The sequence below is a fragment of the Flavitalea flava genome (genome assembly GCF_054461575.1).
In genome coordinates this window covers 115,343-230,685 of record NZ_JBTLQH010000004.1, presented here as the reverse complement: position 1 = coordinate 230,685, position 115,343 = coordinate 115,343, and the positions used below count along the sequence as shown (strand labels likewise).

Sequence of the window (115,343 nt, the reverse complement as noted above, 5' to 3'; positions counted from 1 at the left end):
TATTGAAAAATTATATTGCAGCCTTGTCATCCCTGGAGCTGGCAGGCACCTGTAAAAATGCCGTGGAAGCCTTGAACATGCTTCAGGAAAAAAGTATCGATCTGCTTTTCCTGGATATCCAAATGCCCCAATTATTAGGTACCGACCTCATCCGAACCCTTATAAAACCTCCAAAAGTGATTTTCACCACCGCCTATCGTAAATTCGCCATTGAGGGGTTTGAATTGGATGCCGTGGATTATTTATTAAAACCCATATCCTTCGAACGCTTTTTAAAAGCGGTCAATAAGGTAATGGAAATCTCTTTGAAAAAAGAACCTGTTACTGCTCCCAACCAGCCCAAAGCCGATCCGTTCATCCATTTCCGGGCAGACCGGAAAATATTGAAAATCGCCCTGGACGATATCCTGTACATCGAAAGCCTGAAAGATTATATAAAAGTAGTCACCCGGTTCAGGACGATCATTACCAAACAACCGATCTCCTCCCTGGAAGAAAAACTTCCTAAAGAGGCATTCCTCCGTATCCATCGGTCTTATATCGTAGCCCTTAATAAGATCGGATCTTTTACCAGCGAAATGATCGGGATCGCAGACCAGGAACTGCCGATCAGCAGAATGTACCGGCTGGACGTAGAAAGGATCTTAAAACAGTCCTGACCCTATCTGGAGAAAGTTCCCGCAATTGCCTCAAATGACCGGTGGGCCGTGTGAGAAGAAATACACTGCCAAAGCTCTCTGTCCGGTTCGGCCGAAATCCTCCCCCGCTCTTTCAGGCCGGCCAATTGGCAGGCTTCCTTTATATAGGTATTGAATTTCTGGTTGGAAGGGGCCTTGGGTAATTTGTTGGAAGAAGTCTGATACCTTTTGAAAATTTCCGGAACCAAAGGATGACAAAATACGATTTGCTGGGCCCGGTTTCTCTTTGAATTCATTTTTATAAATGGAAACCCGTCGATCCGTATGATATTTTCCGGTTGAAGGTCCGGACAATCCGTATAAGAGAGACCGGTCAGACAGGCAAGAACAAAAAGATCCCTGACCTTTTCCAGACGTTTTACGGAGGACAGATCTGCCGAACAAAGGGCAATGATCTCTTGTTCATCCAACTTTACAGCAGGGGGCTCTTCGCCCTGGTAACTGAATTTCTTATGCCGCCATTGAATATTGGTGGTATATTCCAGGGTAACTGCCTCATTCATAACCGTACGCAGAACACCAATATCCTTTGCAATCGAATTTGGCCTGAGCTTTAATTCATCTTTAAGAAAAGTGGTGTATTTGGAAAAAAAATCCAGGTTTATATTTTCAAAATGTACATGATACCGGGTATTAAGATCGAATTTTTGGAGATGGCCCCGGGTGGTTGTATAATTTTTTAAAGTATTGGGGCTTTTATCTTTCCCATTGCTTTTAATTTCACCTGAAATAAAACGGTCGAATAAATGATAGAAGGTGGAACCATCCTGTTTACCCTGTTTCTGTTTAAGAAAAGTATCCAGGCGGAATTTAAGTACCTGCACCGGAGGAATGCCTTTCAACAATTCTTCCTGATAAGTTCGTAAACAAATCTTTTCCAATTCATCTAACTGATCGTTTATAGCAAATTGACCGTTAAGGATTGTTTGCCGGCTGCTTTTTACTCTGTTTTTTTCTTTGGACCAGTCCGCAGGATTTATTTTTTGCCCAAAAGAATAGACCAGTTTCCTGTCCTTGTATTTAAACTGCAGGTATATGAGTGATCTGGATGATTGGCTATCCGGTTTCTTTAAATAAAAATGTACAATGGGCATTCAAAAAATGATTTTTGCCCAAATATAAGAGATTACATTAGAATTTCCTGTACAGTTGGCCTTTTACATTATAGAACGAGGATTAATGTTTTGGAAATCCTCCATTTTTAAAGCTAAAACTTAGGGTATACAGGCAATCCGGAGATTAGGCAAAAAGGTTCGATTCCTACTCTAACTCCTTGATCCTATGAGCCAAGCTACTCCCACAGCCAGGCATTACACTGTTTTTTTATAGAATAGAAATAGGCCGGAGATAAACTGTCCATAACGGAAAGGCGCACCTAATAAACCAATAGGGTCATTATCTTACCCGCTTAATTTAACGGTGCATTATGCCATACTGACGGATCCGGGTGAAGATTAAGATAAGGAGGAGACCAGGGCAGATAACGGGTCGAGTAAAACTGTTCGATCCCCGAACCTATCGCCCTTGTCATGTTAGCATTTGAATTGTCCTCCATGGACTCGTTTTCTATATTGGCCCATATATTCTTATTATTATAAACGAGAGCCATGGGCGGCGCCTCTCCATCGGAAAAATATACCATGAAAACGGCAATGGAATTGATCAGCATTGGCCTGACTTTTATAATATGCCACCTGCGGTCAAAAAAACATTCGAATTCGAATTTATCTACCATTGTCACTAATTCCATCATGGAGGATGCATACGGCATATTCTCTAATTCGTTGGGTCTAGGTCTAGAACCAGCCATAGTAATGTAATTAAGTGTGCGAATTCTTGTTAAACCAAATGGTCGGCATGCTTTGCGTGTGTGGGTCAGGCAACCTCAAAGCCACCAGGATACTGGTTGGACAGGTGTAATAAGAGAAAGGTTTAGAAGCGGTTCTTATTCCGATCCCGAATCGGAACAAAACCTGGGATCATTTTGGAAATGATCCGGGAATCAACATCCCTAGAAATGTTATTCTAAACCAAAAATAGAAATAATTATACAAAATTCTATTTTTTATTTTATTTAGAGAAAAAAGCCATTTATAGGCAGAAAAGAGAGGGTTTCTAAAGGGTAAGGAGGCTGATCTTCCGATCAGCCTCCGGTTCATCCTGTGGGTCAGGATTTAGGGGTTGCCACTTTGCGACGGCTGCTATATATTTAGATTATAAGGACTTCAGCCGTTAATGACGGAAGAGCCTTCGAGGTATTTTTTTGTTGGGTGATAAATAAAAATGCAGCTACCGTTCTTCACAGCCCTGATAATCCGTGGACTAATGGTGTTTGGCAGTGCCGGACACCCTAAACTGGTTCCCAAGGCACCATAATTGTGCAGGTATTTCTGTCCGACATAGGAGGATCCGTGTAATACAATATTTCGTTTACCTGCGAGATCATTATACCCGGAATCCACCCCTTCCATCTTAAGAGAAAGGCCATTGTGCCCATAATAAGTTCTGTTGGTCACATAAAAACCCAGGCTGCTCTTAAAGGATTCGGGTTCATTGGAAAATGAACTGGCATATTCCGCCCCTGAATTCTGGCCATGTGCTACAAAAGTCCTGTATAAAAGCTTTTTATGCCGGACATCGATGACATACATTCGTTTACTGCTTGAAGATTGACTGAAATCGCAGATGGACAGTATATTTTTCTTTTTGATCAGCCCTTTTTTTACCAGGTTATGATATCCTCGCCAGGCATATTCAAAAGCCTTCTCTTCCAATCCGGCCCGCTCAAGGTCCATATCATTATAAAGGATATCCGCCTCACTGATCACCATCCTGACTTCTGCCATCCTGATCCCTGCCGCTATGGAAAGATCCCTGGCCACCAATTCAGGAGAATTTGAGCTCATTTTCCTGGCTTTTCCTGAATATTCTGTCTTTACGCTGTTTTCCAACGTTTCCTTCAACGTTTCCTTCAACGTTTCCTTCAACGTTTCCTTCAACGTTTCCTTCAACGTTTCCTTCAACGTTCCCTTCAACGTTCCCTTGTCCTCAGATTTTCCATTGTCCTCGGATTTTTCCTTATCTTCTGATTTTCCCTTATATAAAGATGGATTCATGGATCTGGCCCGGTACACAGCTATTTTTTCCTCCGGATAAAGCGGGGAAGCCGTCAACGTGGTATAATTGACAAATTTTTGAATGACCGCTGAAGAGAAATATGGAAGGGTCTCCCGTTTTGAAGCCTTTTTCCCATAACCGGTTTCCTTATAATTCCCTGTTATCATGGCTGGAGCCGTGATAATCATGGATGATAAAGCAACCTTGCAAAAAAGGTTTGTAAGGATTCTCATGGAATGGATTTTAAAAAGGATGAGTATTGGATTATAATTTTTTTCTATTCATTTTTTATTAAAAACGTATTCCTTTCTACCAGTGCATTTTCTTTATATAATTCATATTGAAACAAACCGGTATGCAGAAAATTGAACTTCTCCACGATCAGGACGGAATCTCTCAGCTGTTTAATTTCAAACAAAAAGTTATTTTCTTCATCGAAGAATCGGACTTTGTATTTTATCCTGGCAGCATTGGGCAAAAGAATGACCAGGTCGCTGTTCTTCTCCCTGTGTACATGTCTCGAAAACGTTTCGTTCTCTTTTTTATTTTTAAGAAGGGAGGCTTTTCCGGTTTCCGGCGTTTTTATTAATTCAGTGTCATCCCTGTAAGGCAGAAAATTCCTGGATTCAGGCGTATTGGCAGTAAAGTCGGAAAGAGAAAAAAGATAACCCGGGGCAGACCTGACTTCGGTTATCAGTATCAGAAGGAAGACCACCAGCATAAGCAGACGGGCCGGGGGCCGGATTTTTGGATTGGGCATGGGTTCCAGGTTTATTGATTTCTAGGAGAAGAAATTTCAACAATACCGATACCCGGGAAATTCAATTAACTTATTGTACTGGCATTAAGGAAATATCTTCCGTATGTAAAAAAAATAAAATATCAGCCAATCATCCATTCCTAATTTTAAATTGATTTACTAAGAAAGACAAGTTGACTGAGATTAATGCCACTTGCACGATCCAAATAATCGGGTATGTCCTGCCTGCCATTTAAAAGATAATAATTGGTTAAGTTTTTCATTTATTGAGAAATATCTTTAAAAACCATTAAGGTTTATTTATCCAATATCTTATCGAAAGAAAACCAATATCCACTTGAAAAATGGATCCGATATCCGAAGACTTAAAAATTGATACAAAAACTTCGGATAACTTAGTAAAGAAGACTCTCTTTTTAGAGAGTTTTCTTTTTTTAGGGTTTTCGCTCTTCCGGTTCCTATCCAGGGAGCTCCTTACGCCAACTGTCCTGCACTGTCCTGTATTCCCTCATACTATATATAGCGGTAAAGAAGAATTCGAAAAAAATCGCTTTACCCGTAAGGCAATTTGATCCATTTTTCTGCTATATTTAACCTTTAAGGTTAAGGCATGATAAACAAGTTTATCAGGTTTTTCATTTTCACCATCCTTTCTTTGTCTGCATCTCCGGCCCTTGCTCAGTCTGATCTTTTCAATGGCTATACGGTTCAGCATTTCAATGATGAAAGTGGACTTCCTCAAAACAGCATTAACGATCTGCTTTTCGACAGAAGCGGGTTTCTCTGGCTTGCCTCTCAGGTAGGTCTGGTTCGTTTTGACGGAAATTCTTTCAAACTTTATACACCGGATGACAAACCTGCCATGGAGGCAAATTTGGAATTCCTGGGTAAAGACAACAAAGACACCCTGTATTCTCAAACAGTGGATCATTTTTTATATCGTAATGCAGGAAGGAATGGGCATTTGTTAAGCCATGTCAATACACCTTTGTTGAAAGCAGCCTGGCTACTTAATAACCGGAAACAATTATTCAATTTCTGCCATTTATTGGAAGACCCGGCACCGGTCCCTGAATCGGAAAAAAGAAAAAGAATTTTCGGGTATCTTTTTTTACATAATGACCAATTTTTTCCTGTCGATTCCACCCATGTTTATTTCATTTATGGTGATACCCTTTATTATTTTGACAACAAACATCTTCAAAAATCAGGTGCAGTTAACAGCAGTGGTCCCCAATGCCTTGTCCTGAATGACTGGCTGTATATTCTTTATAAAAATGAGGTAAGGTCAATATACGCAGCCGGGATCAGGATCCGCGGACCCGAACCGGTCGGGGGAGATCTTTTAGCAGAGCCGGGAACGAAGGAAGAGGAACATAATTATCGTTTGTTTTCAGGGACTTTCAATCATTTATTGGCAGGCAACCGGTTATACAGGATCTCCCGCAGGGAGAACGGGTCTCTGACTACTCAGTACTTGCTTGATCTTGCCTTTGCTACGAATGTCTCGGGAGTAGATTACAACCCGGAACTGGATCTTTTAGCAGTATCAACCGGAACGGATGGCTTTTATTTTTTTCGAAGGAACAGGTTCCGGCATTCCGGTTTCCCAATTTCCTTACAGCAGGCCCTTTCTCAATATTTGTTTGGGCCCCTCACCCTGCTTAGTGACTCAACCATATTTACGAACCGTTTTGTTTTTGATGCCCGGGGGAAATTCCATTTGGTAGAAAAGGGTACCTCACTATCCCAAAAATGTCTTTTTGCGGATAATAACGAGAATATCTGGACGGCCGTTCACGATCTTCCCCGGAAGCTGGCAGAGGACCTGAAACAGGTAAAAGTTTTTCCAACCTTAGATGCGCCGATCGTTGATTATGCGCAGGACGGAGAAGGCAACCTATATTGTTTAACCCAAAGATCCCTGTGGCGTCTCGATAAGGATAGCTTCCGGCTTCTTTTCAATAAGGAGCAGCTGGCCCCGAAGGGGGCCAATGAATGTATTACCCTGGTATCATCCCGGGTATTCTGGATTGCCGGGGAAACCGGGCTGATCGAATATAACCTGAAAGACTCCCGGGCAAAACTGGTCCCTGATCTTTCCGGCAAGCATGTCAGAACTATTCATCCCTGTAAAGATGGATCCATTTTATTAGGTACATACGGGCAGGGATATACCTACTATTACAGGAATCGTTTCTTTAATATGCCGCTGGATAAAAATCGCTTCCTGATCACCTCTCACTGTTTTCTGGAAGATGGCAAAGGCGACCTTTGGATAACCTGTAATAAAGGCCTGTTCAAGGTCCCAAAAGCAGATCTTGATTCCTGGTGCGATTCGTCCGGCCATCAGCTTTATTATTATTATTATGGCAGGCAGGATGGCCTCCCGACAAATGAGTTCAATGGTGGCTTCAATTCTTCCGGGCTAATCACCAAAAATGGGTTTGCCGTTATGCTTTCCATGAAAGGGATCATTTGTTTCTATCCGGATTCACTTCCTGCCTATTTTCCCGGGGGGAATATTGATATTACCAATATAGAAATTGACGGGAGTACAGGGAAAAAAGCAGACCTTATCAACTTACCTTCAGGGTATAATACCTTGTTGCTGGAGGTTTCCTGCCCCTTTCTGGGCAATAAGAACAATCTTTCGCTGGGATATTGCCTGAAAGGATTAAATAATGAATGGAAAGACGTGCCGGAAGATGGAGTCATCAACCTTAGCCGTTTGGGGCCTGGAAATTATACCCTTCGTATCAGAAAAGTCAATGGCTTTGGAAAGGATAATTACACTTACCGGGAATGGCCTTTGGTCGTTCTACCTCATTTTTATCAGACCAGTTGGTTTATGCTCGTATTCCTGCTTGTTTTGGTCCTGCTTTTGATTCTTCTCGTACAATTACGGCTAACCCTGATTGAAAAACAAAAGGAGATCCGCAGTAAAGCAGAAAAATTAAAAGGTACAGTGGTAGCACTGGAGGATACCGTAAAAAAATTGCAGGAGTCCCAAAAAGCCTTAAAGCAGATCAATAAAGTGCGGGAGAAGCTTATTTCCCTCGTCATCCACGATCTTCGCTCTCCATTGCGTTTCCTGACTCTTTTCACCAGCGATCTTCATGACAACCAGGATAAATTTTCAGCGGTAGCCTTAAAAGAACGCACTTACCTGATCAAAAAAGGTGCAAATGATATTTACCATTTTTCTGAGGATTTTCTGCTTTGGGTAACCAGCCAAAAGGATAATTTCAGCGTATCGAGACGCCTTTTCCCGATCAAACCCTTATTGCAGGAAATTCATGACTTTTTCAGGGAACAGGTGCAGCAAAAAGGAAATCGTTTTGATTATGAAGCCGACGAAGATTTATCCATTTTTTCCGACCCGCATATTCTTATCACGATCATCCGTAACCTGGTTGACAATGCCAATAAATATACGGACCAGGGCAATATACGGGTAAAAGCTTATGGCGGGGAAGACTGCATTATCATTTCTGTTTCCGATACCGGTAAAGGTATGAGCCGGGAACAAATCGAAGCCTTTCTTCAAAACGAAAATTTAGAGGATGTTACCAGCGGTACCCAGCTGGGTCATAAGTTCATTTTCGATCTTACCAGGAGCATCAATGGAACGGTATCGATCGAGAGCAGCCCGAACGAAGGAACGGTGATCGAACTCAGGTTTTAGGACTCCCCGGGTAGATTCCGGGAGTTGGATTCAGGAATTTGGATTCAGGCCTCCATTTGTTTCTTATACTTACCGGGAGTCATTTGATAAATCTTCTTAAAGGCCAGTATATAGTTGCTGATGCTGGAATAGCCAATCTCATAAGCGATCTGGCTGATCGATTTCACCTTATCGGCGATCATTTCTTTTGATTTTTCAATCCGTTTATTCCGGATATATTCAGAGATCGTCATTCCATGTATCGATTTAAACAAAAAATTCAGCTTATGATAACTGGTATATGTTTTCTTTAGTATGGAATCGACGGTGAATGTATCTGAACAATAAAATTCTGAAATATAGGACTCTACTTCACGGATCAGGCTCAGGTCTTCTTCATTGTCAATGGAGGAAGAGGTGTGAACGCCTGGAAGGGTTTGGTGGCGGTTACACAAAAAATATTCCAGGAGGCATAAGGCATGATTCTGGATCTCAAGCAGGTTACCGGCCTGCTGACCGGCATTTTGCCCCTTATGAGTCAGGATCATGGAAAAGAGGGACAATTGTCTCCTTCCCAGTCTGCAGGTGACCACGGTGGAATCCTTTTCCAGCAATTGTTCGATCTTTGAAAAATTACCATTATCCTTCATAAAAAGATTGATCCAGTCCCGGGTGATAAAAAGGGTTATGGCCGAAAAATGAACCGGGGAAAAAGACCTGAACGACATCGGTAGAGAACCTAACGATAATAGCCCTTGTCCGGGGCTAAGTGGTTGAAGCTCATCCCTTCTTTCTCCAATCGCAATTTGCAGATCGCCCTTATAATTGACGAAGGTCATGACAAACCCGTCCTGGCCTGCGGAAGGAAGAGTGATATCCAGTTGGTCCGCAGTTTCCTGCAGACAGGTAATGGTAAATCCAATCGGTAGTTTTTCAGAAAACCGATACGGAGTATCGGTTTTCTGATTAAAAGAAGAAGGGGTTAGGGGCTTCATAATCTTTCGTTTCCAGGTTAGTATTAGGGTCAAAATAGCTTAAGAATTGGCTCAATGCGGGTTAAGGTAATGCCAGGGCGAAAAACCGTATTCTTTTTTAAAGGCCAGGGTAAAATGAGAGGGGTTCGAATAACCAATCTCTGTAGCTACCACTTTAACAGGTACTTTATTATCTAAAAGTTTCCTGGCATGTTCCAATTTATTCTTTTGATAATAGCTGAAGAGGGTTTCCCCATAATATTTTTTAAACTTGGTTTTCAGGCTCGTGGGACTCATAGCTGAAATCCGGGATAACTTTTCTATTCCCGGAAATTCATTTTTATAATTAACACAAAGATGCTGTTCTACCTTGGTCAGGTTATTCGTATCCTGCGTACTGAGGTAATTTCCTTCTTTACCCAATTTCTCCATCACATAAAATTGCTGGAACAGATATTCCACTAAAATGGAAATATTCCGGATGGTAAAAAGTTCCCGGAAAGGATGCTGCAGAATCTCTGCCAGAAAATCATTGATCAGTAAGCGGTATCTGAAGGTTATAGGCCAACTGAGGGAGGCATTTTCCTTATTGGACTCCAGAATGGCCCCGATCGTGCCGGCATCGAAATCATGGATAAGCCTGGCGATGCTGGATTTTTCCACCCGGATGATGAGGGAGCGGATCGCCCTTTCTTTTGGATAAGTCACCAATTTACCCTGCCCGGCATCGGTAATCGTTACGGAAGAATTTATCCGGTCTCCGGGAATACCGGTAGAAACTAAAGAATGGTCATTATCTCCTTTGGAAGGAATACTGATTTCTTCAAAACTTAAAAAATAAGATGATGCGCTTTGAGACGGTAAAAAACAGAAGGTCAGGTCTTCTGCAAGCATAGAAACATTTACCGCCAACACTTCAATGCCGGCAGGAGCGCCGGCAACTGTAATAAAGCCTTTCCCTGTTTTTCCTGAAAAATAAAGTACCGAATCCGAAACGATACAAGAATTGTCTTCTGCCATCACCTCAAAACATTTCAGAAACGATTCTGAACTTTCAAGAGATACATAACTCATTGAATAAAATTTTTTTCAGCCATTCATTAAGAACTTATACAGGCTACTAATCCACATATAAGCTGTTTAAATTCTTTACTTGACGATTAACTTCTTCTGATTAAACAAAAGGCACAGATACGCTACAATGAACGCAATTACCAACAAGTTATTACTAACACTTCCGGAAATATATAGTAAAAGATTTAATTGATAGTAGTTTTTTTACTAATTATTTTCTATCGACAAAACGCATAGCATAAAAATATAAAGTGTAGTGTATTCACTAAACCATGCTTCGGAATTTACTCTTATTTCAACAGGATCGCACCCAGGTTGTCCGGACGCGTATCCGAATTAGAAAAGACAATTATCTTTACTCTGGTTTTATTGAAATATTTACCGGAGCATCCATACTGTCCACTAAAATCCGTACTTATGAATTATCTGAAGAAAAACAAAGATCTTGGAGAACACCTGCGTTCCATCCTCAAACTCCAACACAAAAAAGTCTATTCCGTTTGCCGCATTTTTGCTAATAATTATAAAGAGCATCAGGCTTTGTTCGCAGGAATTATATCGGCCGTAACACAAGGCATACTGAGTAAAAAAGGAAAAGAAGATAAGGATACACTCTTCCTGAGAGCCTGTCTGAATATGACGGCCCTGCATACCATTTGTCTTAATTTAAAAGGTGATCAGGATAACACCATACAATTCAAATCCTCTGATTATCAGGATAAAATGGTAAAATTCAGGGCTGCGACAGGCGAACTGTCCAATTACGACAAAATTTTGTTGTTTTTTCAATTGGAAAAATACTCATCCCTGGGGATACCGGATCTGATAGGATTCGCTCCTGTTCCCGTAAAGACCCAAATGGAAAAGGAAAGATCAAAAATTAATTTCATCCCTTATTTAAAGGAAAAGCTGATATGGAGCTAAATAAATTACAGGAGCACTGGGACAGTTTCCCGGAGATGTCATTGGAAGAGCGTCCTGTCCTAAGTTCCGAACTGGAAGATCTTGCCGTTAAAAATCCATTGCCAGATGATTTTTACCTGAAGAACAAACTCATGTTCCGGGTCATAACAGGCATTGTATTATGGTTATTCACGGTCTTTCAATTATGGATCCAGTTTAAAGAAAGCGGCCCGGAGCTTTTCCAACAGATTACCCTTTTTTTGCTCCTCTCCTATTTTTTGTATTTTCATATCAGGCTTCTTTATTTTGCCGATTACGCTTCTATATTCTCTCTAAAATTGATCCCTTTTCTTACCCGGATCGAAACGGTTTTCGATAAATATGTCTTTTCTTTCCGGATCATAAGTGTGATCGGAGGATTCTATCTGCTGGCCGCCTTTCAGGAGCTTCTTTTCCTTTTGAAAACCAGTGCATGGGTCTCTTTAAGCCAAAACGGGTTTTATAAGTGGCTGATCATTACTTTTCTCTCCATCTCTTTTTATATCTTCTTTTTACAGACCACCATCCCAAAATATAAAAAAATGCAGGAAGTCGTCCGATCCTATAAAGAGGGAATCATCGCCAAATCAAAAAAAATGTGAAACAAGGCCCCATTTAATATAAGTAATATCATTTATATTTGGGACCAGATCCTTTTTTCAAGATTAAACACATGCAAACTATTTTAATAGCCGATGATCATTCTATTGTCAGGGCAGGATTGAAACTTTTAATAAATAGCTGCATTCGTGATGTTATTATCGATGAAGCGGAGGACGGGGAAACGGTGATCAGGAAAATGAAATCCACCAGTTTTGATCTGCTGATCCTGGATATCAACATGCCCCAAACCGAATCCTTCAGCCTTACCACTTACCTCTTAAAAGAATATCAGGGGCTTAAGATCATCATTTTCACGATGAACCAGGAAGTGTTTTTTGCAAAGAGATTTCTAAAGATTGGCGCCCATGGCTACCTGAACAAATATTCCAAGGAATCGGAAATCAAATATGCCATCCAAAAGGTGCTGGGAGGAAAAAAATATATCAGCGACAACCTTGCGGAGATCTTATCCGGTGAATTAACCCAAAAATTAAAGGATAATCCTTTTGAAGATCTGTCGGACAGGGAATTCGAAGTAGTTTTACAGATGCTGAAAGGCAGTTCCGTATCTGAGATCGCCACTACCCTCAGCCTTCATAAATCGACTGTCGGCACGCACAAAACACGCATCCTGGATAAACTTAAGATCTCCAACACGGTAGAACTGATCAATCTCGCCCGTTTGTACGAAATTATTTGATTACTGCGTCTGTTGGCTCCGGGCCGGGTTCGAACTTAAAGAATGAATTTCTCCAAAGCCTTTCTTACACCATCATTATTATTCGTGTCGGTCACATGATCTGCATCTGCTTTTATCTCGTCCGGGGCATTGCCCATGGCTACTCCCATTCCAGCAAATTTTATCATTTCCCGGTCATTATAGTTATCCCCGATCGCCATGACTTCCTTCCTGTCGATGTTCCATCGTTCGATCAGAAATTGGATGGCTTTCGATTTGGATGCCTGGGGCTCCATGATCTCCAGGTAGGTAGGTTTGGAAGTATATATATTGAGGGAGTCTCCGTGAATGCTTTTCAGATGGGCTTCCGTCAGGGCAATGGAGGCAGGATCGCTCATCACCATTAATTTATTGGGACCGACCTTTTTAGCCGACCAATCGACAATCAATTCGGCAAAAGGATGGATCCCGATCTTCACATCCATGATCTTTTGTTCATGCTGCGTCCAGGAATCATCCACCTCGGCATACCAGGTCCGTTGCAGGTAATACGCAACGGTTGCCTTGAAAGGCCGGATCTGCTCAGCCAGTTGCGCGGTAGTCGCCAGATCGATAGCAGCCTGGAATATGGGAACCTCCTGCTCTACGATATAACTCCCGTTCAGACTGACCACGGGGTAATTCAATCCCCCGATATCACGGCAGGTAGGCAAAATAGCATCGAGCGGCCGGGCAGAAACCAGCACAACAGGAATGCCCTTATCCATTATCTTTTTGATCGTCTCTTTAGTAGATTCGCTAACGGTATGATCCGTCCGTAAGAGCGTACCGTCCATATCCAGGAATACAGCTTTATACATGGTCTTTTTAGAAATAAGGACCGCAATGTAAGACATAAAACCGGATTTAAACCCGGACATAGATTTTCCTGGAATCCAGCCATTTTCCCACACACCAGCATAGGAACATATAACTCAGGGCGAATAACAAGGACCCAAAAGCTCCCGGGAAAACCGCCTGGTAGAAGTTTTTGTTGACCCATTCAAAAAGGCTGCCATTGGGATTGATACGTATCATAAAGAGAATGACGACCAGCAACTCCGAAAGTATATAGATGAACAGCGGATTTTTTCCAAAAACCAAAAAGAAGTTAGTCCATCTGGTCTTTTGTCTGAATTCAATAATATATATCAGCATGGAGAGGAAGATCAGATCGATACCTACGGTATACAGGACATATGAACTTGTCCAGAGTTTTTTATTAATAGGGAACACCAGGTCCCACCCAACCGCAATAGCCATCAGCAGACTTCCAGCTAATAATAATTTTGCCAGTCCCTCATAAGTCTTACCTTTTTGCTGGATAAATACGCCGGCAAAATATCCTGCGATTACATTTACAATAGCCGGCAAAGTGCTTAAAATGCCTTCAGGATCAAATGCCACTCCTTCTCCATGATAGAGATGATCCGGACCCAGAACCCATAAATCGAGCCGGTAACCTGCGTTTCCGGTCATACTGAAGGGATCGGCTCCTGGAACTCCGAACAGCAGCAAAGCTGCCCAGTATCCAAGCAGAAAGACCCCGGATAGGATAAGAACTGTTTGACGGGAGCAGTAATGGATCAGTAAGGAGGCAAAACAATAACAAAGGGCAATCCGTTGCAAAACCCCCAGAATACGGGTATGGGCTATCGGGCTCAGCCCCCGGTGACCATTTTCCACCTGGAAAAAAGGGAACCAGTAAAGGAGATATCCGATCAGATAGATCAGCAGGGTCCTTTTGAATATTTTTTGCAGTACGGCACTATTACCCAGGGCCTCGTATTTCTTCATGGCAAAACTCATCGCATTACCAACCGCAAACAAAAAAGAGGGAAAAACCAGATCTGTTGGCGTGCAACCGTTCCAATGGGCGTGCTGCAGCGGGGAATATGTAAACAACTCGCTTCCGGGAGTATTGACAATGATCATAAAACAAACGGTCATTCCCCTGAAAATATCGAGAGCCAGGGATCTTGATGAGGCTTGCGTCATTTGGTGATACTGTTAAGGATTGAAAATAAGGTAGAAAAGTAGGAAATATCTTTCATATCCCCGCGTTATTGGTAATATCCCAGTATCTTGATCTTCTAAATCCTTTCCGAAATAGTGAAGACCAAAAATATCTCATTCCTGTACCGGAAAGATTCGGTAAATAGATTCAAATCCTATTTCCTGTTCATAATCCTGATCCAGGTTGTTTTCCTGTTAATGGGCCAGACAGTAAAAGGACAACAAAAACCCAATCCCATTTTTTTCAGGAATGGAAATTTTCTGGCAGAAAGAAATATCCTCCGGAAAGATAAAAAAGACAAAAAAGATTTTTCCAAACAATCACTTCACAGTGTTCACTACCGGAATAGTTATTATGCCCTCGTTCAATTCGATAAACTTCCGGATACCAGGCAAAAAAAGGAATTGGCGGGTCAGGGCATTCGTCTTTTCGATTATTTACCTGGCCAGGCTTTCCTTGCAGAAATGCCGGATAGCTTTTCAACGGTGGTCCTTGGAAATTATGGGGTAAGTGCAGTTTCCGAATTGCCGGTCAGGTTTAAGATTTCAAGCCGGTTGCTTCAGGATATGAATGGGTTTGCACACACCCCTGATAAATTAGTCGCTGTCAGCTTTTTCGGGTCGATGGACAAGAAGGATGTCGCCGCAGAATTGGAAAAGACAGGTGCAACGATTATTCCCACAAAGATACAGCCTGATCGCACCTTGTTTATCCAGGCTACCGGCCCGGTCCTGCAACGGATCGCCGGCATGCCATTTATCAGTTACCTGGCTCCTCAGTCGTTGAAAGACCGTCCCCTGAATTATAATAACCGGGCAGCGCATGGTCTGGATGTTCTCGGGGCCCCATCCGGGCGTAATCTTCAGGGAGATGGCGTTACCATTGGGATTGGTGATAATGCTTCTCCCTATACGCATGTGGATTTTACCGGCAGACTGATCGAACGTTTCCCCGCTCCCGTTGACCTGCATGGCCACCTGACATCCGGAATAGTCGCCGGCGGAGGGATACTGAATCCCCAATATAAAGGAATGGCGCCGCATGCGCGGCTTGTGAACCAATACTTCAGCGATATCCTGGTCAACACTCCTGCCTATGTAGCGGACTTTGGAATGGTGCTGACCAATAATTCCTATACCGCCTATGATGCTGGTTGTGCCTGGGAAGGTGAATATGACGTCCTCAGCAATTATGCAGACGCCCAATTATTGGCCTTTCCATTCCTGCTGCATGATTTTGCCTCGGGTAATGACGGCCAATTAACCTGCACTCCTTATCCCAGGTCATTTGGAACAGTCAAATCCGGATACCAGGTCGCAAAGAACACCTTATGCATTGGCAACGTAGACAACACTACCTACCTGATCAGCCCCAACTCCAGCAGGGGCCCTTCACTTGATGGAAGGACCAAGCCGGAGATCGTTGCCGGTGGGGAAAATATCACTTCCACCAAGCCTTATAACAATTACGGTACCTATTCCGGCACCAGTCTTTCCTGTCCAACCGTCACCGGCACCCTGGCCTTATTATACCAAAGGTACCGGCAGCTTCATGGGAATACCAATCCCACCGCAGCTTTGATCAAGGCCATTGCCTGCAATAGCGCAACCGATCTTGGCAATCCGGGACCGGATTATACGTTTGGGTTCGGTTCGCTGAATGCCCGGACAGCCGTAGAGACCATTGAGAATAATCATTATATGGCGGGTTCGGTTACCAATGGCAATACCCAAACCTTTACTTTGCCGGGAATCCCGGGAGGGGCACAGCAAATAAAGATATTGTTATATTGGCCTGATGCTCCTGCTGCACCTTTTGCGGCATCAGCCCTTGTCAATGACCTCGATCTCACGGTTAGTTCTCCCGATGGAGCCCTGCACCATCCCCTGATCCTGAATCCCGATATCCTGCATGTCAATGACATTGCAATTGAGGGAGAGGACCATCTCAATAATATCGAACAAATAGTGATCAATAATCCTCCAGGCGGAAATTTTACCCTTTCGGTCACGGGAAGTAATGTCCCTGCCGGAAGTCAGGATTTTGTTATAATCTACCAGGTCATTACTCCATCGGTTACCGTAGAATATCCATTTGGAAACGAGACCTGGTTACCCAGTCAGCCCGAAACCATCCGGTGGAGCGCATACGGAGGCGACCCAAACCCCTTTACCCTGGAATATTCACCAGATAACGGAAGTACCTGGACGCTGATCGATAATGCTGTCCCTTCTGACAGCCGGCTGTATCCCTGGACTACTCCGGCACCCGCGACTGATAAGGGCCTGATCCGGATCACCCGCAACGGTACAGGTCTTAGTGATATAAGCGATTATAATTTTACGATACTCAGACAACCTAATCTTACAGTTACTAACCCCTGCCAGGGATACGCGCAGTTGAGCTGGACAAACGTTACTTCAGCGACCGGTTACGATATCCTGCAATTAAAGGGAGACCGTATGCAAACCGTAGCCAATACTACCGGTACCGGCTATTTACTGGGAAACCTGAGACGGGACAGCAGCTATTGGTTTGCCGTCCGGGCCGTTTACAACGGCAGTCCCGGAAGACCTTCTGTAGCCGCCACCATTATTCCGGCCGGGAGTGCCGGAGCCTGTGCTCTGCCGGCCCTGGATAAAGATATTACCCCGGATTCCCTGATCGCTCCTTTGTACGGCCGGGCAGCTACCTCCTCCGCATTGGGAACCAATACCCTGGTCACGGTGGAATTAAAGAACCTGGGGACCATTCCGACCTCCGGGCCCATAACACTTTGTTACCGGGTAAATGGAGGTACGGTGGTAACGGAAACGGACAATGCGGTCCTTTCTGCAGGAATCCCTCTCAATTACGCCTTTAGCCAGCCCTTCGATTTTTCGACACCGGGCACCTACCAATTGCAGATTTGGGTGGTCTATCCGGGAGATCCGCAGCAAGGCAACGATACCCTCACCGCCACGATCAAACAATTGCCAAATGATCCGGTAACCCTTAATCAAGGATTTACAGAGGATTTTGAAACAGCCTCCGCCGGTGAATATACTTTCCCTACCCTGGGTCTGGATGGCCTGGATCGTTGGGACTTCAGGACCAATAATTCCAATGGCAGGATCAGGACCTTTGTCAATACGGGTTTCGCAAGGTCCGGGAACCGTAGTGCCACCCTCGATCAGGTCCATTTCAATCCCCTTTCGACCGCAGATAGCCTGATCGGTACTTTCAATCTTTCCGGTTATTCGGCCAGCGACCAGATCTGGCTTGACTTTTATTACCGGAATCAAGGTATTGATTTTACCCTTCCCGGTAACCGGGTATGGATAAGGGGAAATGACCAGGCAAACTGGATACCGGTTTTTACCCTGGATACCCTTGCCTCCCATTTCGGCATTTTTCAACCGGCAACCAGTATCGACATCACCGGTATCCTTTCAAAGGCCCTGCCTGTGCAGACCATCAGCAGTAGTTTCCAACTCAAATTCGGAGAACAGGGATACACTTCCGCCAATTCCGTAACCCCAGACGGGAATCTGGATGACGGGTATTCCTTTGACGATATTACCCTTACCCGGGCGACTAAGGATATAAGTATGGTTTCTTTGGAAGGGCCGGTTTTATCCAATATTTGCGGACTGACCAATGGCGAAACGATCAGCGTAAAAGTAAAAAATTATAATTCCGGGATCGCTACTAATATACCCGTGACCTATTCGGTGAACGGGATTACGGTTACCGAAAAAATCCCTTCGATAAAGCCCTTTGATTCCATCGTCTACCAATTTGCACAAACGGCAGACCTTTCGGCCTTTCAAAATTATTCCATCAGGGCATGGGTGAGTTTTCCGGGAGACAATTATTCCAGGAATGATACTTTGTCTGCGATTCAATTTATTACCACTCCCCTGATTACCTCTTATCCTTATCTGGAAGGGTTTGAAAAGGACAATGGGTTTTGGTATACGAATGGAATAAATGACAACTGGCAATGGGGCACTCCCTTCAAGGCAATCATCAGCAAAGCAGCCAATGGATCAAAATGCTGGTCAACCAGCCTTACCGGAACCTATAATAATAATGAATTGTCTTATCTGAACTCTCCCTGTTTTGACCTGAGCAGCCTGGCCAATCCGATGCTTTCCTTTAGCCATATTTTCCAAATGGAAGACAATTGTGATTGTGATTACCATTGGGTGGAATACACAACGGACGGGATTAACTGGGTAAAATTGGGGGTTTCCGGAAATGGGACCAATTGGTACGACAATTCAACCAGGCAGGCCTGGCAGCTTTCAGATACGAAATGGCATGTTTCCAGTTATCCTATCCCGGTCCATACCGCTAAAGTAAGGTTCCGTATCGTCATGAAAAGTGACCCTGCTACCAATTATGAGGGAATCGGGATAGATGATTTTCATGTTTTCGACCAGGTACCGGTATACAGCGGCCCTAATATCAGCAATGGTTTCAGCCAACCCGTCAACGGCAATAATTGGATAAATTTTGATATCGGAGGTCAACGGGTGGTTTCGTTGAATCCCAACGGTCAGGACCTGGGCAATACACAGGTAAAGGTCTTTATCGATCCCGGCCCTGTTCCTAATGACGGTAAACAATATTATCTTAACCGGAATATCGTGATCAAGCCTGCAAATATCCCTTCCGGGGAGGTTTCAGTCCGGTTTTATTTCCTGGATACCGAAGCCGGTAACCTGATCGATGCCTCGGGCTGCGCAACCTGCACATCAATTCCGGATGCCTATCAGTCCGGAATTATGCAGTATAGCAGCCAGGTCCTGGCGCAGGAGGATAGCACACTGAACAATGATACGACCGGGACCTTCCGGTATCTGGCGGCCCATCGGGCAGTGAACGTTATTCCCTACGACAATGGATATTATGCGCAATACCGGGTGAACGGGTTCTCCGAGTTCTGGATCAATACCAGGCCGGCCACAGATGCAGGTATATTGCCAACCCTGGTGAGCCCCATCCTTTCCAATAGCTGCGGTTTATCCAATGCAGAAACAGTCCGGGTGAAGGTAAAAAATTACAGTCCTTACGATCTGGCCAATATACCGGTTACCTATTCCATCAATGGGGTGGCCGTCACGGAAAATATTCCGGTCATTGCTGCCCTTGATTCCGTGGTATATGCTTTTTCTCAAAAAGCGGATCTTTCTGCATACCGGAAATATGATCTTAGTGCATGGATCAGTTACAGTGGTGATAACAATACCGGCAACGATAGTTTGACACCTGTTTCTATTCAAACCACTCCCCTGATTTCATCCTTCCCTTACCAGGAAGGATTCGAGAACAATAGCGGCTATTGGTATGCAGGAGGAGTAAATGATAGCTGGCAATGGGGAACACCTGCAAAAAGCATTATCAACAAGGCCGCCTATGGTTCAAAATGCTGGGTCACCAATCTGAACGGAAATTATAATCCGAATGAACAGTCTTACCTGTATTCCCCTTGTTTTGACCTGAGCAGCCTAACCAGTCCCGTCTTGTCTTTCAATCATATCTTCCGGACTGCAGACAATTGTGATTGCGCCTACCATTGGGTAGAATACAGCCAGGATGGCGCGACCTGGATAAAATTGGGTGTAGCCGGTAATGGCGTTAGCTGGTATGATTATGCTCCACTTCAGGCATGGAAAATATCCAATACCCAATGGCATATATCCAGCTATGATATACCTACCGGATTAACTTCCGCTCGTTTCCGGATCGCTTTTCAAACAGTAGCCGGCACTACCTATGAAGGTATTGGGATAGACGAAATCCTGGTATCCGATAAAAAGGCCATGAGGGATCTTGTGGTCAATCTCTATCCCAATCCTGTTCTTAACGGGACCCTTTTTATATTCACATCCGCCATTTGTGAGGCGATACAACTGACCGATGTTTCTGGAAGGATTGTTCTTCGGGAAAATGCCCATGGATTTCTGAATACCCTTTACCTGGGTTCCCTGGCCAAAGGCATTTATTTTGTCCGGGTTCAGACAGGATCCGGCACCAGGGTTCAGAAAATATTCATCCGGTAGCGGTTATTAACAAAATTTTCAAAAAATTTATGGGTTTCCCCTTTGAAGCGTGAAGCTTGTAGCCTTAAGCTGCCTATATTTGTCCCTTCCTAAAAAGCCATTCTATATGAATTTTAACAGAGTGAATAATGTAGTGGGTTGGATTGTAGGTGTGATTGCTTGTACGGTTTATGTCCTGACTATGGAGCCCACCGGCAGTTTCTGGGATTGCGGTGAGTTCGTTTCCAGTTGTTATAAGCTGCAGATCCCCCACCCGCCGGGCGCCCCTCTCTTCGTTCTCATGGGCCGGTTCTTTATCATCCTTTTTGGCGATAATCCGCTAACGGCAGCCAGGGGTGTCAATTTTATGAGTGCTATAGCCAGCGGCATGTCGATTCTCTTCCTGTTCTGGACCATCACCCATTTTGCCCGTAAGATCGTGCAAAAAAGCAGCCTGCCGGCAGGCAGCCTGACCAAAGGAAGCCTGGACCCGACCGGAACCGATTCACTCGCGGCTCTTACGAGCCAGCAGATCTTCACCATCATGAGCGCCGGCGTCGTCGGCGCCCTCGCTTATATGTTTTGTGATTCTTACTGGTATAGTGCAGTAGAAGGAGAAGTATATGCCTCTTCCGCTTTTTTTACGGCCCTGGTCTTTTGGGCCGCTCTTAAATGGGAGCACAATGCCGACCAGCCCGGCTCCGACAAATGGATCATCTTTATTTTTTATATGATGGGTCTTTCGATCGGGGTACACTTGCTGAACCTGCTGACCATCCCAGCCATCGTCATGATCTATTATTTCAAACGGTACAAACCAACTCTTTTGGGGTCGGTCATTGCGCTTGTCATTGGTTGTGGTATCACCGGGGTCGTTCAGAAGTTCGTCATTCAATATACCATCAAGGGAGCGGCCGCCTTCGATATTTTCTTCGTCAATTCCCTGAACATGCCCTTCTTCGTGGGTTTTGCCGTATTCTTCATCGTACTTACGGCAGCATTGGTCTTCGCGATCCGCTGGGCCGTACGTAAACAATATTATTACCTTAAGCTGGGTCTTTGGTGCAGCTGTTTTATGTTGCTGGGTTATTCCACCTATTTCACCACTATTATCCGTTCCAATGCCGATCCGGCAGTGGATATGTACAATGTAGATAACCCCGTAAGTCTCGTTGGGTATCTCAGCCGCGACCAATACGGAGACTGGCCCATTCTTTACGGACCGGATTTCACCGATCCCCCTCCCAGTGTAGATGGGGGCGATTCCTATGTAAAAGGGAAAGATAAATATGAAGTGGCTGGGAAGATAATCAAACAGGATTGGGGCAATACCCCGTCTGCCCATCTTTTTCCCAGGATGTGGAATAGCAGCAATGAACGCCGCGAAGTCGATACTTATCGTAATTTTTCAGGGCTGGCGGAAGGAGAATCTCCAACCATGGCCGATAATATCAAATACCTGGTGCGCTACCAAACCGGCTGGATGTACCTGCGTTATTTCATGTGGAATTTCTCGGGCAAACAGAATGACCTGGCAGGGTTCGGGAACGTCAGGGACGGCAATGCCATCACCGGCATTTCTTTCATTGACAACTATTTCCTGGGAGACCAGAGCAAATTACCCGACAGTATCCATACCAATAACAAGTCCTATAACCGGATGTACCTGTTGCCCTTTATTCTGGGGATGATCGGACTGGTCTTTCAGTATTTCCGCAACCGGAAGGATTTTTTAGTGACCGGGCTACTGTTCTTCTTCACGGGTTTTGCCATCGTCATTTACCTGAACCAGGCGGGTCTTCAGCCCCGTGAACGGGATTATGCCTATGCAGGCTCCTGTTATGTGTTTGCCATCTGGATTGGCCTTGCGGTCATCTGGATCAAAGAACAGCTCGAAAAGGTAGTTAAGGGACCTGCGGCCAATTATGCTGCAGCCGGTCTTTGTTTCCTGGCCGTACCGGTACTGATGGGCAACCAGGAATGGGACGATCATGACCGGAGCAAAAAGACCCTTGCCAGGGATCTTGCCAGGGATTACCTGGAAAGCTGTCCGCCGAATGCCATTCTGTTCTCCTTCGGGGATAACGATACCTACCCGCTCTGGTATGCACAGGAAGTGGAAGGGATTCGCCCTGATGTACGTGTTATGGTCAACACTTTATTGGGAACGGATTGGTATATGAATCAGCTGAGGTATAAGGTCAACCAAAGCGCCCCCTTCGATATTATCTTTACCCCCGAACAGATCATGGGAGACAGAAGGAATGTCACTTATTATACTGATAAAATGCCTGGCTTTGACAAGAATAAATACTACGATCTTTATGATATCATGAAGAATGTGGTCGGCAGCGACGATCCGAAATATACCAATACCACCGATAACGGAAGCACCATCAATATGTTCCCGGTGAAAAAATTCTCCGTTCCGGTAGATATCAACACCGTAAGGCACAATGGTACCGTGCATGAAGGAGACAGTGTAGTGAGTGAATTGCACCTGGATCTCCCGGACCAGAAACACTATCTGGTAAAGAACGATCTGGCGATCCTGGGTCTTATTGCTGCCAATAAATGGCAACGGCCGATCTGCTTCACCTCTCCGCAGGAGTTAGGAGAATTGGGGCTTTCGAAATATGCAAGACTAAGAGGGTTGGCCTACCAGCTTGTACCGGTAGAGAACGGCAATGTAGATAACGAAACCGCCTATAAGGTGATCATGGACAAATTTGCTTATGGTAATGCCGATAAAGAAGGGGTTTATTATGACGAGGAAAATCGCAGGCATCTGAACAGTATCAAATATGCTCATGCGCAGGTAGCCCTGAGCCTCGCAACCGCTGGAAAAAAGGATTCGGCCCGTAAGGTGCTGGAACGCTTCGATCAGCATGTCCTGCAATCCAATTTCCCGTATGGAATGACATCCAACCAGAATAATCTGCATGATTACTTTTCCTTTCGGTTTTTGGAAGCCTGTTATGTTGCGGATGATTTTACCCTGGCGAAAAAAGTATCCAGTTCCCTCAAAAAGGATCTGGAACAACAAATGCGTTATTATAAATCCCTGGGAGAAAATATGCCGGATGAGCAATTGGCAATTAACGCCCAAATGCTGATGCAGGGTAAAGGCGGGAATTTGACGGAAAGACAGGCCTCCTTTGCACAGGACATCCTTTCCTCCTACCAGATCCTTTTACAAATAGCTCAGTGGGAAAAGCAATACACAAATTCGGCTCCTGCAGGCCAGGGATCAGGAGAGAATAAGCCGATATTACAAACGAAATAAATACAAAATGTTGATCCTGAATTGTTAAGACTTGAATAAGCCGGATGATTGCAGGGAAATACGGTGCTAAATAATGGGGTTAAATCTATATTTTTAAAGAAAACATAGATTTAACCCTTTTTAGTTTAATTCTTACTGCGGGAACGCTGCTGTTCTGCTTATTCTTAAAAAATATTTTTTAATTGACATTTCCACTTTATCTTTGTCCATCATAATGGTGGACTGAGATGATTAAAAATTCCTCTTCGATATTGTATATATTCTCCCCTTCCTGCTGCAACAATTGTTGTTGTTGTTGATCCTCCTTTGTCTATTCAGCAAGCCATTTTAGACATCTTCGTTCGAAAACAACCACCGAAACATGGATCATTCAACACAAACACATATAGCACCGTTCCAAATACCCGACAAGATCAGTGGGTTGATAAACGGACTTTCCATTACGGAAGCCCTCAGATTGCTGGCAGAGACCTATCCCGGACAAGTGGTATTCTCAACGAGTTTCAGCGTAGAGGACCAGGTAATTACCCATCAGATTCTGGCAGCGGGTCTTCCCATTTCCATCTTTACCCTGGATACCGGAAGATTATTCGCCGAAACCTATTCTGTATGGAGCGGCACCAACGAAAAGTACAATACAAAAATCAAGGCTTATTATCCCGACCGGGCACTGCTCGAGAACTATCTTAATGAAAGAGGGCCGAATGCATTTTATGAATCTGTTGCAAACAGAAAGGATTGTTGTTTTATCCGCAAGGTAGAACCGCTGAAAAGAGCGTTAAAGGGTCAGCAGGTATGGATTACAGGTCTTCGTGCCGAACATTCGCCTGAAAGAAAAGATCACCGGCTGGTCGAATGGGACGAAGGTAATAAGGTCCTTAAATATAATCCCATTTTACATTGGAGCAGCCAGGACATAAAGAACTATATAAACGAAAACAATGTGCCCTACAATAGCCTGCACGACAAGGGCTTTGTAAGCATCGGCTGCGCGCCCTGCACCCGTGCAATCAGGCCTGGCGAAGATTTCAGGGCGGGAAGATGGTGGTGGGAAGACAGTAGTAAAAAAGAATGCGGACTGCACACCCCCTAACCCCCTGGGGGAACATAAAAATCGGAAGACAATTAACAAACAGAAGACAATTAACAAACAGAAAAGAATTGAAATGAGCGAAAAGAATAACAGAGAGTTGCCAAACTCCCCATTCAGGGGGTCGGGGGGATACCAGTTAGATTATCTGGATCAGTTGGAATCCGAAGCCATTCATATTTTTCGCGAGGTTGCCGGTCAGTTTGAGCGGCCTGCCCTTCTTTTCAGTGGCGGTAAAGACTCGATAACCCTGGTTCATCTGGCCCTTAAAGCCTTTCGTCCGGGTAAATTCCCATTCCCCCTTGTTCATATCGATACCGGGCACAACTTTCCGGAAGCATTGGAATTCCGGGATGAATTAGCCGCTGCAATTGGTGAAAAATTGGTGGTTCGAAAGGTACAGGATACTATCCAATCCAAACAACTGACAGAACCCACCGGAAAATTTGCCAGCCGCAATGCTTTACAAACATTTACCCTGCTGGATACCATTGAAGAGTTCGGCTTCGATGCCCTTATCGGCGGGGCAAGAAGAGATGAAGAAAAAGCAAGGGCCAAAGAAAGAATTTTTTCTGTGCGTGATGAATTTGGCGGATGGGATCCTAAAAGACAGCGACCTGAACTATGGAATATCTATAATGGCAGGATCGGGAAAGGAGAAAATGTGAGGGCATTTCCAATCAGTAACTGGACGGAGCTGGATATATGGAATTATATCCGCAGGGAGAAAATAGCACTCCCTTCCATTTATTTCTCTCACGAACGGGAAGTATTGGATTTTGAAGGCCAATGGGTGGCTGTTTCCCCCTTTATCCGGCTTGATGCATCGGACCTGATCCAGAAAAAGACCGTCCGTTACCGTACCGTAGGTGATATGACCTGTACAGCGGCAGTGGAATCAACCGCTTCGGAAATTGATGACATCATAAAGGAAATTACGGCAACCCGCACCAGCGAACGCGGCGAAACCAGGATCGATGACAAGGTGTCTGAAGCCGCTATGGAAGACAGGAAGAAAAACGGATATTTCTAACTCCCCGGAGAATTAAAAGCCCAGGAACCAGGCTTAAAAAAAATAACATGATGTCTAAAAATACGATACTGGAAAATAATAATGGCTTACATGATACCACTCCCTCTACAGAGAGCCGGGGAGCTATCGATCTACTTCGTTTCATAACGGCAGGAAGCGTGGATGATGGAAAAAGCACCCTGATCGGTCGTTTGTTGTATGACAGTAAGAGTATCCTGACTGATCAACTCGAAGCCCTTGAGAAACAAAGCAGGAATAAAGAGGACGGAGAAATCGACCTGGCTTTGCTGACCGATGGCCTTCGTGCTGAAAGGGAGCAGGGCATTACCATAGATGTAGCTTATAAATATTTTTCTACTCCCCGGCGCAAATTTATCATTGCAGATGCACCGGGCCATATTCAGTATACACGGAACATGGTTACCGGGGCCTCCAATGCCAACCTGATCATCATCCTGATCGATGCCCGCAGCGGTGTTGTTGAACAGACCCGCCGTCATTCGATTATCGCATCACTCCTGAACATCCCGCATGTAGTGGTTGCTATAAACAAAATGGACCTGGTGAATTATTCACAGGATGTCTATAACAATATTGCCATCGATTATGCGGAGATCGCCAGGACCCTTCACCTGAAGGATGTAGTCTACCTGCCGATCAGTGCACTGAAGGGTGATAATATCGTAGACCGGTCTTCCCATCTCCCCTGGTATGAAGGAAATACCCTGTTGGAGATACTGGAAAAAACAGAAGTGGAAAAAGATATCAATCTCAGTCACGCCCGACTTCCGGTCCAATATGTCATTCGCCCGCAGACAGAGGAATTACATGATTACCGCGGATATGCAGGCAAGATCATCAGTGGTATCTATAAAAAGGGGCAGCCTGTTGTTGTATTGCCAGCCGGTCTGACAAGCACGATCAAAAGCATAGAAGTCAACGGAAAGGAAGTAGCTGAAGCCTTCGCTCCTCAAAGTGTGATCCTGCAGCTGGTAGACGATATCGATATCAGCAGGGGTGACCTTATCGTGCAAAAGGATCATCAGCCCCGTATTGAACAGGAGTTCGAGGTCTTGCTCTGCTGGATGGATTCCAAACCGTTGAAGGCAGGCAATAAATATTTATTACAGATGGGGAGCCGCACCGTTAAAAGTGTGGTAAAGAAAATTGAATACAGGCTTGATGTGAATACCCTGGAGAAAAATTATTCGTTGGAACAGGCAGGTCTGAATGACATCGTTAAAGCGACCATCCGGACAGCCTCTCCCCTGCCTTTCGATTCTTATGCTGATTTGCAGGTGAACGGAGGTGTGATCCTTATCGACGAAACTAGTAATGTAACTGTCGGGGCTTGTATGATCCAGTAACCCCCAACCCCCTGAAGGGGGAGTAAGTTCCTGGAAGATTTTGAATGCATAAAAAGAAGAAATTGACATGAGCGAACCCAACCAAAATAGTAATGAATCACCCAAACCCTCTTCCTACGGAGCGCGGGGTTTACCTAACTCCCCCTTCAGGGGGTTGGGGGGAGGATTGGGCCGGGGCAAAGTTATCCTGGCCGGAGCCGGTCCCGGGGATCCTGAGCTGTTGACTATTAAAGCCCTTCGTTATCTGCAACAGGCCGATGTGGTAATTGCCGACCGCCTGGTAAGTGAGGTAATTCTTGATGAATATACCCGTAAGGATGCGCTGATTCTGCCTGTAGGAAAAGAATGCCGGAAAGGTGCCTCCACCCCTCAGGCTGTCATTAATGAATTGTTGGTGGAATACGCAATCCAGGGAAAATTGGTAGTTCGCCTGAAAGGCGGTGATACATCCGTTTTCTCCAATATATTGGATGAATTGCAGGTATTGACGGAAAACCGTATAAATTATGAGATCATTCCGGGAGTGACTGCAGCATTGGGTGCGGCCGCCTGTGCAGGTATTCCTTTAACAGCCAGGAACTATTCGACAGCGGTCCGTTTTCTAACCTATTACAAACAGGATGTACTGGATGAGGCCTATTGGATGGAGCTTGCCCGGAGCAGCGATACGCTGGTATTTTATATGTCCTCGGAACCGGTTGATCAATTGGTGGAGAAACTGCTGGGATATGGAATATCAGCCGATAAATGGATTGCTGTCATCGAACAAGCCACCACGCCCTTGCAAAATGTATATAACTGTCCCATACATAAATACCTGGAAGCCAACAGGGGAAATTCCTATGTGTCGCCAACGCTGATCATCATCGGGAAAGTAGCTGCTTTGCATCAGCAGTTCCAATGGCTACCGGACAGTTTATCCAGGGAATCCTATTTTAAACCGGTAGAGAAAAATAATATTAAGGCCGTTGCCAGGGCCTAACCCTTTTTTAAAAGCAGCCAACTATGCTAACTACGCCCAAACTAAAAATTATACAGGAACTGATCGCCAGCTCGACAAAAGAAGAGTTGATCTGGATGAACGGCTATTTAGCCGGCGTTGTTGCACAGGGAGCCGGACAAAATATTTCCTCCGGTCAAAACTCCGGGCAAAATAATTTCCTGGGCATATTGGAACAAACGTCTGATGCACCGGTCAAACCAACCAAACTTACCATTGCCTATGGCACTGAGACCGGCAATTCAAAAAAGCTGGCTTCCGATTTCGCGGCCAAGGCCAAAAAGAAAGGGATCAATGCCAAACTGGTAGGCCTTGAACAATACAGGCTGACCGATCTGCCGAAAGAAGAGTATTTTCTTACGGTGATAAGTACCCAGGGTGACGGAGAGCCCCCCGCTGCCGCTAAAAAGTTCTACGACCACATACATGGAGACGGGCTCAAACTCGGCCAGCTAAAATTTAGTGTCCTGGCCCTGGGTGATACCGCTTATCCTCTGTTCTGCAAGGCGGGTGAAGATGTGGATCAGCAATTACAGAAAATGGGTGGCGAGCGGATCACCAATTTATTAAAATGTGATATTGATTATGAAACACAGGCCAATGAGTGGTTCGATGAAGTATTGCAAAAACTGAACAACAGTCAGGCCGCTGGCAATAACCTGGTGGGTACCGGAAGTACCGGGGGGGCCGTCAATACTACGCAGTCCGTCAACAAAAAACCTTCCGGAAAAAAGATTTTTGCCGGAACCGTGCTTACCAATACCAACCTGAATGACCGGGGATCCGGCAAGCAGACCCATCATATCGAGATTTCCGTTGAAGAAGCGGAATACCAGCCGGGTGATTCTTTGGGTGTCACCCCGGAAAATCCCCTGGCCACTGTTGAGGCCATCATATCCCTTACGGGTATTGATCCTGTAAAATCACTCCCTCACCGCAATGAGCAGCTGACCGTTTTCGAGCTGTTAAAGAAAAAATTAAATATCATATACCTTCATGAGCGGGTGGTTAAAAAATATGCCGCGGTTGTAAAACAGGAAATCCCTGAAACAAAGATCGGCCTCCTGGACCTGCTGAAAATATACCCGGTCAGGGACACCGCACAATTCCTGGAAGTAATAGCTATCCTGGAACCGATTGCTCCAAGGCTGTATTCCATTTCTTCCTCTCCCGATGCGCATGCCGGGGAAATACATGTAACGGTAGCCAAAGATGTGTTTTGCGTGAATGGGGAAACCAAATGGGGTTTGTGTTCGGATGTTTTGTCCCAATTGGCTCCTGATCAAAGCCTGGAATTCTATATTCACCGGAATTCTCAATTCAAATTACCCGCTTCTGATAAAGATATCATTATGATCGGTCCGGGTACAGGCATCGCTCCTTTCCGTTCCTTCCTGGCAGAAAGGGACGCAACGGGAGCCAGCGGAAGGAATTGGCTGTTTTTTGGCGACCAGCATTTCACCACCGATTTCCTTTACCAGACCGAAATCCAGAACTGGATACAGACAGGTGTGCTGACCCATGTAAATACTGCCTTTTCCAGAGATCAGCAAGAAAAAGTCTATGTTCAGCATAAAATGCTCAAACGCTCAGCTGAGTTTTTTGAATGGCTGGAATCAGGCGCCTGCCTGTATCTCTGCGGTGCCAAAGAGCCAATGAGCGTGGACGTAGAAAATACCTTGCTTCAGATCATCAAAAAGGAAGGAAAAAGGAATGATGCGCAAGCTGCCGGATATCTCGATGAATTACGGGAAGCCGGTCGTTACTTTAAAGATGTTTATTAATTGAAAAAGATCACCAAGCCATACAACCACCAACCAAAATGAGTGACAATAAGAATTTGACTGCCGTCGAAAGAATCAAACAAAAAAGCGACGGGCTTAGAGGGACGCTTGTAGAAAGCCTGCAGAACGAGATCACCGGCTCTCTGAGCGAAGATGATCAATCCCTGCTGAAATTCCATGGCATGTACCAGCAGGATGACCGTGACCGGCGTGAAGAGCGTGCAGAAAAAAAACTGGAACGCCTGTATTCTTTTATGATCCGTCTGCGTTTGCCCGGTGGTTTCCTTACTCCCGAACAATGGATAGCCACTCATCATATTGCCGGAGAAAATTCAACGGGAACCATTAAGATCACCACCCGCCAGACGATTCAGTTGCATGGACTGCTCAAATCCGGGATCAAGCCAACCATAAAAGCCTTCGATAAAATAAAGCTGGATTCTATTGCCGCCTGCGGGGATGTCAACCGAAACGTCATCTGCGCCGCCCATCCCCTGCAATCAAAGATACATGCCCGGGTGCATGCCTATGCAGCCAGGTTAAGCGAATTATTGCTTCCGAAAACGAGGGCTTATTATGAAGTTTGGCTGGATGAGGAAAAGATAACCGATAAGAAACAGGAGGAGGATCCGCTCTACCAGGATCGTTATCTTCCCAGGAAATTTAAGATAGCCATTGCTATTCCGCCAAACAATGATATAGACGTTTTTGCCAATGATCTGGGTTTGATCGCAATCATCGATGAAACCAGCAATGAACTGAAAGGCTTTAATATCGCCATCGGCGGCGGGTTGGGCACGACACATGGCAACCCGGAGACCTATCCGCGTTTAGCAACCGTGCTTGGTTTTGTTTCCACAGGAGACGGGGATGAAAAACTGTTAAAAGCCGTCTACGAGATCGCAACCATTCAACGCGATTATGGCAACCGGACCGACCGCAAACTGGCCCGCCTGAAATATACGGTTGATAAATATGGGGTGGCCTGGTATAAGGAAGAACTGGAAAAAAGGACCGGTTTCGCCCTGGAAGAAACCCGCCCCTATTCCTTCACTGACCGGAAAGACTATTATGGCTGGCAACAGAATCACCAGAAGCTCTGGTACTATACTCCCTTCGTAGAAAACGGAAGGGTCCTGGATGACGACAAACTCGCATTGAAGACCGCCCTGATGGAAGTTGCCCAAACGGGAAAAGCAAACTTTCGTTTTACCGGCAACCAGAATCTCATTCTGGCCGATATTACCGAAAAGGACAAAAAAACCATCGATAAGATCCTGCGAAAATACAGAATCATCGAACATACGGAAGAGGCCTCGGCCATCCGTAAAAACGCCATAGCCTGCGTTGCCTTACCCACCTGCCCGCTCGCCTTGGCCGAAGCCCAGCGTTATCTGCCTGACCTTTTGGAAAGGATAGATCTGATCCTGGCCAAACACCAGCTGCAGGAAGAAGAGATAATTATCCGGATGACCGGCTGTCCCAACGGTTGCGGAAGGCCGTTTATTGCAGAGATCGGTTTTGTCGGGACGGGGGTTGGTCATTATAACCTGTATTTGTGCGGCGATCACGAAGGATTGCGGCTCAACAGACTTTATAAGGAGAACCTTGATGAAGCTGCCATTCTGAAAGAACTGGACCTCCTTTTCTGGCTTTTTAAAAAAGAAAGGGCGAAGGGAGAGAAATTCGGGGATTTCGCTTTGCGGCAAAAATGGTACAAAGCCTAAGCGATTACCCCTAATTATCTTGTATCTGTTCAGGACACTCTCCGGGCCCGGATAAAAAAAAATAAAAAAATAGCACAAAAGTCTACTTATTTAGTAGGAAATATTTATTTTTACCGAATGGATCAAATGAACCAGTCTTTTCCTTTAATTAAACACAGCCGGTTGCTTTTCCAGCTTCAGGCTGCGGGATCATGCAGTTCCCCCTTCTGTTGTTGTCCCAACAGGGACATAGCTTAAATCACCCGCCAATTTTTTTTACGCATTTACCCCACCAAATTAATAGACTAACCATGCTTTCAAGAATTGCCTTATTTTATTTTTCCTTGTTTTTAATCACCTTGCAGGTTTCCGCGCAGGAACCCAGCGTTATTGAAATCTCCGGAAAAGTGACTGACCATGACAAAAAAGAGCCACTTTCCGATGTAAGTGTACAGGTAAAAGGAACGGTATCTGGCACCATTACGAATAAGACCGGTGATTTCAAACTTCGCACAAGGACAAAAATCCCCTTTGTCCTCATTTTTTCTTCCATAGGCTTCAAACAACAGGAATTCGAGGTGACCAGCCTTGGATCCAACCTGCAGATAGCCCTGACCACCGAAACCATTCTGGGCAATGAATTGGTGGTTACCGCGTCCCGCGTCCCGGAAAGTATACTCCGGTCACCCGTGGCCATTGACAAACTGGATATCCGGACCATCCGGGAGACGCCTGCACCAAGTTTTTACGATGCCCTCGAAAATGTAAAAGGCGTCCAGATGACCACATCCAGCCTCACGTTTAAAGTACCGAATACCCGGGGGTTTAACATACCGAATAATTTCCGTTTTATGCAATTGGTGGACGGAGTGGATATGCAGGCGGCTACCCTGGGGGTCCCTCTTGGCAATGCCATCGGTCCGACCGAACTGGATATTGCCAGCGTAGAGATCACGCCCGGAGCCGCCTCAGCCCTTTACGGCATGAACGCCGTTAATGGGATGGCCAATCTCCTCACCAAAAGCCCCTTTACCAGTCAGGGCCTCAGTATTTATCATAAGACCGGGATAAATCATGTGGATGGAAAAGATCATGACCCGGCGATCTTAACGGAATCGGCTATCCGCTATGCAAAAGCCTTCAATAATAAACTGGCCTTTAAATTTAACTTCAGTTATATGCAGGGTACGGACTGGCGGTCAAACACCCGTCTGGATCAGAATACCAATAATCTGAAAAGCGCCAATCCCGGTTTTCCCGAATTGAACGGGGCGAACAACGTAGCCTTTGACGGATGGAATAAATATGGCGACGATGCCCTGGCCGGAAGCAATATTGTTTCCCTCAGTGGTCTTACTATCGATGGAAAGGCTAATCAGACCTTACGTGTTGCCCGTACCGGTTATTGGGAAACCGACCTGGTAAAACCCCAGGTCCGTAATATAAAATTCGATGCCGCCCTTCATTACCGGTTGTCCGAGAAAGCGGAAATATCCTACTCCTACCGGGTGGGTACCATGGATGGTGTATTCCAGCGGGGAAATAAGGTCCGGCTTCAAAATGTAGTTGTCCAGAACCACGCTGTCGAAGTGAAAGGAAGTAATTTCCTGATCAGGGGTTATGTTTCCCTTGAAAATACAGGGGACTCTTACAACGTAAAACCGCTTGCAGATAATCTCGATCTTTATACAGGCGGCGCTACAGATACCAAAACAGCTACCAGCTGGGGTACCAAATATAAAAATGCCCTTAACGCTTATGGCACCAATAATGGTGGATTAAATGCCTCGAACCTGGCAGCAGCCGCACAATTCGCCCGTCAGCAGGCCGATGCAGGACGGGCTGAGCCGGGAACAGAAAGATTCAACCGTCTGGTCGATACGATCATCAAGATCAATAACTGGGACATTAAATCCGGCTCTATCCCCAATGCACCCGTTACCGGCGGAGCTGCCCTGGTACAGAAAAGCCGTTTGTATCATACAGAAGCCCAGTGGGACCTTTCCAAACAAGTGAAGATCTTCGACCTGTTGCTTGGAGGCGATGCCCGCGTCTATCAGGTCATCCCGGACGGGAATAATTTCGTTGACTTCTCCCGGCCCATCGATCAGCGGAATGTGCCGCTAAAGGACGGAAGTTTTGGTAAAAATGTGGAGTATGAAAAATTCGGTGCATTCACCCAGGTCACCAAAACCTTTCTGGATGAGAAATTGAAGATATTCGCTTCCCTGCGTTATGACTATAATCCTGAATTCGATCCGAAATTCACACCCCGTCTTGCGGCTGTCTATACATTGGGAGGAAAACATAATTTCCGGTTCACCTACCAGCAGGGATATCGTTTCCCAGCTCTTTTCGAAGCCTTGTCCTATGTAAACAACGGCCGCGTAAAACGCGTCGGCAGTCTGGCTTATATCGATCAGGGGCTGGGTTACCTGGAGAACAGTTATACACAGGCTTCAGTAGTTAACTTTAACGCAGCTGTCAGCGCGCAGGGAAATACGGATCAGGCTGCCCTGGCCAACAAAAACCTCCTGGTCTGGGCCAACCTGCCCAAAGCAGGTCCTGAACAGATAACCTCCTTCGAAGTAGGTTATAAAAGTGTTTTACTGGATAACAAACTGATCATTGACATAGACGCCTACAGTAATCAGTATTCCGGATTCCTGGGGCAGGTCCAGGTATTTGTTCCCAAGGGTACGACAATTGGAACGGATGCCGCCGTGCTGGCCATGCTGGACAGGAACCGTGACGCCACTACGGCCACCGGATCCACCGCTGCCAGTCAGGGACAGGACCGCTACCGGGTTTATACCAATGCCAAGAATACCTATCATAATTTCGGATCGGCTCTCGCGGTAACCTATAATTATTATAAAAAATATACGGTCGGAGGTACCTTAAGTTTTAATCAAATGAAATCCAACAATTCCAATGATATATTTGTGACCGGGTTCAATACGCCCAAATGGTCCAGCAATATTTCCTTCGGAAACCGGGAAATCGTGAAGAATATCGGTTTTAACATCGTGTGGAGATGGCAGGATAGTTTCCTATGGGAAAGCCCGCTGGTTACCGGAAATGTAGCGGCCTTCAGTACGGTTGATGCGCAGGTCAGCTTCCACCTTCCCCGGGAAAAAACGACCATCAAGGTCGGAGGTGCAAATATCTTTAACCACCGGTATATTCAATATGCCGGCGGTCCTACCCTCGGCGGATTATATTATGCCGCGATCACCATCGACGGGCTGTTGAAATAAACAGACTGTTGAAATAAAATGAAGGACGAAAGCCTTTATTCTATATATTCGGGGGACTGTTTGAACTGGCTTTTTAAAAACTATTTATTTGGAATTTACCTCACATACAAGGCCAAAGGGGAATGAAACAAACGATAACAAAGAAGGGAACAATCTGTTCCCTGTCTTTGTTAAACTGGAGACCTTGCGCCTGCTGATCATCGGCGGAGGAAATGTCGGCCTGGAAAAACTCAATGCCGTACTTCAGAATTCGCCGGCGACCCGGATAAAAATAGTGGGCACGCTCATTAGCGATAAAATAAAGGACCTGACAGCAGGCTATCCCAAAATAGAACTCCTCGAACGCCCTTACCTGCAGGAGGATCTTGATGATACGGATATCGTTATCGTGGCTGTCAACGACAGATCGATCAGCGCCAGGGTAGCTGCGGATGCCAAAGAAAGGTCCATATTGATCAACGTAGCGGATACACCCGATCTTTGTGATTTTTATCTGGGGTCCATCGTAAAAAAAGGAAACTTAAAAATCGCAATTTCAACTAACGGTAAGTCCCCAACGATAGCAAAAAGATTAAAGGAAGAGATCAATGACATGATCCCCAATGAAATGGATAGCGTATTGGAAAATATGCAGACCATCCGAAAGGAAATCAACGGCGATTTTTCGGAAAAGGTCCGGCAGTTGAATGACCTGACCAAGGTGCTGGTGGCCAAACAGACAACGTTAGAGGATTTTATCAAGCCTTCACAGAACAGGTGGCAGCAAATCGTAAAATGGTGCCTCTTCGCCTTTTTCTTCATGATCCTGGGTCATGCCATTTTATATTTTGTACCGCTGGGGCAGCTTCTGGGATTTATAAAAACTATTCCGCAGCATATCGATCAGAAGAGTTTTCTGATCATGCTGCTCACCGGTTTTATAGCTCAAATGGTGGATGGTTCAATGGGTCTTGGATATGGCACGATCTCCACCACTTTTTTGCTGGCCAACGGGGTTCCCCCTGCCATTGTCAGCAGCAGGGTTCATGCTGCAAGGGTTTTTTCGAGCGGCGTTTCCGGGTTCAGCCACCACCGTTTCGGCAATATCAATAAAAAATTATTCAGAGCCCTTGTAATACCAGGCATGACTGGTGCCGTTATCGGCGCCGCCCTGGCCTATTTTTTTCAGGCCTATTCTGATTATGTCCGGATCCCATTATCTGTTTATACCGTATACCTGGGATATTACATTATACGAAAAGCATTTGCCAGAAAAAATCTGAAGAACAAGGTAAAAGGGGCCGGCTGGCTGGCCTCTGCGGGCGGTTTTATGGATGCCTTTGCGGGTGGAGGCTGGGGTACGCTGGTTACCAGTACCCTTATTTCCAAACGCAGGAACCCCCGTTATGTAGTGGGCTCGGTTTGCCTGGCCGAATTTTTCGTTGTTCTTGCCAGCTCCATCACTTTTTTTATCCTGCTAAAGAGCCTTCCGCTGACCGATGTGGCCGGGATGATCCTGGGAGGAGTGGTTGCCGCCCCGATTGCCGCAAGGCTGGTGGGTAAACTCCCTATCAAGGCTATGTTCGTCGCCGTGGGTTCCCTGGTCATTTTGGCTAGTTCCAATACGCTCTGGAAAGCAATCGCACATGTGCTGCGGAACATGTAGTAATAAGTAGGAAACCTGCTGCTTGTAGCTAAAAGCTAAAAGCCATATTTTTGCCCCAATGCAAAAAATCATTAAAGTAGGGTTAGCCGGTTACGGAATGGCAGCGAAAGTCATGCATCTCCCATTTTTGACCACATCCCCGGACTACGAAGTAGTGAGTGTATTGGAACGTCACCAGGAAAGTTCGAAGGAAAAAATCCCATCGGCCCGCATCGTACGAACGATCGAAGCGTTGGTCGAAGACCCTGAGCTTGATCTGATCGTTATCACCACCCCCAATGAGACTCATTTTCCCTACGCACAAAAGGCCCTGAAGGCCGGCAAACACGTCGTAGTGGAAAAGCCCTTTACCATTACTACCGGGGAAGCTATGGAGCTGATCGAACTTTCCCGCAGCACCGGCAAAATCCTCAGCGTATACCAAAACCGGCGGTTTGTAAACCATTTCCTTACTATACAAAAGATCCTTGCTGAGGGATTATTGGGAAATGTAGTGGATTTTGAGGCCCATTATGACCGTTATCGCCCTGGCCCCAAGCCCAATGCCTGGCGGGAAGAAGACAGACCGGGAAGCGGGATCTTTTATGACCTTGGTGCACACCTTCTGGATCAGGTAGTATGCCTGTTCGGCTTTCCGAAGACCATCACCGCCGATCTGCGCCGGCAACGCAGTCATGCAAAAGCAACTGATTATTTTGATCTTTGGCTGGATTTCGGTTTGCTGAAAGTAACCTTAAAAGGAGGTATGCTGGTCCGTGAGCCTGGTCCAAGGTATATTATTCACGGTACACAAGGCTCTTACATTAAATATGACGACGATCCCCAGGAAGCTTTATTGAAAGAGGGTATTTTACCGACATCCCCGGGTTGGGGGGAGGAACAACCGGAAAGATGGGGGCTTTTACATGCAGAGATCAATGGACAGGAAATCCGCGAGCCCTACCCTTCCCTGCCTGGAAATTACGGTATTTATTACCGGCAGCTGGGCGAGACGCTTTTACAGGGAGCACCCCTCAAGGTCAGACCGGAACAGAGTTATAATGTTATCCGTCTGATAGAACTGGCTATTGAAAGTAATATTCAAAAAAGGACGTTCGAATGTACAGGCCTTTTGCCCTGAAGCTATGTCCTTGTACCAGAAGCCAATACAAAAAAATTATTGCACCGGATAGTTATAGTACCAGTAAACTGCAACCTCGTAAATCGCTGTTGTCAACCCTTCCGGAAACTTCAAAACTTCCGTCGGCATATACTGTTCCCATGTCCTCGGTAGCGAGAAATGAACAGGAATAGAGATTGGCCAGATCGATAATATTCAGGATCCCGTTTCCCTCATTAGCCACATCGATCGGATCATCCTCTTTCCTGACCAATATTTTTAGGGTAGATGCCGGCCTGAAAAGCCCTTTTCCTGCAGAATAGGCCTGGGATAATAATTCCGTCATCCCATATTCGGCGTGTATGACAGCCAGGCCGAAGCTGTCGGTTAAAACGGAATGTAATTCCATCCGGGTCATTTCCCTTCGCCGCCCTTTCATGCCTCCCGTTTCCATAACCACCGTATGGGAAAGTTTCGGAGAATATTTTTCTGCAAAATCCAATAAAGCAAAGGTGACCCCGATCAACAGGGTCTTCTGCCCTTTTTCTTCCAGCTTTATCAGCAGATCGTTCAGGATATCATGTTCGTACAGATAAAAACCGCTGTCCGGATGACCACTGTTCCCTATCAATTCATTGACCATTACCACCAGGGAGGAATGAGATCTTTCAAGATAGGCAGGTAAAAGCCCTATGATGCACCAATCTTTGACTGGTCCGTAGAATTGCTCAAACCCATCGGTAAAGGTATTTTTATATAAAGCGAGGCTTTTCACCTCGTGACGACTACCCACTGTGCCGGTGGTCCCGCTGCTTTCGAAAACCGTTTCCGGGGTAAATTCAGTAGTTTTTACCCGATGGGTCTTAAAAAAGCTCACCGGTAAAAAGGGAATCTCTGTTATCCCCTGTATGGAGGAAGGAATTATCCCTAAGGTATCGGTAAATAAGCGATATAGCGGATTATTTTGATATTGAAAATGAAACACAGCCAATGCAAGCTCCTCAAAATCCTGTTTTCCTGCTTCGGCTATCCTTTTTTGCAATCCTATCATAATAACTGCAAATTTATCGGGTCTTGCCGACTTTTGGCATTCCGTCCACCGGGAATAGTCAACGAAATGCAAAAAATCAGTCCAGAGGCAACCCTTTTGAATAAATTTAGGTAGGTTTGTATATATCAACTCAGCATCATGAAGTCTTTGATTATCCTGATACCTGCATTTTTGTTAATTGTTGTTTCCTGCAGCAAGAGCAATTCCTCCTCCAAACCTCAGATCACTATAAAATCTATCAATACGCTCATTCCTGTAGGGGGTTCGCTTGATGTCAAGCTTGATTTTAACACGAAAGCAGGAAATATGTCCGGTGGACAATTTATTGCTATCCGCAACCGCTTAAACCAGAATCCTCTGCCGCCCGGCACAGGTCAGGCAGATACTATTACCAATCCGATTCCGTCCTTCCCGGATCAAAATAAAGGAGAATTCGAATTTCACCTCGATTATAGCGCTTTGCACCAAAGTGATGTTGAAAACGATACTATCGTCTTGAAATTTGCCGCAATAAGCCGGGATAAAGTTTCCAGTGATACCATCGTTTCTCCCAAAATTGTCATTTTGTTCCAATAATTTCTTATTCACCGGACCGACCGTGTTTAGAAAAATAGCCGACCTTTTTATTTTCAGCAGTCTCTATATAGGACTTTGTGCCGTATTGATGATCTGGCAGACCAGTCAATTCCTTTTTAATTCCCCTCCCTCGGGAAGGTTGATAGGATTCATTTTTTTCTCTACAATCTGCAGCTATAATTTTCACTGGTATCTAACGCCTAAATCTGTTCATTCCTCCAGGCGTATCCGTTGGACGCAAGCCCATAAAATCATGCATTTCGTCCTCTATCTGGCCGGAGGGGTTGGTTCGGCCATTTATTTTTTCTCCTTGTCCGCGCATTGGCCGGCCTTATGTTTTGGGGCCTTTGTCACTTTTTTATATTCTGCTCCTAAATTGCCGTACCCGGTTTTCAAAAATCTTAAAAAAATTGCCGTCGGCAAAACCCTTTTCCTTGCCTTTGTCTGGATGTATGTAACCACGATCCTGCCGGTTTTGGTGGCGGATGCACCCTGGAACGCCGGAGCTATGCTGTTTGCATCCAGCCGGTTCTTCCTTATTTACGCGATATGTATCCTGTTCGATTACCGGGACCGGGATGATGATAAAACCGAAGGTATCCGGTCTCTCATTACTTATTTAGATGAAAAAGGGGTCGACCGCCTTTTCGTTCTTTGTCTGACGCTTTTTTTCCTTAGTACTGCCGGCCTGATTATCTGGAATTATCCTCTTTTTACAATTATCCTTCTGCTTGTTCCCGGAATCATCCTGGCTATTTTATACCCAAAGGCCAAACATAATTTTTCGGATTATCTCTATTATGTTATTCTCGATGGCCTGATGATGTTTTCAGGCCTCCTGATGCTTATTTTCCGGATTTAATTTACTTTTACGCATTAATTTACACGAACTAATCGAAAAATAAAATGGCAAAAAGCGCGAAAAAAGCAACAAAAACACCTTCGATCCTTACTCCCCGATCTCTGGAATTTCTGAAAAATTATATCAATAACCCTTCTCCTGTTGGATTTGAGAGCAGCGGCCAGCAATTATGGCTGGAGTACCTGAAGCCCTATATCGACAGTTCCTATACCGATTCTTATGGAACGGCTGTTGGTGTCATCAATCCCCAGGCTCCTTTTAAAGTGGTGATCGAAGCACATGCCGATGAGATTAGCTGGTTTGTCAATTATATTACCCCGGAAGGTCTTATATACCTGAAACGTAATGGAGGTGTCGATCACCAGATCGCTCCGGGACAACGGGTTTTTGTCCATGGTAAAAAAGGACAGGTGCCATGCGTATTCGGCTGGCCTGCCATACATACCCGTCTTGGCAATACCGATACCAAAGAGCCTCAGCCAAAAGTGGATAATCTTTTCCTGGATTCCGGGGCAAGGAACAAAAAGGAAGTGGAAGAACTGGGTATCCATATTGGTGCGGTCGTTACTTACCAGGACGGCTTTGCTGAGCTGGCTTACGATTATTTTATCGGACGGGCTTTTGATAACCGTGTTGGAGGTTTTATGATTGCAGAAACGGCACGTTTGCTTAAAGAGAACAAAAAGAAACTCCCCTTTGGTCTGTACATTGTGAATGCCGTACAGGAAGAGGTAGGCCTGAGAGGAGCTGAAATGATCGCCAGACGGATCAAACCCAATATAGCGATCATTACCGATGTTACCCATGACACCGCTACCCCGATGATCAACAAGATCATTGAAGGCGACATTACCTGCGGTAAGGGACCTTCTCTTTGTTACGGACCGGCAGTCCATAATAAATTGCTTGCTCTTGTGATGGACACGGCGGAGAAAAAGGAGATCCCTGTACAAGTGCGGGCTGTTTCCCGTAGTACGGGTACCGATACGGAGTCATTCGCCTACGCGAACGAAGGATGTCCTTCGGTTCTTATTTCCATTCCTCTCCGGTATATGCATACAACCGTGGAGATGCTTCATAAAAGGGATATCGAACAAACAATCCAGTTAATGTATGAAACTTTACTTACCTTAACTCCGCAAACAAATCTCAGTTATCTTTAATGAGGATTTTATTCCTTTATATCGACCCCGGGAGCGGGAGTTACCTGGTCCAGGTCATTATTGCCGCAATACTGGCCTCATTATTCTATTTCAAAAACCTTTGGATAAGAATTAAATCTTTTTTTGTTAAAAGCAAAAAAGAAGAACAACCAAAGAATGATAATGAAAATGCCTGACCCTTTGCACCATCCTGCTTCATACAGGGATCCGTCGGGTTTTATTTTTCAGGTGAACGGTATTTATTACAGACAGGTCAGTCCCACCTACGCAGAAGAATATGCATTACTGATGGAGTCAGGTTTGTACCGGCTGCTGACGGAAAAAAAATTGCTCATCGCCCATAAGGAAGTCAGGGACAATCCTGCTTTGTCGGACAATGCCTTTCTTACCCTTTGTCCGGAACAATTAACGACCGTCAGCTACCCCTATGAGTGGAGTTTCGATCAGTTAAAGGATGCTGCCCTGCTTACTTTATCCATAATGCGTATAGCGATCGATCATGGAATGATCCTGAAAGACGCTGCAGCATTCAACATACAGTTCAGGGAAGGTATGCCACTTTTTATCGACACTTTGTCCTTTGAAAGGTATGATCCTTCCAGGCCTTGGGTTGCCTACCGGCAATTCTGTGAATGTTTTTTATTCCCGCTTTTATTGGAGCATTACGCGAACGCCGGTCTGCAAAAGATCCTGAGCGTTTATCCGGATGGGATACCTGCTTCTGTTACTGCCAGGCTGCTTCCATTGAAAAGTAGATTCCGACTGGGAGTATGGCTTCATGTTCATCTCCCTAACAGGGTCGGGAATTATAAAGAGAAGCATAACAAAGGCAGTGACCGTGCCCTTGTTTTCACCCGGCAAAAACTTCTCCATCTTATTCAAAATCTGGAGACCACCATTACCGGTTTGAAAAGGCAGCTTCCTGCCCCTACTGTCTGGAGCAATTATTACACGGGTTCGATACTCAGCAGCAACTACCTGGAGGAAAAAGAGAAAATTTTCAGACAGTTGACGGAAGAGATCGATTTCAGTTCCGCACTGGATATAGGAGCCAACGACGGATATTTTTCCCATATACTTTCCGGGCGAAAGGAAGCAGCTATACTGGCGATTGATGCAGACAATGAGTGTATCAACAACCTGTATCGTTCTGTAAAAGAAAAAAAGACCGGTAATATCCTTCCACTTTGCGTGGATATTTCCAGGCCCTCCCCGGCAATAGGTTTCCGGAACAAGGAACGGGCCTCCTTTAATGAACGAGTACTGGTGGACCTTGTCGTTGCGCTTGCTCTTATACATCATCTTGTTTTCGGGAACTGCATTCCCCTCAGTGACATCGCGGCCTGTTTTGCGGACCTTACCAGGGAGTATCTAATCATTGAATTCGTCCCTGTTACAGACCCCAAGACCAGTGAGTTGATCAAAAATAAAACAGGTATCCACCATCCGTATGACAGTTTTAGTTTTGAAAATACCTTCGGGAACTATTTCACCCTGGTCAAACAACTAAAGATTCCCGGGACGGAGCGGGTGTTATACCTGATGGTAAAAAAAAATAAGCAGATCCTATGCTAAAAAAACTGCAACAAGTTCCGTTTTTCCTGTTTTTACTGCCCGCCTTTTTTGTACTCCATGGGCTGGTCGAAAATTATACCTTTATCTCCATTTCCGATAGTTTACTGTTGCTTGGGATTTATTGCGGGGCCACGGGAGCGATTTTTCTTTGTTTTCAATGGATAGTAAAGGATAAAATAAAGGCCTCGCTTATCGCCTCCTTTATTATGGCCTTTTACCTTTTCTTCGGTGCCTTTCATGATTTCCTGAGAAAACACTCCATCTTTTTACACAAATACAGCATAATATTACCAGCCTTTATTCTTTCGACCATTCTGTTAACGTTCTATTTCAAAAAAAAGAAGAGTTTTCCACGCCTCCCCTTATTTCTGAATGTATTATTTTTGGCATATATTATTATTGATGGGTTAATCCTGGCCGGAAAGGCAACCGGTCATAACTGTTCCCCGCTGCCTTCTTATTCGTTTTCGGCCAACAATTACCAGGCATGCGATAGTTGTAAAAAACCGGACATTTATTTTTTTATTTTCGACGGCTATAGTGGCAGTAAAACACTCAAAGAGATATACGGATATGATAATAGTTCATTGGATAGTTTCCTGGTTAAGGAGGACTTCCATATTCAGAAAGGAAGCCGTTCGAATTATTGCATAACCCCTTTCTCCATAGCATCGATCCTCAATTTTTCTTATTTGAATGAGGTTCCTGATCCGCAAGGTCTTCGTGCGGATGATTATACGAATGTTTTTGAACCCATCCGTAAGAACGAAGTGGTCAATTTCCTGGTTAGGCAGGGTTACGCCATTCTGAACAATTCTTTTTTTGATCTGCCCGGGCATCCTTCCGATCGGGACCAGCCTTTTATTCCGGTAAAGACAAAATTGATCACCAATCGCACCTTATTCTCTTATATGAAAAGAGATATGGAATGGTGGTTCAATGAACATATTAAAGATTCGGCAATTAATGCCAATACCGAACAATCTGCTGTTTACCGCAACAATACCCTTTTTCTTAGCCGTACCCTGGAGGAAAGCAGTCAGGCATCGGCAAGGCCCCGTTTTATATATACACATGTGTTAATGCCGCATTATCCCTTTTTATTTGATAGCGTTATGCACAGACGCAGTGCCGGCCTGGTCGCCAGCCAGATGGACGAAACCCGGGTCAAACCTTACCTGGATTATCTTCCCTATACCAATTCCTGTATAAAAAGCATCTTATCCGCCGTCAGAAAGAATTCAGCCGGAAAAGCAGTGATCATTTTTATGTCTGACCATGGTTTCAGACATTCGGATGACGGAACTGACCATTCTTATGATTTTAATAACCAAAACGCTGTATATTTCCCGGATAGGGATTATCGGATGTTGTATGACAGTATCAGCGGGGTAAACATGTTCCGGGTCGTATTCAATAAATTATTCCGGCAAAATCTTCCAATATTGAAAGACTCGCTCATATTTTTAAGAGATAACAAATAACTTTGCCCTTCAAAAGAACATTTTCTCTATAAATTGAAAATTATGGTTCGTAAAAATTGGTCCCTTTCCGAAATCCAGAATATCTACAATACGCCTTTATTGGAATTGATCTATCAGGCAGCTTCCGTCCACAGGGAATTTAATGACACCGGGGAAGTTCAGGTTTGTACACTGCTTTCCATTAAAACAGGTGGTTGTTCAGAGGATTGCGCCTACTGCCCTCAGGCAGCCCGGTATAATACAGGGGTAAATGTCCAGGCCCTGCTTAAAAAAGAGGAGGTCCTGGAATATGCGTCAAAAGCTAAAGCAGCTGGATCCACCCGTTTCTGTATGGGAGCCGCCTGGAGGGAAGTCAGGGATAACCGGGATTTTGACCGTGTGCTGGACATGGTAAAGGGGGTGAACGAAATGGGTATGGAAGTATGCTGCACCCTGGGTATGCTGAATGAAGGACAGGCCCAAAAGCTCGCGGATGCGGGGTTATATGCCTATAATCATAATTTGGACACCTCTTCCGAGTATTATGGCGAGATCATCTCGACCAGGACCTATGATGAAAGGTTAACTACCCTGGAAAATGTTCGTAAGGCAGGGGTGACTGTTTGTTGCGGGGGTATTATAGGACTCGGTGAAACGCATGAGGACCGGGTCAAAATGCTACATACACTGGCGACCTTACCGGAACATCCGGAAAGCGTCCCCATCAATGCCCTGGTCCGGGTCAAAGGGACGCCGCTCGAAAACAATCCTAAAGTCGATACCTGGGATATGATCCGTATGATTGCTACGGCCAGAATCCTGATGCCCAAAACGATGGTCAGGCTAAGTGCAGGGAGAGCGGAGATGAGCCAGGCGGAACAGGCTCTATGTTTTATGGCAGGCGCCAACTCCATATTTGCCGGAGAAAAACTACTGACCACTCCCAATCCCAGTTTTGAAGAGGATAACCAAATGTTCGAATTGCTGGGCCTGAAACCAAGGGAATCCTTCAAAACGGAAAAGGAAATTGTGATCGCCGGTTGATCCATCCCTATAAATTCAGCTTCAATCCAATAAGGTCAGGGTCAACCCAATTCGGTCAATTTCAGTCTGATAAAGTCAGGTTCAATCCAAGTTGGTTGTAGCCCGTATTATTCTGATAGTAGCCTCGGGCATATCTTAATTGCCATTTCTTTAGCAATATACCCAGCCCCATGGAGAAGCCGGTGAAACCATTTCCTTCACTGCCTATATTCAGCTCCTTCCTCCTAATATAATTATAGGCCAGGGAGATCTCGACTTTATCACCCGGATAAACCTGGGCGGCCAGGATAAAATGGCGGAATATTTTGTCAGCAATGGATGATGCGTTTTTATTTTGTTGATCGAAGCCATTAAAATTGTTGAAGGAAGTATCATTATAACGGGTATCGAATCGTTGTAGCTGGAAAGCCGTAAAGGAGAATTGAAGAGGAGCTTTTGCCAGGCGTTTAGTGATCCCAAGTTCCAGGTCGAAAGGAAGATCCCCCGGCTTTGTTCCCTGATAGGATTTAAATTGTACGCCCATATTTCGGGCGGTAAGGCCAATCTGCAGAAGCCTGGCACTATCATAATAGTTGATTCCTATATCCATGGCTGCTCCTGAAGAGCCGTAAAGACCATATCCTGAATGTATGAATTTCAAGGTGACCCCGTAAAACCATTTCTTTTCATATCGTCTGCTGGCGGCCACTTGCGCCACATAATCCGCAGGATGAAAGGCGCCCAGGATATTTCCTGCCGCATCGGTCTGGCTAATATTTCCGTAATCGAAATAATTCACCCCTGCGGCAAATGTCGTTTGCAAATGTTGACTGGCAGCCGCCATCCAAACACTATAATTTCGAATACCTGCATAAAAGGAGTTGAAAGAGGCGTCTAGTTGCATATGCATGGAAGACCTCAGAAGGGCAGGGTTTGTGAAAGAAAGACCGACATCCTCAGAAATCGCCGAAACATTAATGCCTCCCAAAGCAGCCAGCTGGGGAGTATTGGCGAGGTTTAGAAAATTAAAAACAGTATTGCCTCCCAAAGTCTGGGCCGGGCTGCGGTTAAAAATGGCCAATAAAACGACAACTGAAAATAACCTCATTAGAAATAACGGGATCAAGCCGCTCCTGCAATATACCAATCGGCCGTGAGTTCCCGGAAAAATACCTGCCGGAAAAAAAGCCCCGGGGAAAAAGGTCTTCGGGAATTAAAGTCTCTTGAAATAATATCTCCCGGAAAGAAAAGTCTCCTCAAAGATAAAGTCTCCTGGAAGAAACGTCTTCTAGAAGAAAAATCTCTTGGAAGAAACTGTATTCTGGAAAAAACTGTATTTAAAAAAGGGAGATTGCCAAGGGCCCCCCCCTTGGCCGCAACGCATTGGATTTTTTTTGATCCCCCCCCGGGACGAAAATTTACAAGAAGGAGTCCCGGGGGGGGATCAAAAAAAACTCCCCCATTGACATGGGGGAGTTTTTTAACCCTTAAAACAACCAACATAAAAACTTATAATCAAAGTCTTAGTTAGTTAACAAGTATTAAAAGGGAATGGTTCATTACAGACTTGTTAAGCAACCCGCAACAGTCATCACCTTAATCCAGGGCCAGCTCAAGCACCTGTTGCATTGTTTTTACAAAGCTGAATTTCAACCCTTTAATAAAGGTTGAGTCAATTTCTTCTATATCTTTTTCATTCTGCCAGCAAAGGATGACCTCTTTCAGACCGGCCCGTTTGGCAGCCAGGATTTTCTCTTTGATTCCTCCTACCGGCAATACCTGTCCACGGAGAGTGATCTCGCCTGTCATAGCCAGGTAGGGCTTGACTTTTTTTCCGGTAATGGCTGATGCTATCGAACTCATCATGGTAATGCCTGCGCTGGGGCCGTCTTTTGGTACAGCGCCTTCCGGAACATGCACATGAATCGTTTTCCTGGCAAATAATCCGGGATCGATATTATATTTACGGGCATTCGATTGGAGGTAAGTCAAGGCTGTGGTGGCACTTTCTTTCATCACATTGCCCAGGTTTCCGGTAAGTTTAAGATCTCCCTTCCCATCACTGAGGCTGGTCTCCACAAAAAGGATATCCCCTCCTACCCTGGTCCAGGCAAGCCCGACGGCAACGCCCGGCATATTAGCCACCTTATAGAGGTCATTGCTATACCTGGATTTCCCCAATACCTTTTCTACGTCGGCAGGCGTCAGATTAGCCTTTAGTTTGCCTTTGGTAGCGTATTCCTTGGCCTGGTACCGCATCAGGGAGGCTAACTGACGATCCAGCTCCCTAACCCCGCTTTCCCTGGTATAATTCTGAATGATCTTTTCCAGTACCTTATCATTGATCGTAAATTCCGGCTTGCTCAGTCCATGGGCCTCTTTTTGTTTAGGCACAAGGTGGCGCCTGGCGATTTCAACCTTCTCTTCAACGGCATAACCACTTAAGTCTATGATTTCCAACCTATCACGTAATGCAGGTTGAATGGTATTGATATCATTGGCCGTTGCAACGAACAAAACTTTACTAAGGTCATACTCCAATTCCAGGTAATTATCATAAAAAGTATGATTTTGTTCGGGATCAAGGACTTCCAGTAAGGCAGAAGATGGATCTCCCCGGAAATCACTTCCTACCTTATCGATTTCATCCAGGATAATGACCGGATTGGAGGACTTAATCTTACGAAGGGATTGCAGCACCCTGCCAGGCATGGCTCCGATATAGGTCTTACGATGGCCCCTGATTTCACTTTCATCATGCAGCCCACCCAGGCTCATTCTTACATATTTCCGTCCGATGGCGTTGGCGATACTTCTTCCTAAAGAAGTTTTACCGATTCCGGGAGGACCCATAAAACATAAAATAGGGCTTTTCATATCCCCCTTAAGTTTTAAAACCGCCAGATACTCCAGGATTCGTTCTTTAACCTTCTCCATGCCATAATGGTCCTGATCCAGTATTTTTTTTGCTTTCTTCAGATCATAAGAGTCAGGAGTATAATCTTCCCAGGGAAGTTCCAGCATAAGATCGAGATGGTTAAATACCACCGAATAGTCCGGGGTACTTGGATGCATTCTCTCCAGCCGCTCGACTCCTTTTTTAAACAGATCTTTGGCTGCCACAGGCCATTTTTTAAGCTCGGCCTTTTTCTGCATTTCCTTTACCTCTCTTTCATTGCTGTCACCGCCCAATTCATCCTTGATACTCTTCAACTGTTGCTGCAGAAAATATTCACGCTGTTGTTTGTCAAGCTCCGTCTTTGTCTTATTAGTGAGTTTGTTTTTTAATTCCGCAAACTGCAATTCCCTTTGCAGTAATTGCATCAACAAGTCTGCTCTGGATTTAATATGGTGAATCTCCAGCAATTGCTGTTTTTCATGTAATTCCGTATTCAGATTGCTGGAAATAAAATGAATGAGGAAAGAAGGATTCTCAATATTCTTCAGAATAATCGAAGCTTCGGAAGGAATATTAGGAGAAAGCTGAATGATTTGTGCCGCCAGGTCTTTGATGTTGGAAACGTAGGCCTCGAAATCCTGCTCCTTTGGGGCTTCTTCTTCCTGTAACAGAACCACCTGTGCTTTAAAATAAGGATCTTCCGACGTAATGGCTCCAACTTTAAACCGCCTTTTTCCCTGCAGGATCACCGTGGTACCTCCGTCCGGCATTTTGATCAACTTTATAATCCTTGCAACCGTACCTACATCTTCCAGATCGGCTACGCCGGGATCTTCGATATTGCTGTCCCTTTGCGCAAGCACGCCGATTAACTTATCCGATTTATAGGCATCATTTACTGCTTTGATGCTTTTATCCCTGCCTACAGTAATAGGCAGTACTACCCCTGGAAAAAGTACCGTATTGCGAAGGGGGAGAACAGGAAGTTCTTTTGGAACTTCAATATCGTTCAGGTTTTCATTATCACTTTCATTTAAAGGTATGATGGGCATGAAATCCATATCATCTTCCGCACGTAGAAAAAAATTCGATTCTTTCATTTTATCGTTCGTCTTTTAATGAGCTGTCATGTAATTACGTAAACTGGCAGTGTATAGTCCCGGGTTCTATTCCCTATTACATTCAATCAATGACAAATTAGCACCTGTAGGGGAATATTCCTACTGTTTTACAGGTGAAATATATAGGTTTCAAGATTAATGCCAAGACTAAAAGACGGACAAAGACCGGGCAAGGTCTGCCGACTTATCAGGCTGTAGCTAAGGTATCCTGCAAATGCAGTAAAAGCACAGCCTTATTTGTCAGAAGCAACCTTAGCAACCTTGGTAATCTTGTTAACCCTGGTAATCTTGTTAATCATTCCTGTTCTGTCAGTTTCCAAACAAAACAGGCGTCCCTGTAATTTTTTACAAGGAGACGCCTGTTTACAATTAAATAAATTATATCCTTTAGAAAAAAGATCACTTAGAAAATCCGGAAACCCAGATAAAGCTGGAATCCCTGGTTCTTCCATTTTTCTCCATTCCCCAGATCGTTGATATCATTCAGACCGATCACATACCGGGCACCTGCCTTGAACTTGGCAAGATTGAGCTGCGCGCCACCTACCACCGAAAAATCGCCTTTTTTAAAGGCATCCTTCCCGCTTTGAACCAATCCATTTCCATTCATTAATATACCGAATTGCGGCCCTGCCTGAAGACTCAGGAAAGGTATCGGCTTAAAACTAAGCAGGATGGGAATGCTGAGATAATTCAATTTGCCTTTGATATTATTCTGGTCAGGATATAAAGAGGAGAACTTGTCGCCGGTTTGATAATTTGTCTGATTAAAAAGTACTTCCGGTTGAATTCCCCAGGCGCCGGTAAAATTGATTTCAGCAAATGCCCCGATATTATAACCGAATTTGAACCCTTGATTAAAGGACTGCCCGTCGACCTTAAAAATATTGGCGCCTCCTTTAATGCCCAGATGAAATCCCTGTGCGTGGATACCCGTAATTGAAATAAGGAATAACGAAGCTGAAAGAATAACTAGTTTACGCATGGTGGTTAATTTTAGATGAATGGCAACGGTCTAAAAATAATAGTTTATCCAATGGTAAAATATTACCTAAGGTAATATTTTACCATTGGTCATATTTCAACTAGTATGCCAAAACTTTCAATTAACTAAAACAGCTGGTATCCGAGGTGGAACTGAAAACCTTTGTTTTTCCAGGTATCACTGGAGGGGTAATTATTGATATCATTCAGCCCTATTACATAACGCGCTCCTATCTTGAATTTACCAAGATTCAACTGCCCGCCGAATACAATAGAAATATCATTTTTCTTAAATGCATCTTTAGGATAGGCAGGATTGGATTGAGCAAGACCGGTTGTCTGAGAAACCAAGTATCCATATTGGGGTCCCACTAAAATGGATAATTCGGGAACGGGTTTGAAGGCCAGTAAAATCGGGAGGGAGATATAATTAAGGGAGATTTTCGTGCTGATGGTTCCCGGATAGATCGCGTTAAAATCAGAAGACGTATTTGCCATTGTCTGGTTGAACAGCAATTCAGGCTGGATTCCCCATTGACGGGTAAAAAAGACTTCCCCGTAAGCGCCGCCGCTAAATCCGGCCTGTGTTTTCCCGTCAAATGAACGGCCGCTTAATTTAAACAGATCCGTTCCGGCCTTGACCCCAAAATGAAGGGATTGAGCGTAAGAGCTAGCAGTAGTAAGGGTTAAAAGTACGATCGAGAGGACAATAAGTGGCTGTCTCTTGTTCATTTTTGATGCTGTTTTTGGTTCAAAATAATGGATGAAATTACATGCGAATCTTTTATCCGTGTGTTAAAATGCTTTAACGACTCGTTAATCCGGGGAGACAAATCCCCACAACCCGCTACAGGCGGGCAATTCATTGTGATTTTGCGCCTTGAGGCCGTTTGCAAATGGAGGCCATCAGGCGTGAAATCTTAAAATGAATCGGGCAAATTTAAATCCTTTTGCAATAAGCATCAACAGATTATATCAATACAGGCAATAAAAAGGAAAAGGCAAAAATTTGCGCATATATATTACAGATAGTAAAAATTGGCCTTATGTAAGTTCGAAGACCGTTATCTCGGGAAGAATACCAACCCTTCCCGGGTAACCGATGAATCCAAAACCCCGGTTAACATAGAGCTTTTGGCGGCCTTCTTCATACAGGCCGGCCCATTGTTTATATGCATATTGTACCGGGCTCCATTTAAAGCCCGGAATATCGATCCCGAACTGCATTCCGTGTGTATGGCCGGCCAGGGCAAGGTCTATATCCGGGTATTGTGTCCTTACTTCTGCATCCCAATGGCTGGGATCATGACTCATTAATATCTTAAAAGGGTATTTTTCAGCCCCTGCATAAGCTTGGCTTAACTTGCCATGTTTGGGAAAACGAAGTTTTGCACTCCAGTTCTCGATGCCGATCAATACGATCTGCTCCCCTCCTTTTTCAAGGGCAACATGTTCGTTCATCAGAAGGTGCCACCCCATATTTTGTTGCAAATGCTTCAAATTTTCCAGATTGGCTTTTTTCATTTCCGGGGTTTCCCACCAAACATAATCACCGTAATCATGATTCCCCAAGGTTGAAAATACCCCCATCGGTGCTTTTAGCTGGCTGAATATATCGGTATAATCCTTCATTTCTCCCGCCACGTCATTTACAAGATCTCCGGTAAATAAAATGAGATCCGGTTTTTCGTTCATTACCTTATCCACACCTCGTTGAACTGCCTGTTTATCGGAGAAGCTACCGGCATGAATATCAGATAGCTGTATTATTTTTATACCCCGGAAGGAAGCCGGCAGGTTATCGAAGGACAATTTTACCCGGCGCAATTCATAATTGTATTTATTACTAAAACCATAGATAAGGGAAGAAAAAAGGGTTCCCCCGATACCCAGACCCAGCCAACTGAGAAACGAAGACCTGGAAATGGTTTCATCATTGATACTTTCCCCTTCCGTATCACGAAAAAAAAGCTTACCGGATGCCCATTGGAAAAGACGGCGCAGATCGTCCACCAGGAAAAATACAGAGGCCAGCACTTTGGCAAAGAAAAGCCCCAGGATCGTTGCGAAAAGATAATTCTTCCACTTATGCGATTCGGCAAATTTCAGAAAAGGCAGCAGGGCAAAAAGGACCAGAGCGGCAAGGGAGATCCCCCAATACGTGCCGTAAATAACAAGTTTTCCGCGGGAGGAAGCCCCCTGGCTAAGCGATTTGATAACCTGGAATACATAAAAATCCACTAAGATCATAACTGCGATGATGATCCCCAGAACCCCCTTGTTGCGCATGTATAGACATTTTGTTAAGCAAAAATCAGATTTTCCCTTCCGAAATCAAAATTCAATAAACTCATCCAGCTGCAATTGAATGCTATCCAGTGTGCGGGCATCCGTAATCTCTCCATTATTATTGATCAGCGAATGGATCACAGATATGGGCAGTTTATTATGATGGACCGCGACTTTCATATAATGCAGGATCCCGGTCAGGTGTTCCATGCCCCTCAGGTTACCAGCCCTGCCGCTTGATACGCCCGTCAACAAGGCTTTCTTCCCCCACCATACTTTTTGGATATCGGAAATATCAAACAGGCATTTTAATACGCCCGGTATACTTCCATTATATTCCGGTGAAATAAAAATAAACTTAGGGGACGGTATCAACAAACGCTCTTCGATCTCCGTATAGGCCGGGTTGCGCTGTAAAACATCAAGGCCTTCCAATGATAATAAACATACCTCAACACCTTTTTTGAGGAGCAGGTCCCTGTACTGGGCTGCAACGCTTAAAGTATTGCTACCGGGCCTGTTTGTCCCTGAAATAATCGTGTACATGAAAAATTTGTCTAATTAACAGTAAAGAAAAAGGAAAGTTCTCACATTTATCCTGAACAATGTATTTTTGTCGCCCCCCTCCCGCCGGAAAAGAGGGGTTTGAAAGCTTTAAACATACATATAAATCAGTATATGTCTGAATTTGCAGGTGGTATTTGCCCAAAAGGCCAGGATAAAGTCCATTAAAAACGGGGATCACTGACTATGGGAAAAATTAAATTTTGTCATTTTGCCAATTGGTGACAATTTTACCGGGATTGTAGTCGATTAAGTGAAAGAAGATGGATAAGATAATTTAAGGAAAGACTGCATTCATATATTAGAAAATCACAATAATCCTTTTGAGAACGTTCAGATGGAGCATTTATAAATTATGGCAAGAACAATTGGAGTCGCAAATCAGAAAGGCGGTGTAGGTAAAACTACTTCAGCGATCAACCTGGCGGCAAGCTTTGCTGTCCTGGAGTTCAGAACGCTGCTGGTAGATGCCGATCCGCAGGCAAACAGTACTACGGGGATGGGGTTCGATCTGCATAATGTTACCCAAAGCCTGTACGATTGTATGGTGAATAATGTCCCCATAAAGGATGTGGTACTCAAATCAGAAATCCCTCACCTGGATATCGTTCCTTCCCATATCGATCTGGTAGGGGCGGAAATCGAAATGATCAATTATCCTAACCGGGAAAGTGTGTTTAAGGGAATAATCGAGCCGATAAAAAAGGATTATGATTTTATCATCATCGATTGCTCGCCTTCCCTTGGATTGATCACGGTAAATGCCCTGACTGCCGCAGATTCAGTTATTGTACCGGTCCAAACGGAGTTCTTTGCCCTGGAAGGTCTGGGCAAACTCTTGAATACCATCAAGATCGTCCAGAGCAGACTTAATCCGGAATTGGCCATTGAAGGGATCCTGATGACGATGTATGACGGGCGTCTTCGGTTATGCAACCAGGTGGTCAGCGAGGTACGCAAACATTTCGATGAGATTGTTTTTAATACCATCATACATCGGAACACAAAGATCAGTGAGGCCCCCAGCGTTGGTAAACCCGTGATCCTGTATGATGCTTTCAGCAAAGGTTCCATTAACTATCTGAATCTGGCTAAAGAAATTCTGCAAAAGAATAATATGACAAGGATCAAACAAGAGGAAAGAATCTTAGAATAAAAAAAACATGACCACCCCCAATAAAAAAGATAAAGAGGCCTTAGGAAAAGGAATCAGGTCTTTATTACAGAGCATCGATTCGGATCTGAAAACCAACGCAGGAGGGCTTAAAACATCCGTGGTCGAAGCGGTTACCAACATGCTCCGGATCCCGCTGGAGCAGATTGAGGCCAATCCCCGGCAACCCCGTCATGATTTTGATGAACAGGCTTTGCAGGAATTGGCGCAATCGATAAGACTCCACGACATCATTCAACCCATAACCGTATCCAAACTGCCTACGGGCAAATACCGGTTAATCTCCGGAGAACGTCGTTTCCGGGCATCGAAAATCGCAGAACTGAAGGATATTCCGGCTTATGTCAGACAGGCAGATGACCAGCAATTGCTGGAGTTGGCACTGCTGGAAAATTTGCAGAGAGAGGACCTGAATGCGATGGAAATTGCCCTTAGTTACAAAAGGATGATGGAGGAGTTGAACTATACGCAGGAACAGGTAGCAGAACGTATGGGGAAAGAAAGAAGCACAGTTGCCAACTATATACGCCTGTTAAAATTACCGCCGGATATACAGGTTGCCGTTCGCAGCAATCAATTGTCGATGGGACATGCCCGCGCGCTGGTAAATGTAGACACTGTCGACAAACAGCTTTATCTCTTCCATGAAATAAAGAACAAAGGCCTTTCTGTGAGACAAACAGAAGAGCTGGTCCGCAGGCTCTACAAAGATCAGCCCGCTGTTAAAAATTCGGTAAAACCCGCTATACCGGAGGCTTTCAAAAGAATTGAAGATAACTTAGCCTCGCATTTCAGCACCCGGGTAAAACTCAATCACAATAAAAAAGGAGAAGGAAGCATTTCCATTGAGTATTACTCCCTGCAGGAATTAAACAAACTGTTGGACCAATTGGGGGTTTCTGTTAACTAAGTATCCAGCGTATGAAGAGGGTTTGGCATTTTTTACTTTTAGGGAGCCTGCTTTTATTGCAAACTAAGTCCTTTTGCCAGCAGAAAGAAAACGATACCATCCCCTCTTTTATCAAGGGGAAAGAAGGTGTTGGAATCAATGTTACAGACACCCTGAAACCCAAAAAAGAAAACACTACTGATTCTCCCTATAAAGTCGATTCCGCCACCCGGAAAAAACATGATCCGCATAAAGCCACGCTTTATTCGACTTTTTGCCCCGGTCTTGGCCAGATTTATAACCGGAAATATTGGAAACTTCCTCTCGTATACGCTGCCGTAGGTATCCCGGCCTATACCTTTTTTTATAATAAAAGCTGGTATCAAAAGTGCCAGTATGCCCTGGCCGTCGTTTTAAATGGCACGACCGACCAGGATAGCCTGAACAAAGTAGATCCGCACCTGAGCAGTTTAGTAAAGAGTAAGGATGATAATGCTATAAGGACCTATCGTAATGAATATCGCAAAGACCAGGATTATTCTGTGCTGTTCTTCCTGCTATTCTGGGGTCTCCAGATTGTAGACGCAACAGTGGACGCCCATTTGATGAATTTCGACATCAGCAGTGAATTAAGTTTCCATTTGACTCCGGGCTCATCGGCTCAAAGTAATGTCACGGGCGTCGGTGTTGCCTTTGAATTACATAAACCCCGCTACAAGCCCATTCCCCTTCCCTGAACTCCTCATGGAAAATTCAACAATTTAATTTATTATTGCCGCAATAATTAGCTCCAACATGAAGATTGCGCTCATCGGTTATGGCAAAATGGGAAAAGCGATTGAAGAAATTGCCGTGGCAAAAGGGCATGAGATCGTTTTAGCCGTTTCGATCGATAATTTAGAAGATAATACGGCAGAAAAGATCAAAAAGGCAGATGTCGCTATCGAATTTTCCGGTCCGGAAAGTGCTTATGATAATATTATCAGGTGTTTACAAGCCGGAGTTCCGGTTGTCAGCGGCTCGACGGGATGGCTGAACAGGTTTGAAGAAGTCCGCCGGTATTGCCTGGAAGGAAATAAGACATTTCTTTACGCCAGTAATTTCAGCATAGGTGTCAACATTTTTTTTGAGGTGAACAAACGTTTGGCTGAACTAATGGCCCCCCATCCGGGTTATAAGGTTAGCATGACCGAAATCCACCATACACATAAAAAGGATGCTCCCAGCGGAACCGCTATTACCCTTGCAGAGCAGATCCTGGAAAAAATTCCCGGTAAAAAAAGCTGGATAAATCATATTAGTAATAACTTAGATGAATTAGAGATCATCAGTGAACGGGTAGATCCCGCACCGGGAACCCATCAAATCAGGTATAATTCGACCATCGATTCGATTGAGATCACCCATACAGCACACAATCGTCAGGGTTTTGCCATGGGAGCTGTGCTGGCAGCAGAGTTCATTCATGACAAAAAGGGTATTTTCAGTATGAAAGAGGTATTGGGGTTCTGAAAAAATTGTCCAACCACTAAACAGGAGTAATAGTATGCTTTCGAAGAAAACGCAATATGCATTTCAGGCACTGATGTACCTGGCCGAAAAAGGAAAAGAAGGGCCTGTATTGATCGCAGAAATTTCAAAAAAGAAAAAAATCCCCCTTAAATTCCTGGAGAACATTCTGCTCGAGTTGAAAAATGCCGGAATTCTGGAAAGTAAAAAAGGAAAGGGTGGAGGATATTATTTTGGGAAAAACCCGAAAGACGTTCAATTGGCGACGGTTATGCGTTTACTGGACGGCCCTATTTCTCTTCTACCCTGCGTGAGTCTTTACTTTTATGAAAAATGTAAAAACTGCGATGAAAAACATTGCGGATTACGTACAGTTATGTCCCAGGTTAGGGATGCCAACCTTAAACTCCTGGAGAAGAAGACGATTGCAGACCTGGCCAAACAAGGATAACTGTTTTTTCTTACTGATATAACTTTCCGGTATAACTACTTTTCAGCCAGCATTTTATCAAGCAGGACAAACCTGTTCCTGCAAAGCCGTTCAGCTAAAGATAATAGATGATCAATCCTTTCTGTTAATTGATCAAGGTCATCTTCTCCAATAGAATAACCTTCTTTATATCTGGCATCTATATAGCTGTATAACAGTAATCTGAACAAAGACTCTTCTGCTTTACTGTTACCGGGAAACAACATGGCAAGCTCGATCGAAAACCTGCAGGTATAACGCCTTAGTTTATCTAAATTATGCGTACAGGGCTTATAACCGGTAAAAACCAGCAAAATGGCCTGATAAGCATGTTCAGCAGCCTGGTGAAGAAGAAAAACAGCAATATTCATTTGTTTTTGCTGCCGGTTAAACAATGCACTTCTGAAAAACGCCTTTCCCTGAAACCACCACCTTTCAAAATCCCGCCGGGCCTTTGTTTTTATAAGAAACAGATCCGGAGGGGTTGCCTTTACGAAAGGACAGGAACCGGCATCATACAACAGAACAGCTTCCTGAAGGATGGAGGAAAAAAAATAATTCCCTTCAGACAATTGATCATTAATGTATTCTATGTCATGCACCAGCACCGTTACAGGCGTAACACTACGGCACCGGTTCGTGATCAATTCCTGTAATTCCTGATCCGGACGACGGTCACCCCGCCGCATAATTACCAGAAGATCATAACTACCTGTCCAGGATGGAAATTGAGAAGTGGCTATCACATTCCCGCCGGCCCCTGAAGTGCCGAACAACCCAAAAAGAATGACCTTTTCAGGGTGAATACAATTTATGATGACCTTGGTGATCCTATCGATTTGATCCCGTTTAAGGACCGGCAAATGACCGAGTGAAGTGTTCATAGTTCCAGATTAATAGGTATTGATAAATCATTTCATTGCTTCCGACTACCCTGCTTTCCTAAATGGGCCAAAAGAATTCTTTTTCTTAAAAAAAGAAGAATTAATTAAAAAATGTACTGATATAAGATTTAGCAATTTTTTTGGCTTACATTTATAATACTTATACGAAAGCCCAAATATACCATCAATTTTGATATTACTAATTATTTTGGGAATTTTTATTTTTACAACATGCAGTTTTTAGGAAAGAACATAAAATATTTAAGAAAAAATTTATCTGAAAACCAATCTACTATTGGGTCCTTGGTCAAAAAAGGCCAAACTACCATCGGCAATTGGGAGAATGGGATTAGTGAGCCTAATGTGGAAGAGTTGCTTATACTTAGCAATTATTTTGATATTTCTTTGGATGTTCTGATAAAAGTGGATCTGGCACAAACTACCTGGTTAACTACGCTCAGGGATGGAAAGGAAAAGATAGGAGAAAAAAAAGCTAAAGCTTATGAGCATGCTCCTGAAGACGAATCGATGGTACTCGAAAATGATAATTTCAGCCTCTCCTATGTCATGGAGGAGATAAAATCACTACGCGTCGAAATTGCACGGATCAATGCGCGCCTTATGTGATCCTTCCACTAATATTTCAAACAATGAATCGTCAACTATTTTCAACAGAAAAGCCGCATTGCTGCGGCTTTTCGTCGATACCTTTTTATTTTGCCCTCTTCTTTAGAAGCAGGGATTTGTTCTTTACATTTTTCTGAAAAAAATTATCCTGTCATTAGGCATGAATTGCCTTTTTGGTTGCGGCGATGGCTCCGTCTATATGACCAAAAGCCCGCGCCTGAAGTCCCTGGGCAAACTGGTTATCTTCATCATGGCTGATATCCTGGCGTGCTTTTCTCAGCAGGTCAACAGCCTCATGAAGCCGGCCATTATGATCATTGCGTTCATCAACCCGGGGATGATCCTCCAGATTTTTGCCGTCATCGATGGCTGCCTTTTTGATCTCACTGATAGCGGCATCGATACGCCGTACCGCCTCTGCTTCATCTACAGTCCGTTCCCAATTTCCGGGACGGTGCTCAATCATCCACCGTGCGGCCCTGAGATCGGATAAAGCATGAAGATAATAGGGATGCGCACCTTTCCATTCAGTAAAACCAACCTTTGCCTGCGCGGCAGTTACAATGCTAACGGTTACCAACAAACTAAAAATGCATTTCATAAGTGATTGACGATTCATGTGGATGTTTTTAATTTAAAAAATGGTTTGAAACGGTAATTTACAAGGGCTAAGTCTTATTACCCATGTCACCGCATCATAGACCATCAAACGAAGGCTTCGTTTAAAAATTAAATGATGAACATCCGTTAACCTGCCGTTAACCGTATAATACCGGAAGATTTAAGCCAGGAGGTTAGCGATAACCATCGCAGAAGCCCCACCCCCGCCATTGCAAATACCTGCTGCTCCAAATTTCGCTTTATTTTGCTGCAAGACATGAAGGAGCGTAACAAGGATCCTTGCTCCACTGCAACCAAGAGGATGTCCGATCGATACCGCCCCTCCATTAACATTGACTCTGGCCGGGTCCAGTTTCATTCTCCTGGAGTTTTCTATTCCGACTACCGCAAAGGCTTCGTTTAATTCCCAATAAGAAATATCTTCCATGGTAAGGCCGGCTTTGGCTATTGCTTTTGGAACCGCTATGGCTGGTGTGGTGGTGAACCATTGAGGCTCCTGTTCCGCATCCGCATAAGAAACGATCCTTCCAATCGGCTTTAATCCCAGGGCATCGGCTTTTTCTTTACTCATCAGGACAAGAGCCGCAGCACCATCGTTCATGGTACTGGCATTAGCAGCCGTTACCGTCCCGTCTTTTTGAAAAGCAGGCTTTAATTCAGGTATCTTATCGAATTTTACATTGAAAGGCTCTTCATCCCTGGTTAATAATACCGGGTCTCCTTTACGTTGAGGGATCTCGACCGGGACGATCTCATCGGCAAACTTACCGGCTGCCCATGCAGCCTGGGAACGTTTGTAACTTTCTATAGCAAATGTATCCTGTTCCTCCCGGCTGATTCCGCATGTGGAAGCACATAATTCAGCAGCATTTCCCATAGCCTTGCCATCATAGGCATCCGTTAGACCGTCTTTGGCCAGCCCATCGGTAAGGGAAGTGTTCCCGTATTTGTTACCCCAACGCAGATTCTCCGTATAATAAGGAACATTACTCATACTTTCCATGCCTCCGGCTACTACGATTTCCACATCTCCCAATGCAATAGCCTGGGCAGCCTGAGCAATAGCCTTCATTCCGCTGGCGCATACCTTGTTGACGGTGGTGCAGATCACCTCGTCAGGCAACCCGGCCAATTTTGCAGCCTGGCGGGCCGGAGCCTGCCCCAGATTGGCCTGTAAAACACAACCCATCAATACTTCCTGTACCTGGTCGGGACGGATCCCTGCTTTTTGGATAGCCCCTTTAATGGCAATTGCCCCCAGGCGGGTAGCTGAAATATCTTTCAACGATCCGCCAAAACTCCCGATTGGGGTCCGGACTGCAGAAACAATGACTACTTCTTTATTCATACGTGGATTTTTGTTTACAGTAACGCAAGATACCAAAAATACTAACGACTGTTAGCGCCGGCAGGTATGTTCGGCAGAATTTAGTGAAACTTTCTTTTTAGATTTGCCGCCACCATGAAAGCAGCTACCATCCATGAGATTAAACAGGAAATGACATCCCTCTCCCCTTCCCGGTTATTGGAATTATGCCTGAGACTGGCAAAATTCAAAAAGGACAATAAGGAATTACTTACCTATCTTCTTTTTGAAGCATCGGATGAATCCGCTTATATTTCAACTATAAAAAAAGAGATCGATCTGGAATTTGAGGAGCTCCCCCGGCCAACTCTTTATTTGACCAAAAAAAGCCTGAGAAAAATCCTTCGCACCACTTCCAAACAGGTACGTTATACAGGTTCCCCCCAAACAGAGGTCGAATTGCTGACCTATTTCTGTTTGAAAGTCAGGGAATCAAATATCCCTATTAAAAATAGTCCTGTCCTTACCAATCTTTATCAGCAACAATTGAAAAAAATAAAGACGGTCATCGGGACAATGCACGAAGATCTTCAATATGATTACATTAAGGAATTGAAGAAGCTGGAGTAATTGTAAAAATTTTATTAAAATGGCTGATAAAATTACGCGGATAATCAAATTTTAGTAACTTCATTACTCATCAAAGAAAAGGAGGTATTCATGATATCAACAGATAAATCATGGACATCTCCGGTAAACTTCTGTTAACCGGACCCGTCCACAAGAAATAATCTGCTGACTTAAGGTCAGGACCATCCCGGTAGCCCGGGATGGTTTTTTTATCCGGATAAATTAGTATCACAAATAGGCAAAAGTTCATGATGGCAAGCCAGGCTCTTCTGCTTAATTTTAAATTTTACCTTCCCGGCAGGACCCGATAGATCCGAGCGGGACTAACCGATCTTTTATGAGCAAGTTTGCCATTGTCGTTTCTGGGGTCCTGTTCGTTGCAGGCCTCCTCCCCGCCTTGTTTTCTTCCGCCCAGAATTCCTCCGGCAAACAAAAAGCGGATGCCCTGATACAGAAAATGACATTGGATGAAAAAATAGGGCAAATGACCCAGGTCACCCTGGGCATGATCGGAACTGCCGAGGACGGCGTATTGGACGCGTCATCCCTGGCAAAGGCAATGGAACAATATAAAGTCGGCTCCATTTTAAATGTTACCAATCATGCCCTGACAGTGGATCAATGGCATGCGGTCATTACGCAGATCCAGGATGCCGCTAAAAAGAACCGGCTGGCCATCCCGGTAATTTATGGTCTGGATGGTATACATGGTCAGACCTATACCCTGAATGCCACTTTATTCCCACAAAATATAGGAATGGCCGCTACCCGTAATCCCGGGCTGGCTGCATCGGTTGCAAAGATAACTGCCAAAGAGCTGCGTGCTTCGGGAGTTCGCTGGAACTTCGCTCCGGTGCTGGATTGCGGCCGCCAGCCTTTATGGTCAAGATTTCCGGAGACCTATGGGGAAGACGTGTATATCGGGAAGACCATGGGTGCTGCCGCCATCAGGGCCTATGAAGAGGATGGTCTGCGGTCCCCTTCTGCTGTAGCCAGCTGTATGAAACACTATCTTGGTTATTCGGCATCCCGGACAGGTAAGGACAGAACTCCCATCTACCTTCCGGAAATTGAAATGAGGGAGTATTATCTTCCACAGTTCCGGGCGGCCATTCAGGCTGGCGCTTCAACGCTGATGGTCAACTCCGGCGAGATAAACGGAGTTCCTGTGCATGCCAGCAAATACCTGCTGACAACGGTTCTGCGAAAGGAATTAGGTTTCCAGGGGGTCATCGTTTCCGATTGGGAAGATATTATCCGGTTGCACACCAGGCATAATGTGGCCCCAACGCCCCGGGCTGCGGTAGTTCTTGCGGTCAATGCCGGAATTGACATGAGTATGGTTCCCAATGATTTTTCATTTTTCGACCTCCTGAAAGAAGCGGTACAAAAAGGTGAAGTACCTGTGAGCCGTATCGACGATGCCGTTAGGAGAATATTGATCCTCAAGGAAAAGCTCGGCCTGTTCGAACAGCCTTACCCGGAACAGGCTGCTGCTGTTCAGTTCGGAAAGACAGAATATCAAAACATTGCCTTACAGGCAGCCAGGGAAGCAATGACCCTGCTGCAGAACCAGGGAGATCTGTTGCCCTTGTCAAAGAATGCCCGTGTATTGGTCGCTGGCCCTTCTGCACAAAGCATCAGTGCCTTGAATGGATGCTGGAGTTATACCTGGCAGGGAAAAGACGAACAATGGTATCCCAAAGACAGCAAAACCATCTATCAGGCTATTTCCGAAAAGCTGGGCGCTTCGAATGTAATCACTACCACAAATCCGGGATTTGAAAATGCAGCAAACTTCGACACCGCGTCCTTAAAAACTGCGTCATCCGGGGTGGATGCGATCATATTATGCCTGGGCGAAAATGCCTATGCGGAAAGCCCGGGCAATATAAGTGATCTGGCCCTGCCGGAAGAGCAGGTGATGCTGGTGAAGGCAGCAGTGGCAACAGGAAAGCCCGTCACTATCGTCCTTACGGAAGGAAGACCCAGGTTAATTACCGGTATCGCCCCCCTGGTTAAAGGCATCCTGCTGGCTTACTGGAGTGGCAAAAAAACGGCAGAAGCCGTAAGCGATGTTTTATTCGGGGACTATAATCCGGATGGGATCCTACCTTTCAGCTATCCCCGCAGCATGGGCGAAATGGTGCTTTATGATCGTAAACCGACTGAGGACATCCGGGAAATTTTTAATTCTAATATGACGATGGATGGTTATAAACCGCTTTTCCCTTTCGGTTGGGGATTAAGTTATACCAGCTTTGAATATGGCGAGCCGGAACTCAATGCTGACAAATTGAATACAGGTGGAAAACTTAAGATCAACATCACGGTGAAGAATACCGGCAGCAGAGAGGGTAATCATACTATCGAATTATATACCCGCGAACATTATGCGAGCATTACGCCTAATATGCGTCGTCTCCGGGCCTTTTCCAAAGTATTTTTGAAAGCAGGGGAAACCCGGATTGTGAGTTTCACGCTGGATAAAAATGATCTTGCCTTTGTAAATGAAGCGTTCAGGACGGTAACCGAGCCTGGTGAATTTGATGTGTTTATCGGAAATAAAAAGGCCAAATTTTCGGTTGTCTACCCTCCAGCCCCCTAAAGGGGAGTTAATATCCCCATTTTTTCATGATGGCCAGGTCTGCTTTGGCGCAATCCAGGGGAGACTTTCCCTGATAAGATTCCTGTTCTATAATAAACTGATGTGTTCCTCCGGAATTTTTTCCCAGATCCACGACTTGTTTGGTATTCACGATCCCTTCTCCAAGTATGGTGCTTTCGTATTTTTCAGAGCCTGAGGAAGCCTTGATCTCATCTTTCACATGCATCAACTCGAACCTGCCCGGATATTGCATAACCACGGCAATCGCGATGGCCCCGCCATTGTAAAGATTCCCCATGTCCAGTTGCTGGGCCACCAGCTCAGGATCGGTATTCTGTAAAATGATATCGAATATTTTTTTGTTGTTCAGTACGCTGCTGAATTCGAAATCATGGTTGTGGTAACCGAATTTCATTCCGGACTTCTTACACAATTCTCCGCTTTTATTAAACACGTCCATATAATGTAAAAGGTCATCATAGGTTTTACGCAGGCTCTCGTCGAGCCAGGGACTGATGACATATTGCTGACCAACGACAGCTGCATCTTCCACGGTCAGCTTCCATTCATCCGTAAAGTCCTTTTTCCCTTCGTCCCAATGTTTGGGATCCATCCGGGTGTGACCGCTGAGCATTTTCAGCCCAAGCCCATCGAGCAGTCCCTTAAATTCCTTAGCCGTAAACCCATAAAATTTACGATCCACATAATTGGCATGTTCTACGTATTTATACCCCATCCCTGCCAGTTGTTTGAGCGTTCCGGCCGGGTCTGTTTTCATGTCATCCCGCACCGAATATAATTGTATCCCTACAATACGTTTTTTCCGCATTTCTGCAAAACTGTCACCGGGCAAAAAACTGGTTGCGGCAATAGCAAGGGCGCTGTTCTTTAAAAAGGTCCTACGGGAATGATGCATACGAATGAAAGATTTATGTGGACAGTTGATCGATGGACGGTTTCGTGACCAATCGGATGTTATGGACGAATTTAAATTTATTTGCACCCGGCTCCAAATAAATTTTTGTCCGATCTTGTGGTTTAAAGAGAGCCCCGCGGCCCTTTCAATTTATTCCCGTATGGCTGTCGAAAAGAAGGTAAAAAAAGACGTCTGGAGAAAGATCATCCAACTGATCATTCCTCATAAAAAGCGGTTCCTTTGGGTGGTTACCCTTGGACTTCTAAGCACGGGAGCAAGCCTGATTGAGCCTTTGATCTACCGGGAGGCCATTAATGATGTAGCCGGCCTCTTTGTAAAACAAGCCCGGGAGAACGCTCAAAAGGATCTTGGCCTTGACCCCGGTGAAGAAGAAGACATACGTTCCATGATCGAAAAGGAAACACCGGGTAATGATACAATTTCAGCTGTCGCGTCGTCCCCTGCTCTTTCTAAAGATTCTTCCCAAAAGGAAAAGGCTGCCGCCCGGAAAAAACATACGGTCTCTAAAAAAAAGAGCAAAAAGCCAGCAAAGCCTGCTGAACCGCATACACAAACCCATGTGGCCGCGCGTACGCCTTCCGAAGCGTTGAATACCCTGCTTTGGGCGGTTTTCTGGCTTTTTATGATCAACCTTGTCGGTACCCTGTTCTGGAGGATCGGAGAGAATACCAATACCCGGCTCTCCTGTCTGATAGAACAACGGTTCATTCAAGGCACATTTGCCCATGTGCTCAATCTCCCGCTAAGCTTTTTCAGCAAACGATCCAGTGCTGCCATTGCCAAACAAATCGATCAATCTGAGGAGGTGACCGGTATCGTCAATGGCTTTTCCCAGCAGATCCTGCCTGAACTGATCAGTCTGATTGGAATTCTGGCGATCATGTGCTGGCAAAATTTAGCCCTTACTGCGGTAGCGCTGATAACTATTCCATTCTATATACTGATCGCGTGGAGGTCATCCGGCAAACTGGAAACAGGGCTTGCCAATTATTATTCCAGGTGGGAAGAGGTTTCGGCGCGGATCCAGGATGGTCTTACGGGGATCAAAACAGTGAAATTGTCGGGTGCAGAAAACAGGGAAGTTGAACGCTTGCAAAAAGTGGCCGATGAAGCGTACAGGGATTATATCAACCGGGCCCGCCTTTCCAATAAATACGTTTTCTGGGAGACTATGCTATCCCATTTGTCCACAGCCTTGGTATTTGGATATGGAGGTTATCTTACCCTGGAAAACAAACTGACACCAGGTGATGTAGTCATGTTCGTGGCTTACCTGGACAGACTCTATGGCCCGATCGATACACTTGCCAGTTTATGGGTCGAATTGCAGCAAAATGTGGCCTCACTGGCAAGGGCATTCCGGTTATTGGATAGCGGTATGGAAAAAAAGACGGGTCAGGAACTGGTTATAAAAGAGGGTAAAATAGAATTCAGGGAAGTCCATTTTAGTTATGAACCCAACCGGGAAATCCTTAAGGGAGTGAGTTTTACCCTTGCTCCGGGAAAGATAACGGCTTTGGTGGGAACATCCGGAGCCGGCAAAACTACAACAATTGATCTGTTGATGAAATTATATGAGCCTTCCGGGGGAATGATTCTCATCGATGGTCAGGACATTTCCGGGCTGGATGCCTTCTCCGTCCGCGGACAGATCGGAATGGTATCGACAGATGGAGCGCTGTTCCGGGGTAGTCTCGCCGATAATATCCGGTACAAACGTCCCGGTGCAACCTTGGAAGAAGTTCGAAAAGCGGCTATGGCTGCGGGTATGCAATCTACTTTGCAACGTTTGCCGGAGGGTTTGGATACGATCGTTGGTGAAAGTGGAATAGGGTTATCAGTAGGTGAAAGACAACGGATACAGATCGCCAGGGTGTTGGTGGCCCAACCCCGTATCCTGGTTTTGGATGAAGCGACAGCCAATCTGGATTTTGCCACCGAGGCAGAAGTCAAAAGAACGATAGAAGAAGTCCGGCTCAGTAATACTGTTATTATAATTGCCCATCGTTATTCCATGGTCCGGGATGCGGATCACGTGATCGTCCTTTCAGAAGGGGGATTATTGGAAGAAGGAAGTCCGGCTGAGTTATTGGAAAAAGGGGGATGGTTTTTTGATTTCGCTCACTCAGGAGATGAACAGGATACTACTGTGGCTGACGAAGAACCGGAGAGCGAAAATTACGATGCAGATCCCCTGGAGACAGAAATGGATGAAGAAGAAGGGGAAGATGCAGAAAAAGGCGATGCCTAACATTAATGTTCATGCGGAGGAGCCTGTCGCGGAGCCTGTTCCTGATGAGGAGGGGGCTGGTTACGGACGGGCGGAGTCTGTTGATGAGGAGGAGCTTGACGAACGGGTTGCTGTTGGGCAGGTTGTACAGGATGTTGGGGCTGCGGACGTTGTTGTTGGGGTATAGGACGTTGTTGTTGCGGCTGTGGGCGTTGTTGTTGCGGCTGCTGGTGCTGTGGCGGGATTGGGCGCTGTTGTTGTTGTGGAGGTTGTTGCTGCGGTATAGGACGCTGCGGCTGTTGCGGTGTTGATTGTTGCCGGCCAGGAGGCTGAGATACAGGATGCTGCTGTTGAACCGAATGCTGCTGTTGCTGCTGAGGTGCAGGACGTTGTTGCTGTTGAACCGATTGAGCAGGAATCTGATGCTGTTGCACTGTCCTGGAAGATCTGTCAGGAGAGTTTACTGGCTTGTTTCCCGGATTATTCACTACCGTACCCTGAGGCCGCCCCTGTGAGGAGTTAGCTGGCCGGAGTGCATGCATATCCCGTAATTGTGCAGGACGAGCGGTTGAATTCTCTCTTTGGATTGCCGGTCTGTAAATTGCCAATCGGCCGTTCTGTACATTGGCTGCACCAGGTCTCGATGATGCCTGTATAGCTACCGGCCGAACCTGACGGTGCGTAAACCTTTCCACATTTGCCGGGGCCGGCCCACGCAGATAAACAGGACCGCTCCCCCTGTTTACATTATTAATTACGGTGATTTTATTTATAACGGTGGTATTTCGGATATTGGTAACGTAATAATTACTGATATGCGTACTGGTTATACGCTCCCGCGGACAAAAATTCCAGTAATGATATGGCGGGCGGTAAGAACCAAATGAAACACCGATATCTACGCGGGGACCAACAGGAGCCCAGCAATAATTGCCTCCGTATTCTCCCCAGGTAACCCAGGCCGGAGCCCATTGATAACCCGGCGCCCACATCCATCCATAGGAATCGTCATAAAACCAATTCCCATAATGAAAAGGCGCCCATCCCCAGCTATAATCAGATATCCAGGTCCATCCCTCCTCAGCATATACCCAATGGCCCCTGGTTCCATATGGGCGGAAATTCCCTCCTGCACCCGGCATCCATACATAGCCGTAATTAGGGTAACTTACCCAGGTTCCAAATGGGCTTAATTGATCATAAAAAACCTGGAAACTGACCGATACCTGTGCAGTTGCACGATTCTGTTCCGTCACAGGTATGATTCCCGTCAATATGGATATACCTGTTATAATAATTAAGAACCTATATTTCAGACCTGTCATACCTGGTGTTTTTTATTATATATAATAAGTTATCTACTGCAATTATGATACCCCTCGCTTCATCGATACCCATTCTTTGCCAGGGATGGGTCCATAATCCTGCCAAAGCCCGTTAAAAGATTGTGAATCTTCTGCTGAAATAAAGGAACAATTTTATGGAGATTCTTCTTTTTTCTATCTTAAAGAAGAATTATTAGCAAAGGCCATTTAACCAATACTCCATTAAATGCGTTTTACCCTTCTTTTTTTCCTGCTGATCCTGTTTTCTGGTTCTTATTCCTTATCTGGCCAACCTCTTCCAGGCCAACCCCTTCAAAAACCCGCCAATAAAGACTCGATTGGGGTACCCTGCAGTGAAAAGGCAGGCCGCCTTTTGGACGAAGCGCTGAATTTCATGCAAAAAAATTATTATCGCAGGGACTATGTCCCCTGGGAAGGATTGATCGCTTCAGCCAGGGAAAGGGTCAGATCAGCAGGAAATTGCGAAGACGCTTATGCTGCCATTACCTGGTGTTTTCAGCAGCTTAACGAAACCCATAGTTTTGTTATGCCTCCGGCAAAAGCAGCCATGTATACAAATGACACGACCGGATTGTCCCAGCCACCGGACCTTTCTGAGCTGGTAGGAGAAATAAAAGGCGAGTGGCTGAGCGACAGTATTGCCTACCTCTCTATCCCCTGGGTAAGCACTACCGACTCTATGATCTGTATGCGGATAGCTGACAGCCTGCAACAAATGATTGCCAGGCTGGATTCCCGGAATATCTCCAGGTGGATCATCGATCTGAGGAAGAATACGGGGGGCAACTGCTGGCCTATGCTTGCAGGGATTGGTCCATTACTGGGCAATGGAATATGCGGCTATTTTGTAACCACCGGATCGAAAATCCCTATCGCTTACCGGGATGGGGCAGCTTTTCAGGGCAAACATGTGCTTTGCAGGGTTAGCGCTGAAGGCTACCGGACCAGGTGCGACCAAAAGTCGATCATTGTACTTACTGGCCGCAAAACCGTCAGCGCCGGAGAAATAGTCGCCCTGGCCTTTAAAGGAAAAGAACAAGTTTTTCTATACGGCGAACCTACTGCCGGTCTCACGACTGCAAACGCCACTTATACACTATCGGATCGCTCCCTATTAATACTAACCGTCTGCCAGGAAGCAGATCACACCGGTAAAATCTGTGAAGGCAGTATCCTGCCCGATAAGGTCATACAGGCTGCCGGCCATGACCTGACCCAGAACGATCCTGTAAAAGCAGCAGCTATCAGCTGGCTTCAAAATCGGTAAGAGGAATGATTTATTTCAGAAAGAACCCATTATTTTTGTTCCTTCTTCCTGAAATTAAAATCAACGCTTTATGGATAATAGTCTTTTCCGGTCCTCTGTTCTGGCATCTCTGGCCATTTCAGTTATTGCCTGTAACCAGAACGGTACCCAAACGGTTTCCGCGAAAGATAGCCTGGTCTCCTTTAATAAAGATAGCCTGGCTGGGCATATCATGGTGCTTTCTTCGGATTCATTCCAGGGCAGGCGGCCTTTTACAACCGGCGAATCCCAGACCATCGACTATCTGCAACATGCCTTTGCCAATCTGGGAACAGAGCCGGGAAACGGGGACACCTATACCCAGGATGTGCCGCTGGTAGAGATCACTCCGTCAGGGACGCCTACGATGCAGGCAAGTACGGGAAAAGGAACGATCAGTCTTCAGAACATGAACGATTTTGTCATATGGACGGAAAAGCCTGATTCGCTTGTCACCCTCGATAAAAATGAAGTTGTATTTGTCGGTTTTGGCATCGTTGCCCCAGAATATAACTGGAATGATTATGCGGGAATAGACGTTAAAGGCAAAACGGTGTTGGTGATGGTCAATGATCCCGGATTTTATGACTCAACGTTATTCAAAGGCCATACGATGACTTATTATGGAAGATGGACCTATAAATATGAGGAAGCGGCCCGCCAGGGAGCAAAGGCTTGTCTGATCATTCACAATACAAAGGCAGCCTCCTACCCTTTTACCGTCGTGCAAAGCTCGAATGGCGGCGTGAAGCTTCATCTGGATACAAGAGGGAATCCTCAGTACCAATTGGCCATACAGGGCTGGATCACGGAACCGGCAGGAAAAAAAATGCTCGCTGTTGCGGGAAAAGACAGCGGTCTGCTAACCATAGCGCATAGCCACGGATTCAAGCCTCAGGGATTAGATCTTAAAATATCCGCATCGTTAAGGGTAAAAGAAGTTTATAACCAATCTCACAACGTTCTGGCCAGGATCACCGGAACCAAAAGACCTGAAGAATATATTATTTATACTGCCCATTGGGATCATCTCGGGATCGGAAAACCCGACGAAAAAGGGGATTCTATCTATAACGGGGCAGCAGATAATGCAAGTGGCACCGCATCCCTGCTGGAATTGGCGCGTGCCTTTAAAAACCTTCCGGAGAAACCCGAACGTACCATCCTTTTTCTTGCCGTAACTGCGGAAGAACAGGGCCTTTTAGGATCCGCCTATTATGCGCAGCATCCGGTATATCCGCTGGCTTCCACCGTAGCCAATATCAATACCGATGTCATCAATACATTTGGAAGGACAAAAGATGTATCGGTTTCCGGGGAAGGACAATCGGAACTGGAAGATTATCTGAAAGAAGAATTGGCGAAAAAAGGCCGGTACCTGGCAGCCGAATCGCATCCGGAGGCAGGTCTTTATTTCCGTTCCGATCATTTTAATTTCGCCAAGTCCGGGGTTCCTGCGCTGACCGTAGACGCCGGCATCGATGATCTTGAAAAAGGGAAAACATATGGTCAGCAAATGCAGGATGAATATACCGCCAAATATTATCATCAGCCGGGTGATGAATTTGACCCCAAACGCTGGCATCTGGACGGAGGGATAGAGGATATCCAATTGCTTTTTCAGATTGGCAAACGACTGGCTTTCGAAAAGTCCTGGCCGACATGGAAGAACGGCTCGGAATTCAAAGCGATCCGTGATAAAACCGCTCAAAGCCGCCCATAAAATAATTTGGTTTGCTGTTTTGCTAAAACTTTATCTTGCTGAAACTTTAGCAGATTTTTTCCTTGCTAAACCATTAGATTTACGCACTTTATACAAAACTAGGTTCTTAAATTCAACCCGGAGACTTATACATGGGAGACCTGCAGATCAAAAAACAAACTAAAAAGTACGATGCTATTATTGTTGGTTCCGGAGCGGGAGGGGGAATGGCCGCCTATATGCTGGCAAATGCCGGAATGAAAGTGTGCCTGCTCGAGGCCGGACCCATGTTCGACCCCAAAACGGATTCCAACCAATTAAAAAACCCCTGGGAATCGCCCAGGCGGGGAGCAAGTACAAAATACCGTCCTTTCGGCGATTTTGACGGCTGTTACTGGGGATGGACCATCGATGACGAACCTTATACCCAAACCGGAGCTCCCGGAACGACCAGTTGGGAATGGTGGCGGGCCCGTATGCTGGGAGGAAGGACCAACCATTGGGGCCGGATCTCCTTACGCTTTGGACCAAAGGATTTTAAACGGAAAAGCATAGACGGCCTGGGAGATGACTGGCCTATCGGTTATGACGACGTCAAACCTTATTATGACAGAATAGATAAGATGCTTGGGGTATTCGGGACGAATGAAGGCCTTCCCAATGACCCGGACGGAATTTTCCTTCCTCCGCCTAAACCGCGTCTGCATGAACTGTTTATAAAAAAGGCGGGTAATAGCATAGGCATCCCCGTTATTCCATCCCGTCTGTCGATCCTGACCAAACAGATCAACAGCGAAAGAGGGCAATGTTTTTATTGTGCCCAATGCGGCCGAAGCTGTAAGGTTTACGGCGACTTCTCCGCATCCTCCTGTCTGGTTATCCCTGCATTGAAGACCGGCAATATCGACCTGGTAACGAATGCTATGGCCAGAGAAGTGCTTACCGACCGGGAAGGACTGGCCTCCGGTATATCCTATGTGGATAAGACCGATTTGCAGGAATACCAGGTCTTTGGCAAAACGGTGATCCTGGCAGCCAGCGCCTGCGAGAGCGCGCGGCTCATGCTCAATTCCAAATCACCCCGCCATCCCAATGGATTGGCCAATAATAGTGATGTGGTAGGCAAATACCTGCATGATTCCACCGGGGCCGATATGGGAGGAATTATCCCGGAATTATTGGACCGCAAACGTTATAATGAGGATGGCGTAGGCGGTATGCACGTCTACACGCCATGGTGGCTGGACAATAAAAAACTTGATTTCCCCCGCGGTTATCATATTGAATATGGAGGGGGTTTTGACCAGCCAGCCTACGGCTTTAGCTGGGGCATCGAGAACCTCAACGGGAACTACAATATTATGGGCAAACAAAAAGAAGCCGGCGGATATGGTTCTTCCCTGAAGAAAGACTACCGAACCCTGTTCGGCGCCCATGTCGGTATGGCCGGGCGCGGAGAAGCGGTAGCCAATATCAATAACTATTGTGAGATAGATCCAACGGTCGTTGACCGGTACGGGATCCCGGTATTACGTTTTAATACCAGTCATTCCGAATATGAAATCAAACAGGCCAAACATATGAAGGAGACCTTTAAAGAGATCCTTCACGCCATGGGCGCAATCACCACCTGGGGACATGAGGACAACGAAAAGAATAATTGGGGCATCCACGCTCCCGGCAATATTATTCATGAAGCGGGTACCGTTCGTATGGGTAATGATCCCAAAACCTCTCCCCTGAATAAATACAGCCAGGCCCATGATTGCAGGAACCTTTTCTGTGTGGATGGCGGCCCGTTCGTATCACAGGCCGATAAAAACATTACCTGGACAATTCTGGCTTTGTCCATGCGCACCAGCGAATACATCGTCGATCAATTGAAAAAACAGAATATTTAGTTCATCAACCAATACGATTATGGACAGAAGAAAATCAATAAAGGCGATCCTCGTAGGTTCAGTGGCGACCGGTGTCCTGGTAGAAGCCTGTAATACGGGTGACAAAAAAACACCGGAACAGAAACCTGCGGAAACAGCTGGTCCTGTTTCTACGATCAACCGTATGAAGGAAGAGGCAGAACATGAAAAGGATGTTCTTTCCAAAACATTTTTTACCTGGGAAGAAATGGCCACTATCACGCTGCTGGGGGATATTATTATTCCCAAGGATGAAGTCAGCGGCAGCGCCTCAGATGCGAAAGTACCCGATTTTATAGAATTTATCGTAAAGGACATGCCAGAGCACCAGGTCCCTATGCGGGGTGGCCTTCGTTGGCTTGATCTTCAATGCCTGAACAGGTTTGGGCAACCCTTCACTCATTGCAGCCAATCGCAGCAAATGGAGATGGTGGATGAAATTGCCTGGCCCAAAAAAGCAAAGCCGGGTATGGCACAGGGAGTGGCTTTCTTTAATTTAATGCGGAATCTAACCGCAACCGGTTTTTATACCTCCGAGATCGGAGGAAAGGATGTCGGATATATCGGAAATGTACCGAATCAATGGAACGGAGTTCCGGATGATGTCCTGAAAAAATATAAAATGGCTTATACAGAAAAGGAACTAAAAGAATGCGTCAGTTTTTCCTGAGTTTTTAAACGTATTTGTCTATTAAATAGCAAGCTCCAGGTCATTTTATAGTTTATAGCTATAAACAGGCCTGGAGCTTGTACGTTAAAAGTGATTGCGATTTTTAATTCTCGATAGGCCGGTAATAATACCCTTCTTCACTTAATATATGACTGTTGGACACAAAACTAAGCAGGGATTGTTTTACCATGGTAGCAGCCTCTTGCTGGTACCGTATGCCTACCTCAGGGGTTTTCATGGCAAACTGCCAGCTTTGTATCTTAAGAAGGGCTATCCTGCTCTCCTGCATTAAATAATTCTCCGATCGACGGAATTCTTCTGCCAAATGGACCTGGTTGTTCCTGATGTGAGGAATCATAGGGATTAGTATTAGATTTCAAATAGAATATTGGAAACGAACAAAGAAAAAACGGGATTTCCTTTGCGAAATTGTGTTTTATATACCCTATTCCTCTCCTTGGAATTATCCTTCCCAAAAGGGGAAGCCACTTGCCGCTCACCATTTTATGGGTGGTTGATTATAAACGTTTTACGAATTGGCATTCCATTAGATAACTAGTATGTACAAAACAAGAAAAATAAAAAAGAATACTAAAAGATATTTTCCTTACAACAACTTGACGGCCATCAATTAGTTAAAAAGGTTTTAGTTTTACGCTTACAGGTTCATCTGCAAAAAATCCTCTCCATTTCCGGAGAGGATTTTTTGCGTCGGGGCTAATTGTGAAATTTTCGCCCCGACGCAAAAAACCATGTGCGTGGCGACAAAGGGGCATTTGCCCCTTTGTAATCCCCTTTCTTAAATCCACTAATTATTTTAAGATTATTTCCCCCTATTACCGGATCAGAAAAGTGGTTCCCTTTTGAAAGAATTTTTTCCCGGAATCGTGGTCGGTATACTGAAGTGTCCAAACATAGGTCCCTGACGGCTGCAGGCGGCCATTCATCGTCCCGTCCCACCTGTTGTTCCAGTTCTTCGTTTCAAAGATCAATTGTCCCAGCCGGTTATAAACGAGGAACTGAAGGTTATCGGCTTTTAACGCATTCAGCGGATAGAGATAATCGTTAAGCCCGTCTCCGTTGGGAGTAAAGGCTGAGGGGACAGCGATATAACAGGATTTCAGCACGTCAACGTATTGTACTGCGGTATCTTTGCATCCAAACTTATTTTCGATAACCAGACTGACGGGATATTTTGTTTCCGCACCCGTCTGGCCAAAATGATGGTCCTGTGGAGTCTGATCAGCGCTTCCGGACCCATCTCCGAAATCCCATGTCCAGGTAGTAATAATGCCGGTGCTGTTGTTCATAAAGGTGACCGGGTCCTTTGGACAAACCATATTAGGTGCTTCAAAAGCAGCGGAAATCCCATTATCCAGTAGTATCGTCTCCGAAGCCGTATCGTTGCAAAAGCCATTCGAAACGATCAGCCGGATTGTCTTGGTCCCAAAGACCGGATAAATATGCCTTTGATTCTGGGTATTACTGGTTTCCAGTCCATCGAAAGTCCAAATCCATTGATTGACCCCATTCTTTGAAGGATAGCTCAGTACCACTGTATCGGATTCACAACCCCAGAGGATCTGCTCATCGAATAGTGCCGATACGGTGTCTTTCATAGTAAATGGCAGGGATGCCGGTAAAAGAGTTTCCTGACCGCATTCATCGATCAGGGTATTGCCGTCATTCCCTTTAGCCAGGTTGATCCGGTAATCCCCCCCATTCGTAATGGGACCGGCTAACTTCACCTGCACAAGGTAACTTAGGCCCTTTGCGTCACAGGATCCAACAGCGCCGGTAATGGTGACAGGAGAGGGCCCTGAAATAATAAAATCACTTCCGTCCGGAGCGATAGAACGGCAAAGGATTCTTTTGCGGAATACCAGTTCCAGCAAATCGGTGCCGCAGCCAGGAATTTTTAATGAATCCATCGGGGTGGGCCGGGCAAGGGCAAAAGTAAAAGGTACTGAAGACCCAACCGGGATGTTCGTTCCGCAATTATCCAACAGGGTATTCTGATCCGATCCATTCCGCGCAATCAATTGATAGCCGCCCGGAGGTAAAGGGCCGCTAAGCGTCAAAAGAACCGTGTCCATATCAAACCCCGCGCTACAGCTGTTACCTTCAGCGGCGGTAACCGTGACAGATGCCGGAGAGACGGTAAAATCACTTCCGTTTGCCGCCAAGCTTCCACATTTCATTTTTTTATTGAGCACTACAAGGACCTCGCTGCCATCGCACCCGGCCTGAGCCTTTACCAGTTCAGGCGGGGTCGGGTCGGTTATATTGGCCGTCCCGCCGTCAAAGGAAAGTGAGTAACCGCTTTGTGTTGGCGTAAAATGACTGATCAGCAACAGATAATTATGACCTTTAATCAGGGTAGGATATGAATTCATATTGGGATAAGCATAACCACCACAATTGACAGACCCCTGATTACCGGAAGAGGTACCAGTACTGCCGGAGACCGCGGACCAGTTTGCACTTACAAATAAAGAAGCATCGGTAAAGACATCACCCGGGATATGTCCTGTGACATCGAATATTTGCCAGTCGTAATCGTCCGCTAAGGTATTGGGGGTGATCAGCAAACCAAGGGTGCCACTCCCGAAGCAGGTAAATTTATACCAGAAAGGGTTTACGTTGGTATACCCGCCTCCGCAGCCTGGCACAGGCACATTGGTATTACCGCATTGGGGCACATCATCCTGTTTGAAGGAAGTAAGTCCACAAACAGGAAAAGCTGTTTGTGGATTTTGTCCAAGGACCGTACAATTTGATTGTGCGGAAACCATACCTGAACATAAAACGATCAGCCCAAAAAAAATAAGCAGTTTTTTTGCCATCAGCAGGTATAAAGTTAAATTACAGGACGGAGGGATTAACCATATCGTTGCTTCCCTTGTATTAATTAGTATCAGTTTATACTAATAGTACCAGTTTGTACTAATTAATTATCCGGATAATTAATTATTTAGTTGAATATCTGGTTGAAATTCAGAAAAACATTTATATTTAAGGGAATCGGTTCCTTTTACTTCGTAACAAAGCCATAATAAAGCAAGGATCGGTCCATTTCGGGAAAAAGTTTCCGGAAATGGGAGATAAAACAGGGGGATAAATTATAAAAAATATTGATATTCAATTGATTATTCCATTGGCATACAATTGGTTCATACTATATAGTTACCTGAATTACAAACCCTTAACCTTCAAATTTGCAACCCCTGGACTCTTTTTTCGGACATACTTTAACCGTTAAGGCCAAGAAAAGCTTATCATAAAGCATGTTCTTCTCATTCAAATTTGCGGGTTTGAAAACAATCCTTTCGACTGAAGCGAAGGGATTTTTTCATTTTATAGAGATCCTATACTAATACATAGTAAATTTTTGATTTTTTCCCCCTATTTTTGCCCTCCTTTGAAAATTCTGTTTAAGAACAACAACTTATGGACAAATTGATTTATCTGGTTCCCGTAATGGGCGCCATCGGACTGCTTTACACATTTATCAAGTATGCCTGGGTATCCAAACAAGATGCCGGCAACGAGCGTATGCAGGAGATTAGCCGTTATATAGCAGAAGGAGCAATGGCTTTTCTAAAGGCAGAGTGGAAAATACTTTCCTATTTTGTGGTCCTGGCAGCGATCCTGCTGGCCGTCATGGGTTATAGTAACCCCGATTCACACTGGTCGATCGCTCTTGCTTTTATTTTCGGTGCTATTCTCAGTGCAACAGCAGGTTATATAGGTATGCGCAGTGCCACCAAGGCAAATGTCCGTACTGCCCAGGCAGCCCGGACGAGTCTTAGTAAAGCCTTAACCGTCTCTTTCACTGGTGGTTCCGTTATGGGATTAGGTGTAGCGGGTCTGGCTGTTATGGGATTGGGAGGTTTGTTCATCATTCTGAAAGCCGTATTTGCTCCGGGAGATGCCGCTATTGATTCGGAAGGAATGAAAAGGACCATCGAAGTGCTTACCGGCTTTTCGCTGGGAGCAGAATCAATTGCCTTATTCGCCCGTGTTGGTGGTGGTATTTATACAAAAGCAGCAGATGTAGGGGCTGATCTGGTTGGAAAGGTTGAAGCAGGTATCCCTGAAGACGATCCCCGTAACCCGGCAACCATTGCCGATAACGTAGGAGATAATGTAGGGGATGTGGCCGGAATGGGCGCTGATCTTTTCGGTTCCTATGTGGCCACCGTTCTGGCGACTATGGTACTTGGCCAGGAGACGATCTCCGATTCGACCGATAAATTTGCCGGTATGGCACCGGTCCTGCTTCCCATGATCATTGCCGGTGTTGGAATCCTTTTTTCAATCGTTGGAACTTTGTTTGTCCGCATTAACGATTCGACAGGTATCAATACACATACCGTACAGAAAGCTCTGAACATGGGCAACTGGGGGTCAATTGTCCTGACGGCTCTTGCCTGTATAGGTTTAGTCTATTATATCCTGCCCGATACCATGTCCCTCCGCGGCCTTGAATTCACCAAATGGGGTGTACTGGGGGCTATTGGCGTAGGTCTTTTGGTAGGAACCCTGATGAGTATCATCACGGAATATTATACGGCCATGGGCAAACGCCCGGTATTGAGCATTATCCGTCAATCGGCTACCGGCCACGCAACGAATGTGATCGGAGGTCTTGCTGTCGGAATGGAATCTACTTTTCTGCCGATCCTCGTACTTGCCGGAGGTATTCTCGGTTCTTTTGAATGTGCAGGTCTTTACGGGGTTGCGATTGCAGCAGCCGGGATGATGGCCACCACGGCCATGCAACTGGCGATCGATGCATTCGGACCTATCGCTGATAATGCAGGTGGAATCGCAGAAATGAGCGAATTACCCAAAGAAGTCCGTGAAAAGACAGACGTCCTCGATGCAGTGGGAAATACTACGGCAGCAGCTGGTAAAGGATTTGCCATCGCCTCGGCCGCCCTTACCTCACTTGCCCTTTTCGCAGCTTTTGTAGGTGTAGCCGGCATTCAGGGTATCGATATTTATAAAGCAAAAGTCCTGGCCTGCCTTTTCGTGGGAGGCATGATCCCTTTCATTTTCTCCTCCCTTGCCATCCGCGCGGTAGGTGAAGCAGCCATGGCCATGGTGGAAGAAGTAAGACGCCAGTTTCGTACCATTCCGGGTATCATGGAAGGTACGGGCAAACCTGAATACGATAAATGCGTGGCCATCTCCACCCAGGCTTCCATAAAGAAAATGATGTTGCCGGGTGCCATTACGATCATATCTCCCCTCATCATCGGATTCCTTTTGGGTCCTGAAGCTTTGGGTGGTTTCTTAGCTGGTGCTACTGTTTGCGGTGTGTTGATGGGGATGTTCCAGAACAATGCCGGAGGCGCCTGGGACAATGCAAAAAAATCTTTTGAAAAAGGTGTCGAGATTAATGGAGAGATCTATTATAAAAAATCAGAACCGCACAAGGCATCCGTAACCGGAGACACCGTAGGTGACCCGTTCAAGGATACTTCAGGACCTTCGATGAATATTCTGATCAAACTGATGTCTATCGTTTCCCTGGTTATCGCCCCAACCCTGGCCTCTGTTTTTCATACCAGAGATCAGGTGAACATTTCTCCTAAAAAGTTGGAAAAGAGTGTAGTAATTGTCAAACAGGATACAAAAGAAATGATAGCCTTACCAGCGGATAAAAACTAAGCAAATTTTAACAAAATAAAATTTTCTGATCTCATCTGAGTCTTTATCTTTACGGTACAAATTTTAACACTAATCAGATCCAAATACCAAAAGTCCCGGTGTTTCTACATCGGGGCTTTTTCATGTTTACACCTTCCCGGAGATCGGCACCTTCCATTCTGCGGCCTTGTCTGACCCTAATCTGATTTACCGATAAAAGGCTACCTTGTGAAAAAGCTTGTCAAACGATGCCTCCCGCAGTATTATATTATGCGATTCCAGGTTTTGTGATCCTGCTTCTTGCCGAGGCCTGGTTTTCCTACCGGGAGAATAAACAACTTTACGAATTAAAAGATACCTTCAGCAGTATTGCCCTGGGTTTGGGCAATCTGGCTTCCGGATTACTGACAAAAGCACTGATCTTCGGTATTTACAGTGTAATCTATCGATATCGTTTCTTCACGCTGGATGGTTCCCAATGGTGGCATTGGGCGATGGCATTTTTTGCAGATGACCTCTCCTATTATTGGTTCCATCGCTCCAGTCATCATATCAATTGGTTTTGGGCATCCCACGTCGTACATCATTCTTCCCAAAGATATAACCTGGCGGCAGCCTTACGACAAACCTGGACGGGTAACCTCACGGGGGCATTTCTATTCTGGTGCTGGATGCCACTCGTCGGTTTCCACCCCATTATTGTTCTGATGATGCAATCTTTCAGCCTGATTTACCAGTTCTGGATCCATACGGAGACCATCCAACGTCTTCCCAATACAATAGAGTTCATCTTTAATACTCCTTCCCATCACCGTGTGCATCATGGCACCAATCTGAAATACCTGGATAAGAATCATGCCGGGGTCCTGATCATATGGGACAGGTTTTTTGGCACTTTCAAACAGGAGGAGGAAAGACCTGCTTATGGCCTGACCCGTAATATAGGAACCTTCAATCCGGTGATCGTGGCTTTTAAGACCTGGTCGGAATTATTCCGGAAAGTCCGGAAATCCGGTTCCATAAAAAGTGGGGTTAATTACTTTATCCGGCCTCCAGGCTGGAGTCATGACGGAAGTACCCGAACAGCCAAAGAAATGATACGAGAATATAATCGCACGCATCCCGATACCCCCATCCCTTAAATTTCAATTACCTTTGACTGTTTTTTAACATTCATTTACGAAAAATATCGTAAATTGACTTCAAATGCATTTTATGTCGACTAAGTATATCAAACCAACCGAAAGCGAATTGGAGATCCTCCAGGTTCTTTGGGAAAAAGACCTGGCCAGCGTCCGGGAGGTGCATGAAGACCTGGCAAAAATCAAGGATGTGGGCTATACCACCACGCTGAAGCTGATGCAGATCATGCATGAAAAAGGATTGGTAAAAAGGGATGACAGTTTTAAATCGCATATTTACCAGGCTGCGGTTACCAAGGAAAAAACCCAAAAACATTTATTGGGCAAAATGATCAATACCTTATTTGGAGGATCTTCCACTGAGTTGGTCATCCAGGCCCTGGGGAATCATAAAGCGTCTCCGGAGGAACTGGAAGAGATCCAGCAATTATTAAATAACCTGAAAAATCAATAGGCATGCACCTGTTTACCCAATCTCCTTTATTGAAGGCGCTGGGATGGTCATTATTGAATAGCCTCTGGCAAATGGCCGGGTTATGGTTTTTGTATGGTTTGCTGTCATTGGTTTTTTCAAAAGCGACCGCTAATGCCCGTCATGGACTCGCTCTTCTTTTATTAGGGATGGGTACTTTTTTATCCGGATACACTTTTATTTCCGCTTATTTTTTCCCGGAGAAATCCGGTACTTTTTTTTTAGGATTGGCTTCGGAGGCATCCCAATGGCAAAACATTCAACAATTTCTCCGGGATGGACTGCCTTATCTCTCCTCTTTATACCTGCTGGTATTGACCGTTCTGTTTATCCGGTTTTTCCGGAATTATATTCAATCCAGCCGGCTACATGGAGTATCAGTTTCGAAGGCTCCTCCGGAACTCCGGGTTTTCATCGAAAGAACAAGCCTTGCACTCGGCATTGGAAAAAACGTAAAAATCTGGCTTTCTTCCCTGGTTACCAGCCCGGTGACCCATGGATTCCTGAAGCCGGTAATTCTTCTTCCCCTGGCTATGGCCGGGAATCTCAATCTTCAGCAGACAGAGGCGATTCTTTTGCATGAACTCGCTCATATCAAACGTCATGATTATTTGCTGAATGTGTGGCTTGGTTTCGTTGAACTATTTTTCTTTTTTAACCCGTTTTCCCTTTTGTTGATCAGGAATATAAAAAGAGAAAGGGAGCATTGCTGCGATGACCTGGTATTGCAATTCAATTATGATCCTCACGCTTATGCCACGGCCTTACTATCTCTGGCAAAAAACGACAAGGAACGGCAACCTCAGTTAGCCTTGGCAGCATCCGGAAATAACGACCGGCTTTTATTAAAAAGGGTGAAAAGAATTCTCAAACAAAAGGAGACTCCCTCCTACTACTTTGGCGCAAACAGGGTAATATCAGGGATCCTGGTTCTGGCTTCCGCATTTTTTTACCTGTCAGGATCATCAGATCCTGTTCCGGTTTCCGGACCTTTCTCCACCCCATCTGTTTCATCACTACCATCTGATAGGTCAGTTCAATTCGTTCCTTCGATTCCTTCGGTTCCAGGCTCCATCGTTTCTCAGTCTAAGGAAGAGGATTTGCTTTCGCCCTTCCTGATTTACCGGCTGTCAGGATCAGGTGAGGTGAAAATTCAGAGCGCAATTGTCTTGCGACAAAATACGCTCCTCCGGGAAAACAGGAAGGAAAGAAAACCGGCAATAATTGATTCAGACAAAGATGTAGCTAAAGAGAGAACACCATCGGAATGGAGTGATCAAATTCCGGCCGTTGAAGAGATTGTTGGGGAAGAATCCGAAAGTGATCAGGGAACCGGTACCTTCGCCTCCGCCATCCAGCCTGATGAGAGAGAATTTACCTTGAGGTCGGTCGGTGACGTTGCTGCATCCAGCCCTTCGAACATCTATGTGACTGAGGCCCCGGAAGCTCCGGAAAATCGTCAGCCATTCGTGCCAGCCACCAATTTCACCTTCCGTTTTAACCAGGACACCATCCAGCCCGACGGGAGGCAGTTGGTCTATCTGCAAAAATCAGCCGCCCGTGAAGTCGGGTTGGCCATTAAGAATATGCAGTTGACCATCCAAAGGCAATTGAAGATCATCCAGGCATTACCTTCCCAGCAATCTTTACCATACTCTACAGAAAAGGCCTCCGGCATTTCCCTTCAAAAGGCTAAAGAACAGGTCCGGATTCAAATACGGATCCTGGAAGAACAATTGAAATTACAACAGGAGTTTTTGCTGAAGCAGCAGGAATTGGAGAGAAAACTGGAAAAGACCGGCAAAAGGCTGACCATTGTTGTGATCTAAGAGAATTGCCTTTACTCACCACACATTTTTAGGGCACCAATCACCATATTTATTACCGATCAGGAAACCGATGACGATCTCATGCGTTCCCTTACTGACCGTATTGAGCTTGGAAGTAGTTAGATCATAAGAATACCCGATGTTCAGGGTATTGGATATATTCAGACCTACCATAGCTGAAAAACCGTCATAAGTCCGGATGCCTGTTCCGATCCATAGGAGGTCCCGGTATTGCAGTTTTGCATTAAAATCAAACTGAACCGGCAAAGGGTCTACATATTTAACCATAACGGAAGGAATAAAATTATAGTCCTCATCCAGTAAGAACCGGTATCCGGCCTGCGCAAAGAGATGGGGAACCAATCTGCCCGGTTGTAAAGCCACTTCCCTTTCTGTAAATGAAATCTTTTGCGGAATGATCTGTTGTGCGGATAATCCGATAAAATAATCTGCCGAATACAACCAAAGCCCGGCATTAAAATCAGGTTTGATCTTATTGATCTCTCCGCTGGAATAGACAGCCGGATCGACGGGAACATCAAAAAACAATTTACTTCTGTCCAGGCCGAGGTCGCTGATTCCCGCTGCGAATCCCAAGGCCAAAGTGGTACGGGCAGTAAGACCCAGATGGTAAGCAAATGTCCCGTAAGCGGAAAACCTGTTGAGTGGTCCGGTCCTGTCGTTCAGGATGGTGAGGCCGATACCGGAATGCGGCTTGGCAGCCATATAGTCTTCCCAATAATATTTGCCCCTCGGATTTTGCCCGGGTTTGTGGAAAGAGGTAGCAGTTTCCCGGTCATCTTTCTTGCCCAGGGGACCTTGTATGGTAAGATAAGTAGTTATGGGGGCATCCTGCAGACCGACCCATTGATGACGATGACTAACCTTAACATCGGTGTAATTCTCGATTCCCGTCAGGGCCGGATTGAGAATATAATTATTGAGGATATACTGGGTATACTGAGGTTTTTGCTGAGCCTGTAACAGGATGCACCAAAATAAACCGGCAACGACCGAAAGACCTCTCTTCACTAAAAAAATTTCCATCAGGCTGTATTAAGAATCGGGGCAGATCCAACAGGTGATCCGGTAGAATATTGAATGGTCGAAAGGTGATCCTGTAATTTATGCAATTACCCTTGTATTAAGAATATGGGGGCTCTTTTTCCCTCGCAAAATAAAAGATCCAGAATAGAAAGGTTGGGCAGAAAACCAATCCTTTCTTCAAATACCTGGCGATACCGTATAGACGAATTCCAACCAATCCGGTTTTTTGGAAGAATTTTCCCCCGAAGGTCCGTCCAATTTTCCGGATCAAAATTTTCCTGCCAGGTATCCGTCAGGGAAAAAGGAAGAGGCATCCGGAGGGATTTCAGTGACCATTCCCAACAGGCAATATTCCAATCTACCAAAAATGTAAAAGGCTTCCTATAGAGTTCTTCCAGTTCATCCCGGTAATATTCGAACCAGGGAGAGCGGTTATAACAGGATACGATCGTCTTCCAATGCTGCCCCTGCCAGGGCAATGAACCGGCAATTTTGACATCCCGTATCAGGGTCCTCTGATCCCTTCCCTGAACCAAAGGAATGCTCAAATTGATCAAGCCTTCAGCGCCGGCGACCTGGCACCTGTTACGAAAACTCATTTTTTGATGGTGCTCATATTGTTCAAATACAAGATTTGAAAATTTATTTAAACCTTTGTATAAGATAATCGATGGAAAATACTGTAAATCAATTATTAAGTTCATAAACTATCATCTTGTGTCCAAACTGTTTTCCCTTACCCGGAAATTAGAACCTGGAATTCGTTTTTAGGGTTATTTTATATATAATTAAATATAAAATAAACATAAATAAGTAATTGAAAAACAATTAATTATTTATAAATTATAATACTACGCAAATTAGTACTTTGAATTCTATTTTTTCTGCAGTCACAATCAATCAAAAGCCAATAATTTTAGCAGGAAAACTTAAAAATACAAAATCCTCTGGAGGGTATAAAAATTAAAATCCCAGCTTTAGGCAGGGAAAAATGAAGAGGGCTTAAACGGAGAGATAAATGGATCTGGAGAGGATCAATATAGAAGAGGGGACCTCCCACCCTGTCAAAACTGCAGGTTAAATTTAACATCACTGGCTTCCTTTATATTTCTCAAATAGCTGCAGATTGGGATAGAGACATGGGTTTAATTCCCATGCCGGTACAGATGGGGATTCTCAAGGAGCCTTGTCCCTTGGGCGCTACGCATTAGATTTTTGGGTCCACGGGAGATTTTTGGGTCCACGGGAGATTTTTCTCCGGCAAACTTCATGGGGCAAAAAAATGGACCACAGGTCCATTCGCCGGATAGGCGCATCATTAGATTTTTTTGGCGCGGGGTTATTTTTCTCCGAAAAACCCCGCGCCAAAAAAAGGCAGCCAATTCCAGGAAACCAGGAGTTACCTGATTTTAAGTATCTTATTCAATCTTATTCATTCAAGGCAAGTTGCTGTGAATTTAATTCCTCCAGCTTCTTCTTTCCATAAGCCAGCCTGGTGATCACGACAAACAATACCGGCACGATAAAGATGGCCAGTAAGGTAGCAGATAACATACCGCCAAAAACCGTCCATCCGATCGTATTACGTGCCACCGCACCTGCACCGGTCGCAAAAGCCAGCGGCAGCACTCCCAGGATAAAGGCGAGAGAAGTCATGATAATAGGCCGCAAACGCAATTTAACCGCCTCCAGGGTGGCTGCAACAACCGGCACGCCACGATCCACCCTTTCTTTGGCAAACTCCACGATCAGAATGGCATTTTTTGCCGCCAGCCCTATCAGGGTAATGAGCCCCACCTGTGCGTATACATTATTGGTAAGCCGGGGGATGAAAGTTAGGGTAAGAATGGCGCCGAACATTCCGATCGGTACAGCCAGCAGGACCGAAAAGGGTACGGACCAGCTCTCGTACAAGGCCGAAAGGAAAAGGAATACGAAAAGTATGGATAGGGCAAAAATATAAACGGTACTGGAACCGGACTCGATCTCCTGTTTACTTAAACCAGCGAATTCATAACCATACCCTTCGGGCAGGACCCTGGCTGCGACCTCCTTGAGAGCCTGAATGGCCTGGCCGCTACTAAAGCCAGGCTTGGCGCCTCCGTTGATCTCGGCCGTCCTGAAGATATTAAAATGAGAGATCAGAGGAGCGCTTTCCGTCAATTTATAACTGACCACCGTACTAAGGGGGATCATGTCTCCGCCGCTATTCCTGACCTGGAATTTTCCGATATCAGTTATATCCGCCCTATAAATGGTATCCGCCTGAGCCACCACATGAAAGTTCCTGCCATAGATGGTAAAGTCATTGATATAGCTGCTCCCCAGATACATCTGCATGGTATTATACACATCGGCCAGGGAAACGCCCAGTTTTTTGCATTTATCCCTGTCCACCGTTACCTGGTAGCTGGGTGTATGCGCGGTAAAAAAGGTAAATGCCTGTCCGATCTCCGGCCTTTTGTTCAACTCCGATACAAAATTCCGGACTACTCTTTCAAAAGTAGGCAGGTCGTCATTACTTTGCCTTTGCTCCAGTTCGAAACTGAATCCTCCGGTTTGACCGAGACCCGGAATGGCCGGCGGAGAGATAACCACCGTATTGGCTTCTTTTAATACAGAAAGGCGTTTGCGCAATTCACCCATCATCCCGTCCAGCTGTAAAGCTTTATCTTTTCGTTCATCCCAGGGTTTGAGCTGACAAAAGATGGTCCCGCTATTGGATTTTGTAGCGAAAGTAACGACGTTCAAACCTCCGAGAGCAGCATAATGAGCAATCCCCGGAACACTATCCAGTATCTTCATCATACTGTCCAGGATCAACAGGCTTCGGGCAGTGGAACTGGCCTCCGGAATTTCATAGGTAACATATACCCGTCCCTCATCTTCTGTCGGGATAAAAGCCGAAGGTTTGTTCCTAAACAGGAAGATGGTTCCCATAATTATACAAACGAGTAGTACCAGGGCATAAGGTGCTTTCTTTATCCAGCCCCTTACATTGGCGGTATACCGTAGGGATAATCGCCTGAACCATTCGTTAAAATGAAAGAAGAATTTATTCAACCCTCTTGAATTTTTATCCAGGTGCTGAGGTTTGAGCAGCAGCGTACATAAGGCAGGTGTAAGGGATAAGGCTACAAAGGCGGACAGTAGCACGGAAATTGCGATTGTAATGGCGAATTGCTGATACAATCTTCCGGTAATACCCGGAATAAATCCAACCGGCACGAATACCGCCGCAAGAATCAGGGCGATAGCCACCACCGGACCGGAGATATCTTTCATGGCCCTTGTAGTAGCTTCTTTTGCGGACAATCCTTCTTCATCTATATAATGCTGCACGGCTTCCACCACCACAATGGCATCATCGACTACGATACCGATGGCGAGTACCAGGCCGAACATGGTAAGCGTATTGATCGTAAATCCCAATGGAATGAATAAAATAAAGGCCCCTATGAGCGAAACCGGGATGGCCAGGACAGGGATCAGGGTCGCTCTCCAGCTTTGCAGGAAAAGGAAAACCACCAATACCACCAGCCCCAGAGCTTCCAGTAAGGTATCCATTACCTCGCTGATAGATACACGCACAACAGAGACGGATTCGAACGGAACGACATAATCGACTCCTTTGGGGAAATAGCTTTTTAAAGCGTCCATTGCCTTAAATACTCCGTCGGCCGTAGCCAACGCATTACTACCCGGAGCCTGGTAAACCAATAAATAGGAAGACCTTTTGCCATCTACAAAGGAATTGCTGGAATAACTGAATTTCCCAAGTTGTACCCTGGCCACATCTTTAAGATACACGATAGAGCCGTTCTGAGGATTGGACCGGATCACGATATTTTCGAAATCTTTTTCAGTGCTGAGGCGACTATTCGTGAAAACGGTGTATTCAAAGGAAGCCGATGGGCTTTGGGGAGGAACCCCAACTGTACCTGCAGCGATCTGCAGATTCTGCTCCTGGATAGCGCTGGTCACATCGTTGGAATTAAGCCCCAACTGAGCAAGTCTGTCTGTTTTCAGCCAGATGCGCATACTAAAATCATCGGCCCGGGTAAAAACATCACCGACTCCCGGAACCCGTAATAGGGCATCCCGTACAAATATGTTCGTATAATTATCCAGGAAAGGAACACCATGTGAGGCATCGGGAGAATAAATGGCCACCAGCATCAATATACTGGGATTACGTTTGCGGGTAATGATACCAAGATTTTTTACCACGTTGGGAAGCGGAGGGGTTGCGATCCCTACCCTGTTCTGAATATCCAATGCGGCAATATCCACGTTGGTACCCACATTCAGGGTAACGGTGATGGTGGATTGCCCGTTGCTCGTACTGTTACTTTGCATATAGGCCATTCCCGGAACCCCATTGATCTGTGTTTCGATCGGAGTGGTCACTGTCTGCTCGACGGTCTGGGCATCTGCCCCGGTAAAACTACTGGTGACCTGGACGGTTGCCGGCGTGATATCCGGGTATTGGCTGATTGGCAGATTCAGAATAGCCAGCCCTCCTACCAACAAAAGAACAAGTGAGATTACGATGGCCGTTACCGGCCTTTTTATAAAAGTATCTGCGATCATAGCTTATCTGTTGTCTGTTATCTATTCTCTGATCTTATGAATAATATTTTCTCTGAAGACTTATTTTCCCTGGGGTGCATTGCCGGATGCAGGTTTCCCACCGGGAGGAGCAAGTTGAACGGTCGAGCTGTCCCTCAGTTTCTGAACGCCTTCCGTAACTACCTGTTCGCCTTCTTTTAATCCATCCCTGATGACGACCTTATCATTTACCCTTACTCCCACAGCTACCTTTCGCTGGGAAACCTTTTCTCCGTTCAGCACAAAAACAAAAAACTCACCCATCTGCTCAACCACCGCTTTGTAGGGGATTAGCAGACTGCCGACCGCCCCCCTGTTTTGTACCCGGACATTACCGGTGATACCGGGCCTGAGTATATGGACCGGATTGGGAAACACCAGCCTCGCTTTGATGGTTCCGGTCTGCGGATCAACTGCCCGGTCCAGCAATACAATATGGCCGGGATTGGGGTAAACGGATCCATCCGGTAAAACAAGCATAAAAGTGGAATCATGATTGGATGCTCCATTTTTCAATAATTCGGAGAACCGGGAAATCAATTTTTCATCTACAGCCAGGTCCACGGCTAAGGGATCATCGGAAGAAATCGAATTCAGAAGGGTTTGCTGATAAACAGCTGTTCCCAGTTTTACCTGCGATATGCCGATCGTTCCGTCAAACGGAGCCGAAATATGTGAATATTTCAAATTGGTTTGTACGCTGGCGACATTAGCCTGTGCCGCATCCACCTGTCTTTTGGAACTTTCGAGATCTGCCAGGGCATGATCCAAAGTCTGCCGCGCGATAGCGTCCTTTTGAGAAAGCTCCGTATACCGGTCGGCGTCCTGTTGCGACTTAGCCAGATTGGCCTTGGCAACATTCAGATTCGCAATGGAAGATTCATAAGCTGCTTTATATTGCTGCTGATCTATTTCATATAACGGAGCTCCTTTTCTGACATGCTGACCATCCTGAAAAAATATTTTTGTGATATTACCCGATACCTGGGGTTTTATATCCACCTGGTTTAACGCATTCACCGTTGCGGGGTATACGTCATAATAGGTTGCGTTCCCGGGAGCCACGGTATAAACAGAGACCGCAACAGGGGGGACAGCTACAGGTCCCGCAGGTTTTTTATTGCCACAAGCCATTAATCCGGATAGCATGATCATTAATCCAGTCCAACGTGTAATGTTTTCCATATTAAAACGAGAGTTTATTTGCTTAGTTAATTTTTTAATTCATTTTAAGACACCAGGCTTCAATATACCAGGATTAATATTCCAGACTTCAATAGACCAGACCTCAATATACCAGGCTTCCCAGGGCTTTCTGAACATCCAGTTTATTGCTCAATACCTGGAATAAAGCATTGCTGTAATTGGTTTGCGCTGTCCGCAGATCCGTTTCGGCGCTGATCAACTCCAGGTAAGTCTTTATCCCTGACTTGTATTGCAGTTCGATTGTATTGAATACGTCTCTGGCCAGTTCCAGGTTTTCCCGCAGTACGTAATAATCGTTGAGATACCCTTTATAGGTCGCCAATGCCTGTGCATATTGACTGGTAATGGACTGCTGAAGATTTACCAGATCCCAGTCCACCCGCGTTACCTGCAATTCAGCAATCCGTATATTCTGGGTTCTTTTGGTTCCCTGGAAAATTGGGAAACTCAATTGTAGACCCGCATAAGATTGGGGGAAATCCTGGCTGTACAGCTTGGAGAACTGGTTATTCAGAAAATTGAGATTATAGGCCCCCACGGCAGATATCGTTGGAATATAACTCCATTTGTTATATTTCAGATTGGCTTCCTGCAGCCGTTTTTGCGTCAGCAAATATTGATATTCGATCCTTTTGGTATAATCGACCGTCTCCATAGTATCTATCAATATCTCCTTTTCCATCCTGATGCTGTCATATTCCAGGGTGACCATGTTTTTTCCCTGGTAGCCCATTAATTCTTTCAGGACAGCATATCTGGCCTTCAGTGCCTCTTCGTTTGTTTTCTTTTCCGCCTTTGAATTATTCAAGGCAATAGTTGCTCTTTTATAGTCTGTTTTATCGACCAGTCCGCCCTGGTATTGGTTATAGGCGTCTTTTAAATTGCGTTCCAGCCGAACGATATCATCCGCCAATACCGCAATCTGTTCCTGGGTAAGCAGGACGTTGTAGAAAGCCTTGCTGACATTCACGGCAACATCGATCTTATCAGTCGCCGTTGTTTGTCTGATCTGTTTACGGATATCGCCTTTTGTCTGGCTGGCCAACAGAACCTCCCTGTTAAAAATATTTTGGGTAAGTCCAAGACCTGCCGCAGATACATTCTTGGTTCCGGTTGGTACATAAGTACCATTAAAATAACCGGTTGCCAGCTGAAAATTATACTGAAAATTGTAATTCAGATCAATCTGGGGATACCAATCCGCCAGTTTGCTTTTGATCTGCCTCTCTGTTATTTGTTCATCCAGGAGAGCCTGCTGAACCAGGGGATAATGCTGCAAAGCATATTGGACGCATGCTTCCAGGGTTACATTCGATAATAAGGTATCGGACGGTTTTTGAGCATCTGCCTGAAAGGAAAATTGAATCAATCCACTGCAGACGAATACTACGTAAAATAATTTCTTCATAATTGGAATACTATAGATAAATGGGAAAGCTATAGGTCATTAAATGCTAACAGATCATAAATCTTCAAAAGAACTATACAACTTCCTGAGAAGTTAAAAGGTTTAGTAGTCTGGGTGCGAATACTCAAAAAAAATCATGGTCAGGAAGATTAGGTATTAGGGGTCGGCAAAAATCGCCAAAAAATCGGGATGCGGATAACCGTTGGCATAATAGATGGCCGGAAAACAGGTAAGTATTGCAAATATAATACGCATTAGGTTAGGTCCTCTCAAAGAGCAAAATTAAACAAACGTTTGAATTAAACAAACGTTTAATCAATTTTTAATCCCATAACTTTTGGTGAGGGACGCGTAAAAAATTGATTTTTATTTATTTGCCAGTTATCAGCGAAATTTTTTCCCCCATCTCCCGTTTAATCCGCGGGTTAGGCTGATCATTTAAAACGGGATATCGCCGTTCATGCTGATCATCTGTTTCCGATCATCCGTTTCCGCTTTTATCGGATCTGGCCGATCATTTATATTTGATGACTAATTCAAAACTAATGTCAATCCATACCATTTTAGGAGCAGGTGGAGTAATCGCTGACGGACTTGCTGCAGAACTTATTAAATATAAAGAATCCGTTAGACTCGTCTCCCGTAACCCCCGTCCTCAGGAAGGAGCAACTATCTTCGCTGCTGATATTACCAATCCCGGCCAGGCACTGGAGGCAATCAAGGATTCGGCTGTCGTTTACCTGTGTATTGGGTTAAAATATGATTTTTCCATATGGAGGCAACAATGGCCCCTGATCATGACCAATGTTATTGAAGCCTGCAAACAAACGGGGGCCAAACTACTTTTCTTCGATAATGTTTATATGTATGGCCAAGTTAATGGGGCCATGACAGAAGACACACCCTATGACCCTTCAAGCCGTAAAGGGGACCTCAGGGCGCGCATCGCCACGCAGCTGATGAGTGAGGTCCGCAAAGGGAATATTACGGCTTCCATTGCCAGGGCTGCGGATTTCTACGGCCCGGGGTCGAATAAAACGAGCGTTGCTAATTTACTGGTATTTCAACGTCTATCCACAGATCAAAAGGCACAATGGCTTGCAAATACCAGAGTCAGGCATTCCTTTACTTATACACCGGATGCCGTAAAGGCGCTTTACCTGCTTGGCCGGGATGAGAACTCCTGGAACCAGGCCTGGCACCTTCCTACAGCTTCGGACACGCTCACCGGCGACGAATTCATTGCCCTGGCTGCAGAGGCATTGGGTAAAGTACCCCGTACCCAGGTCCTTCCGGGATGGATGGTCAAACTGGGAGGACTTTTTGACAAGACTACGGCTGAATTATACGAAATGCTTTATCAATACAAATTTGAATATCTGTTCGATTCGTCAAAATTTGAAAAAGCTTATAATTTTCAACCAGTGTCCTACGCAGAGGGTATAAAAGCGACAGCCAATGCGTATAAGAACGGCACTGGCCTGTAATGCTGTTAAGGGTCAATAAATGTGGGTAACGGAGAATCATAAAGTACCCTGATCAAAACAGAGTGAACAGATCAGAAACGGGCTCGCCTGGTAAGAAATAAAACAAGTTCATCAATGGATAAGGAGATCTATTGCCCGGGTTTACCGGAAAGATGCTAAAGAAAGTTAACGAATTAAATCAAAGACAACAAATTAAAATCCAAAATCCTGCCGGTCCTGTTTGAGGGATCTGATCATGGTTCCAAAATCCTGTGATTTTGCCATAGCATTAACAGTCTGCGCGATACGTTTGGCCCGGGTGGCATCGGTTTTGGCCGTTCTTATCCAGTTGCCGAAATAGTTTTGGTGGGATTTTGCCATTTTATTGAAAAATTCGAGTGCCGCAGGTTCATCCGCCAGACATTCCATCAATTCCGCAGGCGGTTTTATTTTTGCCTTATCTTCCTCCAATTGTACGTTCAGGGTAGCTCCTTTGTTTTTCCCAATGGACTTACGGACAGACCCGCTCAAAGGCATAATAAAATCACCCTCTCCCATTGGAAGTAAAGCTACTTTCTGAAAAACATATTCATCCAGCTTTCCTTTTACCCGAAAGGATTTTTTATTTCCCGGTTTCAGGGTATTTGCCAGTTTGGCCGGGATCCGAATGTAGGACCATCCGGTCTTTTCTCCCTGTTCGGCGAATCTCAGGATCGTAGTGGTGAATTGGATCATACTTTCTTCTCCCGAAATTAATAAAAATTACCGCTATTGTCAGATAACCGTCCTCCCTATCACAAAAAAAACGGCCGTCCCGGATATAAGATCCGTATACGACCGCTTTGTTGAATATCGCTTTATAAATTATCCGGCTCGTGGTATTAAAAGAATTAACCACCTGGATCCATTTCCGGAATTATGCTTTTTCTTTTTCCTTGGCAGCTGCAGGCTTCTTTTTGGCCTTCAGGGCAGCTGTAATACCCTTACTCAGATTATCATAAGTAGGCTTACCGGTGAACAATTCACCATTAATAAAAAAGGCAGGAACATCACGAACCCCTCTATCCAACCCTTCCATCAAATCGCTTTTTACTGACCATCCAAAGGTGGAATTAACCAGGTCATCCAGGAACTTTTTATTTACTACACCTACATCTTTCGCATATTCCCTCAGGCTGATCGCACCAAGACGACGGCGATGAGCAAACAAAGAGACGTGCATATCCCAGAATTTGCCTTCCTGGGCAGCTCCTAAAGAGGCCTCAGCTGCTTTTTGGGAATGCTGATGGATCTTGGTTAGTGGAAAATGCCGGAAATTAAAACGCATTTTTCCCTCAAAGTCCTTCAACAGCTTTTCAACGACTTCGTTTACTTTTGCGCAGGCCTCACTTTCGTAATCTCCATATTCTGTCAGTGTTACCGGAGCTTTAACATCCCCGACAAAAATGTCTTTAGTAGGAATGATCTCGACTATTTCTTTTGGTTTCATTGCCATAATCTTCTTTTTAACAATTTCCTTTGCATTTGGTTCAAATAATTTTGCCTTACGAAGCCAAATGTCCCTTAGGGCCATTCGCCTAATAATACGCTAATTACGCACCTTTATTTCATCCATTTTTTATTTGCCTGAATTATTGTTATTTTTTATCATTTGTTTTTTCCAAATGAGGAACCTCATTCCGGAAAACCACCACTCCATCAAAAACATCGACCAGAACAGGGTGATTCTTATCAATATCCCCTGCTAATATCCTCTTACTCAACTGGTTGACTATCTCCTTTTGAATCAATCGTTTAAGAGGCCTGGCTCCGAATTGCGGATCAAAACCGTTTTCTGCCAGATAGTCAAGCGCATAATCGCTGAATTGCAGATCGATCCCGTTCCTGGCAACCATCCGCTTCAAATTGTTCAACTGAATACGGATAATGCCTTTGATCTCACTCTTTAACAAGGGCTGGAACAGAATAACTTCGTCAATACGGTTAAGAAACTCAGGGCGGATCGTTTTTCGTAACAGGTCCATAACCTCTACCCGTGTCTTATCCATAACATCATCGCGGTTCTTCTCCGTCACATCTTCAAAATTGGCCTGTATAATCTGGCTGCCCATATTGCTGGTCATGATGATGATCGTATTCTTAAAATTCACCATCCTTCCCTTGTTATCGGTCAGCCTTCCATCGTCCAATACCTGCAATAATACATTAAAAACGTCAGGATGCGCTTTTTCAATCTCGTCCAGCAGGATTACGCTGTACGGTTTACGACGGACCGCCTCCGTCAGTTGCCCTCCCTCTTCATACCCAACATATCCGGGAGGAGCCCCTACCAGCCGGCTAACCGTGTGTTTTTCCTGATATTCACTCATATCGATCCGGGTCATCATACCCTCATCATCGAATAAATATTCTGCTAAACCTTTAGCTAATTCTGTTTTACCCACACCTGTAGTTCCCAGAAAGATAAAAGATCCTATAGGGCGTTTGGGATCCTGCAGCCCTGCCCGGCTCCTGCGGATAGCATCCGCCACTGCAGTAATTGCTTCTTCCTGCCCAATCACTCTTTTATGCAGTTCATCCTCCAGGTTCAATAATTTTTCCTTTTCACTCTGCAGCATTTTGGACACCGGAATACCGGTCGCCTTCGCAATGGCTTCGGCAATATCCTCGGCATCGACCTCTTCTTTCATCAAACGCGAATTTGCGCTGATCGATTCTAACTGGTGCGAATAATCGGCTATTATCTTTTCTTCCTCCTTTATTTTCCCATATCGTATTTCCGCCACCTGCCCATACTGCCCCTCCCGCTCTGCTTTCTCGGCAGCCTGTTTCAGGGTTTCTATATTGGCTTTGGCATTCTGGACTCTTTCAACCAGCTCTTTTTCCTGTTTCCATTTTGCCTTTAAGGTGTCTCTTTCCACACTTAGATTACCGATCTCGGCACTTAGTTCACGGAGCTTCTCATCATCGTTCTCTCTTTTTATCGCTTCCCGCTCGATTTCAAGTTGCCGGATATTCCTTTCCAGCTTGTCCAGCGCTTCCGGCATTGAATTCATTTCCAGCCGAAGTTTTGCTGCGCTTTCATCGATCAGGTCAATTGCTTTGTCCGGGAGATGCCGGTCAGTTATATATCGATGGGAAAGCTCTACGGCAGCAATGATCGCCTCGTCCTTAATCCGCACATGGTGATGGGTCTCGTATCTGTCCTTCAATCCCCGTAATATGGAAATCGCATCGTCAACCGAAGGCTCATCGATCAGGATCTTCTGGAACCGTCTTTCCAGGGCTTTATCTTTTTCAAAAAATTTCTGGTATTCATTGGTCGTGGTAGCGCCGATGGCCCTGAGCTCTCCGCGGGCAAGGGCTGGTTTTAATATATTGGCGGCATCCATCGCTCCATCACCCCCTCCTGCACCGACTAACGTATGGATCTCATCGATAAAGAGGATGATTTGACCATCGCTTTGCGAGACCTCTTTCACCACGCTCTTCAGACGCTCTTCGAATTCTCCTTTATATTTTGCACCGGCGATCAATTGCCCCATATCCAGGGCATAAATGATCTTCGAACGCAGGTTTTCCGGCACATCGCCATTTACGATCCGGTTAGCCAATCCCTCCGCTATCGCTGTCTTACCTACCCCCGGTTCGCCTACCAGGATAGGATTATTCTTACTCCTCCGTGTCAGGATATGCAGGGTCCGTCTGATTTCCTCATCACGTCCGATCACCGGATCCAGTTTCCCCTGACGAGCCATTTCGTTCAGATTCTTGGCATATTTGTTCAGGGCATTAAAGGAACTTTCCTGGGTCTGCGAATTAACCGTGCTCCCTTTACGCAGTTCCCGTATAGCCGCAATCAGATTTTTCTCCGTCAGACCGGCGTCTTTCAGAATCTTGGCCGTATTGTCGTTTCCCTGTACAATGGCGAGCAGCAAATGCTCCACACTTACAAATTCGTCTCCAAATTGTTTCAGATTGGCACCGGCGCGTAAAATAATATTGCTCATTTCGCGGCTAACGGATTGGGCAGGCTCTCCGCCACTGACCTTGGGAAGTTTCTGTATACTTTCTTCCACTTTCGACTCTACGAAATTTACATTCACATTGTTCTTCTTCAATAGAAAGCTTACCAAAGAATCTTCCTCCTTCAGCAACGCTTTGAGTAAATGCTCCGTATCGATGGCCGGATTGGTATTATTAAAAGCCAGTTGCTGGGATTGTGCTATCGCTTCCTGGGCTTTAATGGTAAAATTATTCAGGTTCATATTTTTATGGTTTTCCTTTTTTTATGATTTATTCGTTAATCGTCTTAACAGAAATCTCTTATTTAATGTTCTGATTATTATTTATTCAGGTGCAATATTTTAATCCAGAGTTTATGACTTTCCTTTTAAATTAAATAGTAAACTTGTAACACACGGCGGTAACACACGGATTGTTCAAAATCCAATCCAAAAACACCGGCGAATCATAACCCAGCAACTATGTCATATAAAGTTAAAAGAACCTGCCTACAATTCAGTACATTAATGATTTATCTGCTATTATGGCTGCCCGGATGGACCCAGTCCAATTTTGGGGCGGTCGATCAATTGTTCAGTCAGAACGAAAAGGCGCTGGGAAATAATTTTGTCGCCCTGGCTGGAAAAGATGGAAAAATCCTCTACCAGAAACAGGGCGGTGCTGACTTTTCAGCCAAAATTCAGGCCCCTGTCGCCAGTTCCGGCAGTTGGTTGGTCGCAGCCCTGGTCATGACCTTTGTAGATGAAGGGAAATTATCCCTGGATGATAAGGTAACTCAATATCTCCCCATTTTTGCCAAATACAGCAAAAGTTATATAACGATAAGGCATTGCCTTACCCATACAACGGGGATCAGGGGGGACGGAGAAGCTTCGATGAAAATAATGCAGAAAAGCAATTTTATCAAAAGCCTGGAGGATGAGGTGGATTCCTACGCCTCGAAAAGGGATATTGTCACGAACCCCGGCACTGAATTTTATTTTAGCACCGTAGGAATCAATATAGCCGCCAGGGTGTTGGAAGTGATCTCCAAGAAAAGCTTCGACCGCCTGGTCATGGAAAGGATAATCAGGCCCCTTAAGATGAAAGGAACCAGTTTTTCAAACGAGGAAGGCGGATCCCTCAATCCTGCCGGTGGCGCAAGATCAACAGCCAACGATTATATCAATTTTCTTTCCATGATCCTGAATAAAGGAGTATTCGGCGACAAACGGGTTCTCAGCGAAAAAGCAGTGGAAGAAATGGGTACTGCCCAATTTACCACCCTACCCGTGAGGTATACCCCAAAACCTCTTCAGGGAGCACGTTATGGGCTTGGGTGTTATATAACGGACAACAATACGTCGGGAGCAGCTCCGGTCCTGATTTGCCCGGACCTATTCGGCACCACCGCCTATTTGGATAAATGCCGCAATTACGGGGCAATCCTGATCGTGCAAAAACCTGCCGAGGAGAAAAAACCCGGGCTTTATCTCAGCATGAAAAATCTGATCGATGAACAGATCGGGGGATGCCAATAGGGTTCAGGCCTGAGAAAGCTTTAAGCTTGACATTTCACGCTTTTAGCTACTGCTTCACCAGTACGATCCTGCTATGATCAGCTTTGTAAAGCTGTTCATAAAACTTTACCAGCTCATGATAATCAGCAGGTGGAAAACGCCGAACGGCACCTTCGCGGCTGCGGTAATAAATGATCTTATCGGTCAGTACCTTTACGGAAACATTGTATTTTCCGAATTTACTGTCAATATGAATATCCTGGGGAACGGCTTCGGGCAGGTAACCGGCTGGGATTTTAACAATTATACTGTCTATATTCCGGAATGCTTCATCGTCGATAAAATCGTATTTCCGTACAGAATCAGCCGGCAGCCGCAACCCACTCCGGTCAAAGAGGTTGGGGTTAATGAAAAGACGTTTGCCAGAAACGCTGGCATAGTTGGGGGAAACTACATGCAGATATTCCTTAATTACAGGGATCTTTCCTTTTTGCTCTTCATAATTACTCTTTTCAACTTTATAAGTTGGCAGATGGAAAAGACCGTTGAGGTATTTTTCCCTTTGTTCGGGAGAAGCTCCGTAAATTAAACTATGTGGAAGTTCCTGTTGAATTCCGGTGTAAACAGTATTCACTTCTGCGTCCAGATCCCCTTCACCGCTTATTTCGGCATTTATTATGCGGGTCTTTTTGTTATCAGCAGGGGAATAACTGGGCGTCCATACAATATGCCCACCTGTTTCGTCCATCAGAATTGCCTTTCTTCCTCCAGTACTGCTTCCCATATATCCTGGGGACACAGTTTGACTCGTACATTCCAACCATATTGTATCTCTGCCCAAAGGAACACAGGAAATAGCATGATTTCCCTGAAGGGAGGGAAAATCGTCCACCAGATCAGGAACATTATCCCCTCCCCATATTTCCACGTATTTACCGCTTATTCCAGCTTCTTTTAAAAGGGCGATCATATAATTGGACAAGGCCTTACAATCCCCATATCTTTTCGTTGCTACATATTCCGCCGGAAATGGCTGTATTCCCCCAATACCCAGTTGAATACTAATATAATGTGTATTCTTTTGCAAATAATCATATAACACATATACTTTCTGGCTTCGATCCTTCAGGTTATCTGTAAGGTCATGTACTTTCTTTTTAATATCCTCCGGCAAAATATCTCTGCCCGCCAAAAGCTGGTTCATAAACCTGCCATAGGCCTCCCATGAGGACATATTGCCTTTATATCCCTGCGCTTCGAAATCGGAAGGCGCAAATAATACATGAGGTGCGATCTCACTCCATCGGGGTCCCCCGGTCTCTTTCAATCGTGCAGGCAGATTACTGGCTTCCCAGGTATAGATTTTCTTATTGCCGGATTCGGTAATAATTGGTTGGAAGTTACCATTTACAGGCTTAAACCGTACCTGGTAATCAGAAGGAGCAATGATTATATATTTGCTATGCTGTGTTGATATACCCGATGAATATAAGGGCGACCAATCGGGAAAATCAAGGATCCCGTTAAGCTCGTCTTCTTCTTCATAGGCTACAGTATAGGGATAAATCTTATAATAAAAATTATATTCCTTATAACGCCCATCATCCATAAGACTTTCTTCGCCAACTGCACTCCGGTCTTCCATATCCTTTTTCTTCACATGTTTTAATTCTTTACCTGAGGCATCGTATAAAACCCCTGAAATGGAATTAATGGATTTGAACTTATTGTAATAACTGCCAAATCCACCAATATTATCCCCGTTCTCATTTAGAATGGTGTAAATATGTTTCGATTTCTTTATAGCTTTTGAAGGGGATTTGATCTCCAGTATCAGTTCATCTTCCCTGACCACGGCACGTGCATCCTTTTTTAGTGAGTCCGGGATCAAAAGGGTATTGTAGGATTGTGCCATCATCATAACAGGAGTAGCCAACACCAAAAAACACAACAATATTTTCATCCGCTATTATTTATTTTTCTTTTTAAATACGATCTGTTCGCTTTGTTTTTTTACGATAAACCCGTAAAAATCCCGCAATGTAGCGTAGTCCTCAGGCTTAAAGTTGGCTTTTTTAAGTTTGATCCGGCTTCGTAATTGTATATTATTTTCATCCTTGGCGACCAAATATTCAAAAAAGCCTTCGTCCTCATTGAACAATACTTTTGTCGATTTTGGCAGCTCATCCACCGTATAACCATCGGGAATTTCCATATTAAAGATATAGGTTTCGTCAGTGGCACAATCCATTTCCACGGGATACCTTCTTTCCGCAGAAGAAAAAGGATTTTCCTTGTATCCTTCGGAGAGAAGAGGATTAAAATAAATAAGATTTTCATTCGAATCATTACTGATCTTAAAATCATAAGAAACTGCCACAGGCATATCCTGCATTTTGATTGAATCGATAGCCGGATGAGAGATTTCGGTTTCTGAAGTATAGGCTGATTGGATAGCTTTAAAAAAAACCTTCTCTCCTTTCTCGTGAACTTTTTCTCTTACCTGGCAGGACTCAAAATAGCCCGGCACTGTTTGGAATGTGCCGCTGAAGACACCTTTGCTTCCACCATTGGTAATAAAAACCATCGTCGTTTTTCCTTCCGTAATGGAATCCGCATCAAAATATACCGGAGTTGGCTGGTCCTTATTGATCACCCTTGCATGCCCGTTGTAACAATAAGGCGGTAAATGCCCGAATCCAATCCAGGAATGACTGGCATCCAGATAATACAGGGAGGAATCTATCAGCGCCTGGCAAATCACATAGTTGAACCGGTTTTGCAAGGGATAAATCTCGTGGGTAAAACCATGGGCTCTTGTACTCAAGATAACCGGATCTGTGGTAATGCCTTCATGGATCAACATAGCGGCCAGCAACAGGTTCAGGTCCGCAACGTTGCCATTCTTTTCCTTAAAGGTCGTTTTTAGCGGACGGGAAAGATATTTAGATGCATGATCGGTACAGGTAAAATGATCCCGGACATAATTAAAGATCTTTACTGCTTTTTCCTTCTTTCCGGAAGCTCCTTTTGTAATGAGCTTTAAAGTATCGTTCAGCCAACTATTGCTCTTGTTCAGGTCTAACCCAAAATCTTCATCCTTCATAAATCCTTCGCTCAAAGAACTCCAGTTTCCCATAATATCTTTAGTGGCCATATTGGGAAAATTATAACGGGATAGCTGAAACTCGATCTTGGCAATATAATTATTCAAAGTTGTGGTAAATCTTTCTTCTTTTAGCGCCGGTACATTTTTCATTACCCAACGATGATCGACTACTTCATCTTCAAAACTATAATTTTCATTTCTCTCGGCTCCCCCGGGTTCGGTCATACGAAAATTGACTCTCCTTGAAGAATTAGTATTGATGGAATACGGATTATTTCCCTGGGTTATGGTAACATACTGGAAAAATTTCGGCATATCCACCTCGTACTCGCTCCAGATGCAGGGATATTCGCTCTGAAATGCCCAGGGCTGCAGATTGAACAGAAAATCCGAAGATTGAGTAAAGGTATATTCTATAATAGATCCCTCCTTTATTGCCGGAAAGGTAAATTTTTTCTCGACCAGGTTTTTATTCACCTTATCCGTAAAAATGGATTTATCCTCGAGCCTGGTCTCTACCACTTTCCCGTTTTCCAGGTTGTAGGTAACGGCCTTGAGACCTTCCAGCTTCTCCACAGCATTACCGTTTGCATACAGCGGAATCTCTACGGTTGCAGCTCCAAAACCATTCTTGTTGAGGATCTTAATACGTTTGAAATGTTTGAATTTCAGGGAAAACCATCCCTTGACATTTCCTTCGAATTCGGAATTACCGATATCCGCAATCACAACAGCCGTAGCGCCGGTATCGAAGATGTTTTTGGAAAGATCGAAATCCGCAGGAGAAATTTTCCCGAATTTAGCGGGGGATTTCTCTTGTGCAAATCCGGTAGCTTGCCCAAGGGCCAGGCAGGCCAGGATAAAAAGGCTTTGTTTGATAAGGTTCATGTTGTTCGGTTAGGGGTAATTGATGATTGTTATGTATGTTTAGGGACTATTGACGATTGTTAATAATGTTTGAGATAAATAAATTTAATCTTTATCCCGGCTTTTGTTTCAGAACGATCTGCTCGCTTTCTTTCTTTACGATAAACCCGAAAAAATCCCGCAACGTACTGTAATCATCCGGTGCAAAATATGCCCGGTTCAATTTGAGACGGACTCGGAGCTGGATCTGGTTATCCTGGTTGGCAATCAAATATTCAAAACTACCGTCTTCCCCGTTCAAGGCTACTTTGGTTGATTTGGGAAGTTCATCAACCTGGTATCCGGCGGGGATTTCCATATTGAAAATATAAGTATCGTCTATTGTATAATACATTTCAACGGGATACTTCCTGTCAGCCGCCTTAAATGGGTTTTCCCGCCAGGCATCCCCAAACAAAGGGTTAAAATAGATCAATGGGGATCCCCTCTCCTGTTTCAGACTAAAATCGTAATGGATCTTCACCGGCTCTTCGGGCTTTTCCAGGGAATCGATACCGGCATTCATAATGGAGAAGTCTTCTCCATAAGAAGTCTGGATATTTTTAAAATAATTCTTTTCCCCTGTCTCACTCACCTTCCTGCGGGTATTGAAGGACTCCTGATCTCCCAGGGTGGATTGGTAGCCTCCTTCCATATTGCCCTTTTCCGTATTCGTCATAATTACAATCGTGGTCTTTCTTTCCTTCAGGGAGTCTGCCCAGAAATATATGGACCCCGAGTCCTTATTACTGATGATCCTGGCATGGCCATTGTAACAATTGGCGGCTAACTGTCCGAATCCCAATTGGGGATATGCGGCATCCAGGTAATAGATATTCTCTCCTATTTTTACCCTAGCTATTACATAATGCAATCGTTCCAGTTCCGGATATTTGGCCAGATTAAAACCCTGTTCCCTGGTACTTAATAATACGGGATCGGCGGTAATGTACTTTTTCCGTAACAATGCGATTAAAAGCAAGTTGATATCTCCCACCGTTCCGCTATTTTTCTTTAGCACGTCCTTCAAACTTGTCTTTATATGGGGGTTGTAATAATTGGTGCAGGTAAAATGGCTGTTGACATAATAAAAGATTGTTTTGGCCTGTTCTAATAGCCCCGGATTTTTTACCGGAATTTTATTTGCCAAATCACTGACGTCATAATTATCATTAGAAATCGCCTCTCCAAAATCCTCCTCTTTTAGTAATTCTTCTGTCGCTTTGGACCAGGTGTTCATTACATCCCGGGTGGTTTCCCCATTGTAGGTCTGCGCTAATTGAAATTCTATTTTATCCGTATAATTTGTCGGAGAAGATAAAAAATTCTCAACGTGAAAAGCTGGGATATCCTTCATAACCCATTGGTGTTTGACGGTATTGGCTTTTACTAAAATTGTATTGCCTTGATCTCCGTAGAAATTTCTATCCAGGCCCTGTAGCATCAGGTAGGATCCCTTCCCTTCTCCTTTTTTATCGATGGTAAAATCATGGACTCCCCGTTTTACAAACACATAGGAGAGGGTCTGTGGGATATTCACGCTAAGTTCGCTCCATAAACAGGGATATTCAACAGATTGAAATTCCCAGGAAGGGAGATGAAAACAATAATCGGAGGTGATCGTATAACTGTATTCGATGATGGAGCCATCTTTTACTGCCGGCAGGGTAAACTTCCTGATCAGCTGATATTTATCCTGTTTATCATCAAAAATCTCTTTTTTATCCAGTTTGCTCTCCGCCACTTTCCCGTTTTCCAAATTATACGTGGAGGCTTCTATATTATCGGCTTTTTCAAGGTATTCATCCTTATTATATAAATAGATCCGGACCGTCCCCTGTTCAAAGGCCTTTTTATTCAGGATCTTAATCCTGGTAAGTCTTTTAAAAACATAAGAGAACCGGCTATGTTTATTCCCGACAAAGGAAACGGCCCCTATATCCGCAAGGATAACGGCATTGGCATTACTATCGATGATTGGATTGGCGGGAAGCGAAAAATCTTCAGAGGAGACCTTCCCAAATTGTACTTTTGATTTCTCCTGTGCATAACAATAACTTTGCAGGAGAAAAAGCAAAAATAGGACAACTGACAACCGTAAGGATGGCATAAAGTTTAAGTTAGGGGGCTAAACGCTGGCAAATTAAATAAATTACCGCTATAGTCCATACCCTCAGGAGATAATAAATAGTAAACTTGTTAAAAAAAGAATATACTGAAAGGATTAAACAATGGACCAGGGATCTGGGATTCGACCATTGTGGGATAGCCATGTCACAGCCATTGGAGGAGGATGCCCGCCGCCTTGAACATTGGCTGACAAAGGGCATGAACGGTTCCATGCAATACATGGAGAATTATTTTGATATGCGAATTGATCCGGCCAAACTGGTGCCCGGAGCAAAATCAGTGATCACCCTGCTCATGAATTATTTTCCCGCCCAACAGCAAATTTCCGATGGTCCAAAGATTGCCAAATATGCCTACGGCAAGGACTATCACGAGGTTATACGGGCCAGGTTAAAAAATCTGATGGCGCTGATCCATGAACATATCGGGGAAGTGAATGGCCGCGGGTTTGTTGACAGTGCCCCGGTACTGGAAAGAAGCTGGGCCGTCCGGAGCGGCTTGGGCTGGATTGGTAAAAATGGTAACCTCCTGAATAAACAGGTTGGATCTTTCTTTTTTATAGCAACGATGATCGTAGACCTGGAACTGGAGTATGACACCCCTTATTCCGGGGATTATTGCGGCACCTGCCGGAAATGCGTAGTAGCATGCCCGACAGGGGCGATCATGGAAAATAAGGTGGTGGATGGCAGTAAATGTATCTCCTACTTTACGATAGAATTAAAAGATCTGCTGATCCCGGATTCGATGAAAGGAAAATTTGAGGATTGGCTTTTTGGCTGTGATACCTGTCAGGATGTATGTCCCTGGAACCGGTTTTCCAAACCTACTTCCGAACCGGCCTTTGCCCCTATTCCCGCAATCCTGAATTTCAGCACTTCGGATTGGGAGGACCTCACCGAAGAACGTTTTAAAGAGATATTCAGGCAGTCCTCTCTTAAACGCAGTAAATATGCTGGGATTCAACGCAATCTCCGTTTTATAGCCCCAGCCCCCTAAACGGGATAATTTACCTTTACCCTATTTTTTTCCTTTACCTGCCGGTAACAGGACGAGCTTTATTCCTCCGTAGAACAGATGCCTTCCACCTCCCGAAGTAGCATAAGATTCCTCCAACAGGCTTGTAAGTCCGTATTGGATCTGCGGTCCAACCTGAAGACGGCTGCTGCCGACAGGCAGTCCAAGCAACAAGGCCGTCGAAACGTTTACTTGCGCCCGGTTGGAAACCTGGCCGTCTTTATTGTATACATCGGACTTCTGATTATAATAAAGTGCATTGGAACTCATCAGATAGGAAAGGGCAATACCTCCTTCCCAGAACAAGGGCATCGTTTTACTGTGATTTAACCGGTACTGAAGGGAGGCGGGAAGCTCCAGGAAATAATACCGGTTTGTATAAACCAGCTCGTCGCCAAGGGCATAATATGGATAAACCGTCGCCTGTGGAGCGGCGGCAGGGGCATAACCGCTGGACACAAATGCATTGGAAGAAAGTAAAGGCTGGTAATAGTCCACTTTCTGGCCTGTCTTTATCCGGGTAGAATAATAATGAAGACTCAACCCCGCAGAAACAGTAAAACGTGTGGAAATCTGTTTTTGCATGATAATGCCAGCCCAGAAGGAAGGGCCAGGGCGTATGTTTGAGGTAAATGGCTTTTGCGCACGCGCTGTTACCGCAGTAAGGCCGTTGGCATTGGAAAGATCATAAGCCTGTATGGAGGGGGATGTTAAAAAGCTGGCATTCACGGTCGATATCCCTATTCCCCCTGTAAAACCAGCTTCCCAGGTCCGTTTAGGTGAAAGTTTGGTTGGGCTGGCAGTAAGATTATTTTGTTTGATCGTGGGAACGGCGACTATCGTTTTATTGCCTGGCTTGTTAATAGTCCTGAACCCCGGAAATACGCCCGGTTGCCCACCGGTGTTCACCGAAACGATTTTCCCGGTCGAAGTTATCAGAGCGGATCTGCTCTCCGGTTGACTACCGGTCTTTGTTTGTATAGAGATCCCGTTTGCTTTTATTCCTTCCACCCCTATGCCCCCACCCGGTTGGCCGGAGGGTTTATCGGATATCGAATGATCAGGGGCGGCATTTTTGACGTCCTTATCACTACGCTTTTTAGTAGTTGAAACTTCAGGGCTTTTTACCGGTAAAGCACCGGATTTTGCCGAAAGATCGGGCGATGTTGAAGGAACGGAAGATGCTGAAGGGACTGTAGGTGCTGAAGTAACTATAGGTGTAAAAAATTTGGCAGAGGCAGATGGATTGATGGTTAAAGATGAATCAGATGAAGTTTTCCGGGCAGAGGAGGAAGACTTGTTTGTTTTGTTGCCAAAATAAATACCGCCTGCCCCTAATAAAACAATACCAGGTAAAAAGAATAACCAGAAAAATGGAACCCGGCGTTTCTTTTCCTTACCTACAGCCCGCTCCACCTTCGCCCACACGGCGTCGGAAGGGCTAAAAACCAGCTCTTCCATCTTTTGCTGCACTTCTTTTTCAAATTTAGGGTCGTGCATACGTTTCATTTTTGTTTACTGCTGAAAACTTTTTTATCCAGCTAATCAGCAAAGCTCGCGCCCGCGCATATTGCGAACGGGAAGTTCCTTCATTAATTCCCAAAATTTTTCCGATTTCCACATGCGTATATCCCTCTACTGCATGAAGATTGAAAATAGTCTGATATCCAGGGGGCAACTGACGGATAAGTTCTGCCAATTCTTTGGTATTCAGGGTCACTTCAGGATCATCGTTGGAAATGGGATGAAGCATGGCATCGGTAAATAACAGGTCGGACTGATACCTGCTGTGCTTTTTGAGATAATTTATAGCTGTGTTCACCATGATGCGGCGTATCCACCCGCCAAGTTCCCCCGAAAAGGTAAATTGATGTAAATTCTTGAAAACCAAAATAAAACCTTCCTGTAAAACATCCTCGGCATCGGCCATAGATTTCGTATACCGGTAACAAATCCCCAGCATTCCTCCTGAAAAATGCTCATAGAGCCGCTTTTGGGCAGCCGTATTTCCCTTTAAACAATCTTTGACCAGCTGGTGATAATCCATTCCTTCCTTTGTTAACACTATGACAAATAAACGGCAGGAACCGTTGCATCCCCTCAAACCTTAACTTTACAGCCGAAATATGGCAAAATCACTGACCCAGAGGGACCAGGAGGTGATCTGGCACCCATATACCCAACACAGGAATAAACTGGCACCAATCCCGGTGGTACAAGGCAAAGGTAGTTTGTTGTTTGATGATACCGGCAATTCCTATATAGATGCCATCAGCAGCTGGTGGGTGACCATCCATGGCCATGGTAATGCCTACATAGCCGAAAAACTATACGAACAGGCAAAAAAACTGGAACAGGTGATCTTTACCGGGTTTACGCATGAGCCGGCCGTACAATTGGCCGAAAGATTGCTCCCGCTCCTCCCTGGCAATTTTTCTAAAATATTTTATACCGATAATGGATCCACTGCAGTGGAATCGGCCATCAAAATGGCCATCCAATACTGGGGAAATCAGGAACAAAACAATCGGTCCAAAATACTTGCCTTTCGAAACTCCTATCACGGAGATACATTCGGGGCTATGAGCGTCTCGCAACGGAGCGTGTTTACAGCCCCCTTTAATGACTATCTTTTTGAAGTGATCTTTATAGATACTCCTACCGAAGCCAATATCGGAGAGCTGCAGTCGCTGATAAACCGGCAGGCCGGCGAAATTGCCTGTTTTATTTATGAACCGCTTTTACAGGCAGCTGGCGGAATGCTTATGTACGATGCCGGACTACTGGACCAATTATTGGAGACCTTGCTTGCACAGGGGATCATTTGTATAGCAGACGAAGTACTTACCGGTTTTGGACGGACAGGCAAATTATTTGCCGGCGAATACATGGAGCAAAAGGCGGACATTATTTGTTTGAGCAAAGGCCTTACAGGAGGTACGATGGCTTTGGGAGTTACCGCCGCCACCGAAAGGATCTTCGAGGCTTTTCTCAGCGATGATAAAAGGAAGACCCTTTTTCACGGGCACTCCTTCACCGCAAATCCCCTGGCTTGTTCGGCCTCCCTGGCCAGCCTGGATCTTCTTTTACGGGAAGATTGCCTGGGGAACATACAAAACATAAATACACTTCATCTGGCTTTTGCCGAAAAAATACAGGGAGTCCGGGCTGTAAAAAATGTGCGTATCCTCGGAACTGTTCTTGCTTTTGAGATTAATACAGGAAAGGATGAATATATCAATTCGATCGGAGCGGACCTGACACAGGAGGCACTTCAGAACGGGATTTATCTCCGGCCCCTGGGAAACACGGTCTATCTGATGCCGCCATACTGCATTACAGAAAAAGAAACGGACCAGGTGTATAGCTTCCTGGTCCGTTATCTTCAAAAATATTGAGAGGCCTTTTACTGTATGCTTACAGGAATGGCAACCCGGGTATTATCCCATTCAATGATCATGTCTTTGCCGGCAAACCGGATCGTGAACTGTTCTACAGGGGGATCCGCCTTGGTTACCGGAACTTCCGCGTGAAGCACGTCCTTATCTTTGAACTGATCGTACTTATAGGCGCCCCATTGCCCCAGCTCGCTATTCAGAATAATAGCCCATTGTTTTTCGTAAGGAGTGACAAACAGCGTGTAGGTTCCCGCTTTTACCGGTTTTCCCGCAAATGTTCCGTCTTTGGCAAAGGCGATCGTAGTCGCTTCATCGGCGCCGGCGCGGTATACTTTTCCAAAAGGTTCCAGTTTTCCGAAGATCTCTCTGCCCTTTTTGTAGGGGCGGCCATAAGTGACCTTTATATTTTTCGTTTCTAAGGTATCGTGAGGACTTTTCCGGGTCTGGCTGCAGGCAACCAATCCGATGAACAGGATAGTCGTCATTAAAAGGACTTTTTTCATATTGAGTTTTTTTATGTAGATGGTTAAAACGCCTTTAAAGTTACTGAACGTTTTCCACAAACTGTTTAAGTCCGGACAAAGATTCTTCCATAATCGGACCCAATTTTTTATCATAGACCAGGCTGCCCATTTTCTCCCAGGGATACCACCTGAAATGAAAATCAAACCACCATTGCACGGTAAGGCTGTCTGAGCTCAATTGCAGCAGGTTGAACCCGCCTGTAAACCGTTTACCCCTGATCTGCTGCCAATCCATTATGACGGAATCAGGGCTGCTTTCTGAAATGGTCACTAAAAGCTGATCCGATCGCAGGGTTGCTCCTTTCCCGGAAGAAGGGTCTGTAAAAGACCTGCCGGTCAACGGGATGGTTCGGATAAACTGGTTCCATTGGTCCCAGGTCTTCAGATCATTAACGGCCCCATATACCCTTTGCCGGCTGGCAGCCACATTGATGGCGCGGGATACCCGTAAATGCGAAGGAAACAAAAGAGAAATGGCCGTCAACAACCCAAAAAGCACGACCGCACTGACCACTATCAATTTAATAAAACGCATACTCACTCCCATTTAAATACTTTTATGGCGACGCCGTATACGACAATCCCCCAAATGGACAGGATTCCTAATTGTTTGCCGCAATCGGTAATATGCGCGCCTTCAAAAGCAACATTCCGCATGGCATCGTTCAATTGTTTTAAGGGAAGGAATTCGCACAAATTCTGCAGCCAACCTGGGAAAACATCCGTTGAAAAGAAAGTACCGCTCAATAAAAACTGAGGCAAAGTAAGCATATTGGCAAAAATAGGGATCGTACTTTCGCTTTTTGCCACGCTGCTTATAATGAAGCCACAGCCCATAAAAACGATCAGCCCGAATAAACTCAACAGGATCATTTCCCAAAAGGTGACCCACCCATGCACCAGGGTAAAATGAAAAGCGGTCACCCCCACCAGAATGATCACCACGGCAGTGATGAGCTGAAAAAGTACTCTGGCCAGGCATTCCCCGAATATGATATATCCTTTATGGATAGGGGTCGAATAAAAACGTTTCAATACCAGTTGCTGCCGCAGGTTAAAAAATAAAAAAGCGACCCCGAAAATAGCAGCACTGAGCAGGGAAAATCCAAGCATGCCTGGCAAGATGAAATCGATCATGGAATAGGCCCGCCCCGGCAGAACAGGCAACTCTTTCAGATTAACCAATCTGTATTGGGCCGGAACAGCGCGATCCTCCATGGACTGGACTGTCTGAGCCAATGCCATTTTAAGAATAGGGTATTTATCTCCGCTGGCGGACGAGGTCTGCGTGTGAATGGTGTATTGCATGAACCCAGTCTCCGTTCTGGCCGAATCCACCGATAACACCGCTGCGATCTTGCCTTTTTCCAGGTCTTTCCGGATAGTTGACGTATCCTTATCCTGAACCAGTTTTATAACAGGTATGCGTAACAAGGTTCTGATCACTATCGTATTGGAATCAGCCATATTGTTCAGAGCGATCCTGACGGAAGGCCCGCTACCGCCGATGAATCCGAATACCAGAATAAAGATCAGCGGAAATCCAAAGCTGAACGCGACGGACGCAGGGCTCCTGAAAATCGCTTTCAGGCTTCCTTTAGTGATCGCCAGCATCGCCCTGAACTGGTTATAATTTTTCGGCATATATTATATTCTGGGGTGGGATTATTCAAACGAAAGATCGAAGGGCAGTTTTGCCTGGGTTGTTCCCATCAATGCCTTAACTTTTTTCAGATTGTCGTAAGTACGGAACCCGTCTTCTCCCAATTCCTCCTTCACAGCCTTCATGCTGGCCGTTTTTTTATAATCGCCCAACAACATGTCCAAAAAACTCTTCGGTTCGGGGTATTCCTTAAGCCGGTAATCCCCTGTTTTTGCCAGGCGGGCGGCGCAATCGATGGCATCCTGTAAATTTCCCAGCCGGTCAACCAACCCCAGTTGAAGCCCCTTTTCACCGCTCCACACTCTTCCCTGCGCAATACTGTCCACGTATTCCATCGTCTTTTTTCTTCCATCGGAAACACGCGTCTTAAAATCATGATATATGCTGTCAACCTCACTTTGTAAAAACATTTTCTGCAACGGAGTTAGGGGTTTGGTGACGGATAGGGCCTCACCATAGGGAGCTGTCTTGACCCCATCGAAGGTAACGCCCAGTTTGTTCCTAAAGAAGTTCTGCATATTCGGAAATACGCTGAAAACACCAATGGAACCTGTTATAGTACCCGGTTCGGCAAATATGCTGTCCGCAATGCAGGAAAGATAATATCCTCCGGAGGCGGCCACATCGCCAAAACTGATTACAACCGGTTTTTCCTTTCTGGTTATCATGATCTCCCTCCAGATATTCTCGCTGGCCAGGGAACTCCCCCCACCGCTGTTTACCCGAATCACTACTGCTTTTACCTCTTTATCCATCCGGGCCTTACGGATAAGCCAACGGTAGGTTTCCGAACCGATCTGACCCTTATCCCCTTTTCCATCGACAATATCCCCTTCCGCATAGATAAGACTGATCCGGTCTTTACCACTGATCTTAAAGTCAACTGCCTTTGCATATTTTCCAATCGGAACGAAATTAATAAGGTCGTATTTTCCTGACTTTAATTTCCCCCGCATCTCATCCTTTACTTCATCATCATATTTTAATCCATCTACTAATTTGTGGTCCAGTGCATCCTTCGGATACTGAATGAGGTGCTCATTTACGCATTTCCTCAGATCGGAAGTATCAAGATTACGTGCCGAAGCGGTCGAATAGAGGAGTAAATTATAAAGGTCTCCCAGCAATTCAGTCATCTGTATCCGGTTAGGTTCGGTCATCTTATCGGATCGTAACGGTTCCGTAGCGCTTTTGAATTTACCGGCATAGAAGATTTGAGGTTCGATCTCCAGTTTCTCCAAGGTCCCTTTCAGGAATGTCATTTCGGCGGCAAATCCCCTCCATTCCACCCCGCCTTTTGGATTGCAATAGAGCTTATCGGCAGTATTCGCAACGAAATATGCCTTTTGCGGAATCACGTCCCCGTATGCATAAACGAACTTACCGCTCTTTTTAAAATCGAGAAGCGCGTTCCTGATCTCTTCGCAGGTTCCGAATCCATTGGAATTTCCATTACACTTAAGATATATGCCTTTTACGGCGCTATCCCCTTTGGCATGTCTGACCAGTCTTACCAGGTCATAAAGACCCGGCACGTCATACTGGTCCTCAGAACCAAGCTCGGCCAGAGGATTCTCCTGGGTTTGCTCCCGGTAAGTCTGATTCAGATCGATGACCACTATGGCTTTACTGCCGATATCCGGTTTTTTAGAAGAAAGAAGATTACTCACTACGCCCACTAAAATGATTATGGCGATGACCGTGAAAGTGACCAGGGCCAGTAATGCCGCAAAAAAAGATTTAAAAAAGCCTCCCATGTGCAGGTATTTTTTTAGCTAAGTCCAAAAATAAAGATATTTGGGCCCCGAAAGTAAGGATATTTAGGCCCCGGAAAGCAACGAATCTATGAACATATCATATTTATTGATAGGTGGCAATCAAGGAGACAGAATGGACCAACTGGCAAAGGCCAGGGAAAGGATTACCGGATCGGGCTGTACCATCCCGGAGCATTCTTCCGTTTATGAGACGGCCGCCTGGGGTAAAACGGATCAGCCGGCTTTCCTTAACCAGGCCCTTTTGATCTGCACCGTTTTAGACGCGCCTGCCCTGCTGGCTGAACTTTTAAAGATCGAATTGGCCATGGGTCGCAGGAGGGAAGAAAAATACGGGGCAAGAACCATCGATATAGATATCCTTTTTTTTAATAAGGAGATAATCACCTTACCTCAATTGGTGGTTCCCCATCCGGAAATTCAAAACCGGCGTTTTGCCCTGGTGCCGATGGAGGAGATCGCTCCGCAATGGCAGCACCCGGTATTTAACAAAACGATTACCCGTTTGCTTAAGGATTGCCAGGACAAACTGGATGTGAAAAAAATTGTTCCGATTATTTAATTCTTTTCGCTAAAAGATTAATCCTTTAGTTTTTCTTTGCATTGCCCATGAGTATGAATCATCACTTTATTACAATAGAAGGGAATATCGGAGCAGGAAAAACAACGCTGGCCCACTTGTTGGCCAAACGGTTCAATGCCCGGCTGATCGTCGAGCAGTTCGCCGATAATCCCTTTTTGCCCAAATTTTATGAGAATCCGGAACAATATGCCTTCCCCCTGGAGCTCTTTTTTATGGCAGAGCGTTACAAACAACTAAAAGAGCTGGTTCATACCAAGGACCTGTTCCAGCATATCACGGTAACGGATTACCTTTTCACCAAATGCCTGTTATTCGCGAAGGTTAACCTGCCCGGGCAGGAATTCCATTTATACCAGAAATTATTCGACATCATACATCAGCAATTGGTCCAACCTGATATTCTCATCTATCTCCATGCCTCTGTTAATAAATTGCAGGGGAATATAAAGAAGCGGAACAGGCCTTATGAGCAATCAATCCAGGACGGGTATCTGTTCAATATCCAGGAAGCCTATATCAACTATATCAAACAGCATAATATAAAAACTATTTTTATAGACGCCGGCAACGCAGACTTTCTGGGTAATGAAAAACATATGGAGGTTGTACTAGACGCCCTGGAAAAAGACCTGGGCCCCGGACAGCATTACTTTACGCTGCCCTGATGTAAGGTTGCCCTGTTATAAATAAGCAGCTATGAATGAACGAAGACAATCAGCACTGGAAGTACTTCGTATTCCCGAATACCGGCATTTTATTACCGCCCGTTTTTTCTATGTTATGGCCCTGCGAATGGTGACTACCATCGTAGGATGGCGAATTTATGAGATCACCCACAATCCTTTTGCGATAGGCCTGATCGGTCTGTCCGAATTCCTTCCTGCGTTCTGCCTGGCTCTTTATGCCGGTCATGTAATCGACAAAAGCGATAAAAGGGCTCTCCTTTTGTTCACTACTTTTTGTTACCTTATTTGTGTAGGATGTCTCCTCACTATTTCAACCGGAACAGTGATCCGGTCTCTGGGAGGACATTGGATCCAGTGGCTGACCTATTCGATCATTTTTTGTTCCGGTATTATCCGCGCCTTTGCAGGACCGGCGCTGAATGCCATAATCGCCCAGATCGTTCCCCGGCCGCAGTTACCCGGAGCCGTAACACTAAATTCGAGCGCATTTTTGTTGGCTTCGGTTCTCGGTCATGCGACCGCAGGTTTTCTGATCGCGCACACGACTTATCTTTTTTCGTTTTGCATGGTAGGGGTTTATGTGATGATTGCCTTATATTTCATCTCCGCGCTGGCCCCAAAAAAGATCATGGTGGTCAATTCCGAAATAAAGCCATGGGAGAGTATAAAGGAAGGTTTGCGTTTTGTTTATCACACGAGGGAGGTGTTGGGAGCGATGGCCCTCGATCTGTTCGCCGTACTTTTCGGGGGTGCGGCAGCCCTGATCCCGGTATATGCAAGGGATATCCTGAAGGTGGGCCCGGAGGGCTTTGGCTGGCTGAATGCCGCATCTGACATTGGGTCGATAACCACCATTCTTTTTCTTACCCTGAATCCCCTGCATCGCCGGCAAGGGCTCATCCTGATGTATGCCGTGGCAGGGTTCGGCGCCAGCATCATCTTA

At 45.1% G+C, this 115,343-nt stretch carries 85 protein-coding genes (2 of these 85 running past the window's edge); 46 read left to right on the top strand and 39 right to left on the bottom strand.

Translation table 11 applies throughout. From position 1 onward, the window contains the following. Positions 1-659: the 3' portion of a LytR/AlgR family response regulator transcription factor gene (locus ACX0G9_RS06735; RefSeq protein ID WP_459064105.1), read on the top strand. It extends 61 nt beyond the left edge of the window; only the last 659 of its 720 coding nucleotides appear in the window; its start codon lies off the left edge, out of view; its stop codon occupies positions 657-659. A gap of 2 nt (positions 660-661) precedes the next feature. Here ACX0G9_RS06735 and ACX0G9_RS06730 read toward each other — a convergent pair whose 3' ends face one another. From ACX0G9_RS06730 to ACX0G9_RS06715, 4 genes are all read right to left on the bottom strand, one after another. Continuing rightward, on the bottom strand, positions 662-1,792 hold the full coding sequence (locus tag ACX0G9_RS06730) for a phage integrase SAM-like domain-containing protein (protein WP_459064104.1): 1,131 nt from the start codon (positions 1,790-1,792) through the stop codon (positions 662-664). Between the two features lie 314 nt (positions 1,793-2,106). Then, positions 2,107-2,469, bottom strand: coding sequence for a hypothetical protein (locus tag ACX0G9_RS06725; protein WP_459064103.1), 363 nt, complete (start codon positions 2,467-2,469; stop codon positions 2,107-2,109). A gap of 454 nt (positions 2,470-2,923) precedes the next feature. Continuing rightward, positions 2,924-4,048 (bottom strand): murein L,D-transpeptidase catalytic domain family protein, encoded by a 1,125-nt coding sequence (locus ACX0G9_RS06720; RefSeq protein WP_459064102.1) that lies wholly within the window; start codon positions 4,046-4,048, stop codon positions 2,924-2,926. Positions 4,049-4,092: 44 nt separating this feature from the next. Continuing rightward, on the bottom strand, positions 4,093-4,575 hold the full coding sequence (locus ACX0G9_RS06715; RefSeq protein WP_459064101.1) for a hypothetical protein: 483 nt from the start codon (positions 4,573-4,575) through the stop codon (positions 4,093-4,095). A gap of 610 nt (positions 4,576-5,185) precedes the next feature. Between ACX0G9_RS06715 and ACX0G9_RS06710 the strand changes: the two genes are divergently transcribed. Further along, positions 5,186-8,263 (top strand): sensor histidine kinase, encoded by a 3,078-nt coding sequence (locus ACX0G9_RS06710; RefSeq protein ID WP_459064100.1) that lies wholly within the window; start codon positions 5,186-5,188, stop codon positions 8,261-8,263. Positions 8,264-8,307: 44 nt separating this feature from the next. Here ACX0G9_RS06710 and ACX0G9_RS06705 read toward each other — a convergent pair whose 3' ends face one another. Then, the gene (locus tag ACX0G9_RS06705; RefSeq protein ID WP_459064099.1) at positions 8,308-9,237 is read right to left on the bottom strand and encodes an AraC family transcriptional regulator; all 930 of its coding nucleotides are present in this window, start codon (positions 9,235-9,237) and stop codon (positions 8,308-8,310) included. A 51-nt stretch (positions 9,238-9,288) separates the two neighbouring features. Next, the gene (locus ACX0G9_RS06700) at positions 9,289-10,290 is read right to left on the bottom strand and encodes a helix-turn-helix domain-containing protein (protein WP_459064098.1); all 1,002 of its coding nucleotides are present in this window, start codon (positions 10,288-10,290) and stop codon (positions 9,289-9,291) included. A gap of 417 nt (positions 10,291-10,707) precedes the next feature. Between ACX0G9_RS06700 and ACX0G9_RS06695 the strand changes: the two genes are divergently transcribed. The 3 genes from ACX0G9_RS06695 (at position 10,708) to ACX0G9_RS06685 (ending at position 12,535) form a co-directional block, all read left to right on the top strand. Beyond that, positions 10,708-11,214: a hypothetical protein gene (locus tag ACX0G9_RS06695; protein ID WP_459064097.1), complete on the top strand. Its 507-nt coding sequence runs from the start codon at positions 10,708-10,710 to the stop codon at positions 11,212-11,214. Further along, entirely contained in the window at positions 11,205-11,834 is a 630-nt protein-coding gene (locus tag ACX0G9_RS06690; RefSeq protein ID WP_459064096.1) for a hypothetical protein, read from the top strand. Before ACX0G9_RS06695 ends, ACX0G9_RS06690 begins: the two co-directional genes overlap by 10 nt. A 71-nt stretch (positions 11,835-11,905) precedes the next feature. Beyond that, positions 11,906-12,535, top strand: a complete 630-nt coding sequence (locus ACX0G9_RS06685; RefSeq protein WP_459064095.1) for a response regulator — start codon at positions 11,906-11,908, stop codon at positions 12,533-12,535. A gap of 35 nt (positions 12,536-12,570) precedes the next feature. Here ACX0G9_RS06685 and ACX0G9_RS06680 read toward each other — a convergent pair whose 3' ends face one another. Beyond that, positions 12,571-13,410, bottom strand: a complete 840-nt coding sequence (locus tag ACX0G9_RS06680) for a Cof-type HAD-IIB family hydrolase (RefSeq protein WP_459064094.1) — start codon at positions 13,408-13,410, stop codon at positions 12,571-12,573. 10 nt (positions 13,411-13,420) lie between these two features. Beyond that, a complete protein-coding gene (locus ACX0G9_RS06675; RefSeq protein ID WP_459064093.1) occupies positions 13,421-14,551 on the bottom strand; it encodes an acyltransferase family protein in 1,131 nt (376 codons plus the stop codon). A gap of 114 nt (positions 14,552-14,665) precedes the next feature. Here ACX0G9_RS06675 and ACX0G9_RS06670 point away from each other — a divergent pair, with 114 nt between their 5' ends. The 11 genes from ACX0G9_RS06670 to ACX0G9_RS06620 all read left to right on the top strand — a co-directional run bounded on the left by ACX0G9_RS06670 (position 14,666) and on the right by ACX0G9_RS06620 (position 37,890). Beyond that, positions 14,666-20,620 (top strand): S8 family serine peptidase, encoded by a 5,955-nt coding sequence (locus ACX0G9_RS06670; protein ID WP_459064092.1) that lies wholly within the window; start codon positions 14,666-14,668, stop codon positions 20,618-20,620. Positions 20,621-20,726: 106 nt separating this feature from the next. Next, the gene (locus ACX0G9_RS06665) at positions 20,727-23,885 is read left to right on the top strand and encodes a glycosyltransferase family 117 protein (RefSeq protein WP_459064091.1); all 3,159 of its coding nucleotides are present in this window, start codon (positions 20,727-20,729) and stop codon (positions 23,883-23,885) included. Between the two features lie 361 nt (positions 23,886-24,246). Then, complete coding sequence (locus tag ACX0G9_RS06660; RefSeq protein WP_459064090.1) at positions 24,247-24,978, top strand: phosphoadenylyl-sulfate reductase; 732 nt, start codon at positions 24,247-24,249, stop codon at positions 24,976-24,978. A 73-nt stretch (positions 24,979-25,051) separates the two neighbouring features. Next, positions 25,052-26,008 carry a sulfate adenylyltransferase subunit CysD gene (cysD, locus tag ACX0G9_RS06655; protein WP_459064089.1) on the top strand — a complete coding sequence of 319 codons (957 nt, stop codon included), beginning with the start codon at positions 25,052-25,054 and terminating at the stop codon, positions 26,006-26,008. A gap of 47 nt (positions 26,009-26,055) precedes the next feature. Then, entirely contained in the window at positions 26,056-27,375 is a 1,320-nt protein-coding gene (locus ACX0G9_RS06650) for a sulfate adenylyltransferase subunit 1 (RefSeq protein WP_459064088.1), read from the top strand. 67 nt (positions 27,376-27,442) lie between these two features. Next, complete coding sequence (gene cobA, locus ACX0G9_RS06645) at positions 27,443-28,357, top strand: uroporphyrinogen-III C-methyltransferase (RefSeq protein WP_459064087.1); 915 nt, start codon at positions 27,443-27,445, stop codon at positions 28,355-28,357. A gap of 23 nt (positions 28,358-28,380) precedes the next feature. Next, entirely contained in the window at positions 28,381-30,159 is a 1,779-nt protein-coding gene (locus ACX0G9_RS06640; protein ID WP_459064086.1) for a diflavin oxidoreductase, read from the top strand. 38 nt (positions 30,160-30,197) lie between these two features. Beyond that, on the top strand, positions 30,198-31,886 hold the full coding sequence (locus ACX0G9_RS06635; RefSeq protein WP_459064085.1) for an NADPH-dependent assimilatory sulfite reductase hemoprotein subunit: 1,689 nt from the start codon (positions 30,198-30,200) through the stop codon (positions 31,884-31,886). 290 nt (positions 31,887-32,176) lie between these two features. Continuing rightward, the gene (locus ACX0G9_RS06630; RefSeq protein ID WP_459064084.1) at positions 32,177-35,125 is read left to right on the top strand and encodes a TonB-dependent receptor domain-containing protein; all 2,949 of its coding nucleotides are present in this window, start codon (positions 32,177-32,179) and stop codon (positions 35,123-35,125) included. Positions 35,126-35,213: 88 nt separating this feature from the next. Then, positions 35,214-36,770 carry a TSUP family transporter gene (locus ACX0G9_RS06625; RefSeq protein ID WP_459064083.1) on the top strand — a complete coding sequence of 519 codons (1,557 nt, stop codon included), beginning with the start codon at positions 35,214-35,216 and terminating at the stop codon, positions 36,768-36,770. Between the two features lie 58 nt (positions 36,771-36,828). Beyond that, complete coding sequence (locus tag ACX0G9_RS06620) at positions 36,829-37,890, top strand: oxidoreductase (protein WP_459064082.1); 1,062 nt, start codon at positions 36,829-36,831, stop codon at positions 37,888-37,890. Between the two features lie 52 nt (positions 37,891-37,942). Here ACX0G9_RS06620 and ACX0G9_RS06615 read toward each other — a convergent pair whose 3' ends face one another. Continuing rightward, positions 37,943-38,920 carry a long-chain-fatty-acid--protein ligase gene (locus ACX0G9_RS06615; protein ID WP_459064081.1) on the bottom strand — a complete coding sequence of 326 codons (978 nt, stop codon included), beginning with the start codon at positions 38,918-38,920 and terminating at the stop codon, positions 37,943-37,945. A gap of 138 nt (positions 38,921-39,058) precedes the next feature. On the opposite strand from ACX0G9_RS06615, the gene ACX0G9_RS06610 reads away from it, so the two are divergent. The 6 genes from ACX0G9_RS06610 (at position 39,059) to bioB (ending at position 45,603) form a co-directional block, all read left to right on the top strand. Continuing rightward, positions 39,059-39,496: a hypothetical protein gene (locus ACX0G9_RS06610; protein ID WP_459064080.1), complete on the top strand. Its 438-nt coding sequence runs from the start codon at positions 39,059-39,061 to the stop codon at positions 39,494-39,496. Between the two features lie 253 nt (positions 39,497-39,749). After that, positions 39,750-40,358, top strand: a complete 609-nt coding sequence (locus ACX0G9_RS06605) for a UbiA family prenyltransferase (protein ID WP_459064079.1) — start codon at positions 39,750-39,752, stop codon at positions 40,356-40,358. Positions 40,359-40,402: 44 nt separating this feature from the next. Then, positions 40,403-41,521: a M42 family metallopeptidase gene (locus tag ACX0G9_RS06600; protein ID WP_459064078.1), complete on the top strand. Its 1,119-nt coding sequence runs from the start codon at positions 40,403-40,405 to the stop codon at positions 41,519-41,521. A 162-nt stretch (positions 41,522-41,683) separates the two neighbouring features. Further along, the gene (locus ACX0G9_RS06595) at positions 41,684-43,096 is read left to right on the top strand and encodes a hypothetical protein (protein WP_459064077.1); all 1,413 of its coding nucleotides are present in this window, start codon (positions 41,684-41,686) and stop codon (positions 43,094-43,096) included. Continuing rightward, entirely contained in the window at positions 43,090-44,580 is a 1,491-nt protein-coding gene (locus tag ACX0G9_RS06590) for a sulfatase-like hydrolase/transferase (protein ID WP_459064076.1), read from the top strand. The genes ACX0G9_RS06595 and ACX0G9_RS06590 overlap by 7 nt, the downstream gene beginning before the upstream one ends. A 42-nt stretch (positions 44,581-44,622) precedes the next feature. After that, positions 44,623-45,603 (top strand): biotin synthase BioB, encoded by a 981-nt coding sequence (gene bioB, locus ACX0G9_RS06585; protein ID WP_459064075.1) that lies wholly within the window; start codon positions 44,623-44,625, stop codon positions 45,601-45,603. A 61-nt stretch (positions 45,604-45,664) separates the two neighbouring features. On the opposite strand, the gene porQ is transcribed toward bioB, so the two are convergent. The 6 genes from porQ to ACX0G9_RS06555 all read right to left on the bottom strand — a co-directional run bounded on the left by porQ (position 45,665) and on the right by ACX0G9_RS06555 (position 53,421). Next, positions 45,665-46,690, bottom strand: a complete 1,026-nt coding sequence (gene porQ / locus ACX0G9_RS06580) for a type IX secretion system protein PorQ (protein ID WP_459064074.1) — start codon at positions 46,688-46,690, stop codon at positions 45,665-45,667. Between the two features lie 488 nt (positions 46,691-47,178). After that, positions 47,179-49,581, bottom strand: coding sequence for an endopeptidase La (gene lon, locus ACX0G9_RS06575; RefSeq protein ID WP_459064073.1), 2,403 nt, complete (start codon positions 49,579-49,581; stop codon positions 47,179-47,181). A 424-nt stretch (positions 49,582-50,005) separates the two neighbouring features. After that, positions 50,006-50,587, bottom strand: coding sequence for a porin family protein (locus ACX0G9_RS06570; RefSeq protein ID WP_459064072.1), 582 nt, complete (start codon positions 50,585-50,587; stop codon positions 50,006-50,008). Between the two features lie 125 nt (positions 50,588-50,712). After that, entirely contained in the window at positions 50,713-51,318 is a 606-nt protein-coding gene (locus tag ACX0G9_RS06565) for a porin family protein (protein ID WP_459064071.1), read from the bottom strand. 312 nt (positions 51,319-51,630) lie between these two features. Further along, positions 51,631-52,875: a metallophosphoesterase gene (locus ACX0G9_RS06560; protein WP_459064070.1), complete on the bottom strand. Its 1,245-nt coding sequence runs from the start codon at positions 52,873-52,875 to the stop codon at positions 51,631-51,633. A 45-nt stretch (positions 52,876-52,920) separates the two neighbouring features. Continuing rightward, positions 52,921-53,421 carry an NADPH-dependent FMN reductase gene (locus ACX0G9_RS06555; RefSeq protein ID WP_459064069.1) on the bottom strand — a complete coding sequence of 167 codons (501 nt, stop codon included), beginning with the start codon at positions 53,419-53,421 and terminating at the stop codon, positions 52,921-52,923. Positions 53,422-53,794: 373 nt separating this feature from the next. Here ACX0G9_RS06555 and ACX0G9_RS06550 point away from each other — a divergent pair, with 373 nt between their 5' ends. Genes ACX0G9_RS06550 through ACX0G9_RS06530 form a run of 5 tightly spaced genes read left to right on the top strand, consistent with a single transcriptional unit; the run spans position 53,795 to position 57,462 of the window. After that, a complete protein-coding gene (locus tag ACX0G9_RS06550; RefSeq protein WP_459064068.1) occupies positions 53,795-54,595 on the top strand; it encodes a ParA family protein in 801 nt (266 codons plus the stop codon). A gap of 7 nt (positions 54,596-54,602) precedes the next feature. Next, positions 54,603-55,523 (top strand): ParB/RepB/Spo0J family partition protein, encoded by a 921-nt coding sequence (locus ACX0G9_RS06545; RefSeq protein ID WP_459064067.1) that lies wholly within the window; start codon positions 54,603-54,605, stop codon positions 55,521-55,523. Positions 55,524-55,534: 11 nt separating this feature from the next. After that, positions 55,535-56,239: a DUF5683 domain-containing protein gene (locus ACX0G9_RS06540; protein WP_459064066.1), complete on the top strand. Its 705-nt coding sequence runs from the start codon at positions 55,535-55,537 to the stop codon at positions 56,237-56,239. A 58-nt stretch (positions 56,240-56,297) separates the two neighbouring features. Further along, a complete protein-coding gene (dapB, locus tag ACX0G9_RS06535; RefSeq protein WP_459064065.1) occupies positions 56,298-57,014 on the top strand; it encodes a 4-hydroxy-tetrahydrodipicolinate reductase in 717 nt (238 codons plus the stop codon). Positions 57,015-57,048: 34 nt separating this feature from the next. Beyond that, the gene (locus ACX0G9_RS06530; protein ID WP_459064064.1) at positions 57,049-57,462 is read left to right on the top strand and encodes an RrF2 family transcriptional regulator; all 414 of its coding nucleotides are present in this window, start codon (positions 57,049-57,051) and stop codon (positions 57,460-57,462) included. A gap of 35 nt (positions 57,463-57,497) precedes the next feature. Here ACX0G9_RS06530 and ACX0G9_RS06525 read toward each other — a convergent pair whose 3' ends face one another. Then, positions 57,498-58,364, bottom strand: a complete 867-nt coding sequence (locus tag ACX0G9_RS06525) for a HEPN domain-containing protein (protein WP_459064063.1) — start codon at positions 58,362-58,364, stop codon at positions 57,498-57,500. Between the two features lie 231 nt (positions 58,365-58,595). On the opposite strand from ACX0G9_RS06525, the gene ACX0G9_RS06520 reads away from it, so the two are divergent. After that, on the top strand, positions 58,596-58,991 hold the full coding sequence (locus tag ACX0G9_RS06520) for a helix-turn-helix domain-containing protein (protein WP_459064062.1): 396 nt from the start codon (positions 58,596-58,598) through the stop codon (positions 58,989-58,991). A gap of 154 nt (positions 58,992-59,145) precedes the next feature. Here ACX0G9_RS06520 and ACX0G9_RS06515 read toward each other — a convergent pair whose 3' ends face one another. Both ACX0G9_RS06515 and ACX0G9_RS06510 read right to left on the bottom strand, forming a co-directional pair. Then, the gene (locus ACX0G9_RS06515) at positions 59,146-59,610 is read right to left on the bottom strand and encodes a hypothetical protein (RefSeq protein ID WP_459064061.1); all 465 of its coding nucleotides are present in this window, start codon (positions 59,608-59,610) and stop codon (positions 59,146-59,148) included. A gap of 162 nt (positions 59,611-59,772) precedes the next feature. After that, positions 59,773-60,960: an acetyl-CoA C-acyltransferase gene (locus ACX0G9_RS06510; protein ID WP_459064060.1), complete on the bottom strand. Its 1,188-nt coding sequence runs from the start codon at positions 60,958-60,960 to the stop codon at positions 59,773-59,775. 114 nt (positions 60,961-61,074) lie between these two features. Here ACX0G9_RS06510 and ACX0G9_RS06505 point away from each other — a divergent pair, with 114 nt between their 5' ends. Both ACX0G9_RS06505 and ACX0G9_RS06500 read left to right on the top strand, forming a co-directional pair. Next, a complete protein-coding gene (locus tag ACX0G9_RS06505; protein WP_459064059.1) occupies positions 61,075-61,548 on the top strand; it encodes a hypothetical protein in 474 nt (157 codons plus the stop codon). Between the two features lie 337 nt (positions 61,549-61,885). Beyond that, entirely contained in the window at positions 61,886-64,156 is a 2,271-nt protein-coding gene (locus tag ACX0G9_RS06500) for a glycoside hydrolase family 3 N-terminal domain-containing protein (protein WP_459064058.1), read from the top strand. A gap of 7 nt (positions 64,157-64,163) precedes the next feature. Here ACX0G9_RS06500 and ACX0G9_RS06495 read toward each other — a convergent pair whose 3' ends face one another. Next, positions 64,164-65,072 carry a sugar phosphate isomerase/epimerase family protein gene (locus tag ACX0G9_RS06495; RefSeq protein WP_459064057.1) on the bottom strand — a complete coding sequence of 303 codons (909 nt, stop codon included), beginning with the start codon at positions 65,070-65,072 and terminating at the stop codon, positions 64,164-64,166. Positions 65,073-65,232: 160 nt separating this feature from the next. Between ACX0G9_RS06495 and ACX0G9_RS06490 the strand changes: the two genes are divergently transcribed. Next, the gene (locus ACX0G9_RS06490) at positions 65,233-67,344 is read left to right on the top strand and encodes an ABC transporter ATP-binding protein (RefSeq protein ID WP_459064056.1); all 2,112 of its coding nucleotides are present in this window, start codon (positions 65,233-65,235) and stop codon (positions 67,342-67,344) included. Between the two features lie 2 nt (positions 67,345-67,346). Here ACX0G9_RS06490 and ACX0G9_RS06485 read toward each other — a convergent pair whose 3' ends face one another. After that, positions 67,347-68,648: a DUF6600 domain-containing protein gene (locus tag ACX0G9_RS06485; protein WP_459064055.1), complete on the bottom strand. Its 1,302-nt coding sequence runs from the start codon at positions 68,646-68,648 to the stop codon at positions 67,347-67,349. Between the two features lie 226 nt (positions 68,649-68,874). Here ACX0G9_RS06485 and ACX0G9_RS06480 point away from each other — a divergent pair, with 226 nt between their 5' ends. The 4 genes from ACX0G9_RS06480 to ACX0G9_RS06465 all read left to right on the top strand — a co-directional run bounded on the left by ACX0G9_RS06480 (position 68,875) and on the right by ACX0G9_RS06465 (position 74,245). Next, entirely contained in the window at positions 68,875-69,936 is a 1,062-nt protein-coding gene (locus tag ACX0G9_RS06480; RefSeq protein WP_459064054.1) for a S41 family peptidase, read from the top strand. Positions 69,937-70,006: 70 nt separating this feature from the next. Beyond that, the gene (locus ACX0G9_RS06475) at positions 70,007-71,677 is read left to right on the top strand and encodes a M28 family metallopeptidase (RefSeq protein ID WP_459064053.1); all 1,671 of its coding nucleotides are present in this window, start codon (positions 70,007-70,009) and stop codon (positions 71,675-71,677) included. A gap of 131 nt (positions 71,678-71,808) precedes the next feature. Next, the gene (locus ACX0G9_RS06470; RefSeq protein ID WP_459064052.1) at positions 71,809-73,557 is read left to right on the top strand and encodes a GMC family oxidoreductase; all 1,749 of its coding nucleotides are present in this window, start codon (positions 71,809-71,811) and stop codon (positions 73,555-73,557) included. 19 nt (positions 73,558-73,576) lie between these two features. Continuing rightward, positions 73,577-74,245, top strand: coding sequence for a gluconate 2-dehydrogenase subunit 3 family protein (locus ACX0G9_RS06465; protein WP_459064051.1), 669 nt, complete (start codon positions 73,577-73,579; stop codon positions 74,243-74,245). Between the two features lie 103 nt (positions 74,246-74,348). On the opposite strand, the gene ACX0G9_RS06460 is transcribed toward ACX0G9_RS06465, so the two are convergent. Together ACX0G9_RS06460 and ACX0G9_RS06455 are read right to left on the bottom strand one after the other, a co-directional pair. Further along, positions 74,349-74,603: a hypothetical protein gene (locus tag ACX0G9_RS06460; RefSeq protein WP_459064050.1), complete on the bottom strand. Its 255-nt coding sequence runs from the start codon at positions 74,601-74,603 to the stop codon at positions 74,349-74,351. Positions 74,604-75,081: 478 nt separating this feature from the next. Further along, positions 75,082-77,091 carry a T9SS type B sorting domain-containing protein gene (locus ACX0G9_RS06455; RefSeq protein WP_459064049.1) on the bottom strand — a complete coding sequence of 670 codons (2,010 nt, stop codon included), beginning with the start codon at positions 77,089-77,091 and terminating at the stop codon, positions 75,082-75,084. A 604-nt stretch (positions 77,092-77,695) separates the two neighbouring features. Here ACX0G9_RS06455 and ACX0G9_RS06450 point away from each other — a divergent pair. The 4 genes from ACX0G9_RS06450 to ACX0G9_RS06435 all read left to right on the top strand — a co-directional run bounded on the left by ACX0G9_RS06450 (position 77,696) and on the right by ACX0G9_RS06435 (position 83,346). Further along, positions 77,696-79,924, top strand: coding sequence for a sodium-translocating pyrophosphatase (locus tag ACX0G9_RS06450; protein WP_459064048.1), 2,229 nt, complete (start codon positions 77,696-77,698; stop codon positions 79,922-79,924). A 227-nt stretch (positions 79,925-80,151) separates the two neighbouring features. Then, positions 80,152-81,045, top strand: coding sequence for a sterol desaturase family protein (locus ACX0G9_RS06445; protein WP_459064047.1), 894 nt, complete (start codon positions 80,152-80,154; stop codon positions 81,043-81,045). Between the two features lie 73 nt (positions 81,046-81,118). Beyond that, the gene (locus ACX0G9_RS06440) at positions 81,119-81,499 is read left to right on the top strand and encodes a BlaI/MecI/CopY family transcriptional regulator (protein ID WP_459064046.1); all 381 of its coding nucleotides are present in this window, start codon (positions 81,119-81,121) and stop codon (positions 81,497-81,499) included. 2 nt (positions 81,500-81,501) lie between these two features. Continuing rightward, positions 81,502-83,346: a M56 family metallopeptidase gene (locus tag ACX0G9_RS06435; RefSeq protein WP_459064045.1), complete on the top strand. Its 1,845-nt coding sequence runs from the start codon at positions 81,502-81,504 to the stop codon at positions 83,344-83,346. Between the two features lie 15 nt (positions 83,347-83,361). On the opposite strand, the gene ACX0G9_RS06430 is transcribed toward ACX0G9_RS06435, so the two are convergent. From ACX0G9_RS06430 to ACX0G9_RS06410, 5 genes are all read right to left on the bottom strand, one after another. Next, positions 83,362-84,393, bottom strand: coding sequence for a PorP/SprF family type IX secretion system membrane protein (locus tag ACX0G9_RS06430; protein ID WP_459064044.1), 1,032 nt, complete (start codon positions 84,391-84,393; stop codon positions 83,362-83,364). An 86-nt stretch (positions 84,394-84,479) separates the two neighbouring features. Beyond that, positions 84,480-85,097, bottom strand: coding sequence for a WbqC family protein (locus ACX0G9_RS06425; protein ID WP_459064043.1), 618 nt, complete (start codon positions 85,095-85,097; stop codon positions 84,480-84,482). Positions 85,098-85,821: 724 nt separating this feature from the next. Beyond that, positions 85,822-88,986: an efflux RND transporter permease subunit gene (locus ACX0G9_RS06420; protein WP_459064042.1), complete on the bottom strand. Its 3,165-nt coding sequence runs from the start codon at positions 88,984-88,986 to the stop codon at positions 85,822-85,824. 60 nt (positions 88,987-89,046) lie between these two features. Next, positions 89,047-90,189 (bottom strand): efflux RND transporter periplasmic adaptor subunit, encoded by a 1,143-nt coding sequence (locus ACX0G9_RS06415; protein WP_459064041.1) that lies wholly within the window; start codon positions 90,187-90,189, stop codon positions 89,047-89,049. A 103-nt stretch (positions 90,190-90,292) separates the two neighbouring features. Then, entirely contained in the window at positions 90,293-91,618 is a 1,326-nt protein-coding gene (locus ACX0G9_RS06410) for a TolC family protein (RefSeq protein ID WP_459064040.1), read from the bottom strand. Between the two features lie 545 nt (positions 91,619-92,163). On the opposite strand from ACX0G9_RS06410, the gene ACX0G9_RS06405 reads away from it, so the two are divergent. Beyond that, a complete protein-coding gene (locus ACX0G9_RS06405) occupies positions 92,164-93,105 on the top strand; it encodes an NAD-dependent epimerase/dehydratase family protein (RefSeq protein WP_459064039.1) in 942 nt (313 codons plus the stop codon). 192 nt (positions 93,106-93,297) lie between these two features. Here ACX0G9_RS06405 and ACX0G9_RS06400 read toward each other — a convergent pair whose 3' ends face one another. The 3 genes from ACX0G9_RS06400 to clpB form a co-directional block, all read right to left on the bottom strand. Next, complete coding sequence (locus ACX0G9_RS06400) at positions 93,298-93,819, bottom strand: YdeI/OmpD-associated family protein (RefSeq protein ID WP_459064038.1); 522 nt, start codon at positions 93,817-93,819, stop codon at positions 93,298-93,300. Between the two features lie 181 nt (positions 93,820-94,000). After that, positions 94,001-94,579 (bottom strand): DsbA family protein, encoded by a 579-nt coding sequence (locus ACX0G9_RS06395; protein WP_459064037.1) that lies wholly within the window; start codon positions 94,577-94,579, stop codon positions 94,001-94,003. A gap of 142 nt (positions 94,580-94,721) precedes the next feature. After that, positions 94,722-97,352 carry an ATP-dependent chaperone ClpB gene (clpB, locus tag ACX0G9_RS06390; RefSeq protein ID WP_459064036.1) on the bottom strand — a complete coding sequence of 877 codons (2,631 nt, stop codon included), beginning with the start codon at positions 97,350-97,352 and terminating at the stop codon, positions 94,722-94,724. A 264-nt stretch (positions 97,353-97,616) separates the two neighbouring features. Between clpB and ACX0G9_RS06385 the strand changes: the two genes are divergently transcribed. Further along, positions 97,617-98,630, top strand: a complete 1,014-nt coding sequence (locus ACX0G9_RS06385) for a serine hydrolase domain-containing protein (RefSeq protein ID WP_459064035.1) — start codon at positions 97,617-97,619, stop codon at positions 98,628-98,630. A 46-nt stretch (positions 98,631-98,676) separates the two neighbouring features. Here ACX0G9_RS06385 and ACX0G9_RS06380 read toward each other — a convergent pair whose 3' ends face one another. The 3 genes from ACX0G9_RS06380 to ACX0G9_RS06370 all read right to left on the bottom strand — a co-directional run bounded on the left by ACX0G9_RS06380 (position 98,677) and on the right by ACX0G9_RS06370 (position 104,734). Further along, the gene (locus ACX0G9_RS06380) at positions 98,677-100,572 is read right to left on the bottom strand and encodes a DUF3857 domain-containing protein (protein WP_459064034.1); all 1,896 of its coding nucleotides are present in this window, start codon (positions 100,570-100,572) and stop codon (positions 98,677-98,679) included. 6 nt (positions 100,573-100,578) lie between these two features. Beyond that, positions 100,579-102,606, bottom strand: coding sequence for a DUF3857 domain-containing protein (locus ACX0G9_RS06375; protein ID WP_459064033.1), 2,028 nt, complete (start codon positions 102,604-102,606; stop codon positions 100,579-100,581). Between the two features lie 91 nt (positions 102,607-102,697). Beyond that, complete coding sequence (locus tag ACX0G9_RS06370) at positions 102,698-104,734, bottom strand: DUF3857 domain-containing protein (RefSeq protein WP_459064032.1); 2,037 nt, start codon at positions 104,732-104,734, stop codon at positions 102,698-102,700. A gap of 86 nt (positions 104,735-104,820) precedes the next feature. On the opposite strand from ACX0G9_RS06370, the gene queG reads away from it, so the two are divergent. Next, the gene (gene queG, locus ACX0G9_RS06365; protein WP_459064031.1) at positions 104,821-105,753 is read left to right on the top strand and encodes a tRNA epoxyqueuosine(34) reductase QueG; all 933 of its coding nucleotides are present in this window, start codon (positions 104,821-104,823) and stop codon (positions 105,751-105,753) included. Positions 105,754-105,774: 21 nt separating this feature from the next. Here the strand turns inward: queG and ACX0G9_RS06360 are convergent, their stop codons facing one another. Then, entirely contained in the window at positions 105,775-107,271 is a 1,497-nt protein-coding gene (locus tag ACX0G9_RS06360; protein WP_459064030.1) for an outer membrane beta-barrel protein, read from the bottom strand. Continuing rightward, the gene (locus tag ACX0G9_RS06355; RefSeq protein WP_459064029.1) at positions 107,258-107,818 is read right to left on the bottom strand and encodes an RNA polymerase sigma factor; all 561 of its coding nucleotides are present in this window, start codon (positions 107,816-107,818) and stop codon (positions 107,258-107,260) included. Before ACX0G9_RS06355 ends, ACX0G9_RS06360 begins: the two co-directional genes overlap by 14 nt. A 79-nt stretch (positions 107,819-107,897) precedes the next feature. Between ACX0G9_RS06355 and bioA the strand changes: the two genes are divergently transcribed. After that, the gene (gene bioA / locus ACX0G9_RS06350; protein WP_459064028.1) at positions 107,898-109,169 is read left to right on the top strand and encodes an adenosylmethionine--8-amino-7-oxononanoate transaminase; all 1,272 of its coding nucleotides are present in this window, start codon (positions 107,898-107,900) and stop codon (positions 109,167-109,169) included. An 8-nt stretch (positions 109,170-109,177) separates the two neighbouring features. On the opposite strand, the gene ACX0G9_RS06345 is transcribed toward bioA, so the two are convergent. Genes ACX0G9_RS06345 through sppA form a run of 4 tightly spaced genes read right to left on the bottom strand, consistent with a single transcriptional unit; the run spans position 109,178 to position 113,113 of the window. Beyond that, on the bottom strand, positions 109,178-109,672 hold the full coding sequence (locus ACX0G9_RS06345) for a DUF2911 domain-containing protein (protein WP_459064027.1): 495 nt from the start codon (positions 109,670-109,672) through the stop codon (positions 109,178-109,180). A gap of 40 nt (positions 109,673-109,712) precedes the next feature. Next, a complete protein-coding gene (locus ACX0G9_RS06340) occupies positions 109,713-110,228 on the bottom strand; it encodes an SRPBCC family protein (RefSeq protein WP_459064026.1) in 516 nt (171 codons plus the stop codon). A 2-nt stretch (positions 110,229-110,230) separates the two neighbouring features. Beyond that, entirely contained in the window at positions 110,231-111,337 is a 1,107-nt protein-coding gene (locus ACX0G9_RS06335; protein WP_459064025.1) for an ABC transporter permease, read from the bottom strand. Positions 111,338-111,358: 21 nt separating this feature from the next. Continuing rightward, positions 111,359-113,113: a signal peptide peptidase SppA gene (gene sppA, locus ACX0G9_RS06330; protein ID WP_459064024.1), complete on the bottom strand. Its 1,755-nt coding sequence runs from the start codon at positions 113,111-113,113 to the stop codon at positions 111,359-111,361. Positions 113,114-113,201: 88 nt separating this feature from the next. Between sppA and folK the strand changes: the two genes are divergently transcribed. The 3 genes in view from folK to ACX0G9_RS06315 are tightly spaced (at most 53 nt apart) and all read left to right on the top strand, a layout consistent with a single transcriptional unit that may run on beyond the window. Continuing rightward, a complete protein-coding gene (folK, locus tag ACX0G9_RS06325; protein ID WP_459064023.1) occupies positions 113,202-113,693 on the top strand; it encodes a 2-amino-4-hydroxy-6-hydroxymethyldihydropteridine diphosphokinase in 492 nt (163 codons plus the stop codon). A gap of 53 nt (positions 113,694-113,746) precedes the next feature. Beyond that, positions 113,747-114,379, top strand: a complete 633-nt coding sequence (locus tag ACX0G9_RS06320; RefSeq protein WP_459064022.1) for a deoxynucleoside kinase — start codon at positions 113,747-113,749, stop codon at positions 114,377-114,379. A gap of 31 nt (positions 114,380-114,410) precedes the next feature. Further along, positions 114,411-115,343: the 5' portion of an MFS transporter gene (locus ACX0G9_RS06315; RefSeq protein WP_459064021.1), read on the top strand. 309 nt of this gene lie beyond the right edge of the window; only the first 933 of its 1,242 coding nucleotides appear in the window; its start codon is at positions 114,411-114,413; its stop codon lies off the right edge, out of view.

Excerpts from the sequence above, each read along its gene's own strand:
- dapB (WP_459064065.1), top strand. The coding sequence starts at position 56,298 with ATGAAGATTGCGCTCATCGGTTATGGCAAAATGGGAAAAGCGATTGAA.
- ACX0G9_RS06380 (WP_459064034.1), bottom strand. The coding sequence starts at position 100,572 with ATGAAAATATTGTTGTGTTTTTTGGTGTTGGCTACTCCTGTTATGATG.
- ACX0G9_RS06730 (WP_459064104.1), bottom strand. The coding sequence starts at position 1,792 with ATGCCCATTGTACATTTTTATTTAAAGAAACCGGATAGCCAATCATCC.
- ACX0G9_RS06425 (WP_459064043.1), bottom strand. The coding sequence starts at position 85,097 with ATGAACTTAATAATTGATTTACAGTATTTTCCATCGATTATCTTATAC.
- ACX0G9_RS06665 (WP_459064091.1), top strand. The coding sequence starts at position 20,727 with ATGAATTTTAACAGAGTGAATAATGTAGTGGGTTGGATTGTAGGTGTG.
- ACX0G9_RS06705 (WP_459064099.1), bottom strand. The coding sequence starts at position 9,237 with ATGAAGCCCCTAACCCCTTCTTCTTTTAATCAGAAAACCGATACTCCG.
- ACX0G9_RS06435 (WP_459064045.1), top strand. The coding sequence starts at position 81,502 with ATGCACCTGTTTACCCAATCTCCTTTATTGAAGGCGCTGGGATGGTCA.
- ACX0G9_RS06450 (WP_459064048.1), top strand. The coding sequence starts at position 77,696 with ATGGACAAATTGATTTATCTGGTTCCCGTAATGGGCGCCATCGGACTG.
- ACX0G9_RS06460 (WP_459064050.1), bottom strand. The coding sequence starts at position 74,603 with ATGATTCCTCACATCAGGAACAACCAGGTCCATTTGGCAGAAGAATTC.
- ACX0G9_RS06375 (WP_459064033.1), bottom strand. The coding sequence starts at position 102,606 with ATGAACCTTATCAAACAAAGCCTTTTTATCCTGGCCTGCCTGGCCCTT.
- ACX0G9_RS06715 (WP_459064101.1), bottom strand. The coding sequence starts at position 4,575 with ATGCCCAATCCAAAAATCCGGCCCCCGGCCCGTCTGCTTATGCTGGTG.
- ACX0G9_RS06630 (WP_459064084.1), top strand. The coding sequence starts at position 32,177 with ATGCTTTCAAGAATTGCCTTATTTTATTTTTCCTTGTTTTTAATCACC.
- ACX0G9_RS06635 (WP_459064085.1), top strand. The coding sequence starts at position 30,198 with ATGAGTGACAATAAGAATTTGACTGCCGTCGAAAGAATCAAACAAAAA.
- ACX0G9_RS06540 (WP_459064066.1), top strand. The coding sequence starts at position 55,535 with ATGAAGAGGGTTTGGCATTTTTTACTTTTAGGGAGCCTGCTTTTATTG.
- ACX0G9_RS06680 (WP_459064094.1), bottom strand. The coding sequence starts at position 13,410 with ATGTCTTACATTGCGGTCCTTATTTCTAAAAAGACCATGTATAAAGCT.
- ACX0G9_RS06565 (WP_459064071.1), bottom strand. The coding sequence starts at position 51,318 with ATGAACAAGAGACAGCCACTTATTGTCCTCTCGATCGTACTTTTAACC.
- ACX0G9_RS06440 (WP_459064046.1), top strand. The coding sequence starts at position 81,119 with ATGTCGACTAAGTATATCAAACCAACCGAAAGCGAATTGGAGATCCTC.
- ACX0G9_RS06545 (WP_459064067.1), top strand. The coding sequence starts at position 54,603 with ATGACCACCCCCAATAAAAAAGATAAAGAGGCCTTAGGAAAAGGAATC.
- ACX0G9_RS06520 (WP_459064062.1), top strand. The coding sequence starts at position 58,596 with ATGCAGTTTTTAGGAAAGAACATAAAATATTTAAGAAAAAATTTATCT.
- ACX0G9_RS06720 (WP_459064102.1), bottom strand. The coding sequence starts at position 4,048 with ATGAGAATCCTTACAAACCTTTTTTGCAAGGTTGCTTTATCATCCATG.
- ACX0G9_RS06455 (WP_459064049.1), bottom strand. The coding sequence starts at position 77,091 with ATGGCAAAAAAACTGCTTATTTTTTTTGGGCTGATCGTTTTATGTTCA.
- ACX0G9_RS06355 (WP_459064029.1), bottom strand. The coding sequence starts at position 107,818 with ATGGATTATCACCAGCTGGTCAAAGATTGTTTAAAGGGAAATACGGCT.
- ACX0G9_RS06430 (WP_459064044.1), bottom strand. The coding sequence starts at position 84,393 with ATGGAAATTTTTTTAGTGAAGAGAGGTCTTTCGGTCGTTGCCGGTTTA.
- ACX0G9_RS06650 (WP_459064088.1), top strand. The coding sequence starts at position 26,056 with ATGATGTCTAAAAATACGATACTGGAAAATAATAATGGCTTACATGAT.
- ACX0G9_RS06400 (WP_459064038.1), bottom strand. The coding sequence starts at position 93,819 with ATGATCCAATTCACCACTACGATCCTGAGATTCGCCGAACAGGGAGAA.
- ACX0G9_RS06485 (WP_459064055.1), bottom strand. The coding sequence starts at position 68,648 with ATGACAGGTCTGAAATATAGGTTCTTAATTATTATAACAGGTATATCC.
- ACX0G9_RS06695 (WP_459064097.1), top strand. The coding sequence starts at position 10,708 with ATGAATTATCTGAAGAAAAACAAAGATCTTGGAGAACACCTGCGTTCC.
- ACX0G9_RS06700 (WP_459064098.1), bottom strand. The coding sequence starts at position 10,290 with ATGAGTTATGTATCTCTTGAAAGTTCAGAATCGTTTCTGAAATGTTTT.
- ACX0G9_RS06610 (WP_459064080.1), top strand. The coding sequence starts at position 39,059 with ATGAAGTCTTTGATTATCCTGATACCTGCATTTTTGTTAATTGTTGTT.
- ACX0G9_RS06500 (WP_459064058.1), top strand. The coding sequence starts at position 61,886 with ATGAGCAAGTTTGCCATTGTCGTTTCTGGGGTCCTGTTCGTTGCAGGC.
- ACX0G9_RS06620 (WP_459064082.1), top strand. The coding sequence starts at position 36,829 with ATGCAAAAAATCATTAAAGTAGGGTTAGCCGGTTACGGAATGGCAGCG.
- porQ (WP_459064074.1), bottom strand. The coding sequence starts at position 46,690 with ATGAGGTTATTTTCAGTTGTCGTTTTATTGGCCATTTTTAACCGCAGC.
- ACX0G9_RS06320 (WP_459064022.1), top strand. The coding sequence starts at position 113,747 with ATGAATCATCACTTTATTACAATAGAAGGGAATATCGGAGCAGGAAAA.
- ACX0G9_RS06480 (WP_459064054.1), top strand. The coding sequence starts at position 68,875 with ATGCGTTTTACCCTTCTTTTTTTCCTGCTGATCCTGTTTTCTGGTTCT.
- bioB (WP_459064075.1), top strand. The coding sequence starts at position 44,623 with ATGGTTCGTAAAAATTGGTCCCTTTCCGAAATCCAGAATATCTACAAT.
- ACX0G9_RS06470 (WP_459064052.1), top strand. The coding sequence starts at position 71,809 with ATGGGAGACCTGCAGATCAAAAAACAAACTAAAAAGTACGATGCTATT.
- ACX0G9_RS06555 (WP_459064069.1), bottom strand. The coding sequence starts at position 53,421 with ATGTACACGATTATTTCAGGGACAAACAGGCCCGGTAGCAATACTTTA.
- ACX0G9_RS06345 (WP_459064027.1), bottom strand. The coding sequence starts at position 109,672 with ATGAAAAAAGTCCTTTTAATGACGACTATCCTGTTCATCGGATTGGTT.
- ACX0G9_RS06615 (WP_459064081.1), bottom strand. The coding sequence starts at position 38,920 with ATGATAGGATTGCAAAAAAGGATAGCCGAAGCAGGAAAACAGGATTTT.
- ACX0G9_RS06410 (WP_459064040.1), bottom strand. The coding sequence starts at position 91,618 with ATGAAGAAATTATTTTACGTAGTATTCGTCTGCAGTGGATTGATTCAA.
- ACX0G9_RS06685 (WP_459064095.1), top strand. The coding sequence starts at position 11,906 with ATGCAAACTATTTTAATAGCCGATGATCATTCTATTGTCAGGGCAGGA.
- ACX0G9_RS06725 (WP_459064103.1), bottom strand. The coding sequence starts at position 2,469 with ATGCCGTATGCATCCTCCATGATGGAATTAGTGACAATGGTAGATAAA.
- ACX0G9_RS06415 (WP_459064041.1), bottom strand. The coding sequence starts at position 90,189 with ATGGAAAACATTACACGTTGGACTGGATTAATGATCATGCTATCCGGA.
- ACX0G9_RS06475 (WP_459064053.1), top strand. The coding sequence starts at position 70,007 with ATGGATAATAGTCTTTTCCGGTCCTCTGTTCTGGCATCTCTGGCCATT.
- ACX0G9_RS06515 (WP_459064061.1), bottom strand. The coding sequence starts at position 59,610 with ATGAATCGTCAATCACTTATGAAATGCATTTTTAGTTTGTTGGTAACC.
- ACX0G9_RS06360 (WP_459064030.1), bottom strand. The coding sequence starts at position 107,271 with ATGCACGACCCTAAATTTGAAAAAGAAGTGCAGCAAAAGATGGAAGAG.
- ACX0G9_RS06525 (WP_459064063.1), bottom strand. The coding sequence starts at position 58,364 with ATGAACACTTCACTCGGTCATTTGCCGGTCCTTAAACGGGATCAAATC.
- ACX0G9_RS06335 (WP_459064025.1), bottom strand. The coding sequence starts at position 111,337 with ATGCCGAAAAATTATAACCAGTTCAGGGCGATGCTGGCGATCACTAAA.
- ACX0G9_RS06710 (WP_459064100.1), top strand. The coding sequence starts at position 5,186 with ATGATAAACAAGTTTATCAGGTTTTTCATTTTCACCATCCTTTCTTTG.
- ACX0G9_RS06465 (WP_459064051.1), top strand. The coding sequence starts at position 73,577 with ATGGACAGAAGAAAATCAATAAAGGCGATCCTCGTAGGTTCAGTGGCG.
- ACX0G9_RS06370 (WP_459064032.1), bottom strand. The coding sequence starts at position 104,734 with ATGCCATCCTTACGGTTGTCAGTTGTCCTATTTTTGCTTTTTCTCCTG.
- ACX0G9_RS06505 (WP_459064059.1), top strand. The coding sequence starts at position 61,075 with ATGAAAGCAGCTACCATCCATGAGATTAAACAGGAAATGACATCCCTC.
- ACX0G9_RS06560 (WP_459064070.1), bottom strand. The coding sequence starts at position 52,875 with ATGCGCAACAAGGGGGTTCTGGGGATCATCATCGCAGTTATGATCTTA.
- ACX0G9_RS06690 (WP_459064096.1), top strand. The coding sequence starts at position 11,205 with ATGGAGCTAAATAAATTACAGGAGCACTGGGACAGTTTCCCGGAGATG.
- ACX0G9_RS06385 (WP_459064035.1), top strand. The coding sequence starts at position 97,617 with ATGATTTATCTGCTATTATGGCTGCCCGGATGGACCCAGTCCAATTTT.
- ACX0G9_RS06675 (WP_459064093.1), bottom strand. The coding sequence starts at position 14,551 with ATGACGCAAGCCTCATCAAGATCCCTGGCTCTCGATATTTTCAGGGGA.
- ACX0G9_RS06495 (WP_459064057.1), bottom strand. The coding sequence starts at position 65,072 with ATGCATCATTCCCGTAGGACCTTTTTAAAGAACAGCGCCCTTGCTATT.
- ACX0G9_RS06445 (WP_459064047.1), top strand. The coding sequence starts at position 80,152 with ATGCCTCCCGCAGTATTATATTATGCGATTCCAGGTTTTGTGATCCTG.
- ACX0G9_RS06340 (WP_459064026.1), bottom strand. The coding sequence starts at position 110,228 with ATGCGTTTTATTAAATTGATAGTGGTCAGTGCGGTCGTGCTTTTTGGG.
- ACX0G9_RS06395 (WP_459064037.1), bottom strand. The coding sequence starts at position 94,579 with ATGGCAATGAAACCAAAAGAAATAGTCGAGATCATTCCTACTAAAGAC.
- ACX0G9_RS06510 (WP_459064060.1), bottom strand. The coding sequence starts at position 60,960 with ATGAATAAAGAAGTAGTCATTGTTTCTGCAGTCCGGACCCCAATCGGG.
- ACX0G9_RS06405 (WP_459064039.1), top strand. The coding sequence starts at position 92,164 with ATGTCAATCCATACCATTTTAGGAGCAGGTGGAGTAATCGCTGACGGA.
- ACX0G9_RS06595 (WP_459064077.1), top strand. The coding sequence starts at position 41,684 with ATGAAAATGCCTGACCCTTTGCACCATCCTGCTTCATACAGGGATCCG.
- ACX0G9_RS06600 (WP_459064078.1), top strand. The coding sequence starts at position 40,403 with ATGGCAAAAAGCGCGAAAAAAGCAACAAAAACACCTTCGATCCTTACT.
- lon (WP_459064073.1), bottom strand. The coding sequence starts at position 49,581 with ATGAAAGAATCGAATTTTTTTCTACGTGCGGAAGATGATATGGATTTC.
- ACX0G9_RS06640 (WP_459064086.1), top strand. The coding sequence starts at position 28,381 with ATGCTAACTACGCCCAAACTAAAAATTATACAGGAACTGATCGCCAGC.
- clpB (WP_459064036.1), bottom strand. The coding sequence starts at position 97,352 with ATGAACCTGAATAATTTTACCATTAAAGCCCAGGAAGCGATAGCACAA.
- ACX0G9_RS06530 (WP_459064064.1), top strand. The coding sequence starts at position 57,049 with ATGCTTTCGAAGAAAACGCAATATGCATTTCAGGCACTGATGTACCTG.
- folK (WP_459064023.1), top strand. The coding sequence starts at position 113,202 with ATGAACATATCATATTTATTGATAGGTGGCAATCAAGGAGACAGAATG.
- ACX0G9_RS06590 (WP_459064076.1), top strand. The coding sequence starts at position 43,090 with ATGCTAAAAAAACTGCAACAAGTTCCGTTTTTCCTGTTTTTACTGCCC.
- ACX0G9_RS06660 (WP_459064090.1), top strand. The coding sequence starts at position 24,247 with ATGGATCATTCAACACAAACACATATAGCACCGTTCCAAATACCCGAC.
- cysD (WP_459064089.1), top strand. The coding sequence starts at position 25,052 with ATGAGCGAAAAGAATAACAGAGAGTTGCCAAACTCCCCATTCAGGGGG.
- ACX0G9_RS06550 (WP_459064068.1), top strand. The coding sequence starts at position 53,795 with ATGGCAAGAACAATTGGAGTCGCAAATCAGAAAGGCGGTGTAGGTAAA.
- ACX0G9_RS06605 (WP_459064079.1), top strand. The coding sequence starts at position 39,750 with ATGCATTTCGTCCTCTATCTGGCCGGAGGGGTTGGTTCGGCCATTTAT.
- ACX0G9_RS06490 (WP_459064056.1), top strand. The coding sequence starts at position 65,233 with ATGGCTGTCGAAAAGAAGGTAAAAAAAGACGTCTGGAGAAAGATCATC.
- sppA (WP_459064024.1), bottom strand. The coding sequence starts at position 113,113 with ATGGGAGGCTTTTTTAAATCTTTTTTTGCGGCATTACTGGCCCTGGTC.
- bioA (WP_459064028.1), top strand. The coding sequence starts at position 107,898 with ATGGCAAAATCACTGACCCAGAGGGACCAGGAGGTGATCTGGCACCCA.
- ACX0G9_RS06420 (WP_459064042.1), bottom strand. The coding sequence starts at position 88,986 with ATGATCGCAGATACTTTTATAAAAAGGCCGGTAACGGCCATCGTAATC.
- cobA (WP_459064087.1), top strand. The coding sequence starts at position 27,443 with ATGAGCGAACCCAACCAAAATAGTAATGAATCACCCAAACCCTCTTCC.
- ACX0G9_RS06570 (WP_459064072.1), bottom strand. The coding sequence starts at position 50,587 with ATGCGTAAACTAGTTATTCTTTCAGCTTCGTTATTCCTTATTTCAATT.